Consider the following 115343-nt stretch of genomic DNA (forward strand, 5'->3'; position numbering starts at 1 on the left):
GCCTGAAACGTGAATGCCCCAAAGGTGTGGACGTGTACTTCGACAACGTGGGCGGCGACATCCTCGATGCCGTGCTGACCCGCATCAACTACAAGGCCCGTATCGTGATTTGCGGCGCCATCAGCCAGTACAACAACAAAGAGGCCGTAAAAGGCCCGGCCAACTACCTGTCGCTGCTGGTGAACCGTGCGCGCATGGAAGGCTTTGTTGTGATGGATTACAGCAAGGATTACGGCAAGGCCGCGCTGGAAATTGCCGGGTGGCTGGCTAGTGGGCAGGTGAAGAGCAAGGAGGATGTGGTGGAGGGGCTGGAGACGTTCCCCGAGACACTGTTGAAGCTGTTCAGTGGGGAGAACTTTGGCAAGTTGGTGCTGAAGGTCTAACGCTGGAAAAGCCTGCGCCGCCCCCTGCAGGAGCGGCGCAGGCTCTGAAACCGGGTGTCAGCCCCCGGTTGTGGCACTTTCGCCGCTTGCAGTTTCCCCCGCCCGCCCTACATTCAGGCATCCACAGACACCCATTACGCAGGGCAGCGATAAGGTGGGCAACCCATGCAGCATCCCTTGAATGCCGGACTCGACTTTTGCAGGATCGCCGCCTGTTTCATGGTGATACTGCTTCACATCGCATCAGCCGGGGCAATGCAACTGGATGACAACTGGATGTCCTCCAACATCTACAACTCCCTGGTCAGGTCTTGCGTCCCCCTGTTCCTGATGCTGTCTGGCGCCCTGCTGCTTGACCGGGCAGAGGGTGCAATCACGTTCTACCAGAAACGCTTTGTGCGCATACTGCCGCCGCTGCTCTTCTGGTCGGTGTTCTATGCGCTGTGGCGGACTACTCTGGGCACCGGGTACGGCAGCATGTGGCAAGCGGCAGTGGCCATGCTCCACGGCCCTGTCTACTATCACCTCTGGTACCTGTACGCGATCATCGGCATCTACCTGTTCATGCCGTTCATGGCCAAGGTCTACCAACATTGCGGGCTGCAGGAAAAGCGGGTGTTCCTGAGCCTGTGGCTGGTGATCAGTTGCCTGCTGCCCACCGCCGCACAGTTCAGCCCGGCGCTGGCCAACATGGTGCATACCTATGAGCTGTTTTCGTTCATGGGGTATGCGGGCTACGCGTTTCTGGGGGCTTATGTGTTTGAACAGATTCGCCAGCACGGCCCAGGCAACAACTGGGTAAATCTGGGCGGATTCGCCATCAGCGGCCTTCTGACCGCCGCCGCCACGCATGCCATGTCCATGCTGCAAGGCGTGCCCAACCAGATTTTCTATTCCTACGTATCTCCGTTGGTGGTGCTGGCCGCCATCTTTGCTTTTCGCCTGCTGCTTGCGCTGGGTGGCCAACTGGTACAGCACAGCAAGCTGCTGGCCGAGCTGTCAGGTTGCACGTTGGGGCTGTACTGCTTGCACGTGTTCATCATGAACCGGGCCAGCCTCCTTTATGGTCCGCTGATCGAGGGGCATTCGCTGGCGTGGTTGATACCGTTGCTGGCAGTGGCTGTGTTTCTGCTGACATGGGTACCGATCTACTTGCTCAGGCTGTTCAAGCCAGTGCGCGTCGTAATCTGACCGCGGCTGCCGATGAGGGGGGCAAACCCTGTCGGCGGCCAATAAAAAAGGCCAGCACACAGGTGCGGGCCTTTCTGTGACACACAGGCTACTTACCCGCGAATCTCCGCCACCACCGCAGCCAGCGCTTGCGCCGGGTCTGCCGCTTGGCTGATCGGCCGGCCGATCACCAGGTAATCAGACCCTGCATCCAGCGCCTGACGCGGGGTGAGGATACGGCGCTGGTCATCCTGCGCACTGCCTGCTGGGCGAATACCCGGGGTCACCAGTTGCAACGACGGGTGCGCAGCCTTCAGCGCCGGGGCCTCCAGCGCCGAGCACACCAAACCGTCCATGCCAGCCTTCTGCGCCAATGCCGCCAGGCGCAGCACCTGCTCTTGCGGGTCGATATCCAGGCCGATACCGGCCAGGTCTTCACGCTCCATGCTGGTCAGCACGGTCACGCCAATCAGCAATGGCTGTGGGCCGCTGCGCTTGGCCAGTTCTTCACGGCAGGCGGCCATCATGCGCAGGCCACCGGAGCAATGCACGTTCACCATCCATACACCCATCTCGGCGGCTGCCTTGACCGCCATGGCGGTGGTGTTGGGAATGTCGTGGAACTTGAGGTCCAGGAACACTTCGAAGCCCTTGTCGCACAGGGTTTCGACAATGCCCGAAGCGCTGCTGGTGAACAGCTCCTTGCCAACCTTCACCCGGCACAGCGCAGGGTCAAGCTGGTCAGCCAGCTTCAGGGCGGCCTCACGGGTAGGGAAATCCAGGGCGACGATCAGGGGCGTCTGGCAGGCGGACATGGGCAGGGTCTCTTGGCAAGTCGAAAACGGCGCGCATTGTAAACGAAGTGACGCAGGCTTTGGGGCCCACGGGGCACGGAATTGGCCCGGCGGTGGCTGGCTCCTATAATTGAACCAATGGAACGGGCTACTGCTCAAATTTCGTACAAGCAATGCTCCCCCCGTTTAAGGAGAACGACAATGCCCTGGTATGCCTGGCTGATCCTCATCATAGCCCTCGGCTCCATCGTCGGTGGCCTGATGATGCTGCGCGACACGGCAAAAAAACTGCCCCTCACCGAAGAACAATTGCGCAAGGTGCATGAGCGCAATGCCGAAGCGGATGCGAAGGATGCGCAGGACCGGTAAAAGGTTAAAGCAACGGGTTAAAAACCATGATGACGGGCATTTTTTTGACGCCCGCAAAAGCAATGGCTAAATCATTGTTTTATTGCATTTTTATTACCAGTAGCCTTGCCCTCTCGATATAAAAAGCCGCCCCTGCATAAATCACCCACTCGAATACGAAAGTGGTGATCGCAGGAGCGGCCTTATGCCGCCAAGGGCTGCAAAGCAGCGCTTGCCGCCCCCCTTACTCCACCATCACCTTATCCCGGTTGCGCTCCAGCAACGCATTCCCGATCCCTTTTATCTCCAGCAGCTCATCCACCGAAGCGAATGGCCCATTGGCCTCACGGTAGGCCACGATGGCCTCGGCCTTGGCCTTCCCGATGCCGTTCAGCTCCTTCTGCAAGGTCAGTGCATCAGCCTTGTTCAGGTCCAGCCGTGGCGCCTCTTGCGCCTGCATCTGGGCCACAACCGGCACCGGCTCTGGCACCGCCGTGGCACTGGCAGGTGCCGCGCTAAGGGAGAACGACAGGCTGGCGAACAGCGGCAGCAGCAGGTACGACAGAACGTTATTACGCATGAGTGAACACTCCTTGGGTTGGTCATTTTCCAGCAGCCGTTTTCCTTCGGCTGCGCAATCAACCCTAGCGGTTCTGCCACTTTGCAGACAGGCTCTTGGCGTGGTTAATCGTTACCGAATCAAACATTAAAAAAACCAACTTCGACCACCCAAAAATGATGGCGTTAAGCCATGTTTCGAGTTAACTTCATGAAAAAAAAGCGATGGCAAATCGCCGCTAGGTAAATTCCCGTTTAACCTGGCTTTCATTCAGACCAAAAGCTGTTGTTTTTCCTACAAGCCTTGCCGGACAAGGCTCCCACCCGTTCGTCGCATACGATAGTTATATTGACTTCGTTGGCATGATGCCTGTATGGGATCAAACAATCGTTTTATCCGATACATATAATCGAAATCGGATCCAATCTCTCGATAGTTAGAGGCAAATGCCCTTGATCAGGGGAAAAAAACGTGCCAGACGGGATGCCATATTGATGACAAAATGATAAATTCGCGGCCATAGGACAACCGCTTCGCTTGAAGGATCCGAGCAGAATGAATTTTTTTTCACCTCTCCCCCACTGGCCCTGCCCGATTTCTGTCGTGCCGCGCCAGCCAGGCCCCCCTCGGCCGACCTGAGCAACACCCGGATCCTCGCGTTTAGCATTCGTTCCAACCGCCTTCACTCAATACACAGAAGACCGTCGCCGTGTCCCTCAAGACCCTCATCGTATTTGGCACCCGCCCAGAAGCCATCAAAATGGCACCACTGGCCCTCAACCTTGCCCAGGACGACCGTTTCGAGTCGCGCGTCTGCGTAACCGGCCAGCACCGTCAGATGCTTGACCAGGTACTGGAGCTGTTCGAGATCACGCCCGACTACGACTTGAACATCATGAAGCCAGGCCAGGACCTGACCGACGTGACCACTGCCATTTTGCAGGGCCTGAAGCCTGTGCTGGCCGAGTTCAAGCCCGACGTGGTGCTGGTGCACGGCGACACCGCTACAACGCTGGCCACCAGCCTGGCCGCCTACTACCAGCAGATTCCGATCGCCCACGTGGAAGCAGGCCTGCGCACCGGCAACCTGTACTCGCCATGGCCGGAAGAAGGCAACCGCCGCCTGACCGGCGCCCTGGCCGCCCTGCACTTCGCGCCAACCTCCACCTCGCAGGACAACCTGCTGCGTGAAGGCACTGACGCCGCGACCATCTACACCACCGGCAACACGGTGATCGACGCGCTGCTGGAAGTCGTCCGCAAGCTGGAAAGCCCGGCCCTGAAAAACCAGTTCGAAGCCCAGTTCAGCTTCCTGAACCCTGAACGCCGCATGGTGCTGGTCACGGGCCACCGCCGCGAAAACTTTGGTGGCGGCTTCGAGCGCATCTGCCAGGCGCTGGTAGACACCGCGCGTCAATTCCCTGACGTGGATATCGTCTACCCGGTGCACCTCAACCCGAACGTGCGCGAACCGGTGAACCGCCTGCTGGCCGACGTCAACAACATCCACCTGATCGAACCGCTGGACTACCTGCCGTTCGTGTACCTGATGACCCGCTCGTACCTGATCCTCACCGACTCCGGCGGCATCCAGGAAGAAGCCCCTGCCCTGGGCAAGCCGGTACTGGTCATGCGTGACACCACCGAGCGCCCGGAAGCCGTGGCTGCCGGCACCGTCAAGCTGGTGGGTACCGACGTGGAATCGATCACCGAGAACCTGGCAAAACTGCTCACCGACGATGCGACCTACCGCGAGATGAGCTTCGCCCACAACCCCTACGGCGATGGAAAAGCGTGCGCGCGAATCCTCGACGCACTTTCCGCATTCTCTAACTCCAAGGACGCAGCATGAGCTTCAACAAGATTTCCGTCGTAGGCCTGGGCTACATCGGCCTGCCAACCGCCGCCGTTTTCGCCGCCCGCAAAAAGCACGTGATCGGTATCGATGTGAACCAGCACGCGGTCGACACCATCAACCGTGGCGAAATCCACATCGTCGAGCCTGAGCTGGACATGGTGGTTCACGCTGCCGTAACCGAAGGCTACCTGCGCGCCTCCACCGTGCCAGAAGCTGCCGACGCCTTCCTGATCGCCGTGCCGACCCCGTTCATGGATGACCACCAGCCGGACCTGAGCTACATCGAGTCCGCCAGCAAGGCCATCGCGCCCGTGCTGAAAAAAGGCGACCTGGTCATCCTGGAGTCCACCTCCCCGGTCGGTGCCACCGAGCAGATGGCCTTCTGGCTGGCACAAGCCCGCCCGGACCTGAGCTTCCCGCAAACCCACGGCGAAGCCTCCGACATCCGCATTGCCCACTGCCCTGAGCGCGTACTGCCAGGCCACGTGCTGCGCGAGCTGGTAGAAAACGACCGCATCATCGGCGGCATGACCAAGAAGTGCTCGGAAGCGGCTGTACGCCTGTACCGCACCTTCGTTGAAGGCGAGTGCATCGTCACCAATGCCCGCACTGCCGAAATGTGCAAGCTGACCGAAAACAGCTTCCGTGACGTGAACATTGCCTTCGCCAACGAACTGTCGATCATCTGCGACAAGTTGGACATCGACGTGTGGGAGCTGATTCGCCTGGCCAACCACCACCCACGCGTCAACATTCTGCAGCCTGGCCCGGGTGTTGGCGGCCACTGCATCGCGGTAGACCCATGGTTCATCGTCAGCCAGACCCCAGAGCAGGCTCGCTTGATCCGCACTGCCCGTGTGGTCAACGACAGCAAACCTGAGTGGGTGATCGACAAGGTCAAGATGGCCCTGGCCAACTTCCTGATCAAAAACCCGGGCAAGTCGGCCCAGCAAGTGAAAATCGCTTGCTACGGCCTGGCCTTCAAGGCCGACATCGACGACCTGCGCGAAAGCCCGGCCCTGAGCATCGCCGAGCGCCTGGGCAACGAGCTGGAAGCCACCCTGCAACTGGTCGAGCCGAACATCGAAGCCCTGCCGCAGCGCCTGGCGCGCCACGAGCATGTGGAATTCGACTTTGCCCAGGACAGCGCCGACATCCACGTGCTGCTGGTGAAGCACCGCGAATTCCGCGGCACCTTCAACGTACGCGACGCGGCCTTTGTGATCGACGCCGCTGGCGTTACCCAGGCCTGATGGACCCAACCGCATGAACAACCCCACGCTTGAGAAACCTACCGTGAACACAGAGCTGCCTTCACCTTTGGCCGATATTCATGACCGCGTGATGGAAGCCTACTACGGCAAGCTGGGGGATCAGTTCATGCGCGAAACGCAGTCCCGCATCCACTGGATCTGCGCCCAGGTCAAAGGGCGCCGGATCCTGGATGTGGGCTGCTCGCAGGGCATCGTGCCCCTGCTGCTGGCGCGTGAGGGTTGCCAGGTCACCGGTGTGGACACCAGCCCGCAGGCCATCGAAGAGGCCAAGGGTTACCTGTCTGCGGAGCCTGCCCACATCCAGCAAAACGTCACGTATATCAATTCAGACTTCCTCGCGCTGGATACGCTCGAGGTTGAACCGGACACCGTTGTCATCAGCGAAGTGCTCGAACACCTGGTACGCCCGGAGCTGTTCGTCGAAAAGGCCTACGACCTGCTCAAGCAGGGTGGCCGGCTGGTGATCACCGTACCGTTCGGGGTCAATGACTTCATTGACCACAAGCACACGTTCTACCTGATGGAACCGTTCCGGCTGCTGGCCGAGCATTTGCAGATCATCGAAGTGAAGATGCTGGGCAAGTGGCTGGGGATTGTGGCCGTCAAGAACGAAGCGCATAAGCCGGGGACCATCGACTCGCTTACTGTTGATCGAGTACGCGAGCTCGAAAAGGCATTTGAGTCTATTGAGCGCACACTGCGCGGAAACCTCGGCGACATCGGCAAGCGTCTGGAAGAGGCAAACAAGAAGTACCGCAGCGCCACTGAGCAGATTGCTCAACTGAGGCCTGAAGCGCAGAAAGCTGAAGCGCTCGCCAAGCAACTGCAAACGCGTGACACGGATATTGCGACGTTGCAGCAGGCCAACCGCGAAATTCTCGATGCCAAGGCAAAGCGGGTGCAAGAACTTGAGGAGATCAAGGAGCGCCTGGACGACGCCAACAGAAAGTATCGTCTGGCCACTGAACAGCTCTCCCTGCTGAAGCCTGAAGCTCAGAAGGTCGAGGCTCTGACTCGCCAGCTTCAAGATCGCGACGCGCATATCGTCTCTCTAGAGCAAACGAACCAGGAAGCTCTCGAAGCCAGCGCCCGTAGCATCCAGGAACTGAACGCAGAGCTGGATTCGCTCAAGTCCCAACTGGGTGAGGCCAATGAAAAATGCCTCGCGACTGCAGAACAGTATGCCCAGCTGCAACAACAGATCGCAGTGCTTGAAGAAGCTCAGGGACAACGGGATCAAGAACTGGACTCGCTGCAGCAGTCACTGCTTTCTCTGGAAGAGCAATTGTTGGCCACAGACCAGCAACGGGCGGCCGCAGAAGCGCTGGCAGCCAACGAGTCGACAAAGATTGAAGCATTGCAGGCTCAACACGACGCACTGGAAAGCCAGCTTCTGCAGGTGACCGAGCTTCAAGCCAAAGGCCAGGCTGACAATGCGGCACTGAACGAAACCGTATCAAGCCTTCAAAAGCAGCGTAACGAGCTGGAAAGCCAGCTTGAAGTGCTATCTGAACAGCTTGTCCAGGCTCAGCAGCTCAACGATGGTCACATAGAAACCATTACGATGCTCCGAGCGCAGCAGGCTGCCTTGCAAGCCAAACTGGAAAATCAGCGACAAGCTGCAGATGAACTGCAGTCGCAGGCCGAACAGACCAACGCAGGCCATGTAGACACCATCACTGCTCTGCGCGCGCAGCAGGCCGCGCTGCAGGCAGCCCTCGAAAACCAGCAGCAGGCTTTAGCCAGTACCCAGGCCAAAGCAGATGAGTCGAATGCAGCACATGAGAGCACTATTGCAGCCCTGCAGGCACAACAAGTAGAGCTGCAAGCCGAATTAGAACGTCGGGCTGAACTGCAGACTCACGCTGAACAGACGAACACCGGCCATATAGAAACAATCACTGCCCTGCGCGCGCACCAAGCAGCTTTGGAAGCTGAACTGGAAGGCCAGGCACAGGCAATGACTGAACTGCGCGAACAAGCCGGGCTAGCCGATGCAGCCCGCCTGGAAACCATTTCGTCACTGCAATCCCGTGTCGAAGAACTGGATGCGTTGTTAGGCACCGCTGTCGAGTCAAGAGACAAGACGCTCGAAGCCAACACGGATCACATCAATACCATTGCAAGCTTGCGCGAACTCCAAACGGCGATGGAGACCGCGCTAGAGAATCAGAAACAGGCATTGAGCATCCTGCAATCCGAGAGCAGCCAGGATATTGCCGAGAAAGACGAATGCATCGCCACGCTACGCAAGCGCCAAGCGGAACTGGAAGCCGAACTTGAAAGCGAGTTGGAGTATATGAACGAATTGCAGGCCCAAACCCAGCGGGCCGACGCTGCGCAGGCCGAAACCATTGCCCTGTTGAAAGCACGTCAAGCTGAACTGGAAGCCGATCTGGGTAATCAGCGCCAAGCGACGAAACAGGCTTATGCAGCCCACGCGGAAACAGTAACCGCACTGCAAAACCGCCAGACTGAACTGGAAAGTCAGTTGATGGAAGTGAGCGAAACACTAGCACGTGGCGAGCGCGAGCATGCGGCCCAGGCGAACACCATCAATACACTGGTGGAACTGCGCAATGGCATCGAAGAGCAGGTGCAATCACTGACCCAGGCCAACGCCCAAGCGCAAGAAGCGCTGGCTGAACAAGCTGAGACGATCGCCTCGCTGAATCAGGCCAAGGACGCACTGGTCGAACAGTTGATGCTCGAAACCGCCAGCCGTCAGGCAGCAGAAGCGAGCCTGGCGGCCACCAATGAGCAATGGCAAGGCTTGCGCATGCAACTGGAGAATGAGCTCAACTCCTCAAAAGCAGGCTTGGGTGCGGCCAACATGAAGTACCGCACTGTCAGCACTGAGCAGATCCCTCAACTGAAGGCCAATCTCAATCAGCTGCTACAGCGCAGCGCGGCGCAGCAGCGCAAGATCGATGAGCTCAATGCCAATCTGGAGAGAGCCAATACACAGCGTCACCTTGCAGAGCAGCGTCTGGTCAAAACGCGCACCAGCATGACCTACCAGCTGGGCTATCAGATCAAGAACAGCGCCAGCTCCCTGGGCGGCCTGGTCAGGCTGCCTGTGCGCCTGCTGCGCCTGTACCGCAAGGCCAACCAGCAACGCCAGCAGAATGAACAGAAGCGCATCGCCAACGAACCAATGAAGGCCCTGCTGCCTCCTGCGCCGGTCATTCAGGATGAGAACTACCTGAAATTGCCTGAAGCCCTGCCTACCAGCGAGCAGAGCCGCTCTATCCTGCTGCGCCAAGCCGACCAACCTGCAAGCCGCCTGAAAGTGGCATGTGTAATGGATGAGTTCACCTTCGGCTCCTACCGCTACGAATGTGACCTGATGCAACTCACACCTGCCAACTGGAAAGCAGAGCTGGAAGGTTTCCGTCCTGAGCTGCTGTTCATCGAGTCTGCCTGGCGTGGCAAGGATGAGTTGTGGGGGAGCAAAGTTGGCCACAACAGCCAAGAGCTGCAGGACATCCTGAACTGGTGCCGTCAGAACAAGGTACCCACCGTATTCTGGAACAAGGAAGACCCGGTTCACTTCGAAACCTTCCTGACCACCGCCAAGCAGTTCGACCACGTGTTCACCACTGACATCGACTGCATTCACCGCTATAAAGGTGCGCTCGGTCACGACCGTGTTTACCTGCTGCCGTTCGCTTGCCAGCCAGCGCTGCACAACCCGATCGAGCTGTACGAGCGCAAAGACGCATTCTGTTTCGCCGGCGCCTACTACGCCCGCTACCCAGAGCGTACCCGCGACCTGGGCAACTTCGTATGCGAGCTGCCTAAGTTCCGCCCACTGGAAATTTTCGACCGCAACTTCGGCAAGAACGACGCCAACTACCAGTTCCCCGAGGAATACCAGCCGTATATCGTCGGCACCCTGCCCTTCGAAAAAATCGACACGGCTTACAAAGGCTATCGCTACGCGATCAACCTGAACTCGATCAAGCAGTCGCAATCGATGTTCGCACGTAGGGTGTTCGAGCTGCTGGGCTGCAACACCATCACCGTCAGCAACTTCTCACGCGGCGTGCGCCTGCTGTTCGGTGACTTGGTAGTCACCACCGATAACGGCGAAGAAATGCTGCGCCGCCTGCAGCTGCTGGCCGAAGACCCACTCAACAGTGACAAGTTGAAGCTCGCCGCCCTGCGTAAAGTGATGCAAGAGCACACCTACACCCAGCGCCTGGAATACGTGCTCAGCAAAGTCACTGGCACCGTGAAGGCTCAGCGCCTGCCGGAAATCGTGGTCGTTGGCGAAGCACAAGATCGTCAGCAGTTCGACATGCTGCGTGCCCACCTGAACCGTCAGACCTACAGCCAAGTGCGCATGGTCATCATCACCGATGCCTATCAGAGCAGCATCGTCAGTGATGACCCTCGTATTGTGGTACTCAAACCAGCTCAACTGAAGAAATCTAGCCTTGGCGAGCTGGTTGGCAATACCCCGTGGGTCGCCGCGTTTGTACCGGGCGACTACTACGGCCCTAACTACCTGCTGGACTTGGCGTTGGCTACGCGCTACAGCCGTGCACAAGTGGTTGGTAAAGCTGCTCACTTCACTTGCCAAGGGCAAGATGCCGAGCTGCAGTCGACTGAAATGGCATACCGTCCAGCTCAGTCGCTGAGCGCAAGGCGCTCGTTGGTGGCAACCGAGATCATTGCCAGCCAGCCATTACTTGGCTGGTTGAAGGACCTGCCGTCGCTGGAGTACGCACACGAACAAGGCCTTGCTATCGACCCATTCAACTATTGTGAGAAAGGTGCGGCACAGCGCGAGCACATCAGTGCCAAGGTTGACGACCTGAAGCTTAACCTCGGCATGACCATCGACCAACTGCAGGCTCGCGCACAGGCTATTGCACCTCTGAAAGTCAGCCACGACTCACCGGAAATCTCTGGCCGCGCCTTGGCCGAGATGTTCGGAGTCAAGCACAACAAGTTCCTCGATCTGGTCGTCGATGTGGATAACTGGCGCGTGAACTCCAAGCTGGCAGATGGCAAGCATGAATATGTGTATGCGCTGAATGAAGTCAGCCTGGACCAGCTGAATATCCAGGATCGAAAGCTCAAGCTGTACTTGGACTGCGCGCCTGGCCTGAACCTGCAATTGGTTGTGTTGTTCCTCGATACCGAGAAGCAGCGGATCAGCCATGTGATGCAGCATGCCAACCGTAACCAGACCTCCGAGGTTCCGCCTGAAGCCGCCTTTGTGCGCTTCGGTCTGCGTGCCTACGCTTCCGGTAGCACCGAGATCAATGCTCTGGTGCTTGGCCACCGCAACCTTCAACCTTCGGAGATGCTGGGCCGTTCGCAACACCTGGTTGTCACCAACCATTACCCGGCATATGACGACCTATATCGCAACGGCTTTGTGCACAGCCGAGTAATGGCATATCGGGAACAGAACCTGAACGTCGACATCTTCCGCTTGCGCAAAAACGAGGCTGTCAGCTATCACGAGTTCCAGAATTTGGACGTTGTAACCGGGTGTCAGGCTACGCTCGCCAAGATGCTTGAAAGTGGTCAGTACAAGAGCGTGCTGGTGCACTTTCTGGATCCAGACATGTGGGAAGTGCTCAAGCGCTTCACTCATCTGGTCAAAGTTGTGGTATGGGTACACGGCGCGGAGATACAGCCTTGGTGGCGTCGCGAGTACAACTACTCGGATGAACATCAATTGGCGCTGGCAAAAGTCGAGAGCGAAAAACGCATGACATTCTGGCGTGAGACGCTGAAGCACATGCCTGCAAACCTGAAACTCGTGTTCGTATCTCGCTATTTTGCAGAGGAAGTGATGGAGGACGTGGGCTTCCGGATTCCGGAGGAGAGCTACGAGATCATCCATAACCCTATTGATACCGACATTTTTAATTACAAGAAAAAGCCTGAAAGCCAGCGCTTCAAGGTGCTTTCCATCCGCCCTTACGCGTCAGCAAAATACGCAAATGACCTAAGCGTCGCTGCAATCAAACTGCTTTCGAAAGAGCCATTTTTTGAAAAAATGGAGTTCCGAATGATCGGCGACGGTGCACTTTTCGAAGAAACCTTGGAACCACTTAAGGGGCTCTCAAACGTCACTATCGAACGAGGCTTCTTGAAGCACAACCAAATCGCGGCATTGCATAAAGAATACGGGATGTTCCTGTGCCCAACTCGCATGGATGCCCAAGGTGTTTCTCGCGACGAAGCGATGTCATCCGGACTCATTTCAATCACCAACGGTGTTACAGCCATTCCAGAGTTCGTGAGCGATGACTGCGGCATTCTTGCAGGTGCAGACGATGCACAAGGGATGGCCGATGGCATCAAGAGAGTTGTCAGCTCTCCAGAGCTGTTCAACAAGATGTCCGCTGCTGCTCACCACCGCGTCATGAGCCAAACAGCGAAGAAACACATCATCGACAAAGAATTGGCACTTATCGCCCAATAAAACCCACCCCTAACTTTTAATGACGAACAACACCACTATGAAAACCAACATCAAAACCGCAGCAGCACTTCTTATGTCACTGGCACTTTTCGGTTGCGGCGCTGAAAAAGAACAAAAAGCCACCCAAGCACCTGCTTCGCAAAGCGCTCAAAGCAGCTCTATCGTTCTTCAGAACGGTGAAAAGCTGAATACCAACGGCGAGATTTCCAAAGAGTACGAGAAAGAAACCTCGAACGGTAAGATGAAACACTACGAAGTCAACGCTAACACGCTTGCCAAAGTGGCTGAGAATGCCATCTACAATCAGTTGAAGAGCCAAGGCTTCCAGCGCACTGTAATGGAAGACAACCCAAGCCAATTCAAAGTTCACTACAAGAAAACCGGTTACTCTACCATTGGCGCTATTTACACAGAATCCAGCGCCAATAACGTCAACACCACAAAAATGAAAATCTACTGGACCGAGACCTGAGTCTTACCAGAATAACGCCCTGAACACCCTAGCGGGCATAATCGAATAGCAGGTAAAGCAGTGAAAAAAGTTGCAATGATTGTGTGGAATGAATTCGTCAATGACGCACGAGTATTAAAAGAAGCACAAACACTTGCCAACTCAGATTATGCCGTTAGGGTCTTCGCATTACATACTCCAGGGAAAACTGCGAAAACAGAGACCCTACAGAAAAACCTCGATGTATGCCGGGTAGAAAGGTCGCCTTTGTGGCGCTGGAGGAAATCGAAACCACTCGATTCCAAAACACCATCGCCTTCAGCAGGAACAACCTCTAATAGCCCCCAGATCTCAGTTTTAAGGGTAATCAGTCGCGCATGGACTCATATGATGCTGCTTCTCAACATCATACGTTATCGGCCAACTGTTGTTCACTCCCATGATGTAAACACCCTTCCTACTGCCTGGCTAGCCTCAATCATCAGTCAAGCCAAACTCATTTATGATGCGCACGAAATAAGCACCAGCAGAGAGGGCTACGGAAAACTCTCAAAAATTGTGGCGCACATTGAAAAACTATTGATTCCTCGCGCATCCGCAGTTATCACGACAACTGAAACTCGAGCCAAATACCTTGCTCGACTCTATAAAATAGCAAGACCTGCAGTACTTCAAAACCGCCCCAGATATATTGCCGTCCAAAAAAGCCGCTTACTTCATCAAGCACTAGGCATACCACAAGAGTGCCCTGTGATCCTTTACCAAGGTGGCCTTCAAAGCGGAAGAGGCTTAGAAAAATTAGTGCGTTGCACTTCACGCCTAAAAAACGCTCATGTTGTACTGATTGGTGGGGGACGTTTAACACAGCCCCTTATCGACTTACGTGACAGTCTAGACTTACAAGACCGTGTTCATTTTATCCCAACAGTAGCACTGTCCGAACTCCCAAAATATACTGCCGCGGCCGACATCGCTGTGCAGCCGATAGAGAACACTTGCTTCAATCACTTCAGCACTGACTCCAACAAGCTGTTTGAGTACATTATCGCAGGAGTACCATCAGTAGCCACTAACTTCCCTGAAATCCGGAAGATAGTAAATCAATATGGCATTGGACTGTTGGCTGCCGAAGGCAACGAAGACGACCTAGTGAACTGCCTGAACAGGCTCATCGAGAATCCCGAGTTACGTGCAAAGCTGGCCGAAAACTCAGTGATTGCGGCAAAGGATCTCTGCTGGGAAAGTCAGGAAAATCTCTTGGCAGAAATGTACAAAAAAGCCACCTCTACCGGCAAATTTGAAGCGGCCTGAACGTGAACATCCTGATACTGAGTTTTTATTATCCTCCTGATCTTTCTGCTGGTTCATTCAGGACGAAAGCATTAGTCAATTCACTTTTGCAGAATTCTCAGAAAAAAATCACGATAACCGTGCTGACGACCCAACCGAGCAGATACGATAGCTATGCCCCGAGTGCTCCCTCTATTGAAAGCCGCGAAGGGCTAACGATCAAACGAATTCCAGTTATTTCGCGTTGCGGTGGAATTCTTGGCCAGGCCCACCTATTCGCCCAATATGCGCGAGGTGTGTTGAAAGCGGTCAACTCGAATGAGTATGATCTTATCTTTGCTACCTCATCGCGCATGATGACCGCCACCTTAGGTGCCTGGGTAGCCAAACGCGTCAATGCACCGCTTTATTTGGATTTTCGGGACCTACTGACTGATATATTGCCGGATTTGCTACCTTATCCAATCGGAGCACCCGCGGCATGGTTCTTCCGCCACATTGAGCGTTGGACAGTGAAGCAATCACACTCAGTCAATTTAGCCTCTCCAGGGTTCGTCAACTACTTTAAATCACAGTACCCGAATAAACCATTTACTGTTTACACAAATGGCGTTGATGATCTATTCATTGATAACCCCGCCGCAATGGAAGAGCGCACCTCACGCCAGATCCGCATTTTATATGCAGGCAACATAGGTGCGGGACAAGGGCTGCATCATATCCTGCCAAAATTGGCAAATAGACTTGCAAACAAAGCAAAGTTTGTAATAGTCGGGAGTGGCAGTGCAATAAAACAACTCAAAACGGCACTAACTCAGCATAACGTCACAAATGTAGACCTCATTGAACCCATGAAGCGAACTGACTTGTTATCGTACTACAACACGGCAGACGTTTTGTTTTTACACCTCAATGATCTTCCTTCACTGAAGAATGTAATTCCTTCAAAGTTATTTGAATACGCCGCCACCGAGAAACCTATTCTTGGAGGACTTAGCGGCTACTCCGCCAAGTTTGCAACTGACAACATCAAAAACATGAGCGTCTTCCCCCCGTGCGATATAGAGTCAGCAATTACGGCGCTGGAAAGCCTAAACATTGAAACAACTGATCGACGCGACTTTGTAAAAAAATATTCGCGAAAATACATTGTAGCAAGCATGGCGACCGAACTTCTGAACCACACACAAAACACTTAATGTTTTTCTTATCGTGAAACACTCTGAGAAGGAAAAGCATCGATGGCAACTAGAGATCTTAAGAGTAAAATTTCGTGAGCCATTCAAGTCGACGTACATATCTCGCACCGAAATACTGGCCATCTGTTAAGCAACCCATATGAAAGCACATCTTAATACAGAGCTAAGCCAATGCTTACGCTGGTCTTTTTCCTTAGGCAAAAAATTCCTGAGGAAAGCGCCCTTGCACACCGTATCAGTGCAGTTCATCTATATATTTAGCCAATTACTTTTGCTTTTAGCCTTCTTCCTTCCTTTAAAAGCAATTATCGTGCTCAGCTCTGGCGGCATCCCGAGTTACTTTCCTGAATCCATGAAAGCTTACCCTCAGGACACCGTTGTAATCTGGTTGAGTTTAAGCTCCCTAGTTGCATTTGCAGCACACCTTACATTCGAATTAGTTGCTACAAAAATCACTGCAGCCGGCGCACGCTTACTTATAATCAGAACAAAGAAAATTGTTCTTTTCGACAACCAAGACTTCATTGCAGTCAACGCATATTCAAAGTTCACGCGCGGACTTTCAGAACTACTATTCTTTTTAATATCAGTCGCGATTCTATGCACAATTTACCCACTAATTTTCTTCTTGGTCGCGACAAGCATCATAGTCTTTTATACATTTACCTGCCTAGCATACAACATTTCATCGAAAGCACGAACCGCACTAACAACCCACCACCAAGCAATACTTAACTCAATATCCGGCTTTGTCTTTTTAGTCGTATTCTTCGGAATAATCGGAGACTTTCTTTATTTCCACCCACCTTCAGCATTCATGGCAATAATATCGCTACTACTTACCAGGCAAGCCCTGCAGCGACTCGTGGGCTTCTCTACTAAACTGATATTATTAAGATCGCAACACTCGCGAGTCAGTGCACTATTCTTCCACAATCAGCCACTCTTACTGGAAAACACTCAGAAGAGTGACGAAATTCACGCTCTTTTCTCGCCCGAGCAGCGCGAGCGCTGGATTCCGCAGGTCTTATCCCCTCTTTTCAAAACTGCCTTCACTGTCGAAGGCGTTAAAAACTTTCAGTTAGGCCACTCCGATATATACTGCTACGAAGTTGATTGCTACTCCGAGAACACACTTAAAACTTACATTATTAAACTATTTGACGAGAGTCGAACTTATCCCGCCGCTCAAGAGAGCGCACTAATCGCTCAATTTAAAGACTTGCCCTGCCCGCCACTCAAAGAGGTTGGGAAGTTACAGAATGTGACTTATCATATTTTTGAGTGGTCAAAAGAATGTAAAATGACTGGCAGGGAGTACAATCAAGGAACCTTGACGCTTCTCGGGGATTTAATGAAGCTAACGCCACCCAAGTCGCTTCTCAATAAATACGAGCGTTCCAAAAGCTATTTAGAATCTCGCCTAAACAGCGAGATGCTGGAAAGCCTAAAGCTCTACGCAGTTACCGCAGAGGACCAAAAAAATATAGAGCAACTGGCAGGCAGTCTTGGCAGTATAAAACTACATTTAAGCAAACTTCCCAGGCAACTCATTGTCCTTGATCTCAACACTGACTCTTTGCTTAAGAAAGAAACCGGAGAGTTATCAGTTATCCATTGGGGCAACTGGCTTTTAGAGCCCGCAGGTACGTATTGGCCTCTTACCGCACATTCGAAACTTCTTGAGTGCACCCAAGAAGTTCAAGGCATCAGAACTGACGCACAGAACCTAAGCAGTGACGGCACCATACTTGCCTCTTATATGTTTTCCTTTGAAAGACATATCAACCGAAGAGATTACCAGGCGGCGCTGAACCTTATTCCAGATATTTTAAAACACACACAAAACCTCGACAAACAAATAATGTAACTCATCGCCACATAGCCAAATGCCCTATGCAGCATCCTCTTTTGCTTGAGCGGCTTCCTGAGCAAATGAGGATGTGGCCACCGATTACTTATTGAGCTTCTGGCCATTACCAACTTCGCAGTAAACGCTGCGCCCTACACTTTCTAATTGACTATGCTTCTGAAATTTATCAAGCATCTTTTATTAGAGCCCCCCAGACTTAAGCCAGTGCAAAGCCATCGGATACATTGCTGCGATGACTTGGCATTGACCACTATCAAGAGTAATAATTAAATGCCGTGAGTAAATTGCAGCACCTTTCAAGTAGCAGAGGCCAACGTTATACCCTCTTTAGAACATAGCTTCTCATCAAATTCATCCTTATAAAACGCGGCAACTTCTAATCGTCCAAGATGATCAGGGATAGCAAAGCGAGCTCTCGGTGATTTTTCATACCATCGCGTGGCATGACGAACACCATCAACCAAGAGATAAAATGCAAAATTACCGCCCTCACACGCCTGATCATTCAGACTCAAAGAGCAGTGCGCATAGATTTCATCATCAACAATGTGTGCAGCCACATTGAGCTCCACACCAGAAGAAACCGGAGGAGGCTGTATCGGCGCAGGTTCCACACCGTGGGATATCACAGCACTATTTTTCTCAGATTTCTTTACAATCTGAGCCAGCGCTTCACGGTAATACATTTCGCAATAGTGAAATGGCGATACACCCCAACGATGGAATTCATCAGCGGTCAAAAGGGCATTATCAAAATTCAAAAACTGGCGACTATCAAGCACCCTTTCCATGGCGTCATACATCCACTCGAGATCTTCGTTAGCCTTGTCGATTTCCGTACGACCCACAGGAAAAACAGACTGAGTCTCCAACTCAAAGCTCGAGGACCAATACACTTTATTGACCAGCACAGCGTCAAGCTTGTTTAGCTCCTTCAATAAATCGAAAAACTTATGCATTCCTTGCAGCCACAGCTCACGGCGCTCAAAAGTACCTTGTGGTATAATCTTATACCCTTCAATACTCTCTTCAGCTAGCAAGCCGCTTTCAGCAAGCTCATTTGAATGAGTAATCAATTCACCTGTAGGCAATGCTACCAGATCAAATCTCTCGTCAATCAAATCGATAAGAATCAAATCTGCCGACTCTAGCTTATCAACCGCAGCCAGCAAGTCTTTAGAAAAGTCGTTGGCGACCATCCTTCGACGGAAAGCTGACTGGATACGCTCTAGTGCCTCTGTATTCTTGTAAGGTGCACTACACAATGAAGCCATCGAAGATCGAGCGAAATAATCTGAAATCGTGAAACCGGAACTCTCTTCCAGATTGAAAATATCTCTTGAAACACAGCTACCATAAATTAATAAATTCTTGACCACTACTAACAACCTTATAGGATTTATACTTGAAAACTACATCACCTAGCCAATTCGCAACATCAACAACCTACCAAACCGCAGAGTTCTGCTCATCATTCAACTGCACAAAGACTTAATAGCAAATAAGCATGCACCTGATTATAGCACCAAGCTCGCCCTTACCTAACATCTTTGAGCTCCACCGAGAGCCCGATTTCATAGTTATGTGCAAACCATGAACATCTTGCGTTTGGCATGAGAGCGGTTGCGGCGGCGAGCGCAGCAGCTACGTAACCAGACCAGCGAGACCTACCATGGGCCTATTTTGAGCCTTTCTGTTCCTATCGGCATTGACTGATAGCCTTGGACTGCATCGAATGGTCACATCCATGCTGGTTGCTCGTGACGATGGGGGAGCGCTTTTTCCGCACATTCCGCTCACCGCCCCTGACAGCATACCGGCATCATCTGTAGAATTCGCATCTTCCTTCACTCTTTACCAGGGCCTAGCCCTCAGAAAGGGATTTCATGAGTAACAAAGCACTCGCCTACCGGCCCGACATAGACGGGCTCAGGGCTCTGGCCGTTCTGGCCGTTACCATTTTTCACTTCAATAAGCAGTGGCTTCCAGGCGGCTTCGTAGGCGTCGACATCTTTTTTGTGATCTCTGGGTTCCTGATTACCGGGATCGTTTCCAGACAGGCGGCTGCTGGAAGCTTCTCGTTCGCTGATTTCTACATGAGAAGGGTGCGACGCATTCTACCAGCGGCCTTGTTCGTGACGCTGGTGACCCTCCTATTCGGTTCTATCTTCATGCTTCCTGACGATGCGAAAGCCTTGTCACTGTCGGCTATCGCTTCCACGCTGTCAGCTGCGAATATCTATTTCTGGAAGTTCCTCGATACGAGCTACTTTGCAGCGTCCTCCGACACCGTTCCCTTGCTCCACATGTGGTCGCTAGGTGTAGAGGAACAGTTTTATCTTATCTGGCCAGCCCTGCTGCTCCTTACTCTGAAAGTTGGTGGCCGGGCGATGACGGTGGGTGTTGCGGCAGTGATCGCAGCCGCCTGCTTCTCGTATGGTCAGAGCAAGCTTGCTGCAGATCCAACCTTTGCCTACTACATGCTCCCATCTAGGGCCGGTGAGCTATTGATCGGTGGTATGACCTTCTTCATGACCGAAGCGATCAAAGGTCGCATAGGCCAGCGCGCTGCTCAGCTCATGGCTTTGATGGGAGCTCTAGTGCTTGCATGGTCGCTCGCCTACATCCGGGAGACTGAAGGGTTCCCGGGCTTTATATCGATAGTTCCTGCAGTCGGCGCATCCTTGGTGCTGGCCGCCGGCAGCTTCAGCAAAACTCTGGTAGGTAAAGTCTTGGCCGTGCGCCCGATGGTCTCTATTGGGCTAGTTTCGTTCTCGCTATACCTATGGCATTGGCCGGTGTTGGCGTTTTACCGTTATGCCTACGGCGAGCCTGACATGCTGGGCAATCTGATCTGCCTCTCGGTAATGGTGGCAATGACGCTGTTCAGCTATTTCTTGATTGAGGTGCCGTTCCGTGCCAACAAAGGCTGGAAGTTCACCATGGCCACCCCAGCATCAGCAGCCCTTGCCCTCTCATTTGCTGGAGTAATTTATGCCAGCAACGGCATCATTTCACCTATCAGCCCGAGCGATTACCAGGATTCTCTGGCAGAAACACGCTCAGGCTCCGCGCCAGCTTCATCTGCTCCCTACGTTTGCCAGAGCGTTTACAAGCCTGAGTATTTTTCTTCGGCAAAATGTATTGCAGGAGACACATCTAAGCCACCAAGCGTGCTTTTAATCGGTGACTCTAACGCCGCTCACTACGCTGGCTACTTAAGTGCGATAGCCAAAAATGAAGGCGTAGCAATTAGAAACGTTGAGCACCATGCTTGCCCACCTTTCCCAGGACAGCGCAGTGCAAGGTATATTAAAGAAGGATACAAAGTAAGCTGTCCTGCGTACAATGCGGAAGCGTTTAAACAAATCTCCAACTACGACACGGTTATCGTGGGCGGCAGTTGGCCAGCATACGAAGCTGTCGACAAGGTGGCATTCTTGGCTGACTTCGACGCCATGCTAGACACATTGAGCCAAAGCGGCAAAAAAATAATCATCGCCCTCAAGGTACCTACATTCAATTCAGTAGACCGGCAGTGCACTGAAAAGGCATTGAAAATTCCGTTTATCAACTGCGAGCAGAAAACTGTCGTGTTTGATACTGGGGAAAATCGACTTAATCAGGAAATTATTAAGCGAATTTCTGCTAGGGCCAACTTCTCTTACTTTGGCGTTCGCGACCTCATCTGCAACGGAACAACATGCTCGGCCTTCGCTGGAAAAACCCAGCTCTATTACGATGGCGGGCACCTCAGCCGAGAAGGGTCTGAGAAGCTCGGGAGTATTGCAGTTGAAACTGGCAGAGTTCCCGCGTCACTTTCAAATATCACCCAACCAAAACTAGCAACGAATTAACAGGAACACTACTTTGGTACAGCCTCACCGATGTGTTAGCTTCCAAAGTAGTGTATCTAATCCGTTTTAAAGCTCACGCATGTAGTCGAAACGGCATGCTCCGGAGTTTATCCACGCAGCCTCAGAACAGGGAAATTAGAAATGTAAGGTAACCACTTGACGTACCGCCCCGACATAGACGGACTCAAGGCATTAGGCGTTTTGGCTGTGACTTTATTCCATTTCAATAAGCAATGGCTCCCGGGTGGGTTCGTCGGTGTAGACGTTTTCTTCGTGATCTCGGGCTATCTCATCACCGGGATCATCTACGGACAAGGGAAAGGCTTCTCGTTCGGTGATTTCTACGGCCGCCGGATTCTTTCAGCTGCGGCATTCGTGATTATTGTCACCCTGCTCGTTGGCTCGTTCATGATGCTGCCAACATTCGTCAAGGCTCTGTCGGAGTCCGCAATTGGCGCCACACTTTCCGCCGCCAACATCTACTTCTGGTTGTTCCTTGATACCGGCTACTTCGCTGCCTCTTCGGATACAGTACCACTACTTCACATGTGGTCGCTGGGCGTAGAAGAACAGTTCTACATGATCTGGCCGGCGCTGATGATCATCGCCATGAAGATCGGCGGTAAGCGCCTGCTTGTAGCGACCAGCGTCACTCTTGCTATCGCCTCGTTCGGGGTGAGTGAGTATTTCCTGGTCCGCGATCAATCTTTCGCCTACTATATGTTACCTTCCCGGGCTGGTGAGCTGCTGGTAGGCGCCTTACTTTTCCTATGGCAGGACTCCCGCCAGATTTCTTCGAAAGCGGCAGATGCTGCGGGCCTTGTTGGTTTCATCCTAGTTGCCGGTGCGCTCGTACTGCTTGATGAGAAAAACGGGTTTCCGGGGATTCACTCAGTAATTCCGTCGGTTGGTGCGGCCCTGCTGATCCTAGCCGGTACCAACCAATCCAGTCCGCTTTCCAAGCTCTTCGGCAACCCAGTGGCTAGGTACATTGGCCTGCGTTTCTGGTTGGCTCAGAGTTGATCGGCAAAGCCGTAGTGAAATCTGGCCAGGTCCCTCTACCCATTGCAGCACTTACCCCGGCGACTCACCATGTAGGCCAGAACACTAGCCAATAAGATAGCATAGAGGCTTCCCTGGCATGACAGTACAGAAGCCTATGACTGCTTTTGGTACTCATTCCTCTACTTCATCACTGCAAGCAGAACTCGCACCTATCAAACCGTCGGTCTTTCACAGACCGACGGTTGCCCAAGGATTCATAGATGGATCGTAAATGCTCTATAAAAACCTCCTGACTCAACATCATCAGCTATGTAATTGCGACCTAAAGCTGCACGGCAGAAACGCCTCGTAATCTTCCAGTGAGCACACCTCCATTCAACCGATTAAAATACTGAACACACTGCCCTCACCTTATTTTCTTCTATTTTTCTTTGAGCAGTCCCTACACCACAAAATAGCTATCAATGTGATAGACCTCACGTATTTTTACCTCCCCCTGCTTCCTACTGACGGTGATCGCAATCTGCATCACGCGAACCGCATATTCGATACCAATTTTTCAAGCAATTTTCAGCCCCACATCAATTGGATCCTATATTTTTATTTCTTTTGCCCCTGCAGCAAAATGGTCAAGTGGTCGCAGGGCCTGCGTTGCATTCCTAAGCGATCTATGGATAATGAGATTCCGCTACCGCTGCGTGACATTTTGGTTACTGCCAAGCTGTCCTCCATATTGGGCACGGAGCGAACTGAAAGGCCTGATGGAACAGGACCCACACCCATTTATGTGAAGCATGAACAAAAAGGCTGAAGAATACAGTGACCAAAAACTTAACTATTTACGGCAGCTGCGTATCTAGAGACATATTTAACCTAGAAGAAAGCCAAGCATTTAAGTTAACGGATTACTTTGCAAGATCTTCAATGGCCTCGCTATGCAGCTCTTCATACGAAAATGAAGAGGCACTTGAGCGCATACCTTCTGCATTCAGGCGACGTATGGTCGCATATGATTTTTCGAAACAAATTCTCACGCAGCCTAAAGCATTCCAGGATGCCGACATAATACTAATCGATCTAATCGATGAACGATTTGACCTTGCAATCCTACCCTCCGGCCACATCATTACAAACTCCAATGAACTGGCTGAAAGTGGTCTATTGAATGACAGCAATGTCAAAGGCTTCCAACTAATCAAACCCGGCACACCTGAGCGCCGAGACCTGTGGATTCAAGGAATGCACAAATTCCTTGCAGTCCTAGAGCAGCACAAAAAACTCGACTGCTTAATCATCAACAAAGTCTATTGGGCCTCACGCTTCGAAAACGCAAGCAACACTAGTTTCCCAGTGCCGTTAGCAACCATTGAGAAGGCCAACCAAGAGCTGGAATGGATGTACAAAGCGCTGGAAAAAAAGCTCGGCAAGCATCAGTTTCTATATTTCCCACCACAGCTATTAACATCAGACGAGCATCACCACTGGGGCGTGTCTCCCTTTCACTATTGCGAGCAATATTACAAAGAAGCGCTCGCACAATTAAACTTGATAACATCTGAGAACAGCGCGAAGGGCCTGTCGCGTGGAGACCCTACGCAGGAGAAATCGCTCCTTATCTCTGAAGGTGCAACCATCACTGTCGCCGCATACAAATCCGAGCATGGAATTTTTGCGCAGTGCTCATTGGTAATGGATGGAAGCATACATGAGGGGGGCGAATTCGCGTTCTATTTGCTCATCGACGGGGATCGACATGACGTCCGTTGGTACGACGCGTTACCGAATGCTTGCTTCCCTATTCCTGACACGCTTGGAGAGCTAACCGTAATAGCCTTCTACCAGGATTCTTCAGGTGAAAAGTTTTCATCCCAATGCATCGTAAGCCCCCTAAATCTTTAGATGATTAGCAATTGCATCGGCGACATTCAAGTGCTAGTCACTGCAGAACTTTAAGGATACTGGAAATAAGTCGCCCAGCAAACGACGATGGGCGACTTGGGACATCGGAAAAACTGAATACACAGGTGCTTACTCTTAAAACCCCGGACAATAGCCTGATTACCAGGCCATACGGGCGCACCTCTCCTGCAGCAGCCAATAAATTCCAGATCCGACAATGAGCAGACGATGAAGGCGCGCATGCAACTCCTATTTCATCGTCAACTTCAGATAGCCGCATAAATTAGCGTTAAAGGCCTGATTCAATAAACCCTATCCCCCACCAACCGCTTCAAATACTGCCCATACCCATTCTTGGCCAACGGCTCAGCCAGCTTCAACAGCTGCTCTGCCCCAATCCACCCCTGCCTGTACGCCACCTCTTCCGGGCAAGCCACCTTCAGCCCCTGCCGCCGCTCAATCGTGGCGATGTACCCGCTAGCCTCCAGCAACGAATCGTGCGTCCCGGTATCCAGCCAGGCATACCCGCGCCCCATGATCTCCACCGACAGCCGGTTCTGCTCCAGGTACACCCGGTTCAGATCGGTAATCTCCAGTTCACCCCGCGCAGACGGCTTGATGCCTTTGGCAATCTCGACCACGTCCTTGTCGTAGAAATACAACCCGGTCACGGCATAGCTGGACTTCGGCTTGGCAGGTTTTTCTTCCAGGCTGATTGCCTTGCCCTTGTCATCGAACTCAACCACGCCATAACGCTCGGGGTCATGCACATGGTAGGCAAATACGCTGGCGCCTTCGTCGCGGCCCATGGCATTGCGCAGCAACTGCTGGAAGTCGTGGCCGTAATAGATGTTGTCGCCCAGCACCAGCGCCGACAGGTCGTTGCCGATGAAGTCTTCACCAATCAGGAAGGCTTGTGCCAAACCGTCTGGCGAGGCCTGCACGGCGTAAGTGATGTTGATGCCCCACTGATGGCCGTCGCCCAGCAGTTGCTCGAAGCGGGGGGTGTCTTGCGGGGTGGAGATGATCAGGATGTCCTGGATGCCCGCCAGCATCAATGTGGTCAGCGGGTAGTAGATCATCGGTTTGTCGTACACCGGCAACAGCTGCTTGGAAATTGCCAGGGTCGCTGGGTGCAGGCGGGTACCCGACCCGCCCGCCAGAATGATGCCTTTACGCTTCATAGTGGTCATTTCTCGTGAATTTCCTTGAGCATGCGGGCCACTCCCTGGCGCCAGTCTGGCAGAGTCAGGGCAAAAGCCTTCTGCAGTTTGTTGGTATCGAGACGCGAGTTAGCCGGTCGCTTGGCCGGGGTCGGATAGGCATCCGTGGTCAACGGGTTGACCTGTTCGGCGTGGGCTTTCAATGCCACGCCTTGGGCTGCTGACTGTTCCAGCACGTAGCGGGCGTAGCCGCACCAGGTGGTCTCGCCACCGGCCGCCAGGTGATACAGGCCAGCCAAAGACGGATTGGCTCGGGTGGCGGTGATGGCGTGTGCGGTAATGTCGGCGATCAGTTCGGCGCCAGTCGGGGCGCCGAACTGATCGTCGATCACACCCAGGCTGTCGCGTTCGGCAGCCAGGCGTAGCATGGTCTTGGCAAAGTTGTTGCCGCGGGCGGCATACACCCAGCAGGTACGGAAGATCAGGTGCTGGCAGGCGGCAGCCTGGATGGCTTGCTCGCCCGCCAGCTTGCTTGCGCCGTAGGTATTCAGCGGGCCGACACTGTCGTCTTCGCGCCAGGCTTGGGCGCCCTGCCCCGGGAATACGTAGTCGGTGGAGTAATGCACCAGCAGTGCGCCGCAGTCGGCGGCAGCACGGGCGAGCACACCCACGGCCTCGGCGTTTACCTTGAAGGCCAGCTCGCGCTCGCTTTCTGCCTTGTCGACGGCGGTGTAGGCAGCGGCGTTAACGATCACATCGGGGGCATAGGCGCGTACCGTTTCGGCCAAGCCTGGCAGGTTGGCCAGGTCGCCGCAGTGCGACTGGCTGCGGCTGTTCAGCGCCAGCACCTGGCCCAGCGGGGCCAGGCTGCGTTGCAGCTCCCAACCTACCTGGCCGTCCTTGCCCAGTAGCAGAATTTTCATGCCGAGCGTCCTGCGTAGTTCTTTTCAACCCACTCGCGGTAGCTGCCAGACTGTACGTTCTGCACCCATTCCTGGTTGTCGAGGTACCAAGCAACGGTTTTGCGAATACCGGTTTCGAAGGTTTCAGCGGGTTTCCAGCCCAGTTCGCGTTCCAGCTTGCGGGCGTCGATGGCATAACGGCGGTCATGCCCGGGGCGATCGGTCACGTAGGTGATCTGTTCGGCGTAAGGCTTGCCGTCGGCGCGCGGGCGCAGTTCGTCCAGCAAGGCGCACACGCGGTTGACGATTTCCAGGTTGGGCTTTTCGTTCCAGCCGCCTACGTTGTACACCTCACCGGTGGTGCCGGCTTCCAGCACACGGCGGATGGCGCTGCAGTGGTCTTTTACATACAGCCAGTCGCGAATTTGCTGGCCGTCACCGTACACCGGCAGTGGCTTGCCGGCCAGGGCGTTGACGATCATCAGCGGGATGAGCTTTTCCGGGAAGTGATACGGGCCGTAGTTGTTCGAGCAGTTGGTGGTCAGCACCGGCAGGCCGTAGGTGTGGTGGTAGGAACGCACCAAGTGGTCACTGGCGGCTTTGCTGGCCGAGTACGGGCTGTTGGGCTGGTACTGGTGGGTTTCGGTGAAGGCCGGTTCGTCGGCAGCCAGCGAGCCGTACACCTCGTCGGTGGAGACATGGAGGAAACGGAACGCCTTGCGCGACTGTTCATCCAGGCCGCCCCAGTAGGCACGTACGGCTTCCAGCAGGCGGAAGGTGCCGACGATGTTGGTTTCGATGAAGTCTTCGGGCCCATGGATCGAGCGGTCGACGTGGGACTCGGCGGCGAAGTTGACGATCGCGCGCGGCTGGTGCTCCTTCAGCAAGCGGGTTACCAGTTCGGAGTCGCCGATATCGCCATGCACGAAGATGTGGCGCTTGTCGCCCTGCAGGCTGCTGAGGGTTTGCAGGTTGCCTGCATAGGTGAGCTTGTCGAGGTTGACCACGGGCTCGTCGCTACCGGCCAGCCAGTCCAGCACGAAATTCGCACCAATGAAACCCGCACCACCCGTTACCAGAATAGTCATTGTTCAGTTCTTCCCAATTCCTGCTTTCAAACTTCACAGCGTTTGAAGTTCATGTGGGCGCTCCTGTGCCGGCAACGCCTGTTCTATTTGTCAGTACAGCGTTCAGGGCTCCAGCCGCCGGCGCTGGTACAGCCAGTCCACAATTTCCCCGCCGGGCACGTAGCCGCTCACGGTGTCGCGCAGCAACTGGCGCACAGTGGCAAAGTCATCCGTCGAAGTTGCGGTTTTCAATGCATCCAGGCGTTGCTTCAGCACATCCCAGGGCAGGTAGTCTTCGTTGGCGCTCATGATCATGGGGTGGCGTGTGGCAATCACGTTGTCGCCAATCAACAATTCTTCGTACAGTTTTTCGCCTGGGCGCAGGCCGGTAAAGTTGATGGCGATATCGCCCAGCGGGTTTCGCTCGGAGCGGATGCTGAAGCCCGACAGGTGAATCATTTTTTCGGCCAGTTCCACAATTTTCACCGGCTCGCCCATGTCCAGCACGAACACATCGCCGCCCTGCCCCATGGAGCCGGCCTGGATCACCAACTGCGCAGCCTCGGGGATTGTCATGAAGTAGCGGGTGATTTTCGGGTGGGTCACGGTCAGTGGCCCACCGTTCTTGATCTGTTTGTGAAACAACGGGATGACCGAGCCCGACGAACCCAGCACATTGCCGAAGCGCACCATGGTGAAACGGGTTTTGTTCACCTGCGATACATTGCCGGTGTCCCCCATCAGCACCGGCGCCAGCTCGTTGCTGAGGGCCTGCAGCACCATTTCGGCCAGGCGCTTGGTGCTGCCCATGACGTTGGTGGGGCGCACGGCCTTGTCGGTGGAAATCAGCACGAAGTTGGACACGCCAGCCTGCAGCGCCGCCTGGGCGGTGTACAGCGTGCCGAACACGTTGTTCGACAGGCCCTCGGCAATGTTGTGCTCGACGATGGGCACGTGCTTGTAGGCGGCGGCGTGGTACACGGTATCTACCTGCCAGGCACGCATCACGTCCAGCATCTTGGCCTGGTCGCGGACCGAGCCCAGTATCGGGATCAGTTGCACGGCCAGGCCTTCGCGCAGGATACGTTGCTCCAGTTCGCCAGCAATGGTGTACAGGTTGAATTCACTGTGCTCGAACAGCAGCAGCGTACGCGGTGTTTGCCCCAGGATCTGGCGACACAGCTCGGAACCGATCGAGCCGCCGGCCCCCGTCACCATCACGGTCTGGTCGATGATGCAGTGCTGCAGCAGGTCATCTTGTGCCGGTACCGCGTCACGGCCCAGCAGGTCGGCGATGTCCACTTCCTGGATATCGTCCACCTTCACCCGGCCGCTGGCCAGGTCCATGAAGCCGGGCACACTGCGCACGTGCAGCGGGTAGCCTTCAAGCAGGTTGAGAATTTCGCGGCGGCGGCTGCGGCTGACCGAGGGCAGCGCCAGCAGGATTTCTTCGGCGCCGGTGTCATCGATCATGCGTTGCAGCTGTTCTGGCTGGTACACCTGCAGGCCGGCGATCACCCGGTCGGTGATGCTGGCATCGTCGTCGATGAACGCCACAGGACGCATGGCCTTGCCCATGCGCAGGGCCGCCACCAGTTGGTTGCCGGCAGAACCGGCGCCATAGACGGCAACCCGTGGCAGCCCGTCGTCGCGGTTGGCGAAAGGCACATGTTGCACGGCGGTGGCGAACCAGTCACCGAGGAAGTACTGGCGCATGGCCAGGCGCAGGCCGCCGACCATGATCAGGCTCAGCCACCAGTAGTTGAAGGTGATCGAGCGAGGCACCACGTTCTGGTGGTTGCTGGCCCAGTAAATGATGAAGCCGAGAATCAGCGCTGACAGGGTCACGGCCTTGATGATGGCGATCAGCGCATCATTGCCGAAATAGCGCATCACCGCCCGGTACAAGCCGAAGCGGATGAATAACGGGATGGAGATGATCGGCGCCGTGATGAACAGCCAAGTGTGGTCACGAACAGGATTGGCCAGGTCGTCGATACCCAGGCGCACGACAAACGCCAGCCACAGCGCGAACCAGACCAGAATCACATCAGTCGCTACCTGAATCAGCCGTTTGTGGCGCCGAGGTAGTCCAAGCAGTCTTGAGCGCAGCTTATCCATAGAACCTCTGAGGGCTTTCCAAAGTGACATGTCTACTGTCTTCGTCCTATCACTTTAGCTAGTGTTCGAGCTCACCGGCGCGCCAGCGCACGGCCAAATACGCCAATGGCAGGTAGGCGATAACAACGCCCCACACACCGTCCAGGCCCAGCAACAGCACGCACAAGGCCACTGGCAGCAGCCAGAACAGGTTGAGCGCGGCCACCGCCAAGGTCACTGGCAGGTGCTTGCCAAAGTGACGAGAGGCAAACTGGTAGGCGTGGCTGCGGTGCGCTTCGTACACCTTGTCACCGCGCAGCAAGCGGCGGATGAGGGTAAATGTGGCATCTACCACGAACACGCCCAGCAGAATCAGCCAGCACCAGAACAGTTGAGGTGAGGCCCAGGCAGCCTGCAGCGACAAACCCGCCAGCACGATGCCAAGGAAGCCGCTGCCGGCGTCGCCCATGAAGATCTTGGCGGGCGGGAAGTTCCAGAACAGAAAGCCCAGCGTCGCCGCCGCCAGCAACAGTGGCAGCACCATCAACTGCGGCGCACCGGCCAGGGCCGATAGCAGCACCATGCCCAGGCAGGCGGTGACCGCTTCGATGCTGGCAATGCCATCGATGCCGTCCATGAAATTATAGAGATTGAGCATCCATACGGTGTAGAACGCCGCCAGAATGTAGCCGAACCACTGCAGGTCGAGGGTAAAGCCAAACACCTGCAGCGGCGCCAGGCCACCCAGCCAGTACAGCATCCACACGGCTGCGGCGAAGTGGCCGAGCAGGCGCCAGCGAGCGGCGATGTGGCCGTGGTCGTCCATGAAGCCGATGACCGCAATCAGCGCCCCCGCACCACCAATCGCCACCAGCGCCGCCAACGGCACGGCATCGGCCATGCCCAGCACCGGCAAGCTGGCCAGAAAGCTCAGCACAATGGCCACGCCGCCACCCCGTGGGGTAGGCACAGTGTGCGAACTACGCGCATTGGGCACGTCGATGATCTGCTTGTTCAGTGCGTAGCGCCGTAGCGCTGCGGTCAGAAGCAGAGATGCCCCTGCGACCAGGGGAATAAGCCACCATGCCATCATTTGTCTTGCTCTTTCAAAAAGTTGAGTGCCGTGGCCCGCAGTGCCTGGTCCACATCCAGCGGGGGCTGCCAGCCCAGCAGCGTACGGGCTTTGCCACTGTCCACCTGCAGCGACCCGCACAGCCGCTGCGCCAGGCCACCCTTGCCGGCTAGCGTTGCCGCCCCCTTCAACCAGGCGGCGGGCACCGGCAGCAACCTGGCGGGTTTGCCCAGTGCCTTGCCCAACCGTTGCAGCAACTCGGTGGTGGACAGGTCGTGGCCGTCGCTGGCCAGGAAGGTCTGGTTGGCCGCCGCCGGGTGGTCGATGCAGGTCACCAGCAGGTCCACCAGGTTGTCCAGTGCCACCAGGCTACGCTTGTTGTGTATGGCGCCAAACGGCAGCGGCACACCTTTACTCAGCCAGTTCATCATGCTGCGGAAGTTGGCTTTCACACCTGGGCCGTACACCAGCACCGGGCGCACGATCACCACTTCCAGGCCGGTTTGGGCCGCCAGTTGGCGCAGACCTTCTTCGGCTTCACGTTTGGAAATGCCGTAGGGGTCCGATGGCGCAGGGGTTTCGTCAGCGGTGAAAGGCAGGCGGCCGTCGGTGGTTTCGCCATTCACCTTCACCGAGCTGACAAAAATGAAGCGCCGAACACCGGCCTGGGCCGCAGCACGGGCAAGGCTAAGGGTGCCCTCCACGTTTACCCGGCGGAACTCGGCCAGAGGGTCGGCGGCGGTTTCGTGCATGACATGCACACGGGACGCCAGGTGGATGACGGTATCCACCTGCTCGAAGTGCCCGGATGCCACGTCCACCGCCGTCAGTTCGCTAAACGACCGGTAGTCGACACCTGCCAGCTGCCGGGCAGGCAATTGCCGCACCAGCGCGCGCGGTGCCCAGCGCGCACCTTCAGCGAGCCGCTGCAGCAACACCTTGCCGACAAAACCGCTACCGCCGGTGGTCAGGACGGCTGGGCGTTGGGCGTTGTCTTGCCCGGCCATCAAGCTCTCCCCTCCTGGCCCAGCAGGCGGCTGAACACGCTGCGGTACTGGTCTGCGACCACCGACCAGCGGTAACGGCGGTTGGCAATTTCATGCAGGCGCGCCGACAGTTGCGCCCGCGCGGGCTCATCACCCAGCAGTGCCTGCACATGCTTGCGTAGCGAGGCGCTGTCGGCAAAGTACAACGCCTGGTCCTCGGTGGTGGCGCGGTTGAACGACACGTCGAAGGCCACCACCGGAAGGCCCAGCCACATGGCTTCGACCAGCGACGGGTTGGTGCCGCCAGCGCTGTGGCCATGCAGGTACACCGTGGCATTGCTGCGCAGCGGGCTTAACTGCTCCACATCGTAGATCGGGTCCAGCAGGTGAATGTTGCTCACCCCTTCATATTGCTTGCGCAGTTGTACGCCGTACTCGCTGTGGTTCCAGTTCCCGATGATCGCCAACGGCATGCCAGACCCGGCAAAAGCCTCGAGAATGACGTGGATGTTGTTCTCCGGTTCGATGCGACACACCGTGAAAGCGTATGGCGCCCCCAGGAACGGGTAAGCCTGCCGCGCTTGCTCGGTTGGCTCACCCGCACGGGCCTGATCACCACCATAGGCAATCAGTTCGCTGGGCTTGTTGTATTCGGCGGTCACGTACTCCTGCAGCACCTTGTTGTCGGTGATGACCGCATGGGCAAAGCGCACGGCCACGGCTTCAGAGAGCTTCAGGAACCAGCGAGCGAAGTTGGACCATTTGGCGCGTTTCCACTCATAGCCGTCGATGTTCACCACGATCGGCTTACGCGTAAGCAGACGCATGAATGGCAAGGCGATACAGCCGGAAACACCCAGGATCAGCATCAGATCGTGCTTGCGGTAGGCGTGCAGCATGCTCAGCACGTCGTACGGAATGCTTTGCACGCCATTGGCCTTGAGGTTCAGGTAAACCAGACGGGCACGCTCGAAAAACTGCGGGCGCTCGGGGTAATGCGGTCCGCTGCAATAGACGGTGAGCTCGCAGTCACCTGGCAGGTTGCGCACCAATTGTTCGGTCAACGTTTCCCAACCACCGTATTGGGCGGGCAAACCTACCGTACCAATTACTGCAATCTTATAGGTCATCAAACACCATCACGATATTTTTCTGGAAGTTGGCGGTAGAAAACTCACTCGCTTTCATGCGTGCGCGCTCGGACATTGCCTGGCACAGCTGTGGGTCCTGCGACAGGTGCGCAACCGTACGCACCAGTTGTTGATGGTTTTTCGAGTCGATCTGGTAGCCCTCTACCCCATCACTGACCAGCTCCACCGGGCCGCCTACCGGGGGCACGATAGTCGGAATGCCAAAAGCCATCGCCTCAAGTATGGTCAGGCCAAAGGTTTCTACCCACCCGTCCACATGGGACAGGTTCAGCACCAGGCTCGCCTCACGGTAAAACTTCGCCACGTCGGCACTGGCGGGGCTGAGCGTGAGATTTTTCGGCAGCGCCTTGCTGGCGAAATAGACGTCCACTTCCTCCGGGCTGGCATTGAGCACCAGCGTGAACGTCAGGGCCGGGTCCCCAGCCAATGCCGTGGCCAGCGCAACAAACTCGTCCACCCCCTTGTAGCCCTTCAGTGACGCCAGCATCAGTACATTGAAACGGCCACCATGCAGGTGCTGGTACGGCGTGGCCATTGCCTGCTGCTGAAACGCCTCGGCAAGGCCGTTGTAAACAGTCACCGCCGGCACCCCGGCTACACCTTCCTGTACCTGCAAGTACTTCGACACATAGACCACCTTGCTGGCGCAGCCGGCGATCACCCGGCGCAAAAACACCTTGAGCACCGCAGGCCGTATGGAGGTTTCATGCACGTGGTAAACCACCTTGGCACCACGCAAGCGGGCAGCGAGGGCAGCGCCAAACGGCAGCATGGTATTGACCAGCACAACCTGCCCCGGCCGCACTTTGTGTAGCAGGCTGAAGAACAGCGCCACTTGCGAACACGCGTAGGCCAGCAGGGTCACCCAGCGGTTGTCGAAGCGTTTGTAAGCGAACTTGCAAGTGCGCACCTGCAGTTCGTCAAGCACACCGTGGCCGCTGCTGCCCACATGCAGGGTGCAGTCAGCACCGCTTTGCTGCAGCGCATTGATGGTCTGGTTCAGTACCCGGGGGCTCCCGCTGTAGTCATTCAGCAGATGAACAAAGTGCAACGTTTTCATGCCACCCCTTCTTCAGCGACGCGCGCCTTGATGAACTTGGCCGGCACGCCACCGTAAATCGAGTTCTTGCGGTACACGCCCGCAGCTACCACCGCCCCTGCGGCAAACACGCAACCCTCCTCGATCACCGCGCCATCGAGCACGGTCACCTTGGCGCCGATCCAGCAGTTGCGGCCAACCTTGATGCCTTGGCGGGTTACGCCCTGCAGCCGAATGGGTTGCAGCGGGTCTTCGAAATTGTGGTTTTCCGAATGGAAGCTGACAAAGTTGCCGATGATGGTGTCGCTGCCAATCTCGATGCCACCGGCACAACCCAGGAAGCAACCGGCGCCCAGGCCGACGTTGTCACCTATCACCAGGCCCTTGCCGATGTTGGCCAGGCTGCCGGTGCATTCGATGATGATGTGCTTGTTCAACGACACGGCTGTGCCAAAGCGGATGCCGTCATTGGACAAGGCATCGACGAAGCAGCCCTGGTCGATCACCAGCCCCGGGCCATATTCGATCTTGCCCACTTCTTTCAGCGTCACGCCCGAGCCAATGAATGCCAGCCGCCCCCGGCGCAGGCGAATCACCCCGCGGCAGGCCATTATCAGCTTGCTCATCATCAGCCCCAGCAGATAGCCCGAAGAGATACGCCGGTCGATGACCATGGGGCGTTTCTTGATCAGCAACACCAGTTTTTCGAGCAAGGCATGCATCATTTCACAGCCCTCCCCTGGGTAAACAAGGCTTTGACAAAGCCCGGGCTGCGGTAGGCCACGGCCTTGCGGATGGCGGCATAGACCAGGTACAGGTCAAGCAGGCCGCGCTGCAGCAAGCTGTGGGAATGGAAACTGATACGCAGGCCGTGGATCATTTCCTCGAAGCGGAACAAGGCCCGCGCTGGGGTATCGGCACTGTGCTCGGACAGGTCGTGGTCTATTTCCACATCCAGCACGCAGGCTTTGGGGAAATACCCCTCGTAGCGAATGAAAAAGTCGGTATCGGTGGCGTAGAAGCGCAGCCGTTCGTCATAGAACGGTCTCATGCGCTGAAAGCACTCGCGGGTGAAGATCAGCCCGCTGTTGATGCCCAGCAGGTTTTTCGACGCCACAAGGCCGGGGGCCACATCGGGCGTAAGGCGGCCCATGAACAACCAGCGCTGGCCGGGGCTGACCAATTGCCCATGGCTGACCAGCCGGGGCATGAACACCCCCACCTGCTCGCCCTCCGCTGCGCTGCGCACCTGGCCAATCTGCGCCAGGCAACTGGACAGGCGTATGGTCGAGTAGTTGGTGTCGTCATCCGAGATCATGAACAGCTCGACCCCGGAGGCGAATGCCTCCTTGGCCACCTGGTTGTAGATCACCGAAAGCCGCTGGTTGTCCGCCTCGAACCAGCGTACGCCCGGGCACGGCTGCGCCACGCCGGGCGAGTTGTTCCAGACGTACAGTTGCAAGTCGATACCCTCATCATGCAGCAATGCCTGTTGTGCGAGCAGCGACTGCAGGGCAATCGAGTCCTGACTAGTTTTCCGATACAGAACGATCAGTACTGCCAAGCTCAACTTTTGTTCTTCTGTTTTCACCAATGATCACCATCACCACGATCGCGAAAATGTAAAGGACCACGCTGTTCGTATAGGACTGGAAAAAGAACGAGCTCAGGAAGAACGGGTAACTGGCAATCACGAAGTTGCCCAAACCGTTTTTCCACGCACTCGCATGTGGCCTGTCCCGGACGATGATCACCACCAGCTTGTGATACCAAAGAATCAACCCGGCCATGATCAACGCCCCGACCCATCCGCAGGTGGCCAACAGGTTGAGCCAGAACGAATCGAACCAGTAGGGCTGGCCCGGGCCCACCGAGCCGAAGCCGTAGCCCATGGGGTGCGCGTTCAGCACCTGGTACATGTGAAGCCACTGGCGTTCACGGTCCAACGCGGACAAATCCTGGGTGTAGCCCATCGACAGGTAGGCGAAGATGGCAACGGTCAGGCCAACGAACTGCAGGTAGCCCACCAGCGAAATCAGCCAGGCCGTACGCAGCACACGGGCTACCACCAACATCGCGCAAATGCACACCAGGCCGATCATGGCCGTGCGCACCGAACCGATCACAATCAACCCACACAGCAGCACAAACGCAGTGCCCAGCAACAGGCGCCGGGTAAGCGACCAGTTTCGCCCGCTGAGCAGCACGGCGAGCGTCATGGCGGCGGTGTTGAGAATGACTGCGGAAAACTCCAGGGTGCCGGTGAAAAAGCCGGAAATCCGCGGCAATCCATCACGCATCGAGTTGTAGGGCTGCAACTCGTAGCCTTTGGCGGAAAGCAACGGCCAGTACCAGAACTGCTCGGCCGTAGAGATCGTCAGGTACTGGTACAACGCATACATGCCGGTCAGCACGCTCATGGCCAGCACCGACCAGTACACATGGCGCAGCTTTTTCTCGGTCGACACCGCCTGCGCCCAGATGGCCACTGCCATACCGACGAACACTGGCACTGCCAATGCCCGGAACATACGTACCGAACCTGCGCTCAAGTCGCCGAACAGCAGGTACAGGAAGGCGAAGAACAAGACGATCAGCAACGACCGCCCCACCTCGAGGTTGACCGTACCGCGCGCCGTGATGCTGGCCAAGGCACGCAGCAGCAGCCACATGACCAGCAACAGGCTGATCATTTCGCGCCAGCCGGCAAAGACGCTGCCCAGCCCCAATGTCAGCACGATGTAATCGCTCAAGAAAAGCAGGCAGAACAGCACGCCGATAAAGATCTTGATCACACTCACCCTCGCGCTCTGGCAAACCTGGCCAGCCGCAACAGCGTGACCTTGATCAAAATCTTGATGCGCGGCACCCAGGCGTAGGAAAGCAGCGCTCGCAACGCCAGGTTTGTGTCCGTACGGCACAGGGCGTCGAAGACATCCGCAGGGACCATGCTAGTCACCTTACCTGTCGGTTTCATGAAATCGAGGTTGCCCGACCACGGCAGCATGGTCGCCAGCTGGTTTTCGCTGTATTCACCCCGTTCGATGCAGGCCAGGTACCGCGCCTTCACCGCTTCTACCGAGTTCACCTGCTGCACGGCTTCGACCACCGATGCACTGGGCTGCGGCTGCTCGATACTGGCCAGCAACTGATCGACGCTGGCCACCTTCAGGCTGTCGGCGGGAGAATAGCCCTGGATCGGCGCAACCAGCCCAACACAACGCCGGCCCTTGAGCAATTGCTCGGCGAACGCCGTGCCGCCGGGTATAGGGTAGCTGTCCAGGTAGAAGTCAGCTTTTTCGGCGAAAGCCAGGTAGTCCTTGTACGGCAGGTGCCGGCGGATGAAAAAGCGCGTGGGATAACGCAGTTTCACTGTCCACCACCAGGTGTTGGTCAGCGGGTTGGCACCAATGATCCAGCATTCGGCGTTCGGAAACCTGTCGAGAATAGCCGTAATCGAAGGGCGCATGTCCAGGCCACCATGGGGCTTGTACTTGGCAGCAGAAGCTGCGCTGAACACCTTGATCCGCTCATGCGTGGGCATTGCATCCGGTACTTTTGCGCCGCTGGTCTCGATCGGGATCGCCAGGAAGCTCTTCTGGCAGGTGAGGTGCTTTTTCTTGTCCAGATGGTGGCCGTAGGCGCTGATCTCGAAATACACATCGGCCACCGAAGCGCCGAAGCTGAAGACGTGGTCTGCGTGGTTGACGAAATACACCGTCACCGCAGCGCCACGCTGCAGTTTCAGCAGGCCACACGCCACAGTGGTGATGATGTCGTCAGGGTGGATGTGCAGCACCACCTTGTCGTATTGGGCAAGGGTGTCGACGATGGATTGCAGACGGGCACACGGGTCATCGCCACGCGCCTGTTCGATATGGGCAAAAAAGCCGGCCAGCCGTTCGAGCACCTGAGGTTTGGCGCTGCGTGTAACCAACAGGTCCACGGGCCCCTCGTGCATGTGCGCCAGGCGCTCCATCAGCCGGGTGTGCCCGCCTTGCAGGTAGGGCTCGCTGACCACATGCAGGCAGCCCCGCGATACGCTGCTGACAGCCGGCAGCGTGATCAGGCTGGCGCACTGGGCGGTCAGGTGGCGCTCCAGTGACGCTGCCTCATAGATGTTCAAGTCCACGGCCCAGAGCAGCGCACCATAAATTTGCGCCTGAGCCAATGCCGGCCCGGGTGCTGCGTTCAGTATGCGTGCCTGCAGCTGCTCCACCACTTGTTTCATTGCTCAGCTCCGTGCCGAATCAGCGACAATCGACGGCAACCGGCGAAAGACCGCGAAATACATGACGATCGCGTACAACAGGTAATTGACGGCGTAGGCAAGTGTGACCTTGTCATAACCCCAGAGTTGCGTGAGGTACACCGTCAAGGCGTAAAGCGAGAGCGTAGCGAGGATTTCCGTCACCAGGTACAGCCGCGTCAAAGCCTTGCCCAGCATCAGGTAGGCCATCAGCCAACTGGCAATCTTCAGGCTGTCGCCCACCATCTGCCAGGCGAACAGTTCGCGCATTGGCAGAAACGAATCGGAAAACAGCACCTGGATGATGAAGTCGCGCAGCAGGTAGATAACCAGCCCGGCCAGGATGGTCATGGGCAGAATCAGTTTATAACCCTGCAAAATCTCCTTGCGCAGCTCGCCGGCATCCTTGATTTCGGACAACCGTGGCAGGTAATAAACCGCCAGGGTGGTGGTAATCAACATCAGGTATGCCGAGCTCAGTCGCCACATGGCTTCCCAATAGCCCGCTTGTGCCCAGCCGAAGGTGTTACCCAGGTAGTCGCGCAGGAACACATGGCACACCGGCAGGGAGCAGGCCGTGACCACGGCCATCAACGCAAACCTCGATAACCGCGCCAACGCCTGGCGATCCAGCCGTCCAAAGAAATCGGCAAACTGGAACCAGGGCGTACGCATGCAGATCAGCAAGGTAGCCACGAAACTCAGCGACTGGTACACCGCCAAGGCCACCAGCGCACCGTACAACCCAAGCTGAATGGTCAGTACACAGGTGACTACCAGCGAAATCAGGCTACCGAAGATATTGGCCAGCACATAACGCGGCACATCCTTCTTGCCGTTGAGCACGCCAAGCAACAACGAGTTGAAGGCAAAAAACACCAGCGTGGCGGCAAACCACAGCAGCACTGTCGCCAACGATTCATCGTTGAAGAACCAACCGGCCAGGGGCTTGCGCAGCACGATAATCAGCACCGCGAGCAGCAGCGAAACCAGTACCGACAGTGTACCGGCGGTTCTCCAGACCTTGCGTTGCTCTTCGGGCTGTTCGGCGAACTCCGCCGTGTACTTGGTTACGCCAGTGCTGACGGCACCGCTGGCCAAGGTGGTGAACATGGTCACCGCATTCTGCAGTTGGCCAATGGCCGCGTAACCGGCTGGCCCTACGTACAGGGCCAGCACTTTGTTCAGGCCAAGCAAGGTGGCCATCTTTACCGCAACCGCTATGGCATTGAGCAGGCTAGTTCTGATCAGGGTCATACCTGGCACTCAAGGACGCGGAAAGCTGTTGCAAGCGTCAATGACGTGCTGGATAGCGTCCACAGTCAGGGTCGGGTCCATGGGCAGGCTCAGTACTTGCTCATGCAAACGTTCGGTCAGCGGTAGCGAAAGGTCGGCCAACTGCGGGTAGGCCTGTTGCCGGTGCGGCGGTATCGGGTAATGCACCAGGGTTTGTACCCCCTGTTGTGCCAGGTGCTGCTGCAACTGGTCACGGCACTCGCTGCGCACCACGAACAGGTGCCAGGCGTGCTGGCCGGCAACGCCCGGGTCAGGCAACTGGATGGCCGGGTTGTCGATGCCGGCCAGGTACTGCTGTGCAACCTGCTGGCGCAGGCGGGTCTCGCTGTCCAGGTACGCAAGCTTCACGCTCAACAGCGCCGCCTGTAGCTCGTCCAGACGGCTGTTCACCCCCTGGTAAATGTTCATGTATTTCACATGCGAACCGTAGTTGCGCAGCGACTTCAAGGTCTCTGCCAACGCATCGTCGTTGGTGGTGACTGCGCCGGCGTCCCCGAGCGCCCCGAGGTTCTTGCCCGGGTAGAAGCTGAAGCCCGAGGCATCACCCCAGGCACCTGCCCGCCGCCCGTCCAGCTCGGCACCGTGCGATTGAGCAGAATCTTCCAGCACCAGCAGGCCATGTTGCTTCGCGAACGCGTTGATCGCCGGCATGTCGGCAAGCCGGCCATACAGATGCACCGGCATGATCACGCGGGTGCGTGGGGTCAGTGCTTGTGCAAGGTTGTGCGCCCCCAGGTTGAAGCTGCCTTCATCAGGCTCAACCAGCACGGGCACCAGCTTGTTCTCGGTGATAGCCAGAATGGTGGCAATGTAAGTATTGGCGGGTACCAGCACCTCGTCGCCTTCGGCGATACGCCCCAACTGCTTCCAGGCACGCAAGGTCAGAATCAGCGCGTCAAGGCCGTTGGCTACACCAATGCAGTGCTTTACCCCACAGTAGCTGGCGAACTGGGCTTCGAACTGCTTGAGCTTCTCACCCATGATGTACCAACCCGAGTCGATGACCTCGGTGCAGGCATCGATCAATGCCTGACGGTATTGTGCGTTCACACCTTGCAGATCGAGAAACTTAACCATTGCGGTCTATCACCCTGATAATTTTTGCTGGATTCCCTACGACAACGGCATAAGGCGGGACGTCTTTGGTCACCACTGCTCCTGCCCCCACCATGGCGTACTCGCCAATGACGATGCCTGGCAACAACGTTGCATTGGCGCCAATGCTGGCGCCACGCTCCAGGGTAATGCCATTGAACTGCTCCGGATAAACCTTGGAGCGCGGCATCGCGTCGTTGGTAAACGTGGCATTGGGGCCGATGAACACGTCATCGGCAATGCGGGTACCGTCCCACAGATAAACGCCGGACTTGACCGTCACGTTATCCCCAAGCACCACATCACCTTCAATCAGGGTATGGGCGCAGATGTTGCAATTACGCCCGATTTTCGCACCGTTCATGATCACCACGAATTGCCAGACCCGGGTGCCTTCGCCGATAGCGTCGCTTTTCACATCGGCCAGTTGATGAATGCTAGGCATTGCGCTTCAGCTCCGTGAACGTGGTGTAGTCACGAATGTAGTCGCCCTCGTCGTAATGTGCGTCGGCCAACACCAACAGCACGCAGTCGGGGCTGAAATCATGCATTTCGTGCCAGACCATGGGCGGAATCAGGATGCCCTTGTTGAAAGCGTCCAGCCAGTGGTCTGTGCGGGTGGTACCGTCATCCATGAGCATCCGGCAACGCCCGGACACGCAGATGGCCAGCTGGTTGAGAGCCTTGTGCGCGTGAAAGCCACGGGAAACCCCTGGCAGCGTTTCGGTAAGGTAATACACGCGCTGTATGGCGAATGGCACATTGTCCAGGGCTTGCAGGGCAACCAACTGGCCACGGTGATCACCCAGCACCTTGAACAGTTCGATCTGGGCCAGGGCCCCTTCTTCGGCGGAGTTCAGGTGGTGCCGGAATGACGGGGCCTGGTTGTCCTTTTCACTGACGATGAGGCCATCGCGCATTGGCCAGTCAATGGCCAGGTCAGGGTCATCCCAGTGAATACTGCCTTCGGCGTCCTTGTTGTACACATCCGTGGTTTTGTACAGAAAGTGCGTTTCGTCCTCCAGAGCGATAAAACCGTGCGCGAAACCCTCGGGAATCCACAGCATACGGTTGTTGCGCTCGGTCAACTCCACCCCCACCCACTGCCCGAATGTTGCCGAGCCTGGGCGGATGTCGACGGCGACGTCATAGGCCGCACCGCGCACTACCCTGACCAGCTTGCCCTGCGCATGCGGTGCGCGCTGAAAATGCAGCCCGCGCAACACGCCACGATGGGACATCGAGTGGTTGTCCTGGACGAACGCACGGGGCTTGCTCAAGCCAAGCTCCAGCAGTGCGCCATGAAAGCGGGTTTCATTGAAGGTTTCCGTGAACCACCCGCGATCATCCTCGTACACGGCGGGTTCCACTATGACAACATCGGGAATGTTCGTTTGAACAAGCTTCATCGGTAAACCTTTGGCATGATTTTTTGTGAGGGCCCGTCGCGCCGCCCCCTTTATTCCTGCAGTTTCACCGTTTACACGGCAAATGTCTCTCGCTAAATGCGACCTGCGCGTTGCTATTCATTTTTGGGGCAGGCCCGGCGCCTTTGCAAATTTTGCATGGCGTATTTCAGGGTTGCGATCAGGCAACCGAGGGCCAACCCAGCAATTACACCCAGGGCAATGATCAAGTTCCGTTTTGGTTTAATCGGTACATCAGGCTGCTCTATGGTGCCGTCAAGCTGATAAACACTCACATGACGCTGCGCCCCTACCATCCCTTGATAAAACTGCTGTTTGGTTTGTACTTCCCTGAGTTCAGGAATGAATGCATCCTCACTTTTACGCTGCTGCAAACTGGCAATCTCGGCGGCCAGCGCCTTGCTGCCGCGCATGTAAGTCAGCTCGCCGTCCATTTTGCCAGACAGCGCCCTGGAAACTTCACCGCTTATCAGCGGCGGGTTTTGCAGGCCAATGGCCGTTGCAATCTGCAGCGCCTCTTGTAAACGGATGATCTTGTCCTCACGTTGCTGCTGGCCGCTTTCACGCAGGTTGTCGAGTTCCAGTTGCAGTGCATTGGCACGGACCTGAGCCTCCCTGGTGGCATCGTGCAGGACTTCGGCCTTGGCGGCTGCGCCGGCCTTCTCGACATAAGCGGTTGCCCACCGGGACACCACGGCAGGGTCACGCCCACGGAAGGCAACATAGGCGCGCGGCGGCTCACCCGCCAGTTGCACGACATCAAAGGAGCCATTGAACGCAGCATACAATGCCCCTTGCGCCCCTTGCCCCGCCACTACCGAGGGCATGTAAAATTCTTTAAAGAACTGACGTCGCAGTGTTTCACCGTTCAGATGTTCAACGAAGATGTCAAAAACCTTACGCGACGTGAATGGCTCCAACCCAGTCTGCTGGGTGCGGCCATAGTTGAGATCTGCTATATCACTTGTCGCCGGTGCCGCCAAAAATATTTTGGCCTCATAAACAGGCTTGGCCAACAGTGCATAAGCCAGTGCAACTGCCGTGACGGCTACCGTGACCAGAAAGATGAGTAGCTTTTGCCGCCACACCCCTTCCAGAAACTCCAACAGGTCAACTTCTTCACTATCGCTACTGCGGCGCTCAAGGTCATTGCGCATTTCTTGTGTTTTTCCTTGGGTCTGACTGCGTACACGGTTTCTGGCATACCAAAACATCACGAGCGACTGCATCGAACTCGGCAAGGCGCACGCCCTCATGAGGGTAGCGGCATTATGCCAACATCTTACACACCCAGCGCCAGGGTTAGTCGCAGTAGATGAACGCTGCCGGGATTAGTTCCCGCCTTGCGTCGGCCAGCTCACCGTTGTCAGACCAAGGGTTCAGGGGACGAAGACCTCCAGAGGCTCACCCGCCCGCTCTGCATGTTGCATCAAGGCCTTGTGCAAAGCGGCCTTTGCCCCCCTCTCACCATGCACCAACAGCACCTTGCCTGGCTGCGCCTGACCACCCAGCGCAAACTGCACCAAACCTGCCTGATCAGCATGTGCGGAATACCCCGATAGCGTCATGACTTTCGCCCGCACCTCGTACATTCTTCCGTCCAGATCAAGCTGCACGAATCCTTCCGCCGCCTCGCTAGCCTGAATCACCGCCCCCGGCGTGCCCTTGGCTTGATAGCCCACAAACATCACCTCATGCCGCGAATCTCCCAACATGGCCTTGAGATAATTGACGATGCGCCCACCCGAGCACATGCCATTGCCGGCGATCACGATCGCCGGGCGCCCGGTGCTCTTGAGGTAGTTGACCACCTGCTGGTGGCGCGCATGGGTGTCTACATTGATCAGCTGGCTGAAACCCAGCGGGTCGCGCCCCTCGGCCAGGCGCGCCCTGGCTTCGGCATTCCAGTAGTCATGCAAGTTCCGATATACGCTGGTAATGCGCTGAGCCAAAGGCGAGTCGAGGATAATGGGCAGTTGCGACCAGTCAATCGGGTCGCCATCGGGGCCCGGGCCGGCGCTACCCAGCAATGCCTTGCGATGAAGTATGCCTTCCAGCTCGTACAGCAGTTCTTGGGTGCGACCCAGACTGAACGCCGGAATGAGGAGGGTGCCCTTGTCAGCCAAGGCCCGATCGATGGCATCTTCCAGCCGCTGCCTGCGGTCGCCGACATGCGGATGCAAGCGGTCACCATAGGTACTTTCCAGCACCAGCACGTCGGCGCGCTCTGGCGGCTGTAGCGGGCGCAACAAGGGATTGCCACACGCCCCCAGGTCACCAGAAAACACGTAGCGGCTATTGGACTGCCCATGCTGCATGTCGCACTCGATATACGCCGAGCCCAGCAGATGACCCGCGCGCTGCAAGCGAATGCGACAGCCAAGGCCTGGGCGCTCGACCAGCGTGTGCCACTGCTCGAACGGCAGGGGCACGATAAGGTCGCAGACGAATTCGAGGTACCGCGCCACCTGGGCAGGGTCACTGCTGACGCTAAGCTTGTAGGCGTCTTCCAGCACCAGCGGTAGCAGCTGTGCGGAAGGCTCACTGCAGAGGATGGGGCCGCGGTATCCGGCGGCCAGCAGCGCAGGGATACGGCCAACGTGATCCAGATGCACATGCGTGATGATCAGGGCCTCGATGCCCTGCACGTCAAAGCCGAGCGACGCAGCGCCTGCGCCTTGCGCTGCCTCGGCGCCCTGCTCCAGGCCGCAGTCGACCAGCAGGCTGGTGAATGGGGCGAGATGCAGTTGGTGACAAGACCCGGTAACGCTGCGGGCACCACCGTGATGGGAAAGGCTGGGATAGTCCATGCTGCGCACACTCACCTGGGCCGAAAATGAAGTGCGCTATTACTCCACGACGACCAGAGCATGCATAGGTGACGCTTTCCTAAGTGAGCGTAGGAAATTTCCCTAGTTACCGCTCAGTGCCGCCTGCCGGGCAGACGCCCTGATCTTGCGCTTGCTGCGCTGCACGCCGTAGGCACCCAACAATGGCCCGACTGCCAGGCCAATCACCAACGCGGCCAACACCAGCACGGCAACCGGCATTGCCGGAGCAGCCCAGCCGAACAGGACCAACGACACGGTTTGCTGGTTTTCCAGCACGAAGAACAGCACCACGGCCGCCAACAGCAGCACGAATACCGCCGCCAGGGCGCGCTTGAGGTTACGCATCAGATTGCTCCTTGAGGGATCAGGTATGAACCTCATCATGCTCGTCTTCATTGACCCGATCGCGCAACTCTTTGCCGGGCTTGAAGTGCGGCACGAACTTGCCTTCGAGGCTGACCGACTGACCGGTCTTCGGGTTACGGCCCACGCGGGGGGCACGATAGTGCAGCGAGAAGCTGCCAAAACCGCGGATCTCGATGCGATCGCCGGTAGCAAGGCATTGTGACATCTGCTCAAGCATGGTCTTGATGGCCAGCTCCACGTCCTTGGACGAGAGCAGCCCTTGATGGGTGACAATACGTTCGATCAGCTCCGACTTCGTCATATTTTTCCCTTCGTTATCAAGCAGCTAGATCATTGCTCAACCAGTTTGTAGCACGCCGGGAAGGATTTGAACAGGGTGGTTCTTGACTTAATAAAAAAATTCAAGATTGAAGTTTTGCAAGAATGGTCTAGCCGGCGGGAGCTTTTAGGTGTCCGGCGATACATTTGTGTTGGAGCGGCAATCGAGCGCCGCCCGCGTGGGCGGCGCTCGATTTGCGCAACACCGCAAAGCCAACGGCGAACACCACAAAACAAAACCAACTCCAAAAAAAGGGCGACCCGAGGGTCGCCCTTTTTTACCGATCAAACAGAACTCAGTTCTGCTTGGCCATTGCTTCGCGCAGCAGCGCAGCCATGGTGGTGTCGGCAGCCGCTTCCGGAGCGTTTTTCAGGCTCTGGATGGCTTCGCGCTCTTCAGCGTCGTCTTTCGATTTGATCGACAGGCTGATAACGCGGGACTTGCGGTCAACGCTGATGATCTTGGCTTCGATCTCTTCGCCTTCCTTCAGAACGTTACGCGCGTCTTCAACGCGGTCACGGCTGATTTCGGAAGCTTTCAGAGTGGCTTCGATGTCGTCGGCCAGAGTGACGATGGCGCCTTTGGCGTCAACTTCTTTCACGATGCCCTTGACGATAGCGCCCTTGTCATTGACAGCAACGAAGTTGGAGAACGGATCGTCTTCCAGCTGCTTGATGCCCAGGGAGATGCGCTCGCGCTCTGGGTCGACCGACAGGATGACGGTTTCCAGCTCGTCGCCCTTCTTGAAACGACGTACGGCTTCTTCGCCAGTTTCGTTCCAGGAGATGTCAGACAGGTGAACCAGGCCGTCAATGCCGCCGTCCAGGCCGATGAAGATACCGAAGTCAGTGATCGACTTGATGGTACCGGTGATCTTGTCACCCTTGTTGAACTGGCCGGAGAAGTCTTCCCATGGGTTGGACTTGCACTGCTTGATGCCCAGGGAGATACGACGACGCTCTTCGTCGATGTCCAGAACCATGACTTCCACTTCGTCGCCAACCTGAACGACTTTCGACGGGTGGATGTTCTTGTTGGTCCAGTCCATTTCGGAAACGTGTACCAGACCCTCAACGCCTTCTTCCAGCTCAGCGAAGCAGCCGTAGTCGGTCAGGTTGGTAACGCGAGCTTGTACGCGAGTACCTTCTGGGTAACGGGCAGTGATAGCTACCCACGGATCTTCGCCCATTTGCTTCAGACCCAGCGAAACGCGGTTGCGCTCGCGGTCGAACTTCAGAACGCGTACGTCGACTTCGTCGCCAACGTTAACGATTTCCGATGGGTGCTTGATGCGCTTCCAGGCCATGTCGGTGATGTGCAGCAGGCCGTCGATACCGCCCAGGTCCACGAATGCGCCGTAGTCGGTGAGGTTCTTGACGATACCTTTGACTTGCTGGCCTTCCTGCAGGGTTTCCAGCAGGGCTTCGCGCTCGGCGGAGTTCTCGGCTTCCAGCACGCTGCGACGGGAAACGACAACGTTGTTGCGCTTCTGGTCCAGCTTGATGACCTTGAATTCCAGCTCTTTGCCTTCCAGGTGGGTGGTGTCGCGCACTGGGCGGACATCAACCAGGGAGCCCGGCAGGAACGCACGGATGCCGTTAACGTCGACAGTGAAGCCGCCCTTAACCTTACCGTTGATAACGCCCTTGACCACTTCTTCGGCGGCGAAAGCTGCTTCCAGAACAATCCAGCACTCGGCGCGCTTGGCTTTTTCACGGGACAGTTTGGTTTCGCCAAAGCCGTCTTCGACCGCGTCCAGCGCAACGTGCACTTCGTCACCGACCTTGATGGTCAGCTCGCCAGCTTCGTTGTAGAACTGCTCGAGCGGGATGACGCCCTCGGACTTCAGGCCAGCGTGTACGGTAACCCAGTCGCCGTCGATGTCGACAACGATACCGGTGATGATCGCACCCGGCTGAAGATTGAGGGTTTTCAGGCTTTCTTCAAAGAGTTCTGCAAAGCTTTCGCTCATTTTAATTCCTGTAAATTCGGGCGAAACAAACGCCCTCGCCACATTCCAGACAATGTGGGTCTGTTTTAAGTAAAGGAAAGCCGGCAGGACGTTGACTGGTGCCCCTGCCTGCTCTCCTGGCTATCAGAGGAGGTCGCGCTGGGCGATCTCGCTCCTGATACGTTGCAACACCTGCTCGATGGACAACTCGGTAGAGTCCAACTGAATGGCATCGACCGCTGGTTTCAGCGGGGCCACTGCACGTTGGGTGTCGCGTTCATCACGCGCACGAATCTCATCCAGCAGACTCGACAGACTAACATCTTCACCCTTGCCCTTCAACTGCAGGTAGCGACGACGTGCGCGCTCCTCCGCGCTGGCGGTAAGGAAGACCTTCAACGGCGCGTCGGGGAACACCACGGTGCCCATGTCGCGACCGTCGGCGATCAGGCCCGGCGCCTCGCGGAACTCACGCTGACGCACCAGCAGGGCATCACGCACCGCCGGCAGCGAAGCCACCATCGACGCACCCGCACCTACCGTTTCGGTACGGATGACGTTACTGACGTCTTCACCCTCAAGGATGATCTGTTGCAGCTTACCGGGCTCGGCGGCGATGAACTGCACATCCAGATGGGCGGCAAGCTTGGTCAGCAGCTCTTCGTTGGTGAGGTCGACACCGTGATTACTGGCGTTGAACGCCAGCAAGCGGTACAGCGCACCCGAATCCAGCAGCTTCCAGCCCAGCTCGCGAGCCAGCAGGCCGGCGACCGTGCCCTTGCCCGAGCCGCTAGGCCCGTCGATGGTGATAACCGGCGCCAGCGAATTCACGACTTGCCCTCTTCCGCCACGCGGATACCCACTTCGGCACACAGCGCCAGGAAGTTGGGGAACGAGGTGGCGACGTTGGCGCAGTCATGGATGCGAATGGGCGCGCTGGCGCGCAGCGAGGCCACGCTGAAAGCCATGGCAATGCGGTGGTCACCGTGGCCATGCACTTCGCCACCGCCCAACTGGCCACCGTCGATGATGATGCCATCCGGGGTCGGTTCACACTGGATGCCCAGGGTGATCAGGCCGTCAGCCATCACCTGGATACGGTCGGATTCCTTCACCCGCAGCTCTTCGGCGCCACGCAGCACGGTACGCCCTTCGGCGCAGGCGGCGGCCACGAACAGCACCGGGAACTCGTCGATGGCCAGCGGTACCAGTTCTTCCGGGATATCAATGCCCTTGAGCTTGGCACCACGCACACGCAGATCAGCCACCGGCTCGCCGCCGACTTCACGCTGGTTTTCCAGGGTAATGTCGCCGCCCATCAGGCGCAGGATGTCGATCACGCCGGTACGGGTCGGGTTGATGCCTACGTGCTCCAGCACCAGCTCGGAGCCTTCAGCGATCGAAGCTGCCACCAGGAAGAACGCTGCCGAGGAAATGTCGGCCGGCACCTCGATGCGGGTCGCGGTGAGTTTGCCACCGGACTGCAGCGAGGCAACCGGGCCGTTCGACTCGACCGCATAGCCAAAGCCGCGCAGCATGCGCTCAGTGTGGTCACGGGTTGGCGCAGGCTCGGTGACGGTGGTCTTGCCTTCGGCGTACAGGCCGGCCAGCAACAGGCACGATTTGACCTGGGCGCTGGCCATCGGCAGCGTGTAGGTCAATGCCTTGAGCTTGCTACCGCCGCGAATGGTCAGCGGTGGGCGACCTTCCGGACCTGTCTCGACCACGGCGCCCATTTCGCGCAGCGGGTTGGCCACACGGTTCATCGGGCGCTTGGACAGCGAAGCGTCGCCTGTCATGGTGACGTCGAACGGCTGGCCGGCCAGCAGGCCCGACAGCAGGCGCATCGAGGTGCCGGAGTTACCTACATACAGCGGCCCGGGTGGTGGCTTGAGGCCGTGCAGGCCAACGCCGTGAATGGTCACGCGACCGTGGTTGGGGCCCTCGATGACCACACCCATGTCACGGAATGCCTGCAGGGTCGCCAGCGCGTCTTCACCTTCGAGGAAGCCTTCGACTTCGGTGGTGCCTTCGGCCAGCGAGCCGAGCATGATCGAGCGATGGGAAATCGACTTATCGCCCGGTACACGAATACGCCCGTTCAGGCGGCCACCCGGTTGGGCCAGGAAAATCAGATCGTTGGCGTTCATAGCGTCCACATAGGCCCGGCGGGCCAGGATTTTACTGAAATGCTCGCGGGCAACCCGTGCGCGGGTGAATACACCCAGCAGCTGGTGCCCGTCCCCTTCAGCGATCGCGTCGCGCAAGGCGTCGAGATCGCTGCGATATGTATCTAGCGTGCGCAAGACAGCGTCGCGGTTGGCGAGGAAGATGTCGTGCCACATGGTCGGGTCGCTGCCAGCGATTCTTGTGAAATCGCGGAAACCTCCCGCAGCGTACCGGAAGATCTCGAGATTTTCATTGCGTTTGGCCAACGAGTCGACCAAGCCAAAGGCCAGCAAGTGCGGCAAGTGACTGGTGGCTGCCAGCACTTCATCATGGCGCTCGACCGACATGTGCTCCACATCGGCATCCAGCGCACGCCACAGGCGGTCGACCAGCGCTAGCGCGGCAGGATCGGTTTCGGCCAGCGGCGTGAGGATGACCTTGTGACGGCGGAACAGGGCAGCGTTGGAGGCCTCTACCCCGCTCTGCTCGGAACCGGCGATGGGGTGGCCGGGGACGAAGCGCGGCAAGCGCTGCCCGAAGACGACGCGCGCCTCACGGACGACATTGCCCTTGGCGCTACCGACATCGGTGATGATCGCGTCACCCAGGTCGAGCCGGGCCAGGCGGGCCAGCACTTTTTCCATGGCCAGGATCGGCACGGCCAGCTGGATCACATCGGCACCCACGCAAGCGGCAGCGAGGTCTTCTTCGCAGCGATCGACCACGCCCAGGGCCACAGCCTGCTTGCGCGAAGGGGCATCCAGGTCGACACCGACCACTTCGCGGCACAGGCCGCTTTCACGCAGGCCCTTGGCGAAAGAGCCGCCGATCAGGCCGAGACCGACCACGACCAGGCGGTTGATGATGGGTGCGGGTTTGGTTTTTGCTGCATTTACCACTGGTGCGAACCCTGTTCAGAAATCAAGACAGCCTGCTGGACCCTATGGGGCCTTGAATCAAAGCACCGCCTTCGGATAAGAGCCCAGCACCTTCAGCGCCACAGCCTCCTGGCTGATCTGCTCCAGCACCGCTTTGATCAGCGGGTCGCGGTGGTGGCCAACGAAGTCGATGAAGAACACGTAGGTCCACTTGCCGCTGCGCGACGGGCGGGTCTCGATGCGGGTCAGGTCGATGCCGTTCTGGTGGAACGGCACCAGCAGCTCGTGCAAGGCACCGGGCTTGTTGCTCATCGAAACGATGATCGAAGTCTTGTCGTCGCCCGTCGGCGGCACTTCCTGGTTGCCGATCATCAGGAAGCGCGTGGAGTTGTCCGGGCGGTCTTCGATCTTCTCGGCCAGGCGAGTCAGACCATACAGGTTGGCTGCCATATCACCGGCGATCGCCGCCGAATTCCACTCACCCTTGACGCGCTTGGCGGCCTCAGCATTGCTCGATACAGCGACGCGCTCCACGTTCGGGTAGTGCGCGTCCAGCCACTTGCGGCACTGGGCCAGCGACTGAGCGTGGGAGTAGATACGGGTGATGCTGTCGGTCTTGGTATTTTCGCCCACCAGCAGGTGGTGGTGGATACGCAGCTCGACCTCGCCGCAAATCACCATGTCGTGCTCAAGGAAGCTGTCCAGGGTATGGCTGACAGCGCCTTCGGTGGAGTTTTCCACCGGCACCACGCCGAAATTGACAGCACCGGCCGCCACTTCACGGAACACTTCGTCGATGGCTGCCATCGGGCGGCTGATCACCGCGTGACCAAAGTGCTTCATGGCCGCCGCCTGGGTGAAAGTACCCTCAGGGCCGAGATAGGCGATTTTCAGCGGTTCTTCCAGGGCCAGGCACGAGGACATGATTTCGCGGAACAGCCGCGCCATCTCTTCGTTGCCCAGCGGGCCTTTGTTGCGCTCCATCACGCGCTTGAGCACCGCAGCCTCACGCTCAGGGCGGTAGAACACCGGCTTCTCGCCTTCTTTCAGCGAGGCGGTCTTGACCCGGGCCACTTCTTCGGCGCAACGGGCGCGGTCGCTGATCAGCTCGAGGATTTTCTCGTCGAGGCTGTCGATGCGTACGCGCAGCGCCTTGAGCTCCTGTTCGGACATCAGCCGTGCTCCTTCTCGAATTCAGCCATGTAGCCCACCAGCGCTTCCACTGCTTCCAGGCCCAGGGCGTTGTAGATGGAAGCGCGCATGCCGCCCACCGAGCGGTGGCCCTTGAGGTTGAGCAGGCCACGGGCATCGGCACCGGCAAGGAAGGCCTTGTCCAGGCGCTCGTCAGCCAGGCGGAACGGCACGTTCATCCACGAACGGGCGTTGTGGCTGATCGGGTTGGTGTAGAAATCGCTGTTGTCGATGAAGCCATACAGACGCTCTTTCTTGGCGCGGTTGCGCTGCTCCATGGCGTCGACGCCACCCTGCTCTTTCAGCCACTCGAAGACCAGGCCCGAGAGGTACCAGGAGTAAGTGGCCGGGGTGTTGTACATCGAGCCGTTGTCAGCTGAAACCTTGTAGTCGAGCATGGTCGGGCAGCTGCTGCGGGCATGGCCCAGCAGGTCTTCACGCACGATCACCACCACCAGGCCACTCGGGCCGATGTTCTTCTGCGCACCGGCGTAGATCAGGCCGTACTGGGACACGTCGATGGGGCGCGAGAGGATGTCGGACGACATATCGACCACCAGCGGGACGTCACCGGTTTCCGGCACCCAGTCAAACTGCAGGCCACCGATGGTCTCGTTGGATGCATAGTGCACGTAGGCGGCGTTTTTGGTCAGGTTCCACTCGTTCTGACCCGGGATCGCCAGGTAGTCGTAAGGCTTGGCGCTGGCGGCGACGTTGACATTGCCGAAGCGGCGCGCTTCTTCGATGGCTTTTTTCGACCAGATGCCGGTTTCGATGTAGTCGGCAGTGCCGTTTTCCGGCAACAGGTTCAGCGGGATTTCAGCGAACTGCTGGCTGGCGCCGCCCTGCAGGAACAGCACCTTGTAGTTGGAGGGGACGGACAGCAGGTCACGCAGGTCCTGCTCGGCCTTTTCGGCGATGGCCACGTAGTCGTCGCTGCGATGGCTCATTTCCATCACCGACAAGCCCTTGCCGTTCCAGTCCAGCATTTCGGCCTGGGCGCGCTGCAAAACAGCGTCAGGAAGCGCGGCAGGGCCTGCGCAGAAGTTAAAGGCTCGTTTGCTCACATCCACTCTCGCTCTAATAGATCTAAACAGCTAGTTCTGCGGGAACCCTGTGGGAGCGGGCTTGCCCGCGAACACCGGCGAAGCCGGTGCCATACACCGCGGCGCCTCATTCACGGGCAAGCCCGCTCCCACAGGGCCAGGCAATGCCCGGCCTATTCAGTCAAACGGGGCGACCTTGGTCGCCCCGCTCGGGTTTACGCTTGCTTACTCCTGCGGGGCCTCTTCGGCGCCAGCAGCTTCTTCGTTGTCTGGCGCCTCAGCCTCGACGCCCTCTTCGTCCGTCTCGATCACATCGTCGAGTTCGTCCTCGGAAGGCTCCTGGATACGCTCCAGGCCCACCAACGTCTCGTCGGTAGCCAGCTTGATCAAGGTCACGCCCTGGGTGTTACGGCCCAGGCTGGACACCTCACCTACCCGTGTACGCACCAGCGTACCCTGGTCGGAGATCAGCATGATCTCTTCGCCTTCCTGCACCTGGATGGCGCCGATCAGCAGACCGTTGCGCCCTTTGGTACCCATGGCGATCACGCCCTGGCCACCGCGGCCGCGACGCGGGAACTTGGACAGCGGGGTGCGTTTGCCGAAGCCACGCTCGGAGGCAGTCAGGATCTGCGCACCCGATTCCGGGATCAGCATGGAAATGATCTGCTGCCCCTTGCCCAGCTTCATGCCGCGTACGCCACGGGCGTTACGGCCCATTTCGCGCACCACGCTTTCAGCGAAGCGGATCACCTTGCCGGCGTCGGAGAACATCATGACTTCCTTGGCGCCGTCAGTAATGGCGGCAGCGATCAGGGTGTCACCTTCTTTCAGCTTGAGGGCAATCAGGCCGTTGGAGCGCGGACGGGCGAACTGCACCAGTGGGGTCTTCTTCACGGTACCCGAAGCGGTGGCCATGAAGATGTAGGCGCCAGTCGGCTCGGCCACCCACTCAGGGGTATCGCCGTCTTCTTCGTCGACTTCCTCGGCCTCGATCACTTCGCCTTCGAGTACGGCATCTTCCGCCTCGTCCAGCTCTTCTTCGGCGCCAGCGCTCTGCTGCAGGGCCTCGAGGTCGATCTGCAGCATGGCGGTGATGCGCTCACCCTCCTCCAGCGGCAGCAGGTTGACGAGCGGGCGACCACGGGCAGCGCGGGACGCTTCAGGGATGTCGTAGGTTTTCAGCCAGTACACCTTGCCCTTGCTGGAGAACAGCAACAAGGTAGCGTGGCTGTTGGCGACCAGCAGGTGCTCGATGTAGTCCTCGTCCTTCACCCCGGTAGCCGACTTGCCTTTGCCGCCACGGCGCTGGGCCTGGTAGGCGGACAGCGGCTGGGTCTTGGCGTAGCCGCCGTGGGAGATGGTGACCACACGCTCTTCTTCCGGGATCATGTCGCCGTAGCTGAGGTCGTGGCGCGCATCGAGAATTTCGGTACGCCGGGCATCGCCGTATTCGGCACGGATGGCTTCCAGCTCTTCGCGGATCACTTCCATCAGGCGCTCGGCGCTGCTGAGGATGCGGATCAGCTCGCCGATCTGCTCGAGGATTTCCTGGTACTCGGCCAGCAGCTTCTCGTGCTCAAGGCCGGTCAGGCGGTGCAGGCGCAGGTCGAGAATGGCCTGGGCCTGCTCTGGCGACAGGAAGTACTTGCCGTCATGCAGGCCGTATTGCTCTGGCAGGTCTTCAGGGCGGCAGGAATCGGCGCCGGCGCGCTCGACCATGACCTGCACGGCACTGGATTCCCACGGCGTGGAAACCAGGGCTTCCTTGGCTTCGGACGGCGTCGGCGAGGCCTTGATCAGGGCGATGACCGGGTCGATGTTGGACAGCGCGACCGCCTGGCCTTCAAGGATGTGGCCGCGTTCGCGGGCCTTGCGCAGCTCGAACACGGTACGCCGGGTCACCACTTCACGGCGGTGACGGACGAACGCTTCGAGCAGGTCCTTGAGGTTGAGCAGGCGCGGACGGCCGTCGACCAGGGCCACCACGTTGATACCGAACACACTCTGCAGCTGGGTTTGCTGATAGAGGTTGTTGAGCACCACCTCCGGCACCTCGCCGCGACGCAGCTCGATGACGATGCGCATGCCGTCCTTGTCGGACTCGTCGCGCAGCTCGGTGATGCCTTCGATCTTCTTCTCTTTTACCAGCTCGGCGATCTTTTCGATTAGGCGCGCCTTGTTCAGCTGGTACGGCAACTCGGTCACGACGATCTGCTGGCGGCCGCCGACCTTGTCGATGTCTTCGATTTCGGAACGGGCACGCATGTAGATGCGGCCACGGCCGGTACGATAGGCCTCGATGATGCCTTGGCGACCATTGATGATGCCGGCAGTCGGGAAATCCGGGCCCGGGATGTGCTGCATCAGCTCATCGATGGTGACTTCCGGGTTGTCGATCAGCGCCAGGCAGCCGTCGATGACTTCACCGAGGTTGTGCGGCGGGATGTTGGTCGCCATGCCCACGGCGATACCGCTGGAGCCGTTGACCAGCAGGTTGGGAATACGGGTCGGCATGACCGCCGGGATCTGCTCGGTGCCGTCGTAGTTGGGCACCCAGTCGACGGTTTCTTTGTGCAGGTCGGCCAGCAGCTCGTGGGCCAGCTTGGTCATGCGCACTTCGGTGTATCGCATGGCTGCGGCGTTGTCGCCGTCCACCGAACCGAAGTTGCCCTGGCCGTCGACCAGCAGGTAGCGCAGCGAGAACGGCTGGGCCATACGCACGATGGTGTCGTAGACCGCAGTGTCGCCGTGCGGGTGGTACTTACCGATCACGTCACCGACCACACGGGCGGATTTCTTGTACGGCTTGTTCCAGTCGTTGCCCAGTTCGCTCATCGCATAGAGAACGCGACGATGCACGGGCTTCAAGCCGTCACGCGCATCGGGCAGCGCTCGCCCGACAATCACGCTCATCGCGTAGTCGAGGTAAGACTGTCTCAGTTCGTCTTCGATATTGACCGGGAGGATTTCTTTGGCCAGTTCGCCCATGAGAAGCCTGATTCCTTTTTCTGGTGAAACTTCGCAGCTCCATCAAGGGCCGAACGAAGCTCGCCGCCGCAGCGCATAAGGGTGCGACGACTTACGACAAATCAATGAGTTGTGCCATGGATCTGCGCAATGAAGGCCGCCGTGATGGGCGGTCCTGGAAACTGCCGGATGTTATCACAAAGGCGGGGGCGGTGGGGAGATGTGGCACGGGGGTGCTTGCCTTTAGTTTTTCGGTGTTTGAGAGATCGAGCGCCGCCCGCGCGGCGCTCGATCTCCAGCTCAATGCAACCGCTTGCGGCACATCAACTGCGCCAGTTTGGCGGTATCAGGGCGTTCGACAATGCCTCGCTCGGTCACGATCACATCGATCAGGTCGGCCGGGGTCACGTCGAACACCGGATTGAACACCTCCACATCCGGCGCCACCCGGGTACCGGCAATGTCCAGCAGTTCGTCGGACGCGCGCTCTTCCAGCGGAATATCCTCGCCAGTGGCCAGGTTCAGGTCGATGCTGGTGCTCGGCGCCACCACCATGAAGCGCACACCGTGGTGCATGGCGCTGACCGCCAGCTGGTAGGTGCCGATCTTGCTGGCCACGTCGCCGTTGGCAGCGATGCAGTCCGCGCCCACCACCACCCAGGTGATGCCTTTGGTCTTCATCAGGTGCGCCAGCGCCGAGTCGGCGCACAGGGTGACCGGGATGCCTTCGTTGGCCAGCTCCCAGGCGGTCAGGCGCGAGCCTTGCAGCCAGGGGCGGGTTTCGCCGGCATACACCCGCTCGACCATGCCTTCGAGGTAGCCGGCGCGGATCACCCCCAACGCGGTACCAAAGCCGCCGCTGGCCAGCGCACCGGCATTGCCATAGGTGAGCAGGGTCTGGGCATTGCCCTGGTGACGGCGAATCAGTTCGATGCCTTGCTGAGCCATGGTCAGGTTGGCTTCACGGTCGCTTTCATGGATGGCCACGGCTTCGGCCTCCAGTGCTGCCAGCACATCTTCATACGGGCGCAGACGCTGCAGGCGCTCGCGCATGCGGTTCAGCGCCCAGAACAGGTTGGCGGCGGTGGGACGCGCCTCGGCGAGGCAGAGGAAGTCCTCTTCAAGGTCCATTTCCCAATCGCCACCTTCGGCCAGCCGCTCCTCAAGGGCCAGCACCAGGCCGTAAGCGGCGGCAATGCCGATGGCCGAAGCGCCGCGCACCGCCATGTCACGGATCGCCGCCGCCACCTGCGCGACATTGTCGCAGGCCAGCCAGCGTTCATCCGAGGGCAGCAGGCGCTGGTCGAGCAGGTGCAAGACGCCGCCCTGCCAGCGGATCCCGGTCACCTTCTCCGCCGCCAAAAGTCGCTCGCGCATCGCCTCTCCCCGTCGTTCGGATATCAAAAGCCGGCGATTATAGCGACCCTCGGGGCCGAGCGCTCGGGTATACTCCGGCGCAATTTTGCGAAGTTTCAGAGGACTGTTCAATGAGCAACGTCGACCGCGCCGAAATCGCCAAGTTCGAAGCGCTGGCCCACCGCTGGTGGGACCGCGAAAGCGAGTTCAAGCCGCTGCACGAAATCAACCCGCTGCGCGTCAACTGGATCGACGAACGCGCCAGCCTGGCCGGCAAGAAGGTGCTGGACGTCGGCTGCGGCGGCGGCATCCTCAGCGAAGCCATGGCCCTGCGCGGTGCCACGGTAACCGGTATCGACATGGGCGAAGCCCCCTTGGCCGTGGCCCAACTGCACCAGCTGGAGTCCGGCGTGCAGGTGGAATACCGGCAGATTACCGCCGAAGCCCTGGCCGAAGAAATGCCCGAACAGTTCGACGTGGTCACCTGCCTGGAAATGCTCGAGCACGTGCCCGACCCGTCTTCGGTGATTCGCGCCTGCTACCGCATGGTCAAGCCGGGTGGCCAGGTGTTCTTCTCCACCATCAACCGCAACCCCAAGGCCTACCTGCTGGCCATCGTCGGCGCCGAGTACATCCTTAAGATGCTGCCGCGCGGCACCCACGACTTCAAGAAGTTCATCCGCCCATCCGAACTGGGCGCGTGGAGCCGCGCTGCCGGCCTCGAAGTCAAAGACATCATCGGCCTGACCTACAACCCGCTGACCAAGCACTACAAGCTCAACAGCGACGTCGACGTCAACTACATGATCCAGACCCTGCGCGAGGAATGAGCATGCGTTTGCGAGCAGTACTCTTCGACATGGACGGCACCTTGCTGGACACGGCGCCAGACTTCATCGCCATCTGCCAGGCCATGCTCGCCGAGCGCGGCCTGCCGGCCGTTGACGACAACCTGATCCGTGGCGTGATCTCGGGCGGTGCCCGCGCCATGGTAGCCGCCACGTTTGCCATGGACCCGGATGCCGAAGGCTTCGAGGCCCTGCGCCTGGAGTTCCTGGAGCGCTACCAGCGCGACTGCGCGGTGCACAGCAAGCTGTTCGACGGCATGGCCGAGTTGCTGGCCGACATCGAGAAAGGCAACCTGGTGTGGGGCGTGGTCACCAACAAGCCGGTGCGTTTCGCCGAGCCGATCATGCAGCAGCTGGGCCTGGCCGAGCGTTCGGCCTTGCTGATCTGCCCGGACCATGTAAAAAACAGCAAGCCCGACCCCGAGCCGCTGATCCTGGCCTGCAAGACCCTGGACCTGGACCCGGCCAGCGTGCTGTTCGTCGGCGACGACCTGCGCGACATCGAGTCTGGCCGCGACGCCGGCACCCGCACGGCGGCGGTGCGTTACGGCTATATTCATCCAGAGGACAACCCTAACAACTGGGGTGCCGACGTGGTGGTGGACCACCCGCTGGAACTGCGCAAAGTGATCGACAGCGCGCTGTGCGGCTGCTGACCCCCGCCAACGAACACGAAGGACCTACCATGTTCGACTACACCGCCCGCCCCGACCTGCTGCAAGGCCGGGTCATCCTGGTTACCGGTGCCGGCCGCGGCATCGGTGCCGCGGCCGCCAAGGCCTACGCCGCACTGGGCGCCACCGTGCTGCTGCTGGGCAAGACCGAGGCCAACCTGAACGAGGTCTACGACCAGATCGAAGCCGCCGGGCACCCGCAACCGGTGGTCATCCCGTTCAACCTGGAAACCGCCCTGCCCCACCAGTACGACGAGCTGGCGGTGATGATCGAGGATCAGTTCGGCCGCCTGGACGGCCTGCTGAACAATGCCTCGATCATCGGCCCGCGCACGCCGCTGGAGCAGTTGTCGGGCGACAACTTCATGCGCGTGATGCACATCAACGTCGATGCCACCTTCATGCTCACCAGCACCCTGCTGCCGCTATTGAAACTGTCGCAAGACGCCTCGGTGGTGTTCACCAGCAGCAGCGTCGGGCGCAAGGGCCGGGCCTACTGGGGTGCCTATGGGGTGTCGAAGTTCGCCACAGAGGGCCTGATGCAGACCTTGGCCGACGAGCTGGAAGGCGTGGCGCCGGTACGCTCCAACAGCATCAACCCGGGCGCCACGCGCACGGCGATGCGCGCCCAGGCCTACCCCAGCGAGAACCCGCAGAACAACCCGCTGCCCGAAGAGATCATGCCGGTGTACCTGTACCTGATGGGGCCGGACAGCACCGGGGTGAATGGGCAGGCGTTCAACGCCCAATAAACCTGTACCGGCCTCTCGCGGGCTTGCCCGCGAAGAGGCCGGTACAGGAAAGCAGATCAGCCCGCTGCCAACGCCGGGCGCAGGCGGCCCTGCTGGCGCCCTTCCAGTTGCATGCACCTTTCCAGGAACAGGAACATGCAGTCGTAACTCTTGCAAATCGCCCTGCGCAGCTCGGTGCGCAGCCCCAGCGTCGGGTTCTCGCCCGCCAGGGTACAGATGATCTCCAGCGCCTCCCACGGGTGCGCATCGTCATACTGGGCATGCATCTTCAGCCACTTCATCGCCCGCTTGCGCTGGTCCTCCGGGAAGCCCAGTGCATAGGTGTCGGTCGAGCACACCACCGCCGACCACTCCCCGGTAGCCCCCTCGATGGCGTAGTTGGTCGCCGCCATGGAAATGGCCAGGTTCTCGGTAGCGCACACGCGCCAGCACCAGTCGTTCAACCCGTTCAGCTCGGGCGGCACTTCCTGGGCCTGCAACTCATGCAGGTGCACGCCATGCGCCTGACACCAGTTCACCCAGTAGTCGGCGTGGTTCAGCTCAACCCGGATATTGCGCATCAACCAGCGCCGCGCCATGTCTTCGCCCTGGTGCCGCCCATAACGGGTCTTGGTCAGGTTGTGGGCCATGTACAGCGAAAACTGCTCCACCACCGGCCAGCCACCGATCAGGTACTGGCGAATGGTCGACTGCTTGAGCTGGCCATCGCGCAGGCGCGCATAGAACTCGTGCTCGACCACCCGGCGCTTGCTTTCGCGACAGTCTTCAATCAGTTGCTGGGCCCACTGTGGGTAGCTGGCGGGGTCCATCAAAGGCCCGATACGAACGAATGCATCAATCACTTTCAGCTCCTTGATCCTTGTGATTTCTAGCTAGCGAAACGTGCCAGGTGCGCGCTGCAACAGAGGCCGGGCGGCGATCCGTTGGCGCTGCAGACTGTCACAGGTGAACACCTGCGGGCGTTCGATCAGGTAACCCTGGGCGTAATCCACGCCTATTTCCTGTAGGGCCTGCTCGATCAAGGGTGTTTCGACGAACTCGGCGATGGTGCGTTTCCCCATGACATGGCCGATATGGTTGATGACCTCGACCATGGCCCGGTTGACCGGGTCGTCGAGCATGTCCTTGACGAAACTGCCGTCAATTTTCAGGAAATCCACGGGTAAATGCTTGAGGTAGGCGAACGAAGACATGCCAGCGCAAAAATCATCGAGCGAGAAGCGGCAGCCCAGCCCCTTCAACTCGTTGATGAAGCGGATGGCGCTACCCAGGTTGGCAATGGCGCTGGTTTCGGTGATTTCGAAACAGATCATCCGTGGCGGGATTGCGTATTCGACAAAGAGCCGCTGCAGGTACTCGAGAAACTTGTCATCGCCGATGCTAGACCCTGACAGGTTGATCGCGCAGATCGACAGCGGCCCTTCACGCCGTTCGTCCAGGCATTGGCGGATGACCTGGAACACATTGCGCACCACCCAGCGGTCCAGCGCGGTCATCAGGCCATAGCGCTCGGCTGCCGGAATGAAGCTGCTGGGCAGAATGGTACGGCCACTTTCGTCGTGCAGGCGCAGCAGGATTTCGATATGGCCCGGGCCTTCGAACGTTTTCAGCGGGGCAATTTCCTGGGCGTACAGGCAGAAGCGGTTTTCTTCCAGGGCCACATGCAAGCGCTGGATCCAGGCCATTTCACCAAAGCGCATGGACAGCTCACTGTCATCGGCGTGGTACACCTGCACGCGGTTGCGCCCCTTTTCCTTGGCCATGTAGCAGGCCATGTCGGCAGCGCGCAGCGAGGTTTCGAGGGTACCGGGGGCCTGGGCCATGTGCACCAGGCCAACACTGACCGTGGTGACGAACGGCCGTCCCTTCCACACGAAATGCAGGCTCTGCACCATCTGGCGTAACTGTTCGGCAATGCGCTCGGCCTGGTCGGGCGGGCAGTTTTCCAGGAGCACGCCAAATTCGTCACCCCCCAGCCGCGCCAGGGTATCGCCTTCACGCAGGCCGGATTGCAGCACGGCGCAGATGTGCCGCAGCAGCTCATCACCGGCGGCGTGGCCGCAGGTGTCGTTCACCAGCTTGAACTGGTCGAGGTCAAGGAACATCAGCGAATGCCGCCCAGCCTGGCGCGCCAGGTCATTGAGCGCCTGCTCCAGGCGGTACTCGAACTCGCGGCGGTTGGCCAGGCCGGTCAGGGCATCGTGGGTGGCCTGCCAGGACAGGTTGGCGATGTACTGGCGTTCTTGGGTCATGTCATGCAGTACCAGTACGATGCCGCTGACCTGGCCATCGCTGACGATGGGCGAGCCTACCAGGTTGATCGACACGGTGCTGCCATCCAGGCGCTGAATCAGCCGGGCATGCTCCGCGCCGCCCTTGAGGCTACCGCTAAGCACCTGCTCGACCAGGCTGCTGCCATCTTCTTCAGCCTGCTCGTCTACCAGGCTGAACAGCGCTGACAACGGCAGGCCCTGGGCCTGACCAGACTGCCAGTGGGTCAGTTGCTCGGCGGCCGGGTTCATGTAGCCGATACTGCCCTCCACATCCGTGGTGATCACCGCATCACCAATGGCCTGCAGGGTGATCTGTGCCCGCTCCTTTTCCTCCTGCAGGGCACTGGCGAAGGCTTGGCGCTGGGCCAGCAGCTTGCTGGAGCGGCGCCACGCGATAGCAATGAGAAACATGGCCGTCAGCAGGTTGGTGATCAGCAGCACCCGCAACAGCATGCGCGAGCCTTCACCCAGCGCATCACTGAACGCCTTGGCGGCGGGTGTGACACCCTCGTTGATGGTGACGATACGGGCCTTCCATGCACTCACTGCCTGGGCGTCTACCGGGCCGGTGGCAAAGCTCTGGCGCATCTCGCCAGCCAGCACATCGAGCTTGGCCAGGTAATCGTCGCCAATGTCCCAGTAGTCGATGGCTGTCTGCATATAGCTGATGTTGCGGAAATTGCGGTAGAACCAGATGATCCGCTGGACATCGTCGGGGTGGTTGCCACCCTGCAGCACCGCCCGGCGCGCCGCATCCAGATCAGGGCTGGGCTGGTCGAGCACCTCGCGCAACTGGTGGTCACCCTGCGGCACGGTAATGGCTTGGCGATAGCGCTGATAGGTGCTGTCGTCGCGGGTTTCGGCGTACAGGTTAAGGTAGTAAATGGCGTCTTTCTGGGCCTTGGACCACAGGCTTTCGCCCGCGACATAGGCGCGCACGGCCGACAGCGTATAAAGGCTGAGGCTGCCCAACGCTACCTGGAAGACCACAACGGCGATGAAGGGCCAGGTGATGCCGAGCAACTTTGGCGCTTCTAGAGTGCGATGTCCCTTCATGGATTCCCTGTCACAGAGCAGATAAGGCGCAAATCAACCCAGACAAGCACAGCGTAGGCCATTTGCCATCGTTGTGGAGGGGATTTTTATGACAGGGAATCGGGGGATTTGTACAGTTTGAACGTCAGCTTTGCTGCAGGTGCCCATAAAGCTTGGCGTATAACCCACCCTCGGCAATCAGTTGCTGGTGGCCACCCTCTTCGGCGACATGCCCACCATCGAATACCAGCACCCGGTCGGCCTGTTTCACGGCCGACAGGCGGTGGGCGATGATCAGCGTGGTACGGCCGCTGAGGAAGCGCGCCAATGCCTGATGCAGGTTGTACTCGGTGGCAGCGTCCAGCGCCGAGGTGGCCTCGTCGAGGATCACCACCTTGGGCTCGGCCAACACCATGCGGGCGATGGCCAGGCGCTGACGCTGGCCGCCGGACAAGCGCACGCCGGAACGCCCCACCACACTGTCCAGGCCCTGCGGCAAGGCCGCAACGGTGGCATCCAGCTGAGCGATGCGCAGCGCTTGCCAGCAGGCGTCGTCGCTGCAGTCGCGGCCCATGTTCAGGTTGGCGCGTACGGTGTCGTTGAACAGTGACGGGTGCTGCAACACCACCGCCACGTTTTCACGCAGGGTTTCCAGGCCGATTTCCTGCAGGCTGGCACCCCCAAAGCGGATGGTACCGGCCTGGGCGCTATAGAGGCCCAGCAACAGTTGCACCAAGGTGCTTTTGCCGCCGCCACTGGCACCGACAATCGCTACCTTTTCACCCGGGGCGATGGACAGGTCCAGGTTATCCAGCACTGGCTCGTCGGCATAGGCAAAACGCAAGTCGCGCACCTCTATACCCACCGTGTCACGCCCGACGAACGGGTCGCAGGCGGCCGGGTACTGCGGCTCGTCAGCACGCGCCAACAGCTCGTTGAGGCGGCTCAGCGCACCGCCAGCGGCATAGTAGGCGTATTGCAGGTTGAGCAGCTGTTCGACCGGGCCGATCATGAACCACAGGTAGCTGAACACCGCCAGCATCTGGCCGATCGACAAGTCGGAGAACAGCACGGTGAGCATGGCGGCTGCCCGGAAAATGTCGATGCCGAACTGGAACAGCAGGCCACTGGCACGGCCACTGGCATCGCTTTTCCACTGCGAATCCACAGCGTAGTCGCGCACTTCGCGGGCACGCAGGCCAAGGCGGCCCAGGAAGTAGCCCTGGCGGTTGCCGGCACGGATTTCCTGGATGGCATCGAGCGTTTCCGCCAGCGCCTGGGTAAAACGCGCGGTGCTGTCGTTTTCGAGCTTTTTCAGGTGTTTGACGCGCTTGCCCAGCTGCACGGTGAAGTAGATCACCAGCGGGTTGAACAGCAAGATCAGCAACGCCAGCTGCCAGTGCATCCAGATCAGGATTGCCGCCGTGCCGGTCAACGTCAGCATGGCCACCAGGAAACGGCTGAGGGTTTCGCCCACGAACTTGTCGAGGGTGTCCAGGTCGGTGACCAGGTGAGTGGTTACCGTGCCGCTGCCCAGGCTTTCGTATTCTTTCAGCGAAATGCGCTTGAGCCGCTCTATAAGGCGAATTCGCAGGCGGTAGACGATGTCCTTGGCCAAGCCGGCAAACAGCTTGGCCTGGATCACGTTGAACGCCAGCGCCGCCAGGCGCAGGCACAGGGTGAGCACCAGCATCAGGCCGATGTAGCCGGCTGCCACCTGCCAGCTGGACGGCAGCAGGTGGTTCATCCACTTCAGCGCGGCATCGCCATGGCCCAGCAGCACTTCATCCACCAGCAGCGGCAGCAGCAGCGGAATGGGCACGCTGCAACACGCCGCCAGCACAGCGATGAGGTTGGCGGACCAGAGGTTTTGCTTGTGGTGCAGGGCCAGACGGCGGATTTCCGCCCAGCTCAGTCGATCGGCCGCAGTGTATGGCTTGCCCGGTACCGGGTCGGGTGACCCAGGCGCATCAAGCACAGGCGGCCTGCTGCAGCCAACGGCCGAGCAAGGGTTGCAGGCGCTCCAGCGGCTGGTAGCCGTTGGTCAGCAGGGCCAGTTGGCCGTTGCGCTCGGCCAGCAAGGTCGGGAAACCGGCGATACCCAGGTCCTGTGCCCAGCTGAAGTCGGCCGCAGTGGCCGCACGGGTATCGGCACGGGCGAAGGTTTCGGCGAACACGGCACGGTCGAAGCCCGCCTGCTCGGCCAGCTCGACCAGCTGCGGCGCGGTGGTCACATCCACGCCCTGCTCGTAGAACGAACGCTGAATCAGCGCCAGCAGCGGCCAGACGCGCTCGGCGTCCAGCTCGCGGGCCGTGACCAGGGCACGGCAGGCCGGTTCGGTGTCGTAGACGAAGCCGTCGGGCATGGCCCCCTCGAAGCGGAACGGCTGGCCGGTGGCGTCGGCCACCGCCTGCCAGTGTTCGAGGATGTACTTGCGGGTAGAGCTGTCCAGCGCACTGCCACCCGTGCGCAGCCCGCCCACCACCAGACGGGTGGCGATACCGGCCTCACGCGCCTGGGCGATCAGGGCCGCCGCCACTGGCGCGAAACCCCAGCACCAGGAGCACATCGGGTCCATCACATAGATCAGGCGTGCAGACATGCCTCAAGCCTCGGCTTTGTAGTTGTAACCGATCGGGTGCGGCAGGTTGCGGGCCTTGGCCAGCTCGATCTGCTTCTGCCGATCGATGGCACTGCGCCGGGTCTTTTCGCTCAAGGTGTCCCAGCAATGCGGGCAGCTGACCCCTGGCGAATAGTGCTCGGACGCGCGCTCCTCTGCATTGATCGGGTGGCGGCAGGCGTGGCACTGGTCGTACTCGCCTTCGCTCAGGTCATGGCGCACCGTGACGCGGTTGTCGAAGACGAAGCAGTCGCCGTCCCACAGGCTTTCTTCCTGAGGCACTTCCTCGAAGTATTTCAGGATACCGCCCTTAAGATGATAGACCGCCTCGAAGCCTTCACCGAGCATGTAGCTGGAGGCTTTTTCGCAACGGATGCCGCCGGTGCAGAACATGGCCACCTTCTTGTGCTTGCTCGGGTCGAAGTTGGCCTTGATGTACTCCGGGAACTCGCGGAAGGTCTCGGTCTTGGGGTCGATGGCACCTTTGAAGGTACCAATGGCCACTTCGTAGTCGTTGCGGGTGTCGATCAGCAGCACTTCCGGGTCGCTGATCAGGGCGTTCCAGTCCTTGGGCTCGACATAGGTGCCGACCGCCTGGTTGGGGTCTACGCCTGGCACGCCGAGGGTGACGATTTCTTTCTTGAGCTTGACCTTGGTGCGGTAGAACGGCTGTTCGTCGCAGTACGACTCTTTGTGGTCGACATCGACCAGGCGCGGGTCGTTGCGCAGCCAGGCCAGCAGGCCATCGATGCCTTCGCGGGTGGCCGACACCGTGCCGTTGATGCCCTCGTGGGCCAGCAGCAGGGTGCCTTTGACGTTGTTGTCGAGCATGGCCTTGAGCAGCGGCTCACGCAGCTCGACGTAGTCTTCCAGGGTGACGAACTTGTACAGCGCCGCGACGACGATGGCTTGAGACATGAAGCAGGTTCTCCAGGTGGTTGCCCTCGTAAGGGGCGGACCGGGTTGACAAATAAAAACGCGCCGACAAGCGGCGCGTTGCGAATTCTACCAGAACGACAGAAAGGTTTCAGTGCCCGCCGCCCGCACACACCGGCGAGGCCGGTGCAACGCCGACCTTGGCCCACTCTTCGGCGGTGTAGGTATGGATGGCCAGGGCGTGAATTTCGCCCATCAGCTCACCCATGGTGGCGTACACCTTCTGGTGGCGCTTGACGCTGTTCAACCCGGCAAACTGCTCGCTGACGATCACTGCTTTGTAGTGGGTCTCCTGACCACGACTGTGCATGTGGCTTTCGTTGAGCACTTGCAGGTGTTCCGGCGCCAGGGCCGCCAGTTGCTGTTCAATGCGCTGCTGCATGGTCATTGCGGCGTACTCACTTCTTCGCCGGAGCGGCGGCCTTGCCCACGTTCGGGTCCAGCTCTTTGGTCATGTCTTCCAGCAGCTTGTTCACCACCGGTACTGCGGGTTCCAGGCTCTGCTGGGTCAGCTGGGCCGACTGCTGGGTGACCTTGGGCATTTCACGCAGCACTTTCTTGCCGAGCGGCGATTCGTAGAACTTGACCAGGTCTTTCAGTTCCTGCTCGGTGAACGTCTGGGTGTACAGGTCGACCATCTTCGGCTTCAGCTTGTTCCAGCCGATGGCGTTGTCCAGTGCGGCGTTGGCCTTGGCCTGATAGCTTTCCAGTACCGGCTGCTTGGCGGCCGGGGCCTTGGTCTGGGCGAAGCGCTGGGCGAACATCTGCTGCACTTGCATATAAACCGGGGTGCCCAGCTTGTCGGCGTTGGCCAGGGTCAGGAACTTCTCGGCAGCAGCGTTATGGCTGGCGGTGGCAGCGAGCACCTGGCCGCTGGCGCAAACCAGGGCAACGGCGGCACAAAGGACACGGAGACGGGTCATTGCATTTCCTTCAAAGAGAGGGAGGCGGGTACCTCAGAGTAGAGCATTCTGCGCCGTGGTGGCGATGTGCTCAAGTGGCACGACGAGCGACGGAACCGCTCTGTCGATTCAGGGCCTAAACTGCGAATTCGAACTACACAGGAGTGCGTACAGAATGAGCCGTATCGAGACAGACAGCCTGGGCCCGGTCGAAGTTCCGGAGGACGCCTATTGGGGTGCGCAGACCCAGCGTTCGCTGATCAACTTCGCCATTGGCAAGGAACGCATGCCCCTTGCGGTGCTGCACGCCCTGGCGCTGATCAAGAAGGCCGCTGCACGCGTCAACGACCGCAATGGCGCCCTGCCGGCCGACATCGCCCGGCTGATCGAACAGGCCGCCGACGAAGTGCTGGATGGCCAGCATGACGACCAGTTTCCGTTGGTCGTCTGGCAAACCGGCAGCGGCACCCAGAGCAACATGAACGTCAACGAAGTGATTGCCGGGCGCGCCAACGAACTGGCCGGCAAGGGCCGTGGCGGCAAGGCACCGGTGCACCCCAACGACCACGTCAACCGCTCGCAAAGCTCCAACGACTGCTTCCCCACCGCCATGCACATTGCTGCCGCCCAGGCAGTGCATGAAAAACTGCTGCCGGCCATCGCCGAACTGTCGTCGGGCCTGGCCGAGTTGTCGGCGCGCCACCAAAAGCTGGTGAAGACCGGCCGCACGCACATGATGGATGCCACGCCAATCACCTTCGGCCAGGAAGTCTCGGCCTTCGTTGCCCAGCTCGATTACGCCCAGCGAGCCATCCGCGCCACCCTGCCGGCGGTCTGTGAGCTGGCCCAGGGCGGCACCGCCGTGGGTACCGGCCTTAATGCACCGCATGGTTTTGCCGAGGCCATCGCTGCCGAGCTGGCGGCGGAGTCCGGCCTGCCGTTCGTCACTGCGCCAAACAAGTTTGCCGCCCTCGCCGGCCACGAACCGCTGACCAGCCTGGCGGGCGCCCTGAAGACCCTGGCCGTGGCCCTGATGAAAATTGCCAACGACCTGCGCCTGCTCGGTTCCGGCCCTCGCGCCGGGCTGGCCGAAGTGCGACTGCCAGCCAACGAACCCGGCAGCTCGATCATGCCGGGCAAGGTCAACCCTACCCAGTGCGAGGCGCTGTCGATGCTGGCCTGCCAGGTGCTGGGCAACGACGCGGCCATCGGCTTTGCCGCCAGCCAAGGGCACTTGCAACTGAACGTGTTCAAGCCGGTGATCATCCATAACCTGTTGCAGTCGATCGAGTTGCTGGCGGATGGCTGTCGCAACTTTCAGGAGCACTGCGTGGCGGGTATCGAGCCGGATGCCGGGCAGATGGCTGAGCACCTGGAGCGCGGGTTGATGCTGGTGACGGCGCTTAACCCGCATATTGGCTATGACAAGTCGGCGGAGATTGCCAAGAAGGCTTATAGCGAGGGCAAGACCTTGCGCGAGGCGGCGCTGGAGTTGAAGTACCTGACCAATGAGCAGTTCGACCAGTGGGTAAGGCCGGAGAACATGCTGGCACCGGGTGGTAAAGGCTGAACCACCTATAACCTGTACCGGCCTCTTCGCGGGCTTGCCCGCTAAGAGGCCGGTACAGGCAGCCGAGCACTTCAGCTATTTTTTGTCCTTGGCAAACGCCGCCTCAAGCGCCTGGTTGATGGTGCGCAACACCTTAACCCGCGCCCAGCGCTTGTCGTTGGCCTCTACCAACGTCCACGGCGCAATCTCGCTGCTGGTGCGGTCGACCATGTCGCCTACGGCCTGGACGTAGTCGTCCCACTTGTCGCGGTTGCGCCAGTCGTCCTCGGTGATCTTGTAACGCTTGAACGGGATCTGCTCACGCTCCTCGAAACGTTCCAGCTGGGTCTGCTGATCAATCGCCAGCCAGAACTTGACCAACACCACGCCGGCATTCACCAACTGCTCTTCAAAGTCGTTGATCTCGCTGTAGGCGCGCATCCAGTCGGCCGGGCTGCAGAAGCCCTCCACCCGCTCGACCAGCACCCGGCCATACCAGGATCGGTCGAAAATGGTGAACTTGCCGCGTGCCGGGATATGCCGCCAGAATCGCCACAGGTAAGGCTGCGCGCGTTCTTCTTCGGTGGGTGCGGCAATCGGCACGATACGGTACTGGCGCGGATCCAGCGCCGCCGCCACCCGGCGGATGGCGCCGCCCTTGCCGGCAGCGTCGTTGCCTTCGAACACCGCCACCAACGCGTGCCTGCGCATGTGCTTGTCGCGCAGCAGGCCGGCCAGGCGGGCCTGTTCGGTGACCAGCTGTTCCTGGTAGTCGGATTTGTCCAGCCGCAGGGTCATGTCCAGGGCGCCCAGCAGGCTGCGGCCGTCGATACTGCGGCCCAGCGGAGCCACGTTGCCCTGGTGCTTGCCCTTGGGGTTGTGGGCCAGCGCGGCTTGCAGGCTTTCCAGCAGGATGCGCCCTACCGCCAGGCTACGGTAGTTCGGGTCGACGCCCTCGATGATATGCCACGGCGCATAGTCGCGGCTGGTGCGGCGCAGCACGCGCTCGCCAAAGCGCACAAAACGGTCGTAGGTTTCGGACTGCTGCCAGTCCAGCGGGCTGATCTTCCAGCTGTGCAGCGGGTCGTCCTTGAGCGATTTCAACCGCGCCTTCATCTGCTTCTTGGACAGGTGGAACCAGAACTTGATGATCAGCGCACCTTCATCGCACAGCATCTGCTCCAGCCGCTCGGCGCCCATGATGGCCTGGTCGAGCACGGCATCCTTGAATACCCCGTGCACCCGCCCCTGCAGCATCTGGCTGTACCAGTTGCCGAAGAACACGCCCATCCGCCCCTTGGGGGGCAAGGCCCGCCAATAGCGCCAGGCCGGCGGGCGAGCCAGCTCTTCGTCGGTCTGCTGGTCGAAGGTGAGCACATCGATCATGCGCGGGTCCATCCACTCGTTGAGCAGTTTTACCGTCTCACCCTTGCCGGCACCTTCGATGCCGTTGATCAGCACGATCACCGGGAAACGCGCCTGCTGCTTGAGTTCGTACTGGGCTTCGAGCAGGGCCTCGCGTAAAGCGGGTACCTCGGCGTCGTAAGCCTCCTTGTCGATGCTGTGGCCGATTTCGGCGGATTCAAACATGCACTGGCTCCTTCAATGGATAAGCAAGACTAGCGGATTTGTGGGCCGCCTGTGCCTGTGCAAAATCACCAGATGGCATAAAATCCCGCCCATCTGCTGCAACCGAGCCAACCATGTCCACCCTCCTCCAGCACGCCCAGATCGACTGGGACGACCAGGGCCGCCCCCACTCGCGGCAATACGATGACGTCTACTTCGCGGTCAACGAAGGCATCGAAGAAACCAAGCATGTGTTCCTCGGCCAGACCCGCCTGGCCGAGCGTTTTGCCAACCTGGCCCCGCACGCCTGCCTGGTGATCGGCGAAACCGGCTTTGGCACTGGCATGAACTTTTTCTGCGCTTGGCAGCTGTTTGAAGAACATGCCCACAGCAACGCGCGGCTGCACTTCGTCAGCGTCGAGAAATACCCACTCAGCCTGGCCGACATGGCCCGCGCAGTGCACCTGTGGCCGGAGCTTGCCGCCTACACCGAGCCGCTGCTGGCGCAATACGTGGCGGTTCACCAGGGCTTCCAGCAATTCACCTTCGCCGAGGGCATGGTCACCCTCACACTGCTGGTCGGTGATGTACTGGAACAGCTGCCGCAGCTCGATGCGCAGATCGATGTGTGGTTCCTCGATGGTTTCGCCCCGGCGAAGAACCCCGACATGTGGACCCCGGAGCTGTTTGCGCAACTGGCGCGGCTGTCGCACCCCGGCACCGTGCTGGGCACCTTCACCACCACGGGCTGGGTACGCCGCAGCCTGGTCGAAGCCGGCTTCGCCATGAAGAAGGTGCCGGGCATCGGCAAGAAGTGGGAAGTGATGAGCGGCGCTTACGTCGGCCCCCGGCCCGGCCCCAATGCGCCTTGGTATGCGCGCCCGCCGGCCATTCCAGGACCGCGTGAAGCGCTCGTGATCGGAGCCGGGCTCGCTGGCAGCACAACCGCTGCCAGCCTGGCCCGGCGTGGCTGGCAGGTGACCGTGCTGGAACGCCACGATGCACCGGCCCGGGAAGCCTCGGGCAACCCGCAGGGGGTGCTGTACCTCAAGCTGTCTGCGCATGGCACCGCGCTGTCGCAAATGATCCTGTCCGGCTTCGGCTACACCCGTCGCCAGCTCGAGCGCTTGCAGCGTGGCCAGGACTGGGATGCCTGCGGGGTGCTGCAACTGGCCTTCGACAGCAAAGAGGCCGAACGCCAAGGCAAGCTGGCTGCCGCTTTCGACCACGCCTTGCTGCACACCCTGGCGCGCACCGAGGCCGAAGCCATTGCCGGTGTGGCCCTGCCTGCCGGCGGCCTGTTCTACCCCGAAGGCGGTTGGGTGCACCCGCCTGCCCTGTGCCAGCAGCAGTTGCAGCACCCGGGGATTCAGCTGATGACACACCAGGAAGTGCTTGAGCTGCGCAAGGTGGATGACCAGTGGCAAGCCTGGGCGGGTGAGCGCCTGCTGGCCAGTGCGCCTGTGGTCATCCTGGCCGGTGCCGCCGACGTTCGGCGTTTCGAGCCTTGCGCACAGTTGCCGCTCAAACGTATTCGCGGGCAGATTACCCGGCTGCCAGCCACTGCCGCCAGCCGCATGCTCAGCACGGTGGTATGCGCAGAGGGCTATGTAGCGCCACCCCGCGGGGACGAGCATACCTTGGGCGCAAGCTTCGACTTCCACAGCGAAGACCTGGCGCCAACGGTTGCCGAACACCAGGGCAACCTGGCGCTGCTGGACGAGATTTCCGTCGACCTGGCGCAGCGCTTGGGCACAGCCGAGTTGGCCCCTGAGCAGTTGCAGGGGCGCGCAGCCTTCCGTTGCACCAGCCCGGATTACCTGCCGATCGTGGGGCCGGTAGCTGATGTGCAGGCGTTTGCCCAGGCCTATGCGGTGCTGAGCCGGGATGCGCGTCAGGTGCCGGATGTGGCCTGCCCTTGGCTGGAGGGGTTGTATGTGAACAGCGGGCACGGGTCGCGCGGGTTGATCACGGCGCCGCTAAGTGGCGAGCTGGTGGCGGCTTGGGTCTGCGGGGAACCGTTGCCGTTGCCGCGGGCAGTGGCGGAGGCTTGTCATCCGAACCGGTTTGCGTTGCGTAAGCTGATTCGGGGTAAGTGATTGCATCGGGGGCTTGCCGACGGATTTGCTGCGCCTGTGAGATCGAGCGCCGCCCGCGCGGCGCTCGATTCGCGCAACACCACAAAGCTCACGACAAGCACCTACCCTCTCAACCTCATATAACAAATCGTTCTAAAACTCTCAAAAATCACATAGGTCAGTTCCTTAAGGTGCCCTAATCCGGGGCACCCCCTCCCCAACGGAAAAACCGGTAAGGACTTATGTGCGGATTAGCAGGAGAGTTGCGTTTCACCCCCATCGACCAAGCCCCTCGCCCAGCCGACCTGGCTGCGGTAGAGCGCATCACCCATCACCTGGCCCCGCGTGGCCCGGATGCCTGGGGCTTCCATAGCCAGGGCCCGATCGCCCTGGGCCACCGGCGCCTGAAAATCATGGACTTGTCCGACGGTTCGGCGCAGCCGATGGTCGACAACACCCTGGGCCTGTCACTGGCCTTCAACGGTGCCATCTACAACTTCCCCGAACTGCGCCAGGAGCTACAGGACCTGGGCTATACCTTCTGGTCCGACGGCGATACCGAGGTGCTGCTGAAGGGTTACCACGCCTGGGGCGCGGCGTTGCTGCCCAAGCTTAACGGCATGTTCGCGCTGGCCATCTGGGAGCGCGACAACCAGCGCCTGTTCCTGGCCCGCGACCGCCTGGGCGTCAAACCCCTGTACCTGTCGCGCAACGGCGAGCGCCTGCGCTTCGCCTCGACCCTGCCGGCCCTGCTCAAGGGTGGCGACATCGACCCTGTGCTCGACCCGGTGGCGCTCAACCATTACCTGAACTTCCACGCTGTGGTACCGGCACCGCGCACTTTGCTGGCCAATGTGCAGAAGCTGGAGCCCGGCACCTGGATGCGCATCGACTGCCATGGTGAAGTGGAACGCCAGACCTGGTGGCAGCTGAAATACGGCGCCAACCCGGACGAGCGCGAGCTGGACCTGGAAGGCTGGACCACCCGCGTGCTCGACGCCACACGCGACGCTGTGGCCATCCGTCAGCGTGCTGCAGTGGACGTGGGTGTGCTGCTGTCCGGCGGGGTCGACTCCAGCCTGCTGGTCGGCCTACTGCGCGAAGTGGGCGTGGACGACCTGTCGACGTTCTCCATCGGCTTTGAAGACGCTGGCGGCGAACGTGGCGACGAGTTCCAGTATTCCGACCTGATCGCCAAACACTACGGCACACGCCACCACCAGCTGCGCATTGCCGAACACGAGATCATCGACCAACTGCCGGCCGCGTTCCGTGCCATGAGCGAGCCGATGGTCAGCCACGACTGCATCGCCTTCTACCTGCTGTCACGGGAAGTGGCCAAGCATTGCAAGGGCGTGCAAAGCGGCCAGGGCGCGGACGAGCTGTTCGCCGGCTACCACTGGTACCCGCAGGTGGACGGCGCCGAGGATGCCTATGCCGCCTATCGCGACGCGTTCTTCGACCGCAGCCACGCCGAGTACCGCAACACCGTGCAGGCGCCCTGGCTACTGGAAACCGACGCGGCCGGCGACTTCGTACGCGAACACTTCGCCCGCCCCGGTGCCCGGGATGCAGTGGACAAGGCCCTGCGCCTGGACAGTACGGTGATGCTGGTGGACGACCCGGTCAAGCGCGTGGACAACATGACCATGGCCTGGGGCCTGGAGGCACGCACACCGTTCCTCGACTACCGCCTGGTGGAACTGTCGGCGCGCATTCCGGCGCGCTTCAAATTGCCCGACGGCGGCAAGCAGGTGCTCAAGCAGGCAGCGCGACGGGTGATCCCGCATGAGGTGATCGACCGCAAGAAGGGCTACTTCCCGGTACCGGGCCTGAAGCACCTGGAAGGCGCCACCCTGGGTTGGGTACGCGAGCTGCTGACCGACCCCAGCCAGGACCGTGGGCTGTTCAACCCGGCCATGCTCGACCGCCTGCTCAGCAACCCGCATGGCCAGCTGACACCGCTGCGCGGATCCAAGCTATGGCAACTGGCGGCGCTTAACCTGTGGCTGAGCGAACAAGGAATCTGACCGATGAAAGCCCATGAAATCGCTTACGGTCAGCGCCTGCTGCGCGGCCAGGCGCCATCCTACGAGCGCCTGCAGGCACGCCTGGCCGGCGACGGCAGCCAGCCCCACGACCAGCCACGTGCCGTGCATTGTGGCTGGGGCCGGCTGCTGATCGGCCACACCTACCCCAACCCGGTCAGTCTGGCGAATGACCTGCTGGACGAACGCCCCGGCGAACGCGATATCGCCCTGTACGTGGCCGCGCCACAGCAGTTGCTGGCCCAGGCGCCGCAACAGCTGTTTCTCGACCCGTCCGACACCTTACGCCTGTGGTTCACCGACTACCGTCCGGCGCAGCGGGTGTTCCGCGGCTTTCGCGTACGCCGGGCACAGAACCCGGCCGACTGGCAGGCCATCAACACCCTGTATCAAGCACGCGGCATGTTGCCGGTGGACGCCACGCTGCTGACCCCCCGGCACCTGGGCGGCCCGGTGTTCTGGCTAGCCGAAGACGAAGACAGCGGCGCGGTGATCGGCAGCGTCATGGGCCTGAACCACGCCAAGGCCTTCGACGACCCGGAGCACGGCAGCAGCCTGTGGTGCCTGGCAGTGGACCCGCAGTGCACCCGCCCCGGCGTGGGTGAAGTGCTGGTGCGCCACCTGATCGAGCACTTCATGAGCCGGGGCCTGGCCTACCTCGACCTGTCGGTGCTGCATGACAACCGCCAGGCCAAGCGCCTGTACCAGAAACTGGGCTTTCGCAACCTGCCCACCTTTGCGGTCAAGCGCAAGAACGGCATCAATCAGCAGCTGTTTTTGGGCCCGGGCCCTGAAGCCGAGCTGAACCCCTACGCCCGCATCATCGTTGACGAGGCCCTGCGCCGGGGTATCGACGTGCAGGTAGACGACGCCGCTGGCGGCCTGTTCACCCTGAGCCTGGGTGGGCGGCGTATTCGCTGCCGCGAATCGCTCAGTGACCTGACCAGCGCCGTGACCATGACCCTGTGCCAGGACAAACGCCTGACCCGGCACGCACTGCACAACGCCGGGCTGCAGGTGCCGGCGCAGCAGCTGGCGGGCAATGCTGACGACAACCTGGCGTTTCTCGATGAGCATGGCGCAGTGGTGGTCAAGCCGGTGGATGGCGAGCAAGGCCAGGGCGTGGCGGTAAACCTGACCTGCATCGACGACATCACCCGCGCCGTGGCGCACGCCCGCCAGTTCGACAGCCGCGTGCTGCTGGAGAGCTTTCATGCCGGGCTCGACCTGCGCATCGTGGTGATCGGCTACGAAGTGGTGGCCGCTGCCATCCGCCACCCGGCCCAGGTGCTGGGCGACGGCAGGCATAGCATCCGCCAGTTGATCGATGCCCAGAGCCGCCGTCGCCAGGCGGCAACCGCTGGTGAAAGCCGCATTCCGCTGGACGATGAAACCGAGCGCACGTTACGGGCGGCAGGCTTTGGCTATGACGACGTATTGCCCGCCGACCAGCGCCTGGCCGTGCGGCGCACCGCCAACCTGCACACCGGCGGCACCCTGGAAGACGTGACCGAACGCCTGCACCCGGTACTGGCAGACGCTGCCGTGCGCGCTGCGCGGGCACTGGAGATACCGGTGGTGGGGCTGGACTTCATGGTGCGCGATGCCGGGCAGCCGGAGTACGTGATCATCGAGGCCAACGAGCGTGCCGGGTTGGCCAACCATGAACCGCAGCCTACCGCCGAGCGTTTTATCGACCTGCTGTTTCCGCATAGCCGGCCTCTGGCGTAAAGGCTGCTGGCCTCTTCGTGGGCATGCCCGCGAAGAGGCCAGCACAGGATTAAAGGAGTCCCCGACCATGTCCGACCGACATCCCGAACCCGATCTCGAATACCTCAAACGCGTGCTGCTGGAGATGCTCGCCATCCCCAGCCCCACCGGTTTCACCGACACCATCGTGCGCTACGTGGCCGAGCGCCTGGACGAGCTGGGCATCCCCTTCGAGCTGACCCGGCGCGGCACCATCCGCGCCACGCTCAAGGGCCGGCAAACCTCCCCCGACCGTGCCGTATCCGCCCACCTGGACACCATCGGTGCCAGCGTGCGCCAGCTGCAGGACAACGGCCGCCTGGCCCTGGCACCGGTGGGTTGCTGGTCCAGCCGCTTCGCCGAAGGCAGTCGTGTCAGCGTATTCACCGATACTGGCGTATACCGTGGCAGCGTGCTGCCGCTGATGGCCAGCGGGCACGCCTTCAACACCGCCATCGACCAGATGCCGGTGAGCTGGGAGCATGTGGAAGTGCGCCTGGATGCCTATTGCGCCACCCGTGCCGATTGCGAGGCGCTGGGCGTGAGCATTGGTGACTTCGTAGCCTTCGACCCCTTGCCCGAGTTCACCGAAAGCGGCCACATCAGCGCCCGACACCTGGACGACAAGGCCGGCGTAGCCGCGCTGCTGGCGGCACTGAAGGCCGTGGTTGAAAGCGGTCAGCAACCACTGATCGACTGCCACCCACTGTTCACCATCACCGAAGAAACCGGCTCGGGAGCGGCGGGCGCCCTGCCCTGGGATGTCAGCGAGTTCGTCGGCATCGACATTGCCCCGGTAGCGCCCGGCCAAGCGTCCAGCGAGCACGCGGTGAGCGTGGCCATGCAGGATTCGTCGGGGCCTTACGACTACCACCTGTCCCGGCACCTGCTGAAACTGGCCGGCGACCACGACCTGCCGGTGCGGCGCGACCTGTTCCGCTATTACTTCAGCGACGCCCATTCAGCGGTGACCGCGGGGCACGATATTCGTACGGCGCTGGTGGCATTCGGTTGTGATGCCACCCATGGGTATGAGCGCACCCATGTCGACAGCCTGGCAGCGCTGAGCCGGTTGTTGTCGGCTTACCTGCTGAGCCCACCGGTGTTCGCCAGCGACTCGCAGCCGGCCAATGCTTCGCTCGAGCGCTTCAGCCACCAGTTGGAGCATGATGCGCAAATGGAGAGCGACACGCGGGTGCCGGCGGTGGACAGCCTGGTTGGCAATAAAGGTTGAGGACGTTTGGGGCCGCTTTGCGTCCCCAAAATATCGAATGTTTCGCGTAGCATGCCCACACCTACTTCAGACAACACCTGCCATGCTGATCCCCTACGACCAACTGCAAGCCGAAACCCTGACCCGCCTGATCGAAGACTTCGTCACCCGCGACGGCACCGACAATGGCGACGATACCCCACTGGAAACCCGGGTGCTGCGGGTACGCCAGGCATTGGCCAAGGGGCAGGCGTTCATCCTGTTCGACCTTGAGAGCCAGCAGTGCCAGTTGCTGGCCAAGCATGACGTGCCCCGTGAGCTACTGGAATAGCGGGTCAGGCCTTGCCCTGCTTCGCCGCTTTGATGCGCTTGTACACCTCGGCCCGATGCACCGGCACCTCACGCGGGGCATCGACGCCAAAGCGCACGACCCCGTCCCGGGTCTCTACCACCATTATCCGGATGTCATCACCGATCACGATGATCTCGCCTACTTCGCGCCCTATTACCAGCATGTTCCGATCCTCCTGCCAACGGGAAAACCAGAGCCTGCCTCGTAGGCATTCGGCTACTCAATAGCTCCATCACTATTCAGAAAAGCCCTACATTGCCGGGTAGCTTCTCCTACAGACCATTCATCGCGATTGGGCTTTTGCGCGCATTTTCACCGCCATTTCGGCCATCTCGTCATACAGCCGCTCAGGGGCCTGGCGTTTCAGTTGCCAGGCTTGTCGCCCTGCCTCGTGCGGCAGGATGAGAAACTCGCCAGCGGCGACCTGTTGATGGATGTAGTCGGCAATGTCCGCCGCGCTGATCGGCGAGCCTTCCAGCAACTTGCCAACCTGCGCCTTCATCGCCGGGTTCGGGCCACGGAACGAGTCCAGCAGGTTGGTCTGGAAGAACGATGGGCACACCACATGCACCGCCACCTCCAGCTGGCGCAGTTCCACCAGCAGGCTTTCCGACAGGGCCAATACACCGGCCTTGGCAACGTTGTAGTTGCTCATGCCCGGCCCCTGCATCAGCGCGGCCATCGAGGCGACGTTGATGATGCGGCCCTTGCTGCGCTCCAGCAGCGGCAAAAAGGCCTTGCAGCCCTTGACCACGCCCATCAGGTTGACCGCGATCTGCCAGTCCCAGTCTTCCAGCGACAATTCGGCGAAGAACCCGCCCGAGGCAACACCGGCATTGTTGACGATCACGTCGATGCCGCCGAACTGCTCGGTGCAGGCCTGGGCCAGGGCTGTCAGCTGGCTATAGTCACGCACGTCACAGCGCTGAACGAAGCCATCGCCGCCCGCTTCGCGGGCCAGCGCCAGGGTTTCGCGCAGGCCGGTTTCATTGACATCGGCCAGCGCCAGGCGCCAGCCCTCACGCGCCCAGCGCAGGGCGATCTCGCGGCCGAGGCCGGACCCGGCGCCGGTGATCATGATGCGGTTTTGCATGGTGGCTGGCCTTGTTCCAAGTGGTTGTGCAGCGAGTCTAATCAAGACCAGGCGCACAGGCAGGGTTCATCAGGGTAGTGAATGGGTGGGCATGACTCCATGGTCAGTTACGCCCGCCCGGCTGCACACAAATGGAATCTTTCCCGCGCGGCGCCGGTCCTTACTTACAAGAGGCCAGCCGTTAGAGGCCCTTGACCCTCAACCATGCAAGGATTCCGTCATGACCACGATTCTCATCATCATCCTGATCCTTCTGCTGATTGGTGGCTTACCGGTCTTCCCACACTCGCGTAGCTGGGGCTACGGCCCTTCGGGCATCGTGGGCGTGGTACTGGTGATTCTGCTGGTGCTCCTGTTACTCGGCATGATTTGACCGCAGGGCGTGTGAGGCCAGTTGGCGATCCAGATACAGCATCGCTTGGCGAAGTGCCTCCACGTCCCTTTTCAGGTCGACGGGTGCGAGCGTCTTGTCGCTACATTGGCGTTCCAGACGCTCGCACTGGTAAACCACCTCCCTGGCGCGGGCGATGCGCGCAGCCCCTTTGATGCGATGGGCGAGTAGGCCCAAGGCCTCAACGTTCTCCTGTAACTCGCTCAGTTGCTGAAAGTCTTGAACGTTGCTGGAGCGCAACGCTTCCAGTAACGCGTGCAGTGCTGCCTTGTCATTACCCACAAGGCGCTGCACATGTTCAATGTCGAGCACTGCAGGGCAGATCGGGGCCAACGTTTGTACCAGGCGCTTCAGGCTCAGCGGCTTCAGCAGGCAGTCATCCATCCCGGCTGCGCGGCAACGCGCCCGAACCGCGGGTGTAAACGTAGCTGTCATGCCGATAACCCGGCACTGTGGCCGGCCACTGCGCCGCTCGTGCTCACGGATGGCGCGCGCCAGGGCATACCCGTCAAGCCGGGGCATGTTGCAGTCAGTGATCACCCCATCAAAATGACCACCGAGCCACAGGCGTAGCGCCTGTGCGCCGTCTTCGGCCAGTTGAACCTGATGCCCGAGATGATCGAGCTGTTGTGACAGCAACAAGCGGTTGATCAACGCATCATCTACCACCAGTACACGCAACGACATGGATCAACGCCACCGACATGGCTTCAGCGTCACGCAAAAGCACGTTCAGATCAGTTGATTGCGGCGTGCGAAATCCGCCAGGTCAACGACCGAAGTGAGCCTGAGCTTTTCCAGCAGGCGCGTTTTGTAGGTGCTGATGGTCTTGTTGCTCAACAGCATGGTTTCACCGATGGCCTTGTTGCCATAGCCACGGGCCAGGTACAGCAGCACCGTCAATTCACGGTCGGTGAGGCTGGCAATGCACTGGGCTTCACTGGTGCGCAGGTCGCGCCTGCAAACCGAGCTCATCGCCACTTCAGGGTAGTAGGTGAAGCCCGACAGCACGGCAGCGACGGCCTTGCCCAGTTCGTCCAGGTCATCGGTCTTGGCCACATAACCTGCGGCACCGGCCTGCAGGCAACGCAGTGAGTAAGCTTCGGCCAGTTGCGAGGTCAGCACCACGACCTTGCACGCAAGGCCGCAGGCTTTGATCCGGGCGATCACTTCCAACCCGTCCAGGCCTGGCATCGCAATGTCGAGGATCACCAGGTCCGGCGCCAACTCGCGTACCAGGCGCACGGCGTCTATGCCATTGTCCGCCTGGCCAACCACCTGCACACGCTGCTGGCGCAACAGCATGCAGACGGTAGCGCGGATAAAGGGGTGGTCATCGACCACCAGGGCTGTGTGCATGGTGCCTCTCTCGTTGGTGATGCCTACAGTTCAGCATCGAAGACGACGGTTACCTGCCCGGTGTAAGTACTGCCGGGATGCTTCAGCATGTTTTGCACCTGGCTCCTGTCAACGTCGAAATGCAGCTGGCCGCGACGGTTGAGGGTCGGTGTCACAGCGTCGAACTGCAGCGCCGCCTGAGCGCCACTTGGCAGGGCAAGGCGTTCAACCTGCCCCCCAGCGTGCTGGATACCCCCTGGGAGGGTGAGTGCGACCAGTACTGGCACCTGATCATTGTGCTCGTTGCGAATCCCGCACTCGGGACCCACATCGTACTGGCAGAGCTTGTAAACCTTGAACGGGCCTGTTGACCAGGCCCTGAATGGCAGGTCGCGATTGAGCCGTTGGGGTGGCTTGCCGCCGGCCAGCCAGGCTTGCCAGCCACCTGGCGGCTCCAGCACCGCACGCTCGGAGCCTAGCGGGAACTCGAAGAGGAAAGCGTGCTGTACATCGAGCACGAAGTTTACGGTCAGGCTGTTGCCGCTCAGGGCTGTGACATCGTTGCCAAAGTCAAAGTCGCCGCCAGGGCCAATACTGTAAGTCACGCTGCCCCGGTAGGTGCCACTTGGCATCCGAAAAGGGGGGGTGATGTTCATTGCATAAGCAACGCTGGTTTCCAGTACCGAAGCAATTTCCACCCGTCCGTTCGGTGCAGCCCGACCAAAGCCCCAGCAAGGTGAAGGGGCCGACGGCTGGGTGATATCCCATAGGTAGCTGACCTTGGCGGGCCGTTCCTGACTAACACTCCCCACCGCTCTGCACCCGCCACTAAGGGTCAGATTGTAAAGCGGGTGATTATAAAAATGACTGGCAATCTGCACTCGCTGACTGAGGGCCGTCCACTCGAACGTAAGGCGTCGCGATTCGCCGGTTGTATCGTGATAGATATCGACCTCACGCTTCGCCGGCAAGCCGACATAGAAAAGATCGCGTGGATCGGCAGCGCCCTTGGTGGTTTTCTTATCGTAGGTAATGGGTAACGTTACCGTCGTGCGGGTCCTGCATGTAGCGAACCAGCTGCTGCACAATCCACCTGGCGGCGTGGTGTTGTCGAACCGCCCCGTTCCCCCTCCCAGATACTGCGCCGTTATCGTCACATCGAGTGCCAAAGCAACGGGTGGGGCAAGCCACAGTACGCCTCCCAACCAGGAACCTGCCAGCAGCTTCATCAACACTTTCATCGCTTCAATACCATGGCCGTGCGCTGGTCACCTTCGTGAAGCTCGAACTGGTGAACGTGCGCAACATCCCCCTCAAACTGGCGGCTACGCCCAGGTAGCAAGTGATGCTTGGTGGCCGGCTCGCAAGCCTCCTGCGGTGCGCGGCACTGACGAAAATGGTCAAGCACCACGGTGGCATTGCCCTCGTTGACCACGGTCAACAACCCGCCCTCCCGCCGGACCGGCGTCTGGTAGTGCGCCTGCGCAGGCCTGACGAACAGCAGCGAACCAAAACCGGCCAGCAAATTCACTCCCGCCCTGAGGCTGTCTCGATACTGTTGGGCCTGTTGCTCGTCCACGGCAAATCCGTCACCCAACTCTGGCAACACGGGCATGAAGCGCAGGCGGAAATAGCGTTCCTCGGCCCGCGAGCCGCGATACAGCAGGCGCACCACCTGCATGCCCTTGGCCGGCACGATCAACCGGGCGGGGCTGGCGACCAGGCCTCGTTGCTCCAGCGGCAGGCCTTCGGTGTCGATCTCCCGCGCTACACCAGCTTCGTCATACACCAGCTCGACGACACTGACCTTGACGAACGCCGTGCTGTCGCCGCCATTGCGCACCTTCTTGAGCAGGGTACTTTTGTTGCCGTCAAGGTAGTCATACAAACCACCGATATTCAGCTCGGGTGCGGCCGCTGCAGCCAGCGGCATGGCCAACAGTGCGATGGCCAGTATCTGGGGCACTCTCATTGCAAAGCTCCCTGGGTCCATTGGGTTAGGTTATTGCTCAGCGCAGCTAGCGGCCACGAGGAAAGCAGTAGGACGTTTCTGAAAACGCCTTCGGAAAAGCGGCTGCCGGTATTCATTGGGCTGGCTCCCGCGCCATGCCCACCGACGTCGCGTACTCAGGCAGGCAGCGCTGGTCGCCGGCCAACAGCACGTCGCCTTCACGAGGCAAAGTGGCCAGGTCCAGACGCAGCAGGCACAACGCCTGGCCGCGCAGGCGAACGTCCAGGGTGGGTGTGGTGTGGCTCATTTCCACGGCGAAAAAACCATCGGCCTCGCTGACACTGCGGCTGGCGTGATTGACCACCTGGGCGCCGCGCAGAGGTTGCCCTTGGCCATCGAGCAAACGCCCCAGCACGGTCACCGTGCGCAACACACGCAACTGGCGGTATTCGATGCCTCCACGGTTAAGGTGATAATCCATGCTCGACGGCTGGATTACCGCCGCCGTGGTATCGCCATTGTCGAAATCGAATTGCACATGCCCGGCCTTGTAAGGCGTCACTGGGATGATGTTGCGCCCAGGGTGCAAGTTGGCGCCCAGCGCATCGTCGGCACGCAACTTCAGGCCGTCGATGTCGCTGTCTACATCGACGATCAGCGCCGCCTGATGCGGCAGGTACTGGCCACTGACGGCAGCTTTGCCAGCACCGATGGCAACCAGGCTTTCCAGGTTAAGGCCACCGCTGAATTCACCGTTGTACGAGGAACGCTGCACGTAGGCATCGCCATGCAGCACTTGGCTCTCGAACTGGGTCTCGCCCTCCAGGCCTGCACCATAGCGATCGGCGCTGAGGGTGGCGCCAACGCTGCGCAGGGGCCCAAGTTCGACGTCCTGCTGATAGCCAAGCGACGTGTTGAGATCGCGGCCGCCATCGCGTGATGTGCGGCTGCCGACGCTGGCAGACACACGCCGCCCATTGCCACCCAGGCTCATGCTGAGGCTAAGGTTGACCCCTCGACTGCGTGCATCACCGGTGGCGCTGTTGCCGGGGCGGTCGAACAGCGTCAGGCGCCAGTTGGCATCGGAGCCCAGCAGCCGACCGTAGTAGGACCAACCCAGATCGACACCGGTACCGGCATCACCGCCGCTGCTGTGGGACAGGCGCACACTGGCGGTGTTGCGCGGGTCCAGCCGGTGGCTCAGCGACAAGGACGATTGCGTCTGGCGCGCCTGGAATGGCCGCGCGGCTTGGTCGTCCTGTCGATCCCGTTGCGACCGGGCCAGCCAACTGCGGCTGTGGCTGGCTACCAGCGAACCACCTTCATAGGCATGGATCAGCTGCAGATCATAGCCGTTGCCATGGCCTTGGGCCTGGAACAGGTTGCCATACAACTTGAAACGGTCACGCACGTCCCAGTCCAGCGACGTTCCATACTGCAGGGCATCGTCGATGCGTTGGGCAGACAAGCCGAGGATTGCGCGCGGGTGCAGCAGGTAATTGGCCAGCACTCCGGCGGCGAGGGTATCGTCCTTGTCATGCTGCCAGTTGCTGAACTGGCGAATCTGCTGCCCGAGGTACAGGTTATAGCGCCAAGGGGCATCCGTGCTGCGCCAGTTGCCTGGCTTGTAGATGAATGCCTGGCTGCGCGAGCTTTCCTGGCCATCCTCGACCAGGCGCACCTCGACTTCATAGATGCCGCCTGGCAGCACTTTAGTGTCGAGTGTCTGCAAACCGGGCTGCACGGGCTGGCTGTTGATCAGCACGCCGTTGCGATAGATTTCGGCGATTGCCGGGCGGTTGGGGGTGACATAGATCGGCGTGGCACTGGGCGCGGCGCTGTCGATCAGCAAGCTGTCGCTGCTGCCGAACATCACCCCCACGGTGGTGTCTGGGCTGGCTCCCATCAGCCTGGGCTGGCGCGTCAGCCCTTGGGCGCCGGGGGCGAAGTACCCCAGGCGGTAGAAATGGTCCTCTACCAGGCGTTCACCATAGAGTTGGTCGACCCGGTAGCGGGTGCCCTGGCGGTTGTCACTGCCACGGTCGAGTTGGCCTTCGGCCAAGGCGGTCCATTGCCCGACACTGCCCTGCCCCTGCAAGGCGTATCGGCCACTGGTTGCCTGGCCATCATTCAGCAGGTTGAGCTGGTTGCGCAGCAGCAGGCCATGGCTGCCCTGTTCTGGCAGGCGGTGATAGCGCTCAGCGGTGCCGGACACTTCGGCCTGGTCGGTCAGCAAAGACAACTGCGAATTGACCAGGCTGTAATGCACGGCACGCAAGCCGTCAGGGCAGTCTCCCCGGCAATCCCCCAGGTATCGAGGATTGGCCAGCCGCTCCCGCCAGCGGCGGCGCAGGCTTTCGGGCTCGCGGCTTTCGAGGGTGTCGGTGAATTCAAGTAGCTGCACACGCTGATCGCGGTCGAGGACTACCATAGCGTCGCCCAAGTAGCGGCCATCCAAGTCGACCCGAACGGCCAATGGCACGTCGAAGAAATGCGCCTCGAATTCCTTCGGCAATCCTTCGGCCGCACCCAAGTTAGCACTCACTGCCGGGCCTGTTACGGACCATAGCGCAAGGGTGGCGGCCAGCGTCAGCCAGCAGCGTGTGGCAGCGATGAAAGAGTGATCGGTCATGGGCATCGCTTGCAGGCAAGACCTGCCCGCCCCTCGCTAGAAGCGAAGGCCGGTGCAGGAAACGTTGATGAACGCTGGGGGCGGAATCAGGGCGCAGCGGTTTCGAAGATCATGCTCACCAAGCCTTGATAGTTGCCTGGCTCATACCCGGTCGAGGGGGCCGCCTGGGCCGCGACGTTGAAACCGACGGTGGCGCCCGAGGCCGCTTGCGCAGCGCTGACGACCTCAGCTGGCGTTGTCTTCAGGACGGTATCGCCCACTGTCACGTCCAGGCCGATGTTGTGGGTACCGCTGGCGATCACTGCCGGCGATACCAGGTAGGCAGTGATCGGGCCGACGGTGCTCTTGACCTGCAGTTCCTTGCGGATCGGGTCGAGTTTTTGCTGATAGGAGTTCCAGACCATTTCTTGCGGATCGTTCATCCAGTTGCCGCCGACTGGCTCGACGAAGAAGGCATCGGTCGGCACCTGCGCGACGATTTGCACTTGCTTCTCGATAGGGTCAACGGCAAAGGCGGCACCGGCAAACAGCAGGGTCAGGGGCAGGGCAAGCAGCGAACGTTTCACGGGGGGCTATCTCCTTGATAAGGTAATGCCTACCGGACTTTTCCGGTGAGCAAGGAGATTGTTCAACTTTGCAGCTCGCCGCTAACTAGGACCGTTCCGAACGGGCTTCGGAAATTTCCCAACGACTTGAAAGACGATCAGCCAGAAACGACAACGCCCCGACTGGCGGGGCGTTGTGTATCAGCGTTCAAGCGTTAGTGAGACACCGCCCCACTGGCACCCAGGCCCGTTTGCGAACGCACGAACTGCGGGTAGAACAGCGCACGTTCGTCGTCAGCCGCCTTGGACTTGTCGGTGACCGAGAAGAACCAGATGCTGACGAAGGCAATGGCCATCGAGAACAGCGCCGGGTACTCGTACGGGTAGATGGCTTTCTCGTGGCCGAGGATCTGCACCCAGATGGTCGGGCCGAGGATCATCAGCGTCACCGCACTCACCAGGCCCAGCCAGCCGCCAATCATGGCGCCGCGAGTGGTGAGCTTTTTCCAGTACATCGAAAGCAGTAGCACCGGGAAGTTGCAGCTGGCCGCGATGGAGAACGCCAGGCCCACCATGAAGGCGATGTTCTGCTTCTCGAACAGGATACCCAGGCCGATCGCCAGCACGCCCAGGGCGACGGTGGTGATCTTCGATACGCGGATCTCGTCCTTGTCGTTGGCCTTGCCCTTGCGCCATACGCTGGCGTAAAGGTCGTGGGACACCGCCGAGGCACCGGCCAGGGTCAGGCCGGCAACCACCGCCAGGATGGTGGCGAAGGCGACCGCCGAAATGAAGCCCAGGAACACGCTGCCACCCACGGCATTGGCCAGGTGCACCGCCGCCATGTTGTTACCACCCAGCAGGGCGCCAGCGGCGTCCTTGAAGTCTGGGTTGGTGCTGACCAGCAGGATGGCGCCAAAGCCGATGATGAAGGTGAGGATGTAGAAGTAGCCGATGAAGCCAGTGGCGTACAGCACGCTCTTGCGGGCTTCCTTGGCGTCACTGACGGTGAAGAAGCGCATCAGGATGTGCGGCAGGCCTGCGGTACCGAACATCAGCGCCAGGCCCAGCGAGAACGCCGAGATCGGGTCTTTGACCAGGCCACCCGGGCTCATGATCGCTTCGCCCTTGGCGTGTACCTTGATGGCTTCGGAGAACAGGGTGTTGAAGTCGAAGCCCACGTGTTTCATGACCATCAGCGCCATGAAGCTGGCACCGGACAGCAGCAGCACGGCCTTGATGATCTGTACCCAGGTGGTGGCCAGCATGCCGCCGAACAGCACGTACAGGCACATCAGGATACCCACCAGGATAACCGCCACGTGGTAGTCCAGGCCGAACAGCAGCTCGATCAGCTTGCCGGCACCGACCATCTGGGCGATCAGGTAGAACGCCACCACCACCAGCGAACCGGACGCCGACAGGGTGCGGATTTCCTTTTGCCCGAGGCGGTACGAGGCCACGTCGGCGAAGGTGTACTTGCCCAGGTTGCGCAGGCGTTCGGCAATCAGGAAGAGGATGATCGGCCAGCCGACCAGGAAACCGATGGAGTAGATCAGGCCATCGTAGCCAGAGGTGAACACCAGCGCGGAAATACCCAGGAACGAGGCGGCCGACATGTAGTCGCCGGCAATTGCCAGGCCGTTCTGGAAGCCAGTGATCTTGCCGCCGGCAGCGTAGTAGTCCGACGCTGACTTGTTGCGCTTGGACGCCCAGTAGGTGATGCCGAGGGTGAAGGCGACAAAGGCCACGAACATGGCAATGGCGGAAACGTTCAGCGGTTGTTTCTGCACCTCGCCGGTCAGGGCATCGGCAGCCCACACGGCGGGTGCGAAGGCTCCGCAGGCCAGTACGGCCAGGGTTTTGGCGTGGCGAATCATTGTTGCGCCTCCTTCAGGATGGCCTTGTTCAGCTCATCGAATTCGCCGTTGGCGCGGCGTACGTAGATGGCGGTCAGGACGAATGCCGAAACGATCAGGCCGACGCCCAGGGGAATGCCCCAGGTAATCGACGACTCAGGGCTGAGCTTGGCGCCCAGTACTTGAGGACCGTAGGCAATCAGGAGGATGAAGGCGCAGTAAAGGCCGAGCATGATCGCCGAGAGAATCCAGGCGAACCGTTCGCGTTTGGTGACCAGCTCCTTGAAACGGGGGCTGTTTTGTATCGAGAGGTAAATGCTGTCGTTCATTGTTTTTGTCCTAGCAGCACAGGTAGGGGATGAAACCCACGCCCTTACTTTATGCGGCTGTTGGACGGCAACCAGACGACCTTAGTCTTAGATGCAACGGTGTTTTACCGGATTTGAAACAAAGAGCTGAATGGGTGAGGGCTGAAAGGTGCTTGCCGTTGCTCTTTCAGCGCCTGCAAGATCGAGCGCCGCCCGCGCGGCGCTCGATCTCACAGGCGCTGAAAGTACAACGCCAAGCGCATTTACTTGCCAGTCCACTCCTTCACGCGATCAGGGTGCTTGGCCACCCAATCCTTGGCCGCTGCTTCAGGCTTGGCCCCTTCCTGGATCGCCAGCATCACCTCGCCAATCTCGTCTTTGGACTGCCAGTTGAACTTCTTCAGGAACTCCGCCACTTCCGGCGCCTTGGTCGCCAGTTCCTTGCTGCCGATGCTGTTCACGGTTTCCGCCGCGCCATACACGCCTTTCGGGTCTTCGAGGAACTTCAGCTTCCACTTGGCGAACATCCAGTGCGGTACCCAGCCAGTGACCGCAATCGACTGCTGCTTGGCATAGGCACGGCCCAGCTCTGCGGTCATGGCCGCGCCGGAGCTTGCCTGCAGCTTGTAGCCAGTCAGGTCGTAGTCCTTGATGGCCTGGTCGGTCTTGAGCATTACGCCGGAGCCGGCGTCGATGCCGACAATCTTCTGCTTGAAGCTGCTGTCGGTCTTGAGGTCGGCAATGCTCACCGCCTTGACGTACTCGGGCACGATCAGGCCGATCTTGGCGTCCTTGAAGTTAGGGCCGTAGTCGACCACGTTGTCCTTGTTCTTGGCCCAGTACTCGCCATGGGTGACGGGCAACCAGGCCGACAACATGGCATCGAGCTTGCCGGTTGCCACACCCTGCCACATGATGCCCGTGGCCACGGCCTGCAACTTCACGTCGTAGCCGAGCTTCTGCTTGATCACTTCTGCAGCCACGTTGGTGGTGGCCACGCTGTCGGCCCACCCATCCACGTAACCGATGCTTACTTCTTTGGCCATTGCCTGTGCAGCGCTCATGGCCATTACCAGGGCGGTGCCCACACCCAGTAAACGTCGCATTCTTTTTATCGCAGCCATCAAAGCATCCCCTCGTCAGGTCTAGGAGATTGCATCATCTGCCTGCAACACCGGGCGACCTGATCCAGCTGCGACCTGTACCCGCCCCATATGCGACAGCACTGTGCCATTAGCGCCATCGGCTTACGCCGACCTGCGCGATCCTTGCATGCCAAAGCTTTGGCGCCGGGCTACTATCTACCCTTTTGCGCCTGACGATGGACCGCCCGATGCCCAGCTCTGCCCGCCTGCTGTTGCCGTTGTACCTGCTTGCCTGCCTGTTGGCCCTGCTCGGGCTTGCAGGGCTCTGGTACGTGCTTGGCAAGCCGGTTCACCTGCCGGATGCGGCCAGCCCGTCGCACAAGTTGCAATGCGCGTCCTACACGCCGTTCGACAAGGACCAATCGCCCTACGACCAGCCGTTTCGCCTGCGCCCGGCGCGGATGGACGCCGACCTTGCTTTGCTGGCTGAGCGATTCCAGTGCATCCGTACCTATTCCATGACCGGTCTTGAGGCAATCCCCGCGCTGGCGCGCAAGCATGGCCTGAAAGTGATGCTCGGTGCCTGGGTTAACGCCCACCCGGCCGATACCGACAGGGAAATCGACCTGCTGATTGCCACTGCCAACGCCAACCCGGATGTGGTCAGCGCGGTGATCGTCGGCAACGAAACCTTGCTGCGCAAAGAGGTGACCGGCGCACACCTGGCCACGCTGATCGCCCGTGTGAAGAGCCAGGTGAAGGTGCCGGTGACCTACGCAGATGTATGGGAGTTCTGGCTGCAGCACCCGCAGGTAGCGCCGCAGGTGGACTTCTTGACTATCCACCTCTTGCCCTACTGGGAAGACGACCCTCGCGGTATCGACGAAGCCTTGGCCCATGTGGCCGATGTGCGCAGGGTGTTCGGCACACGCTTCGCACCCAAAGACATCCTGATCGGCGAAACCGGCTGGCCCAGCGAAGGCCGCCAGCGCGAAACCGCAGTGCCCAGCCGGGTCAACGAGGCGCGTTTCATTCGCGGTTTTGTGGCCATGGCTGAGAGCAACGGCTGGCGCTACAACCTGATCGAAGCATTCGACCAACCCTGGAAACGTGCCAACGAGGGGGCCGTCGGCGGTTACTGGGGGCTTTACGATGCAGGCCGGCAGGACAAGGGCGTGCTGGAGGGGCCGGTGAGCAACCTGCATTACTGGCCGCAGTGGTTGCTGGCCAGTGCATTGTCGATGCTGGCCATGCTGTTACTTGCCGGGCGCCCCGCAACGGTTCAGGCAGCCTTGCTGCTGCCATTGCTGGCGGCGTTTGGCACCGGATGCCTGGGGTTGTGGGGTGAGCTGATGCGCACCCATGCGCGCTTTGCCGGGGAGTGGGTATGGACGGTGGCGCTGGCCGGGTTGAACCTGCTGGTGCTGGCCCACGCGCTGCTGGCCTTGGCGCAGCGGGCCGGTTGGCGCGAGCGCCTGTTCGCCTGGCTGCAGGCACGGGCAGGCTGGCTGTTGCTGGCGGCGGGCTTCGCCGCAGCGGTGAGCATGCTGGCGATGGTGTTCGACCCTCGCTACCGCAGCTTCCCCAGTGCGGCGCTGGCGTTGCCGGCGCTGGTGTATGTGCTGTGGCCGGTGCGGGCACGGCGGGCAGAGGTGGCGTTGCTGGCGTTCATTGTCGGGGCCGGGGTGGCGCCGCAGTTGTTCGTGGAAGGGCTGGAGAACCAGCAGGCTTGGGGTTGGGCGGTGGTGAGCGTGCTAATGACCGCGGCTTTGTGGCGCAGCTTGCGGCTGCGTCCGGCTTGATTGTTGAGGGGGCGCGCAGATCGAGCGCCGCCCCAACCCCAGTACCCAAGGCATGCACCTTTGAGCCCCACCGCAATTACCGAACCAACCGCAACCCCGCCAGGACCAGCGCAAACACCGCAATGCTGGCGGTATACAGCACCAGCGCTGGTACCGCAAAAACCAAGGCCAGCACCGCCAGCCACCCGCCGGTGCGGCCGGTCACCACCTGCGCCAACAGCGCAAGGCCCAGCCCAGACCAGGCCATCACCTGATGGTGAATGCCCAACCCCAACAACGACCGGACCTCACACTGCCAGTACGCCGCGGGTGTCGTGCACAACCCCACCCACTGCCCGTCCTCCATCAAGCCGTAACGCACGCCATAACTGGCTGCAAGCCACAGCCCAAGAAACAGCACAAGCAGCGCAGCCGGCAGCGTACGAGACATCCCGTTCTCCAATAGCGGTAATCGAAAGCATCCATGATCGCTTATGCCCCGATGTAAGGCAAAATCACAACCCTGCAGCTATGTTGCAGATAACAGGCACACCAAAGGCCACCGCGCCAGGCAACTTTGCCCGCGTTGATGTGGTCCTAGCCTGCACACCGCTCGACCTTGCGTTCTTTTGGGGGACTACATGCTTCGATCTTTGCGCCTCGCTGCCCTGCTCGGCAGCCTGCTCATGGCTGCGGCCGCTTCGGCGCGGGATATCGACGCCGCCAGCTACGGCTTCCCTTTGACCAACCCGTTCGAGGCCACCATCGCCACCACGCCGCCGGACCAGCGCCCTACCCTGCCCAGCGACGACGAAATCAACCAGTCCGACTACAGCCTCAACCTGCGCCCGGAGCGCGAGTTCACCCTGCCCGACAACTTCTGGGCAGTGAAAAAACTCAAGTACCGCCTGGCCCGCCAGGACCGCGAGGCGCCGCTGATCTTCATCATCGCGGGCACCGGCGCACCGTACACCAGCAGCATCAACGAATACCTGAAAAAGCTGTTCTACCAGGCCGGTTTCCACGTAGTGCAATTGTCGTCGCCCACCAGCTACGACTTCATGAGCGCCGCTTCGCGCTTTGCCACCCCCGGTGTCAGCAAGGACGACGCCGAAGACATGTACCGGGTGATGCAAGCCGTGCGCGCGCAGCACCCGCGCCTGCCAGTCAGTGACTTCTACCTCACCGGCTATAGCCTGGGTGCGCTGGATGCGGCCTTCGTCAGCCACCTGGACGAAACCCGCCGCAGCTTCAACTTCAAGCGCGTGCTGCTGTTGAACCCACCGGTCAACCTGTACACCTCGATCAACAACCTGGACAAGCTGGTGCAAACCCAGGTCAAGGGCATCGACCGCAGCACCACCTTCTACGAGCTGATGTTGCAGAAGCTCACGCGCTACTTCCAGGACAAGGGCTACATCGACCTCAATGACGCCCTGCTGTACGACTTCCAGCAGTCGCGCCAGCACTTGTCCAATGAACAGATGGCCATGCTGATCGGCACCTCGTTCCGCTTCTCGGCGGCCGACATTGCCTTTACCTCCGACCTGATCAACCGCCGCGGCCTGATCATTCCGCCGAAGTTCCCGATCACCGAGGGCAGTAGCCTCACGCCGTTCTTCAAACGTGCCCTGCAGTGCGACTTCGACTGCTACATGACCGAGCAGGTGATCCCCATGTGGCGCGCCCGCACCGACGGCAACAGCATCCTGCAACTGGTCAATCAGGTAAGCCTGTATGCCCTGGAAGACTACCTGCGCAGCAGCGACAAGATTGCCGTGATGCACAACGCTGACGACGTCATCCTTGGCCCCGGCGATATCGGCTTCCTGCGCAAGGTGTTTGGTGACCGGCTGACCCTTTATCCCCATGGCGGCCATTGCGGCAACCTCAATTACCGCGTCAACAGTGACGCCATGCTGGAGTTCTTCCGTGGTTAACAAACTCCTCTTCGCCACTGCCCTGCTTGCCGCCGGCCACGCGCTGGCCGCCGAAACCGCCCCACGGGCCAGCGTGGTCGAAGCCGACCCTCAGGTGACTGCCACACCGCTGGCGCCCGAAGCAGACGGCTTTCTCGACCCGCTGCGCGAGTTGAAATTCAACCCCGGGCTGGACCAGCGCGAGTTTGAGCGCTCTACCCTGGAGGCGCTGAACGTGTACGACCCGCTGGAGTCGATCAACCGGCGCATCTACCACTTCAACTACCGCCTGGACCAATGGGTGCTGCTGCCGCTGGTGAGTGGCTACCAGTACGTCACCCCGCGCTTCGTGCGTACCGGGGTGAGCAACTTCTTCAACAACATCGGTGATGTGCCGAACCTGTTCAACAGCGTACTGCAGCTGAAAGCCAAGCGTTCGGCGGAGATCACGGCGCGGCTGATGTTCAACACCATCATTGGTGTGGGTGGGCTATGGGACCCGGCGACCAGCATGGGCCTGCCGCGCCAGAGCGAAGACTTCGGCCAGACCCTGGGGTTCTATGGTGTGCCAGACGGGCCGTACCTGATGCTGCCGGTGCTGGGGCCATCGAACCTGCGCGATACCACCGGGCTGGTGGTTGACTATGCGGGCGAGCAGGCCATCAACTACCTGAATATGGCCGAAGCCAGCACCGACCACCCGGAAATCTTTGCCTTGCAGGTGGTGGACAAGCGCTATACCACCAAATTCCGCTATGGGCAGCTGAACTCGCCGTTCGAGTATGAAAAGGTGCGGTATGTGTATACCCAGGCGCGCAAGTTGCAGATAGCCGAGTAAACCTGTGCCGGCCCTTTCGCGGGTTCACTTGCGAAAGGGCCAGTGCAGGCAACATCAAACCCCCAGGAACTGACACAACTCCCGCTTCTTGGCCAGAGCATCCCGCCGCCCCAGCTCGATCAGCTCACTGCAATAGCTCGCCTCGAACAGCAAATAGCTCAACACCCCCGCCCCGCTGGTCCGCGTCGCCCCCGGCCCACGCAGGAACAAGCGCAACGCCGCCGGCAGCTCACGCCGGTGCCGCGCGGCAATCTCGTCCAGCGGCTGGCTGGGCGCCACCACCAGTACATCGATCGGCGCCAGCCCCAGGCGACGGGCGTCCAGGTGCGCCGGCAACAGCCGGCTGAGGTGGTTGAGCCGCTGCAGCAGTTCGATATCGTCTTCCAGGCTATCAATGAACGTGCTGTTGAGCATGTGCCCGCCAATCTGTGCCAGGCTCGGCTGCTGCCCGCTGAACACCCGCTGGGTCGGCAACGGTGGTGCTGGCCGCTGCGGGTTGCCGCTGACCCCGACCACCAGCACCCGGCTGGCGCCCAGGTGCAAGGCCGGGCTGATAGGCGCCGACTGGCGTACTGCGCCGTCGCCGTAAAACTCGTCGCCCAGTTGCACCGGGGCAAACAGCAGCGGAATTGCCGCGCTGGCCAGCAGGTGGTCGATGGTCAGCTGCGTGGGTAGGCCGATGCGGCGATGGCGCAGCCAGGCCTCGATGCTGCCACGGCCCTGGTAGAAGGTGACCGCCTGACCAGACTCGTAGCCAAAGGCCGTGATTGCCACGGCGCGCAACTGCCCGGCGACCAGGGAATGGCCAATGCCGTCCAGGTTCAGGTGTGCTTCCAGCAAGCCTCGCAATGGACTGCTGTCCAGCAGCGCCACGGGTGCCGGGCCACCAATACCTAGCAGGTTGTGGCCAACGAAGCGACTGGCCTGGCGCACCACGCCGGGCCAGTCGCTGCGAATGACCTGGTGGCTGCGAAAGTTCTGCCAGAAGGTGGTAAGCCGTTGCACCGCATCGTTGAAGTGAGTGGCACCGCTGGCCAGGGTAACCGCGTTGATGGCCCCGGCAGACGTGCCGACGATGACCGGAAAGGGGTTGTGCGCACCGGCAGGCAGCAACTCGGCGATGCCGGCCAGTACGCCGACCTGATAGGCAGCGCGGGCGCCACCGCCAGAAAGGATAAGACCGGTTACCGGAGGTGGGGCCATGGCATCCTTCCTGGTTCAGCTGTTTTCAGCGCTTTTTCTTGTCATACAACCGCGGCGCACCCTCAGGCCGCGACTTGAACCGGCGGTGCGCCCACAAGTATTGCTCAGGGCACTCGCGCAACACACTTTCAACCCACTGGTTGATGCGCAGGCAATCAGCCTCTTCACTCTCGCCAGGGAAGTCTTCCAATGGCGGGTGGATCACCAGCCGATAGCCGCTGCCATCCTCCAGGCGCCTCTGGGTGAACGGAATCACCTGCGCCTTGCCCAGCCGGGCAAACTTGGTAGTGGCGGTTACCGTCGCTGCCGGGATACCGAACAGCGGCACGAAAATGCTTTGCTTGGCGCCGTAGTCCTGGTCCGGTGCGTACCAGATCGCGCGGCCCGAACGCAGCAGCTTGAGCATGCCGCGCACGTCCTCGCGCTCCACCGCCAGCGAGTCGAGGTTATGCCGCTCACGCCCACTGCGCTGGATGAAGTCGAACAGCGCATTGCCATGTTCGCGGTACATACCGTCGATGGTGTGCTGCTGGCCTAGCAGCGCCGCGCCGATTTCCAGCGTGGTGAAGTGCACCGCCATCAGAATGGCGCCCTGCCCCGCCTGCTGGGCGGCCTGCAAATGCTCCAGCCCTTCGACATGGGCCAGGCGCGCCAGCCTGGCCTTGGGCCACCACCAGCTCATGGCCATTTCGAAGAAGGCGATACCGGTGGACGCAAAATTGGCCTTGAGCAAACGCTGCCGTTCGTCGACCGACAGCTCCGGGAAACACAGCTCCAGGTTGCGTGCGGCAATGCGCCGACGCTCACCGGCAAAGTGATACATCACGGCACCCAACCCGGCACCGATTTTCAACAGCACCCGGTACGGCAACTGGACCACCAGCCACAGCAGGCCCAGGCCCAGCCACAGGCCCCAGAACTTGGGGTGAAGGTAATAGGGACGAAAACGCGGGCGTTCCATTGAAGCATCCGGAAAGACAAAGGCCGCGCATTCTACAACGGATCAGTGCATGTTGCGGGCAACCGGTGTTCTCGTTATAAGTCAGGGCACTTTTTTCGCAACAAGCCGTCTATGCAGACCATGAGCCCAAACCACACACCCGACACCGCCTCCGTGTTCCAGCTCAAGGGCAGCATGCTCGCCATTACCGTACTGGAACTGGCGCGCAATGACCTTGAAGCCCTCGACCGCCAGCTGGCGGCCAAAGTCGCCCAGGCACCGAATTTCTTCAGCAACACGCCGCTGGTGCTGGCGCTGGACAAACTGCCAGCCGACGAAGGGGCAATCGACCTGCCCGGCTTGATGCGGATCTGCCGCCACCACGGCTTGCGTACCCTGGCCATCCGCGCCAACCGCATCGAGGACATCGCCGCCGCCATCGCCATCGACCTGCCGGTACTGCCGCCTTCCGGCGCCCGCGAGCGGCCACTGGAGCCAGAGCCCGAGGTGGTCAGGAAGCCCGAGCCGGCCCCGGCACCACCACCGGCACCGGAACCCGAAGTGCGCCCGACCCGCATCATTACCTCGCCGGTACGCGGGGGCCAGCAGATCTACGCCCAAGGTGGCGATCTGATCGTTACCGCTTCGGTCAGCCCGGGTGCGGAACTTCTGGCCGATGGCAACATCCATGTGTACGGCGCCATGCGCGGCCGCGCCCTGGCCGGCATCAAAGGTAACACCAAGGCGCGTATCTTCTGCCAGCAGATGACCGCAGAAATGGTCTCGATCGCCGGCCAGTACAAGGTCTGCGAAGACCTGCGCCGCGACCCGCTGTGGGGCACCGGCGTGCAAGTCAGCCTGTCTGGTGACGTGTTGAACATCACCCGTCTTTAACGGATACTTGCCAGCATTTTTAGAGCAACTTTTTTACCGTTGCCGTTATTTAAGCTATTTCAGTTATTTGCAGGGACCCGTGTCCCGACTATTTTAGGGGTGAAACACCTTGGCCAAGATTCTCGTGGTTACTTCCGGCAAGGGGGGTGTGGGCAAGACCACCACCAGCGCCGCCATTGGTACCGGCCTCGCACTGCGTGGCCACAAGACCGTCATCGTCGACTTCGACGTGGGCCTGCGTAACCTCGACCTGATCATGGGCTGCGAGCGCCGCGTGGTGTACGACTTCGTCAACGTGGTCAACGGCGAAGCCAACCTGCAACAGGCCCTGATCAAGGACAAGCGCCTCGAGAACCTGTACGTGCTGGCCGCCAGCCAGACCCGTGACAAGGACGCGCTGACCCAGGAAGGCGTTGAAAAGGTGCTGATGGAGCTGAAGAAAGACTTCGAATTCGTCATCTGCGACTCGCCAGCCGGTATCGAAAAAGGCGCGCACCTGGCCATGTACTTCGCCGACGAAGCCATCGTGGTCACCAACCCGGAAGTGTCCTCGGTACGTGACTCCGACCGCATGCTGGGCATCCTGTCGAGCAAGTCGCGCCGCTCCGAAAACGGCGAAGAGCCGATCAAGGAACACCTGCTGATCACCCGCTACCACCCCGAGCGTGTGGAAAAGGGCGAAATGCTGAGCATCGCCGACGTCGAAGAAATCCTGGCGATCAAGCTCAAGGGCGTGATCCCCGAGTCCCAGGCCGTGCTGAAGGCTTCCAACCAGGGTATCCCGGTCATCCTCGACGACCAGAGCGATGCCGGCCAGGCCTACAGCGATACCGTCGACCGTCTGCTGGGCAAAGAGAAGCCCCTGCGGTTCATCGAAGTGCCGAAGCAAGGATTCTTCGCGCGCCTGTTTGGAGGCAAGTAAACCATGAACCTTTTTGACTTCTTTCGTGGCAGACAGAAACAGACCAGCGCGTCGGTAGCGAAAGAGCGTCTACAGATCATCGTGGCGCACGAGCGCGGCCAACGCAGCGAACCGGATTACCTGCCGGCGCTGCAGAAAGAACTGCTGGAAGTCATCCGCAAGTATGTGAACATCGGCAACGATGATGTGCATATCGAGCTGGAAAACCAGGGCAGCTGCTCGATTCTGGAGCTGAACATCACCCTGCCGGATCGCTGATCTGGCTGAAAGCCGGGGCTGCTTCGCAGCCCATTCGCGGCACAAGGCCGCTCCTACAAGGGATCGCGTTCCCCTGTAGGAGCGGCCTTGTGCCGCGAATGGGCCGCAAAGCGGCCCCGCTTTTTTCTCCCGATTTAATAGAGACCAAGCAATGCCGCTGTCCAACATCCAGATCCTGCACGAAGACGCCGCCATCCTGGTCATCAACAAACCGACCCTGCTGCTGTCGGTGCCCGGCCGCGCCGAAGACAACAAGGACTGCCTGATCACCCGCCTGCAGGAAAACGGCTACCCCGATGCACTGATCGTGCACCGCCTGGACTGGGAAACCTCCGGCATCATCCTGCTGGCCCGCGATGCCGACAGCCACCGCGAGCTGTCCCGCCAGTTTCACGACCGCGAAACCGAAAAGGCCTACACCGCGTTGTGCTGGGGCCAACCGGCGCTGGACAGCGGCAGCATCGACCTGCCACTGCGCTACGACCCGCCAACCAAGCCACGGCATGTGGTGGACCACGAGCAGGGCAAGCATGCGCTGACTTTCTGGCGCATCGTCGAGCGCTGTGGTGATTACTGCCGGGTGGAATTGACGCCGATTACCGGGCGTTCGCACCAGTTGCGCGTGCACATGCTGTCGATCGGGCATCCGCTGCTGGGTGACCGGCTGTATGCCAACCCCGAAGCACTGGCGGCACATGAGCGGCTGTGCCTGCATGCCTCGATGCTGAGCTTCACCCACCCGGTGTCCGGGGAGCGGTTGAAGTTCGAGTGCCCTGCACCTTTCTGATTTCTGCGTGGCTGCACCTGCCTCTTCGCGGGCGAGCCCGCGAGGAGGCAGACACAATTTGTCGACTTAATACGCTAAACTCGCGCCACTGCTGTCTGGAGTGAGCTATGCGCGACGCACTGAATTCTGGCCTTATCGACTTCCTCAAGGCCTCCCCCACGCCCTTCCACGCCACCGCCAGCCTGGCCCAGCGCCTGGAAGCGGCCGGCTACCAGCGCCTGGACGAGCGTGACAGCTGGGCCACCGTGCCTGGCGGCCGCTATTACGTCACCCGTAACGACTCCTCGATCATCGCCATCAAGCTGGGCAAGCAAGCCCCCCTGCTGAACGGCATCCGTATGGTCGGCGCCCACACCGACAGCCCGTGCCTGCGGGTGAAACCGCAGCCCGAGCTTCAGCGCCAGGGCTTCCTGCAACTGGGTGTCGAGGTGTATGGCGGTGCCCTGCTGGCGCCGTGGTTCGACCGCGACCTGTCGCTGGCCGGGCGCGTTACCTACCGCCGTGACGGCAAGGTTGAAAGCCAGCTGATCGACTTCAAGCTGCCGATCGCGATCATCCCCAACCTGGCCATTCACCTGAACCGCACCGCCAATGAAGGCTGGGCGATCAACCCGCAGAACGAGCTACCGCCCATCCTCGCCCAGGTGGCCGGAGACGAGCGCATCGACTTCCGCGCCCTGCTCACCGAGCAACTGGCCCGCGAGCACGAGCTGATCGCCGACGTAGTGCTGGATTACGAGCTGAGCTTCTACGACACCCAGGATGCTGCACTGGTCGGCCTGAACGGCGACTTCATCGCCGGCGCCCGCCTGGACAACCTGCTGTCGTGCTACGCCGGCCTGCAAGCCTTGCTGGCCGCCGACAGTGATGAAACCTGCGTGCTGGTGTGCAACGACCACGAAGAAGTCGGCAGCTGCTCGGCCTGCGGCGCCGATGGCCCGATGCTGGAGCAGACCCTGCAGCGCCTGCTGCCGGATGGCGACGCCTACGTGCGCACCATTCAGCGCTCGCTGATGGTGTCGGCGGACAACGCCCACGGCGTGCACCCCAACTACGCCGACAAGCACGACGGCAACCACGGGCCCAAGCTGAACGCTGGGCCTGTGATCAAGGTGAACAACAACCAGCGCTACGCCACCAACAGCGAAACCGCCGGGTTCTTCCGCCACCTGTGCATGGCCGAGGAAGTGCCGGTGCAGAGCTTTGTGGTGCGCAGCGACATGGGCTGTGGTTCGACCATCGGGCCGATTACCGCCAGCCACCTGGGTGTGCGCACGGTGGACATCGGGCTGCCGACCTTTGCCATGCATTCGATTCGTGAACTGTGCGGCAGCCATGACCTGGCGCACCTGGTGAAGGTGCTGACTGCCTTCTACCGTAGCCGCGAGTTGCCTTGATGTACACAGGTCCGGCCTCTTCGCGGGTTTAGCCGCGAAAGGGCCGGACCTGCTCAAGGTCAATCCCGCCTCGCTTGCCAAGCGCTATGCTTGATACATGGCCCCACTGCAAAAGGATTGCTGTCCATGTCCCCGTTTCTGTCCCTGTTCGTGCCGGTGTTCCTGTTCCTGATGCTGCTAACCATCGGCTTCAGCATGCGCGAACGCAATATCGGCGTACTGATGATGTGGATCGGCACCTTGGGTATCTTCGGCCTCACCTGCTGGAAGATCCTTGAGAAACTGCCGTCATAAACCTCTACACTCGGTCAATCGTTTGACCTGAGGTAGATTTGCCAGTGCCTGCCCTCCTGCGTTACCTGTTCCTGCTGCTGTTGCTGTTCATCACCCCGGTACAGGCGGCGGGCCTGCCTGGCCTGCTGGGTGGCAGTGCGCCTGCGCAACCGGAGGCCACCGAGCCGCTGGGCAAGTCGCTGGACGAGGTGATCAAGAACCTCGAAAACGACCAACAGCGGGCCAAGCTGCTGGCCGACCTGAAAAAGCTGCGCGACGCGACCAGGCAGTCGCAACCCAGCGTCGAACAGGGCGTACTCGGGCTGATCGGCGGCGCCCTGCATGACTTCGAAAAACAGTTCAGCGGCGACGCCAGCCCGTTCCACCGCTGGGCGGCGGAAATCGAACAGGCCCAGGCGGAACTGACCGAACTGATGGTGCCGGTGCACCAGTGGCCAGCCATCCTGTTCGGCTTTGCCGCTGTCATTGCCGTGTGGAGTGTGCTGGCCTATGCCTTCAACTGGGTCGGCCACCGGATACGCCTGCGCTTTGGCCTGAGCGAAGAACTGCCGCAGCACCCGCGCACCTGGGACCTGGTGCGCTTTGCCTTGCGCAAGCTCGGCCCATGGCTGGTGGCGCTGGTATTCACCGTTTACCTGAGCTTCGTGCTGCCGCCGTCGCTGGGCAAATCGCTGGCCATGGTGCTGGCCTACGCGCTGGTCGTGGGCACTTGCTTCTCGGCCATCTGCGTCATCGCCTTTTCGCTGCTGGACGGCCCGCACCGCCACCGCGCCCTGCACATCCTGCGGCGCCAGGCGTTCCGCCCGTTGTGGCTGATCGGCAGCTTCGCTGCGTTTGGCGAGGCCATGAGCGACCCGCGCATGCTGGTTGCACTGGGTACCCACCTGGCCCATGCCTTGGCCACCTTGGCCAACGTCATCGCTGCGCTGTGCACCGGGCTGTTCATCCTGCGCTTTCGCCGCCCCATCGCCCATCTGATCCGCAACCAGCCGCTGTCGCGGCGCCTGACCCGGCGCACCCTGAGCGACACCATCGAGATTCTCGGCAGCTTCTGGTTCATTCCGGCACTGATTCTGGTGGCCATTTCGCTGTTCGCCACCTTCGTCTCGGCGGGCGACACCAGCACCGCCCTGCGCCAGTCACTGATGTGCACGGTACTGGTGGTGGTGTGCATGGTGCTGAACGGCCTGGTACGCCGCCATGCGGCCAACCCCAAACGTGCCAACAAGCGCCAGGCCGTGTATGCCGAGCGCCTGCGCAACTTTGGCTACCTGCTGGTACACCTGTTCATCTGGCTGGTATTCATCGAGCTGGGCCTGCGCGTGTGGGGCCTGTCGATGATCAGCTTCGCAGAGGGCGATGGCCACGACATCAGCCTGCGCCTGCTGGGCCTTGCCGGCACACTGATCGTCGCCTGGCTGGTGTGGATCCTTGCCGACACCGCCGTGCACCATGCCCTGGTGCGCTCGCGCCGGGGCCTGGCCAACGCCCGTGCGCAAACCATGATGCCGTTGATCCGCAACGTGATGTTCGTGATCATCTTCATCATCGCGGTGATCGTCGCCCTGGCCAACATGGGCATGAACGTCACCCCGCTCCTGGCCGGTGCCGGTGTGATCGGCCTGGCCATCGGTTTTGGCGCACAGTCGCTGGTGGCGGACCTGATCACCGGGCTGTTCATCATCATCGAGGACTCGCTGGCCATCGACGACTACGTGGACGTGGGCGGGCACCTGGGCACGGTGGAGGGGCTGACCATTCGTACCGTGCGCCTGCGGGACATTGACGGCATCGTGCATACCATCCCGTTCAGCGAGATCAAGAGCATCAAGAACTACTCGCGGGAGTTTGGCTATGCGATTTTCCGCGTGGCGATTCCGCACAGCATGAACATCGACCAGGCGATCACGCTGATTCGGGAAGTGGGGCAAAAACTGCGCAATGACCCGCTGATGCGCCGCAACATCTGGTCGCCACTGGAACTGCAAGGGGTGGAGAGTTTCGAGTCGGGGTCGGCGATCTTGCGGGCGCGGTTCAAGACGGCGCCGATCAAGCAGTGGGAAGTGTCGCGGGCCTTCAACCTGGCGCTGAAGCGGCAGCTGGATGAGGCAGGGCTGGACTTGGCGACACCACGGTTGTCGGTGCAGGTGGTGACTGCGGGTGGTGGTGGAATGGCGCAATCAGGCGCCTCCAGCTAGGGCCTACCCCACCACGGCACGAATGCGGATGGCATCATGCCGCCAATACTCCAGGTCACAGTCGATCAGATGCCCATGCTGGTCGCTGTTGACGCGGGTGATGTGCAGCCCCGGGCTGCCCGTCGACACCTTCAACGCCCCCGCCGCCTCCACCGGCAACGCCGTCGGCAGGATCTCGAAGCACACCTGCCCGTACCGGATGCCATACACCCGCCCATATATCTCGGTAAGCGATTGCGCCAGGTCCTGTTCGAGAATCCCCGGAAAGTAACGGGGGTTGAGGTAATGCTCGGCATACAGCACCGCCCGCCCATCGATCCGCCGTAACCGGCAGATACGCACCACACTGGACAAGGCCGGAAGCTGCAAGCGGGCACAGATGGCCGCCGAGGCTGGCTGCAAGCGCGCCGACAGCAGCTCGGTACTGGCCACCCGCCCCTGGTCGCGCACCATGGCATGGAAGTGACTGCGTTCGATCAGGTCGTAGGTCAGCCGCTCGGGCGCAACGAACCAGCCGCGGCGTTCTTCACGGTAGATCAGGCCTTGGGCCTCCAGCTGCGCCAGTGCCTCACGCAGGGTGATCCGCGTCGTGTCGAACACCTCACTGAGTTTGCGCTCGGCCGGCAGCTTGCCCCCCGGGGCCAGCAGGCCGTGCTCGATCTGCTCCTGCAGGGCATGGCAGATGGCTGTTACCGCACGCGGTGGCATCGACTGCATCAAAGGTTACCTATCTGGACTAGTCCAGCCCCAGAACAGGGCACTTGGAGAATAGTGCAAGCCTAGGCAGGGCTGATGAACATCCCGTGACAACGCTGCAACCGTGCTGTTGCCAGAATCGGGCCAGCCCAGCAAAACCGGGGGGTCACCATGGTCTACGCTGTAGAGCCAAGGGCCTTTGACACGCTGAGCGCGCCCTTCCCTACATCAAACTGTCACGCAAGCGGCCTACCTTGGCTCAAGGTTTGCTGACCTAGACCAAAGGTTCCAGGCAACGGCTTCACTCATAACAACGATCGTAAAAAGGCACCCACCCAAGGAGCTACGGATGAAAAAGTTGTTCATGGCGTCACTGCTCGGTTCGGCCATCGCGTTCTGCACCTCGGCCATGGCCGCGGACCTCAAGGCCCTGGAAGACGCCGCCCGCAAGGAAGGCACCGTCAACAGCGTGGGCATGCCCGATGCCTGGGCCAACTGGAAAGGCACCTGGGAAGACCTGGCCAGCAAGTACGGCCTCAAGCACAGCGACACCGACATGAGCTCGGCGCAGGAAATCGCCAAGTTCGAAGCCGAGAAGGACAACGCCAGCGCCGACATCGGCGACGTGGGTGCCGCCTTCGGCCCCATCGCCGTGACCAAGGGCGTCAGCCAGCCGTACAAGCCCAGCACCTGGGACCAGGTACCGGAGTGGGCCAAAGACAAGGACGGCCACTGGGCGCTGGCCTATACCGGCACCATTGCGTTCATCATCAACAAGGACCTGGTGAAGGAAGGCGAACGCCCAACCTCCTGGCATGACCTGGAAAAAGGCAAGTACAAGGTGGCCATCGGTGACGTCGGCACCGCCGCACAGGCTGCCAACGGTGTACTGGCGGCGGCCATTGCCTATAAGGGCGACGAAACCAACGTGGCCCCGGGCCTGCAGCTGTTCACCAAACTGGCCCAGCAGAAGCGCCTGTCGCTGGCCAACCCGACCATCCAGACCATCGAGAAGGGCGAGGTCGAGGTCGGCGTGGTGTGGGACTTCAACGGCCTGAGCTACCGCGAGCAGATCGACCCCAAGCGTTTCGAAGTGCTGATCCCGTCGGACGGTACGGTGATCTCCGGCTATACCACCATCATCAACAAGTACGCCAAGCACCCCAATGCAGCCAAGCTGACGCGTGAATACATCTTCAGCGATGCCGGGCAGATCAACCTGGCCAAGGGGCATGCCCGGCCGATCCGTGCCGAGCACCTGACGCTGCCGGCGGATGTGCAAGCCAAGTTGCTGCCGAACGAGCAGTACAAGGCGGCTCAGCCGATCAAGAATGCCGAAGCCTGGGAAGCCACCTCGAAGAAACTGCCGCAGATGTGGCAGGAGCAAGTGATCATCGAGATGGAGTAAAAGGCCATCTTTTGTAGTGCCTGATCCGGCTTCTTCGCGGGTAAATCCGCGAAGAAGCCAACGCGGTTTATGACTGGAGCCACCATGCAACACAATGTCATCCTGGTCCTGCTGGACGGTCTCAACTACCAGGTCGCCCACCATGCCATGGGCCACTTGCACGCCTACGTCGAGGCCGACCGCGCCGCGCTGTACCGCGTGGAATGCGAACTGCCGTCGCTGTCGCGGCCGCTGTACGAGTGCATTCTCACCGGCGTGCCCCCCATCGACAGCGGCATCGTGCACAACAACGTCAACCGCCTGTCCAACCAGCGCAGTGTGTTCCACTACGCCCGCGAGGCCAATCTGGGCACCGCAGCAGCGGCCTATCACTGGATGAGCGAGCTGTATAACCGCTCACCCTTCGACCCGCAGCGCGACCGCCACACCCACGCGCCGAAACTGCCGATCCAGCATGGGTTGTTCTACTGGGACGACCGCTACCCCGATTCGCACCTGCTGGCCGACGGTGAATACCTGCGCCGCCGCCACGCCCCCAACTTCCTGTTGGTGCACCCGATGAGCATCGACGACGTCGGCCACCGCCACGGCCTGGACAGCAGCCAGTACCGCAACGCCGCACGCAGTGCTGACATCCTGCTGGCCGACTACCTGCCAGGCTGGCTGGAAGAGGGTTACCAGGTGCTGGTCACCGCCGACCACGGCATGAACAATGACCGCTCGCACAATGGGCTGCTGACCGAAGAGCGCGAAGTGCCGCTGTTCGTCTTTGGCGACGCCTTCAGCCTGGACCCGGCGGCCAAGCCGCTGCAGACCGAGCTGTGCGGGACCATCTGTGAACTGCTGGGTGCCGCGCACGACAAAACGGTGTGCCGGGAGTTGCTCAAGTGAACCGTGGCCGCTATCTGGCCCTGCTCTGCCTGCTGCCGTTCGCCGTGTTCTTCGTCATCTTCCAGGTCGCCCCGCTGGTCTGGGTGGCGATCAACAGCGTGCAATCGGAAGCCGGCTGGGGCGTCGAAAACTTCAGCAAGGTCTTCAGCTCGAAGTTCTACCTGCAAGCCCTGCAACGCAGCCTGGAGATCAGCTTCTGGTCGAGCCTGTTCGGCATCGTCATCGCCACCCTCGGCGCCTACTCGCTGCGCCAGGTGGACTCGAAACTGCGCGACTTCGTCAGCGCCTTCGCCAACATGACCAGCAACTTTGCCGGGGTGCCGCTGGCGTTCGCCTTCATCATCCTGCTCGGTTTCAATGGCGCACTGACCCTGCTGCTGAAGCAAGTCGGCCTGCTGGAAGACTTCAGCATCTATTCCAAAAGCGGGCTGATCCTGGTGTACACCTACTTCCAGATCCCGCTGGGTGTGTTGCTGCTGTACCCCGCCTTCGACGCCCTGCGTGAAGACTGGCGCGAGTCGGCCGCGCTGCTGGGCGCCAGCCACTGGCAATACTGGCGGCACATCGGCCTGCCAGTACTCACCCCGGCACTGCTGGGCACCTTCGTCATCCTGCTGGCCAACGCCTTGGGGGCCTATGCCACCGTGTACGCGTTGACCACCGGCAATTTCAACGTACTGCCGATCCGCATCGCCGGCCTGGTGGCCGGCGACATCAGCCTCGACCCCAACCTGGCCAGCGCCCTGGCGATGGTGCTGGTGGGGCTGATGACGCTGGTCACGGTGGTACACCAATGGCTGTTGAAGAGGAGCTACCATGCGCGCTGACGCCCGTTCCGGCGGCTGGTACCACCGCGCCGTGGTCTACCTGCTGTTCCTGATCCTGCTGCTGCCACTGGCCGGCACCCTGCTCTACTCGCTGGCCACCAGCTGGTCTGCCAGCCTGCTGCCCAGCGGCCTGACCCTGAAATGGTATGCGGCGCTGTGGAGCGAGCCACGCTTCCTGGCCGCTTTCGGCCAGTCGTTGCTGGTGTGCGTGGGCGCACTGCTGCTGTCGGTGGTGCTGATTCTGCCGCTGCTGTTCGTGGTGCATTACCACTTTCCCAGGCTGGACGCGCTGATGAACATTCTCATCCTGCTGCCCTTCGCGGTGCCACCGGTAGTGTCGTCGGTGGGGCTGCTGCAGCTGTACGGCAGCGGGCCGATGGCCATGGTCGGCACGCCGTGGATCCTGATCGGCTGCTACTTCACCATCGCCCTGCCGTTCATGTACCGGGCCATCACCAACAACCTGCAAGCCATCAACCTGCGCGACCTGATGGACGCTGCCCAACTGCTGGGCGCCAGCACCTGGCAGGCCGCGCTGCTGGTGGTGCTGCCGAACCTGCGCAAGGGCCTGATGGTGGCGTTGCTGCTGTCGTTTTCGTTCCTGTTTGGCGAGTTCGTGTTCGCCAACCTGCTGGTCGGCACCCGTTACGAGACCCTGCAGGTGTACCTGAACAACATGCGCAACAGCAGCGGCCATTTCAACAGCGCGCTGGTGATCTCCTACTTCGCCTTTGTGCTGGTACTGACCTGGGTCGCCAACCGCCTGAACAAGGACAAGACCTGACATGAGCTTCGTCAGCGTACAGAAACTGCAAAAAAGCTACGCCGGCAGCCCGGTGTTCGAGAACATCGACTGCCACATCGAACGCGGCGAGTTCGTCACCCTGCTGGGCCCATCCGGTTGCGGCAAGTCCACCTTGCTGCGCTGCATCGCCGGGCTGACCCCGGTGGACAGCGGGCAGATCCTGCTCGACGGCCACGACATCGTGCCCGTGAGCCCGCAAAAGCGCGGCATCGGCATGGTGTTCCAGAGCTATGCGCTGTTCCCCAACATGACCGTGGAGCAGAACGTGGCCTTTGGCCTGCGCATGCAGAAGGTCAAGGCCGACGAAAGCCAGGTAAGGGTGCGCGAGGCACTGGACCTGGTGGAGCTGGGCAGCTTTGCCGGGCGTTACCCGCACCAGTTGTCTGGCGGCCAATGCCAGCGCGTGGCCCTGGCCCGTTCGCTGGTCACCCGCCCTCGCCTGCTGCTGCTGGACGAGCCGCTGTCGGCACTGGATGCACGTATTCGCAAGCACCTGCGTGAGCAGATCCGGGCCATCCAGCGCGAGCTGGGGCTGACCACCATCTTCGTCACCCACGACCAGGAAGAAGCGCTGACGATGTCCGACCGCATCTTCCTGATGAACCAGGGACGCATCGTCCAGAGCGGTGATGCCGAAACCCTCTATACCGCGCCGGTGGACCTGTTTGCCGCCGGCTTTATCGGCAACTACAACCTGCTCGATGCCGACAGCGCCAGCCGCCTGCTGCAACGCCCGGTGGCCAGCCGCCTGGCGATCCGCCCGGAGTCGATCACACTGGGCATACACGGCGAACTGGACGCTCAGGTACGCAGCCACAGCTTGCTGGGCAACGTGATCCGCTACCGCGTGCAAGTGCGCGACGTGGAGCTGGTGGTCGACGTGCTCAACCGCTCGCCGGCCGACCTGCACGCGGATGGAAAACGGGTAAGCTTGTCGATCGACCCCACGGCGCTGCGGGAAGTGGCCTAAGGAGATTCAACACAATGGCACTGGCAATTTTCGATCTGGACGAAACCCTGATCCACGGCGACTGTGCATCGCTGTGGAGCGAGCAGATGGCCCGGCTGGGCTGGGTCGACGGCAAGGACTTCCTGCGCCGCGACCGTGAACTGATGGAAGCCTACGGCAAGGGCCACCTGCAGATGGAGGACTACATGGCCTTCAGCCTGGAGCCGATGGCCGGGCGTACCCTGGAAGAAGTCGAGCACCTGGTTGAGCCGTGGGTTGAAGAGGTGATCGAGCCGATCATCTATGGCGACGCCTGCCGCTGCATTGCCGAACACCGCAAGCGCGGGGACCGCATCCTGATCATTTCCGCTTCGGGTACGCACCTGGTCGGGCCGATTGCGGCTCGCCTGGGGGTGGACGAATATCTGGCGATCGAGCTGGAGGCGGTGAACGGGGTGTATACCGGCAAGACCCATGGGGTGCTGACGTATCGCGAAGGCAAGATTACGCGGCTGCTGGAGTGGCTGGATCAGGAACAGGAGAACCTGGAGGGGGCGAGTTTCTATTCCGATTCACGCAATGATTTGCCATTGCTGCTGAAGGTGGACCATCCGCATGTGGTGAACCCGGATGCGGTGTTGCGGGAGCATGCCCAGACCAATCGCTGGCCGATTCTGAGCTGGACTTGAGGGCCATGGGGGCTGCTTAGCAGCCCCGACAATATCAAGCCATGCTTGGATCTATGACCATCACCAACTTGCCCGAGACCTGGTTGCTCTCAAGCTCCGCATACGCCGCCTGGGCAAACTCCACCGGGTAGGTATCAACCAGTTGCGGCGACAGGCGCCCTTCGGCAAACAGCGGCCACACCTGCTGTTGCAGTTCGCGCAGCAACTCGGCCTTGAAGCCGTCATCGCGGTTGCGCAGCGTGGAGCCGGTAATCTCCAGGCGCTTGCCCAGCACCAGCGCAAGGTCCAGCTCGAACTTGCGCCCCCCCATCAACCCGATGATCACCCAGCGCCCGTCGCGGGCCAGCAGTTTGAGGTTGAGCTCACCGTAACTGGCGCCCACCGGGTCGAGAATCACGTCGAACGGGCCGAAGCCTTCCAGCGCGTCCAGGTTTTCGTTACGTACCACGCCCCCTGTCGCGCCCAGCGCTTCGCAATAAGCCAGGCGGTCCTGCGAACCGACACTGACCCACACCGGGCTGCCAAACGCCTTGCACAGCTGGATGGCGGCAGAGCCAACGCCACTGGCGCCGGCATGCACCAGCACTTTCTCGCCAGCCTTCACGGCACCGAGCTGGAAGATGTTCAACCAGGCGGTGGCATACACCTCCGGCAACGCCGCGGCTTCATGCAGGCTCAGGCCCTCGGGCACGGGCAGCACGTGACGCGCATCGACCACCACTTCCTCGGCCATGGCGCCACTGGCCAACAGCGCGCACACACGGTCGCCCACGCGCCAGTCGGCACCGGCGCCCACTTCCTCAACCACCCCGGCACACTCCAGGCCCATGTACGGGCTGGCACCTGGCGGTGGCGGGTACAAACCTTTCATCTGCAGCAGATCGGCGCGGTTCAGGCCCGCAGCAGCCACGCGAATGCGCACTTGGCCCGCGTCACAGGCCGGGCGTTCGGCCTCGACCCACTCCACATGTCCGTCAACGCCTTGCAATGCCTTCACAGTGCCTCCATAGTTGAATCATGACTGGGCCTGGGGTTGCTTACCTCAGGCTTTTTGCAGTATTTGCCCGGCTCCATGGAACCGGCAACGGAAAAGACGGCCTACTATGCGTGATCAATTGCCTCCACGTCGAATCAGCATGAAGCATTTCCTACCAAGCACCGCCCTCGCCGTCATGATCGGCCTTGGCAGCCTCACGCTCGGCGGCAATGCGGCGGCCGCCAACAAATGGGACAGCCTGCAGCCGGACCGCGACGAGATCGTCGCCAGCCTCAACGTGGTGGAATTGCTCAAGCGCCACCACTACAGCAAGCCACCGCTGGACGATGCCCGTTCGGTCATCATCTACGACAGCTACATCAAGCTGCTGGACCCGGCGCGCAGCTACTTCACCGCCGCCGACATTGCCGAGTTCGACAAGTGGAAAACGCAATTCGACGATTTCCTCAAGAGCGGTAACCTGGACCCGGGCTTCACCATCTACAAACGCTACCTCGACCGCGTCAAGCAACGCCTGGACTTCGCCCTGGCCGAGCTGAATAAAGGCGTGGACAAGATCGACTTCACCACCAAGGAAACCTTGCTGATCGACCGCAAGGACGCACCGTGGATGAAGGACCAGGCCGAGCTCGACGACCTGTGGCGCAAACGTGTGAAAGACGAAGTGCTGCGCCAGAAGATCGCCGGCAAGGAACCCAAGCAGATCCAGGAAACCCTGACCAAGCGCTACAAGAACCAGCTGGCGCGCCTGGACCAGACCCGTGCCGAGGATATCTTCCAGGCCTACATCAATACCTTCGCCCAGTCCTACGACCCGCACACCAACTACCTGTCGCCGGACAACGCCGAAAACTTCGACATCAACATGAGCCTGTCGCTCGAAGGCATCGGTGCGGTGCTGCAAAGCGACAACGACCAGGTCAAGATCGTGCGCCTGGTACCGGCAGGCCCGGCAGCCAAGACCAAGCAGGTGGCCCCGGCCGACAAGATCATCGGCGTGGCCCAGGACAACAAGGAAATGGTCGACGTGGTCGGCTGGCGCCTGGACGAAGTGGTCAAGCTGATCCGCGGCCCGAAAGGCTCGGTGGTGCGCCTGGAGATCATCCCGGCCAGCAATGCACCTAGCGACCAGACCAGCAAGATCGTGTCGATCACCCGTGAAGCGGTGAAGCTTGAAGAGCAGGCAGCCAAGAAGTCGGTGCTCAAGCTGAAGCAGGACGGGCGTGACTACAAGCTGGGCATCATCGAGATCCCGGCCTTCTACCTGGACTTCAAGGCCTACCGCGCCGGTGACCCTGAGTACAAGAGCACCACGCGTGACGTGAAAAAGCTGCTCACCGAACTGCAGAAAGAGAAAGTCGACGGCGTGGTCATCGACCTGCGCAACAACGGTGGCGGCTCGCTGCAGGAAGCCACCGAGCTGACCAGCCTGTTCATCGAAAAAGGCCCGACCGTGCTGGTGCGCAACAGCGACGGCCGCGTCGACGTGCTGGAAGACGAAAACCCGGGCGCCTTCTACAAAGGCCCACTGGCATTGCTGGTGAACCGCCTGTCGGCCTCGGCTTCGGAGATTTTCGCCGGTGCCATGCAGGACTACCACCGCGCGCTGATCATCGGCGGCCAGACCTTCGGCAAAGGCACCGTGCAGACCATCCAGCCGCTCAACCATGGCGAGCTGAAGCTGACCCTGGCCAAGTTCTACCGGGTTTCCGGGCAGAGCACCCAGCACCAGGGCGTGCTGCCGGACATCGACTACCCGTCGATCATCGACACCAAGGAAATCGGCGAGAGCGCCCTGCCCGAGGCTATGCCATGGGACACCATCCGCCCGGTGGTCAAGCCTGCTGCCGACCCGTTCAAGCCGTTCCTGGCCCAGCTCAAGGCGCAGCATGAAGCGCGTAGCGACCAGGATGCCGAGTTCACCTACATCCGCGACCGCCTGGCCCTGACCCAGAAGCTGATGAATGAAAAAACCGTCAGCCTCAACGAGCAGGAGCGCCGTGCGCGCCACGATGACATCGAGGCCAAACAGCTGGCCCTGGAAAACATCCGCCGCAAGGCCAAGGGTGAAGAGCCGCTCAAAGAGCTGAAGAAAGAAGACGAGGACGCGCTGCCGACCGAGGATGAAAACACCAAGCCGGAAGACGACGCCTACCTGTCGGAAACCGGTCGCATCCTGATCGACTACCTCAGTGCCAGCACCAAGGTGGCCAAGAAGTAAAGCGCTGCAACGATGATGGCAGAATAATGTGACCTGTCATCAAACAGTCATCGCGCTGTCGTGAAATATGGGGGCCGGGCATGCAGATGCCCGGCCCTTTCATTTTCAGGAATACGTCATGACCGTTGCCGAACAGCTCAGTGCCTTGAGTGCCATCCTGGCTCAACGCAGTATTCACAGCCTGTTGCAGCCGATCATGTGCCTGAGCGAACAGCGGGTGTTCGGCCATGAAGCACTGAGCCGTGGTCCGTCCAACAGCCCGCTGCACGCGCCGTTGAACCTGTTTACCATTGCCCGCCAGGCTGGCCGCTTGACCGAACTGGAAGCCGTCTGCCGGGAAAGCGCCTGCCGTCGCTTCAGCGAGCAGCAATTGCAGGGCAAACTGTTTCTCAACATCTCGCCAGAATCACTGCTGGAGCCACACTACCCGTCCGGCCTGACCCTGAAACTGCTGGAGCAGGTCGGTCTGCCGCCCAGCCGGGTAGTGATCGAGCTGACCGAGCACACCCCCACCGACGACTTCCAGCTCTTGTCCAATGCCCTGCACCACTACCGCGACATGGGCTTTTCGATTGCCATCGACGACCTGGGGGCGGGCTATTCCAGCCTGCGGCTGTGGTCGGAGCTGCGCCCTGAGTACGTGAAGATCGACCGGCACTTCATCGACGGCATCCACCGCGACCCGCTCAAGCGCGAGTTCGTTGGCTCGATCCTGCAGATTGCCCGGGCCTCGAAGGCGCAGGTGATTGCCGAAGGGATCGAATTGGCAGAGGAACTGGTGGTGCTTAGGGAGATGGGGGTGGACCTGGTGCAGGGGTACCTGCTGGGGCGGCCGCAGGAGTTGGGGGTGCGCGAGCTACCGGTGCTGGCGAGTATGCCGCAGGCCGAGCAGCCGACAGTGCGGTTGAATGCCACCATCGGGCAGTTGCAGGCGCTGTTTGGGCGGCATCAGCACCTGGATGTATTGGAGGTGGTTGATGCCGATGACAGGCCTTGTGGTTTGATCCACAGACATTCTTTGCCTGTTCTGGCTTGCCGGCGATAGGGCCGGAGCAGGCAATCAATCAGGCGGTTTCGGGGTAGCTGTACTCGAACACCCGAACCACCTCGGAAGCATGCCACGACGCCGCCTCCATGCCATCCACCGGCCCGGCAAACCGCCCTAGCCGTTCGACACATTCAAAAAAGCCGGTACGCGGCAAGCGGCTGGCGCCTTGGCTGATCACCAGCGAACTGCGCAGCGGCTGCTCGGCACGGGCATCCAGCACCGCCAGGTATTCCAGCGCGGCGGTCAGCGTCTGCATGGCCGGGCTGGGCAGTTGCAAGCGCTCGATCAGCGCTCGGTAGGTCAGCAAGTGACGTTGACGGCGGGCCAGGTCAAGCTCGCCCAGCAGGTTGTCCCAGTGCTGACGGCTGATCCTGACCTGGCTCATGACGGCTCGCTCCAGCCAGCGACCCCCAGATGCCAGGCCAAGGCGCGGCGGATGGCTGCATCCGGCTGGCGTTCGCCCGATTCGATCATGGCCAGGTAGGCCGGGCTTACCCCGACATTGCGCGCCAGCTGCTCAGGGGCGATGCCCTTGGCCTGGCGAATCTGTGCAACTTCACTGAACGCCGGCAACGGCGCAACGGCGGCGGCCTGTTCGCTGACAACTGCCTCGGCAGGTGCCTGCCCTGCAGCCTTGAGCAGCGCCTGGTACTGCTCCCAGGGAACCACGGCGTACTCGGGCTGACCGTCCCGGCTGATGACCTGAATACCCATTACAAACCCCTTTAAAAAGGATTACAGCATGTAATCCGTAGGCATAACCCTTATGCCAATTATATTACCAACTCTGGGGTCTGTCCGGTTGAGGTGCAGTTCAAGCGGTTTTCACTGCGTATTGCGCTCCAGCTGCAGCGTTTCCTGGCTTGCCGGAAGGCGCTCGACCACGCGCAGCCGCTCAGGTGCCTGGCTTTCACGCCAGGCCTTGAAGCGCGCCAACTCGTCGGCCACGGTCTTCAGCACCCAGCCCAGTACCGCAATGTCATCAAGGAAGCCCACGCCCAGCAGCCAGTCGGGGATGGCATCGATAGGGCTGACGAAATACAGCAGGCCGGCCACGATGGTGACCAGGGCCTTAGGGCTGATGGCACGGTACTCGCCGCGCCACCATGCCAGGCACAGTGACTGCAGCAGTTTCACATCCTCGCGCAGTTGGCCGAGGCGTGGCCCTTTGCGGGCCACGGCGAACAGCAGGGCCGGCAACCGGCCACGGCTGAGCAAGCGCTCGGCCAAGGGCAGAAAATGGGCGAAATTCCAAGGTGCGCTCATGGAGCCTCCACGCAGAGCAGGTTATCCACATTTATTGTGGATAACCTTGTGAACAGGGCCACGTTTCTGACCCCGGGTGCCTGCCAGGCAAGGGCCCCGGTCAGATCGGGCGTTTTTTACACAGCCGTTTCAATACGTGGGTAGCTGGCCGCAAACGATTTGCGCCAGAAACATCCTACAGCAACAAGCTGCATTTCCTCGGACAGTATCAGCAGTTACAGGTTCGCCCAATCGTTGTAAACGAAAACGCCCCGTCAGGACGGGGCGTTTTGCAAGAACCTGCCAGTGTTACTTGGCGGGTGCTTCAGCGGGCGCTTCTGCAGGGGCTTCGGCCGGGGCCTCGGCTTCCGGCTCGGCGCCTTGCAGCTGGGCCGGGTCCTTGATGGCGATCAGTTCCAGATCGAACACCAGTACCGAGTTGGCCGGGATCAGCGGGCTTGGGCTTTGTGCACCGTAGGCCAGTTCAGCCGGGATGAACAGCTTGTACTTCTCGCCAACGTGCATCAGTTGCAGGCCTTCGACCCAACCCGGGATCACGCCGCTGACTGGCAGGTCGATCGGGCTGCCGCGCTCGACGGAGCTGTCGAACACCTTGCCATCGATCAGCTTGCCTTCGTAGTGGACGGTAACTACGTCAGTAGGCTTGGGCTGTGGGCCATCGGCCTTCTTGACCACTTCGTACTGCAGGCCCGAGGCGGTAGTGACCACGCCTGGTTTCTTGGCGTTTTCTTCGAGGAACTTCTTGCCAGCAGAGGCCGCTTCTTCGCTGGCCTTGGCCAGGCGCTCTTCAGCGCGCTTCTGCAGCGCCGTGAAGGCTTCTACCAGCTCTTCATCCTTGATGCGCTGTTCTTTCTTGCCAACAGCGTCTTCGATACCGAGTGCCACTGCTTTCGAATCAAGGTCTTCCATGCCTTCCTGAGCCAGGCTCTTGCCCATGTTCAGGCCGATACCGTAGGAGGCTTTCTCTGCCGGAGTCTTCAGCTCGGGGCTGCTAGCTTGTTGGTCGCAGCCAGCCAGTACCAAGCCTACCAGGGCAACCGCAGCCGCCAAACGATGCTGTTTCATGCTATTTCCTTGTTCATGCGCCATAAGGGCAATCAGGGTAAAGCCGCGAGCTTAGCAGGCGGCCATGACCAATGGCTACCGGCATAGGAGCGGGATTTGGTAAGGAAGTTCAGTAGTTAAAGGGTTATTCATGCAAGACACTGCAGCCACTGGCCAGTATTGACGCTTGACGCAGAAACCGCCTGGGGTTTGTCGCAATTTTTTGTCGCACTGC

99 protein-coding genes and 1 pseudogene (1 of these 100 only partly in view) are annotated in these 115343 nt (G+C 60.2%); 41 read left to right on the plus strand and 59 right to left on the minus strand.

Going from position 1 to position 115343, the window contains the following annotated elements:
* Window positions 1-383, plus strand: partial view of an NADP-dependent oxidoreductase gene (locus D906_RS14960; protein ID WP_019096945.1) — the final stretch only. The gene continues 619 nt to the left of window position 1, outside the view; the window shows 383 of its 1002 coding nt (coding positions 620-1002); its start codon lies off the left edge, out of view; the stop codon is at window positions 381-383.
* Between the two features lie 165 nt (window positions 384-548).
* Window positions 549-1574: an acyltransferase gene (locus D906_RS14965; RefSeq protein WP_081741899.1), complete on the plus strand. Its 1026-nt coding sequence runs from the start codon at window positions 549-551 to the stop codon at window positions 1572-1574.
* A 92-nt stretch (window positions 1575-1666) separates the two neighbouring features.
* On the opposite strand, the gene pyrF is transcribed toward D906_RS14965, so the two are convergent.
* Window positions 1667-2368, minus strand: a complete 702-nt coding sequence (gene pyrF, locus D906_RS14970) for an orotidine-5'-phosphate decarboxylase (protein WP_019096946.1) — start codon at window positions 2366-2368, stop codon at window positions 1667-1669.
* Window positions 2369-2548: 180 nt separating this feature from the next.
* Here pyrF and D906_RS14975 point away from each other — a divergent pair, with 180 nt between their 5' ends.
* A complete protein-coding gene (locus D906_RS14975; protein WP_003252762.1) occupies window positions 2549-2716 on the plus strand; it encodes a DUF2897 family protein in 168 nt (55 codons plus the stop codon).
* Window positions 2717-2939: 223 nt separating this feature from the next.
* Here the strand turns inward: D906_RS14975 and D906_RS14980 are convergent, their stop codons facing one another.
* On the minus strand, window positions 2940-3275 hold the full coding sequence (locus tag D906_RS14980; protein WP_016715053.1) for a ComEA family DNA-binding protein: 336 nt from the start codon (window positions 3273-3275) through the stop codon (window positions 2940-2942).
* A gap of 688 nt (window positions 3276-3963) precedes the next feature.
* Between D906_RS14980 and wecB the strand changes: the two genes are divergently transcribed.
* The 7 genes from wecB (at window position 3964) to D906_RS15015 (ending at window position 17647) form a co-directional block, all read left to right on the plus strand.
* The gene (wecB, locus tag D906_RS14985) at window positions 3964-5106 is read left to right on the plus strand and encodes a non-hydrolyzing UDP-N-acetylglucosamine 2-epimerase (RefSeq protein WP_019096947.1); all 1143 of its coding nucleotides are present in this window, start codon (window positions 3964-3966) and stop codon (window positions 5104-5106) included.
* Window positions 5103-6365: a UDP-N-acetyl-D-mannosamine dehydrogenase gene (gene wecC, locus D906_RS14990; protein WP_019096948.1), complete on the plus strand. Its 1263-nt coding sequence runs from the start codon at window positions 5103-5105 to the stop codon at window positions 6363-6365. The genes wecB and wecC overlap by 4 nt, the downstream gene beginning before the upstream one ends.
* Window positions 6366-6378: 13 nt before the next feature.
* A complete protein-coding gene (locus D906_RS14995) occupies window positions 6379-12837 on the plus strand; it encodes a glycosyltransferase (RefSeq protein WP_027615886.1) in 6459 nt (2152 codons plus the stop codon).
* 37 nt (window positions 12838-12874) lie between these two features.
* The gene (locus D906_RS15000) at window positions 12875-13309 is read left to right on the plus strand and encodes a hypothetical protein (protein ID WP_050587753.1); all 435 of its coding nucleotides are present in this window, start codon (window positions 12875-12877) and stop codon (window positions 13307-13309) included.
* 60 nt (window positions 13310-13369) lie between these two features.
* Complete coding sequence (locus D906_RS15005) at window positions 13370-14599, plus strand: glycosyltransferase (RefSeq protein ID WP_027615887.1); 1230 nt, start codon at window positions 13370-13372, stop codon at window positions 14597-14599.
* Between the two features lie 2 nt (window positions 14600-14601).
* A complete protein-coding gene (locus D906_RS15010) occupies window positions 14602-15777 on the plus strand; it encodes a glycosyltransferase family 4 protein (protein ID WP_027615888.1) in 1176 nt (391 codons plus the stop codon).
* A gap of 139 nt (window positions 15778-15916) precedes the next feature.
* The gene (locus D906_RS15015; RefSeq protein WP_143503496.1) at window positions 15917-17647 is read left to right on the plus strand and encodes a hypothetical protein; all 1731 of its coding nucleotides are present in this window, start codon (window positions 15917-15919) and stop codon (window positions 17645-17647) included.
* A 299-nt stretch (window positions 17648-17946) separates the two neighbouring features.
* Here D906_RS15015 and D906_RS15020 read toward each other — a convergent pair whose 3' ends face one another.
* Window positions 17947-19029, minus strand: a complete 1083-nt coding sequence (locus tag D906_RS15020; RefSeq protein WP_027615890.1) for a DUF6270 domain-containing protein — start codon at window positions 19027-19029, stop codon at window positions 17947-17949.
* A gap of 507 nt (window positions 19030-19536) precedes the next feature.
* Here D906_RS15020 and D906_RS15025 point away from each other — a divergent pair.
* The 3 genes from D906_RS15025 (at window position 19537) to D906_RS15035 (ending at window position 24411) form a co-directional block, all read left to right on the plus strand.
* On the plus strand, window positions 19537-21507 hold the full coding sequence (locus D906_RS15025) for an acyltransferase family protein (RefSeq protein ID WP_027615891.1): 1971 nt from the start codon (window positions 19537-19539) through the stop codon (window positions 21505-21507).
* Between the two features lie 156 nt (window positions 21508-21663).
* Window positions 21664-22530 carry an acyltransferase gene (locus D906_RS15030; RefSeq protein ID WP_050587754.1) on the plus strand — a complete coding sequence of 289 codons (867 nt, stop codon included), beginning with the start codon at window positions 21664-21666 and terminating at the stop codon, window positions 22528-22530.
* Between the two features lie 801 nt (window positions 22531-23331).
* Window positions 23332-24411, plus strand: a complete 1080-nt coding sequence (locus D906_RS15035) for a DUF6270 domain-containing protein (RefSeq protein ID WP_027615892.1) — start codon at window positions 23332-23334, stop codon at window positions 24409-24411.
* Between the two features lie 302 nt (window positions 24412-24713).
* On the opposite strand, the gene rfbA is transcribed toward D906_RS15035, so the two are convergent.
* The 28 genes and pseudogenes from rfbA to mtnA form a co-directional block, all read right to left on the minus strand.
* On the minus strand, window positions 24714-25595 hold the full coding sequence (gene rfbA / locus D906_RS15040; RefSeq protein ID WP_019096958.1) for a glucose-1-phosphate thymidylyltransferase RfbA: 882 nt from the start codon (window positions 25593-25595) through the stop codon (window positions 24714-24716).
* 5 nt (window positions 25596-25600) lie between these two features.
* The gene (gene rfbD, locus D906_RS15045; protein ID WP_026020333.1) at window positions 25601-26497 is read right to left on the minus strand and encodes a dTDP-4-dehydrorhamnose reductase; all 897 of its coding nucleotides are present in this window, start codon (window positions 26495-26497) and stop codon (window positions 25601-25603) included.
* Window positions 26494-27564 (minus strand): dTDP-glucose 4,6-dehydratase, encoded by a 1071-nt coding sequence (gene rfbB, locus D906_RS15050; RefSeq protein ID WP_027615893.1) that lies wholly within the window; start codon window positions 27562-27564, stop codon window positions 26494-26496. The genes rfbD and rfbB overlap by 4 nt, the downstream gene beginning before the upstream one ends.
* 102 nt (window positions 27565-27666) lie before the next feature.
* A complete protein-coding gene (locus tag D906_RS15055) occupies window positions 27667-29664 on the minus strand; it encodes a nucleoside-diphosphate sugar epimerase/dehydratase (RefSeq protein ID WP_019096960.1) in 1998 nt (665 codons plus the stop codon).
* Window positions 29665-29722: 58 nt separating this feature from the next.
* Window positions 29723-30736, minus strand: a complete 1014-nt coding sequence (locus D906_RS15060) for a glycosyltransferase family 4 protein (protein ID WP_019096961.1) — start codon at window positions 30734-30736, stop codon at window positions 29723-29725.
* On the minus strand, window positions 30733-31722 hold the full coding sequence (locus tag D906_RS15065) for an SDR family oxidoreductase (RefSeq protein WP_019096962.1): 990 nt from the start codon (window positions 31720-31722) through the stop codon (window positions 30733-30735). Before D906_RS15065 ends, D906_RS15060 begins: the two co-directional genes overlap by 4 nt.
* Window positions 31722-32831: a DUF1972 domain-containing protein gene (locus D906_RS15070; RefSeq protein ID WP_025754737.1), complete on the minus strand. Its 1110-nt coding sequence runs from the start codon at window positions 32829-32831 to the stop codon at window positions 31722-31724. The genes D906_RS15065 and D906_RS15070 overlap by 1 nt, the downstream gene beginning before the upstream one ends.
* A complete protein-coding gene (locus D906_RS15075; protein WP_019096964.1) occupies window positions 32821-33912 on the minus strand; it encodes a glycosyltransferase family 4 protein in 1092 nt (363 codons plus the stop codon). Before D906_RS15075 ends, D906_RS15070 begins: the two co-directional genes overlap by 11 nt.
* Window positions 33909-34616: an acyltransferase gene (locus tag D906_RS15080; RefSeq protein ID WP_019096965.1), complete on the minus strand. Its 708-nt coding sequence runs from the start codon at window positions 34614-34616 to the stop codon at window positions 33909-33911. Before D906_RS15080 ends, D906_RS15075 begins: the two co-directional genes overlap by 4 nt.
* Window positions 34613-35461 (minus strand): hypothetical protein, encoded by an 849-nt coding sequence (locus D906_RS15085; protein ID WP_027615894.1) that lies wholly within the window; start codon window positions 35459-35461, stop codon window positions 34613-34615. Before D906_RS15085 ends, D906_RS15080 begins: the two co-directional genes overlap by 4 nt.
* Complete coding sequence (locus D906_RS15090) at window positions 35421-36686, minus strand: hypothetical protein (protein ID WP_176431008.1); 1266 nt, start codon at window positions 36684-36686, stop codon at window positions 35421-35423. The genes D906_RS15085 and D906_RS15090 overlap by 41 nt, the downstream gene beginning before the upstream one ends.
* A 2-nt stretch (window positions 36687-36688) precedes the next feature.
* Window positions 36689-38122: a hypothetical protein gene (locus D906_RS15095; RefSeq protein WP_019096968.1), complete on the minus strand. Its 1434-nt coding sequence runs from the start codon at window positions 38120-38122 to the stop codon at window positions 36689-36691.
* Window positions 38123-38125: 3 nt separating this feature from the next.
* Window positions 38126-39397: an O-antigen translocase gene (locus tag D906_RS15100; RefSeq protein WP_019096969.1), complete on the minus strand. Its 1272-nt coding sequence runs from the start codon at window positions 39395-39397 to the stop codon at window positions 38126-38128.
* 9 nt (window positions 39398-39406) lie between these two features.
* On the minus strand, window positions 39407-40513 hold the full coding sequence (locus tag D906_RS15105) for a DegT/DnrJ/EryC1/StrS aminotransferase family protein (protein ID WP_019096970.1): 1107 nt from the start codon (window positions 40511-40513) through the stop codon (window positions 39407-39409).
* Window positions 40506-40976: an acyltransferase gene (locus D906_RS15110; protein ID WP_019096971.1), complete on the minus strand. Its 471-nt coding sequence runs from the start codon at window positions 40974-40976 to the stop codon at window positions 40506-40508. The genes D906_RS15105 and D906_RS15110 overlap by 8 nt, the downstream gene beginning before the upstream one ends.
* The gene (locus D906_RS26800) at window positions 40969-41343 is read right to left on the minus strand and encodes an FdtA/QdtA family cupin domain-containing protein (protein WP_225850706.1); all 375 of its coding nucleotides are present in this window, start codon (window positions 41341-41343) and stop codon (window positions 40969-40971) included. Before D906_RS26800 ends, D906_RS15110 begins: the two co-directional genes overlap by 8 nt.
* Before the next feature lie 57 nt (window positions 41344-41400).
* Window positions 41401-41940 (minus strand): annotated as a pseudogene (gene rfbC, locus D906_RS26805) (dTDP-4-dehydrorhamnose 3,5-epimerase); the annotation flags it as partial.
* 113 nt (window positions 41941-42053) lie between these two features.
* Entirely contained in the window at window positions 42054-43115 is a 1062-nt protein-coding gene (locus D906_RS15120) for a Wzz/FepE/Etk N-terminal domain-containing protein (RefSeq protein WP_019096973.1), read from the minus strand.
* A gap of 222 nt (window positions 43116-43337) precedes the next feature.
* Window positions 43338-44768 (minus strand): MBL fold metallo-hydrolase RNA specificity domain-containing protein, encoded by a 1431-nt coding sequence (locus D906_RS15125; protein ID WP_033694776.1) that lies wholly within the window; start codon window positions 44766-44768, stop codon window positions 43338-43340.
* Between the two features lie 102 nt (window positions 44769-44870).
* The gene (locus tag D906_RS15130; RefSeq protein WP_016715026.1) at window positions 44871-45134 is read right to left on the minus strand and encodes a lipopolysaccharide assembly protein LapA domain-containing protein; all 264 of its coding nucleotides are present in this window, start codon (window positions 45132-45134) and stop codon (window positions 44871-44873) included.
* 19 nt (window positions 45135-45153) lie between these two features.
* Window positions 45154-45456: an integration host factor subunit beta gene (gene ihfB / locus D906_RS15135; protein WP_016715025.1), complete on the minus strand. Its 303-nt coding sequence runs from the start codon at window positions 45454-45456 to the stop codon at window positions 45154-45156.
* A gap of 313 nt (window positions 45457-45769) precedes the next feature.
* Window positions 45770-47446 (minus strand): 30S ribosomal protein S1, encoded by a 1677-nt coding sequence (gene rpsA / locus D906_RS15140; protein ID WP_003252673.1) that lies wholly within the window; start codon window positions 47444-47446, stop codon window positions 45770-45772.
* A gap of 123 nt (window positions 47447-47569) precedes the next feature.
* The gene (cmk, locus tag D906_RS15145) at window positions 47570-48256 is read right to left on the minus strand and encodes a (d)CMP kinase (protein WP_016715023.1); all 687 of its coding nucleotides are present in this window, start codon (window positions 48254-48256) and stop codon (window positions 47570-47572) included.
* On the minus strand, window positions 48253-50460 hold the full coding sequence (locus tag D906_RS15150; protein WP_025754733.1) for a bifunctional prephenate dehydrogenase/3-phosphoshikimate 1-carboxyvinyltransferase: 2208 nt from the start codon (window positions 50458-50460) through the stop codon (window positions 48253-48255). The genes cmk and D906_RS15150 overlap by 4 nt, the downstream gene beginning before the upstream one ends.
* Window positions 50461-50550: 90 nt before the next feature.
* Entirely contained in the window at window positions 50551-51645 is a 1095-nt protein-coding gene (gene pheA / locus D906_RS15155; protein ID WP_016715021.1) for a prephenate dehydratase, read from the minus strand.
* Window positions 51645-52730, minus strand: coding sequence for a 3-phosphoserine/phosphohydroxythreonine transaminase (serC, locus tag D906_RS15160; RefSeq protein WP_026020335.1), 1086 nt, complete (start codon window positions 52728-52730; stop codon window positions 51645-51647). Before serC ends, pheA begins: the two co-directional genes overlap by 1 nt.
* A gap of 204 nt (window positions 52731-52934) precedes the next feature.
* Entirely contained in the window at window positions 52935-55700 is a 2766-nt protein-coding gene (gyrA, locus tag D906_RS15170; protein ID WP_019096977.1) for a DNA gyrase subunit A, read from the minus strand.
* Window positions 55701-55979: 279 nt separating this feature from the next.
* The gene (gene mtnA / locus D906_RS15175; protein WP_019096978.1) at window positions 55980-57056 is read right to left on the minus strand and encodes an S-methyl-5-thioribose-1-phosphate isomerase; all 1077 of its coding nucleotides are present in this window, start codon (window positions 57054-57056) and stop codon (window positions 55980-55982) included.
* Between the two features lie 110 nt (window positions 57057-57166).
* On the opposite strand from mtnA, the gene ubiG reads away from it, so the two are divergent.
* From ubiG to D906_RS15190, 3 genes are read left to right on the plus strand one after another with little or no spacing between them, the layout of a single operon-like run.
* Window positions 57167-57865 carry a bifunctional 2-polyprenyl-6-hydroxyphenol methylase/3-demethylubiquinol 3-O-methyltransferase UbiG gene (gene ubiG, locus D906_RS15180; RefSeq protein ID WP_016715017.1) on the plus strand — a complete coding sequence of 233 codons (699 nt, stop codon included), beginning with the start codon at window positions 57167-57169 and terminating at the stop codon, window positions 57863-57865.
* 2 nt (window positions 57866-57867) lie between these two features.
* On the plus strand, window positions 57868-58539 hold the full coding sequence (gene mupP, locus D906_RS15185; protein ID WP_019096979.1) for an N-acetylmuramic acid 6-phosphate phosphatase MupP: 672 nt from the start codon (window positions 57868-57870) through the stop codon (window positions 58537-58539).
* A gap of 29 nt (window positions 58540-58568) precedes the next feature.
* Window positions 58569-59309, plus strand: a complete 741-nt coding sequence (locus tag D906_RS15190; RefSeq protein ID WP_020371284.1) for a YciK family oxidoreductase — start codon at window positions 58569-58571, stop codon at window positions 59307-59309.
* 56 nt (window positions 59310-59365) lie between these two features.
* On the opposite strand, the gene D906_RS15195 is transcribed toward D906_RS15190, so the two are convergent.
* From D906_RS15195 to D906_RS15225, 7 genes are all read right to left on the minus strand, one after another.
* Window positions 59366-60151 carry a TenA family transcriptional regulator gene (locus D906_RS15195; protein WP_016715014.1) on the minus strand — a complete coding sequence of 262 codons (786 nt, stop codon included), beginning with the start codon at window positions 60149-60151 and terminating at the stop codon, window positions 59366-59368.
* Between the two features lie 30 nt (window positions 60152-60181).
* Window positions 60182-62638 carry an EAL domain-containing protein gene (locus D906_RS15200; protein WP_019096980.1) on the minus strand — a complete coding sequence of 819 codons (2457 nt, stop codon included), beginning with the start codon at window positions 62636-62638 and terminating at the stop codon, window positions 60182-60184.
* A gap of 124 nt (window positions 62639-62762) precedes the next feature.
* Entirely contained in the window at window positions 62763-64595 is a 1833-nt protein-coding gene (locus D906_RS15205) for an ABC transporter ATP-binding protein (RefSeq protein WP_019096981.1), read from the minus strand.
* Window positions 64588-65220 (minus strand): DsbA family protein, encoded by a 633-nt coding sequence (locus tag D906_RS15210; protein WP_016715012.1) that lies wholly within the window; start codon window positions 65218-65220, stop codon window positions 64588-64590. The genes D906_RS15205 and D906_RS15210 overlap by 8 nt, the downstream gene beginning before the upstream one ends.
* Before the next feature lie 3 nt (window positions 65221-65223).
* Window positions 65224-66156: a rhodanese-related sulfurtransferase gene (locus D906_RS15215; RefSeq protein ID WP_016715011.1), complete on the minus strand. Its 933-nt coding sequence runs from the start codon at window positions 66154-66156 to the stop codon at window positions 65224-65226.
* Between the two features lie 109 nt (window positions 66157-66265).
* Window positions 66266-66562, minus strand: a complete 297-nt coding sequence (locus D906_RS15220; RefSeq protein ID WP_016715010.1) for a BolA family transcriptional regulator — start codon at window positions 66560-66562, stop codon at window positions 66266-66268.
* Window positions 66563-66572: 10 nt separating this feature from the next.
* Window positions 66573-67097, minus strand: a complete 525-nt coding sequence (locus D906_RS15225; RefSeq protein WP_019096983.1) for a DUF2059 domain-containing protein — start codon at window positions 67095-67097, stop codon at window positions 66573-66575.
* 154 nt (window positions 67098-67251) lie between these two features.
* On the opposite strand from D906_RS15225, the gene D906_RS15230 reads away from it, so the two are divergent.
* Window positions 67252-68646, plus strand: a complete 1395-nt coding sequence (locus D906_RS15230; RefSeq protein WP_019096984.1) for a class II fumarate hydratase — start codon at window positions 67252-67254, stop codon at window positions 68644-68646.
* Window positions 68647-68721: 75 nt separating this feature from the next.
* Here D906_RS15230 and pap read toward each other — a convergent pair whose 3' ends face one another.
* Complete coding sequence (pap, locus tag D906_RS15235) at window positions 68722-70215, minus strand: polyphosphate:AMP phosphotransferase (protein ID WP_019096985.1); 1494 nt, start codon at window positions 70213-70215, stop codon at window positions 68722-68724.
* 113 nt (window positions 70216-70328) lie between these two features.
* Between pap and mnmC the strand changes: the two genes are divergently transcribed.
* From mnmC to D906_RS15260, 5 genes are all read left to right on the plus strand, one after another.
* Complete coding sequence (gene mnmC / locus D906_RS15240) at window positions 70329-72293, plus strand: bifunctional tRNA (5-methylaminomethyl-2-thiouridine)(34)-methyltransferase MnmD/FAD-dependent 5-carboxymethylaminomethyl-2-thiouridine(34) oxidoreductase MnmC (RefSeq protein ID WP_027615896.1); 1965 nt, start codon at window positions 70329-70331, stop codon at window positions 72291-72293.
* Window positions 72294-72514: 221 nt separating this feature from the next.
* Window positions 72515-74302 (plus strand): N-acetylglutaminylglutamine amidotransferase, encoded by a 1788-nt coding sequence (locus D906_RS15245; RefSeq protein ID WP_019096987.1) that lies wholly within the window; start codon window positions 72515-72517, stop codon window positions 74300-74302.
* Window positions 74303-74305: 3 nt separating this feature from the next.
* Window positions 74306-76051, plus strand: coding sequence for an N-acetylglutaminylglutamine synthetase (gene ngg / locus D906_RS15250; RefSeq protein WP_019096988.1), 1746 nt, complete (start codon window positions 74306-74308; stop codon window positions 76049-76051).
* A gap of 67 nt (window positions 76052-76118) precedes the next feature.
* A complete protein-coding gene (locus D906_RS15255; protein WP_019096989.1) occupies window positions 76119-77303 on the plus strand; it encodes an osmoprotectant NAGGN system M42 family peptidase in 1185 nt (394 codons plus the stop codon).
* 82 nt (window positions 77304-77385) lie between these two features.
* Entirely contained in the window at window positions 77386-77613 is a 228-nt protein-coding gene (locus tag D906_RS15260) for a YheU family protein (RefSeq protein WP_004575803.1), read from the plus strand.
* A gap of 4 nt (window positions 77614-77617) precedes the next feature.
* On the opposite strand, the gene csrA is transcribed toward D906_RS15260, so the two are convergent.
* Entirely contained in the window at window positions 77618-77797 is a 180-nt protein-coding gene (gene csrA, locus D906_RS15265; RefSeq protein ID WP_019096990.1) for a carbon storage regulator CsrA, read from the minus strand.
* A gap of 120 nt (window positions 77798-77917) precedes the next feature.
* Window positions 77918-78727, minus strand: coding sequence for an SDR family oxidoreductase (locus tag D906_RS15270; protein WP_019096991.1), 810 nt, complete (start codon window positions 78725-78727; stop codon window positions 77918-77920).
* Window positions 78728-78947: 220 nt separating this feature from the next.
* On the opposite strand from D906_RS15270, the gene D906_RS15275 reads away from it, so the two are divergent.
* Window positions 78948-79100, plus strand: a complete 153-nt coding sequence (locus tag D906_RS15275) for a DUF3309 family protein (RefSeq protein WP_012271016.1) — start codon at window positions 78948-78950, stop codon at window positions 79098-79100.
* Here the strand turns inward: D906_RS15275 and D906_RS15280 are convergent.
* The 9 genes from D906_RS15280 to D906_RS15320 all read right to left on the minus strand — a co-directional run bounded on the left by D906_RS15280 (window position 79083) and on the right by D906_RS15320 (window position 88875).
* A complete protein-coding gene (locus tag D906_RS15280) occupies window positions 79083-79805 on the minus strand; it encodes a response regulator (RefSeq protein WP_019096992.1) in 723 nt (240 codons plus the stop codon). The genes D906_RS15275 and D906_RS15280 overlap by 18 nt on opposite strands.
* Before the next feature lie 45 nt (window positions 79806-79850).
* Entirely contained in the window at window positions 79851-80477 is a 627-nt protein-coding gene (locus D906_RS15285; protein WP_019096993.1) for a response regulator transcription factor, read from the minus strand.
* A gap of 23 nt (window positions 80478-80500) precedes the next feature.
* Window positions 80501-81697 (minus strand): hypothetical protein, encoded by a 1197-nt coding sequence (locus tag D906_RS26625; RefSeq protein ID WP_177325379.1) that lies wholly within the window; start codon window positions 81695-81697, stop codon window positions 80501-80503.
* Entirely contained in the window at window positions 81694-82428 is a 735-nt protein-coding gene (locus D906_RS15295) for a hypothetical protein (RefSeq protein ID WP_019096995.1), read from the minus strand. Before D906_RS15295 ends, D906_RS26625 begins: the two co-directional genes overlap by 4 nt.
* A gap of 112 nt (window positions 82429-82540) precedes the next feature.
* Window positions 82541-85039 carry a CS1-pili formation C-terminal domain-containing protein gene (locus D906_RS15300; protein ID WP_027615898.1) on the minus strand — a complete coding sequence of 833 codons (2499 nt, stop codon included), beginning with the start codon at window positions 85037-85039 and terminating at the stop codon, window positions 82541-82543.
* 86 nt (window positions 85040-85125) lie between these two features.
* Window positions 85126-85605: a CS1 type fimbrial major subunit gene (locus D906_RS15305; protein WP_019096997.1), complete on the minus strand. Its 480-nt coding sequence runs from the start codon at window positions 85603-85605 to the stop codon at window positions 85126-85128.
* A gap of 194 nt (window positions 85606-85799) precedes the next feature.
* Window positions 85800-87464 (minus strand): cation acetate symporter, encoded by a 1665-nt coding sequence (locus D906_RS15310; RefSeq protein ID WP_016715536.1) that lies wholly within the window; start codon window positions 87462-87464, stop codon window positions 85800-85802.
* Entirely contained in the window at window positions 87461-87772 is a 312-nt protein-coding gene (locus D906_RS15315; protein WP_016715535.1) for a DUF485 domain-containing protein, read from the minus strand. Before D906_RS15315 ends, D906_RS15310 begins: the two co-directional genes overlap by 4 nt.
* A gap of 242 nt (window positions 87773-88014) precedes the next feature.
* The gene (locus tag D906_RS15320) at window positions 88015-88875 is read right to left on the minus strand and encodes a glycine betaine ABC transporter substrate-binding protein (protein ID WP_019096998.1); all 861 of its coding nucleotides are present in this window, start codon (window positions 88873-88875) and stop codon (window positions 88015-88017) included.
* Window positions 88876-89072: 197 nt separating this feature from the next.
* On the opposite strand from D906_RS15320, the gene D906_RS15325 reads away from it, so the two are divergent.
* Complete coding sequence (locus D906_RS15325) at window positions 89073-90638, plus strand: beta-1,6-glucan synthase (RefSeq protein WP_027615899.1); 1566 nt, start codon at window positions 89073-89075, stop codon at window positions 90636-90638.
* Between the two features lie 76 nt (window positions 90639-90714).
* Here D906_RS15325 and D906_RS15330 read toward each other — a convergent pair whose 3' ends face one another.
* Window positions 90715-91068 carry a hypothetical protein gene (locus D906_RS15330; protein WP_016715532.1) on the minus strand — a complete coding sequence of 118 codons (354 nt, stop codon included), beginning with the start codon at window positions 91066-91068 and terminating at the stop codon, window positions 90715-90717.
* A 190-nt stretch (window positions 91069-91258) separates the two neighbouring features.
* Here D906_RS15330 and D906_RS15335 point away from each other — a divergent pair, with 190 nt between their 5' ends.
* Window positions 91259-92557, plus strand: coding sequence for a serine protein kinase PrkA (locus D906_RS15335; protein ID WP_016715531.1), 1299 nt, complete (start codon window positions 91259-91261; stop codon window positions 92555-92557).
* Window positions 92550-93374 (plus strand): VacJ family lipoprotein, encoded by an 825-nt coding sequence (locus D906_RS15340; RefSeq protein WP_027609478.1) that lies wholly within the window; start codon window positions 92550-92552, stop codon window positions 93372-93374. The genes D906_RS15335 and D906_RS15340 overlap by 8 nt, the downstream gene beginning before the upstream one ends.
* Window positions 93375-93428: 54 nt before the next feature.
* Here D906_RS15340 and D906_RS15345 read toward each other — a convergent pair whose 3' ends face one another.
* Both D906_RS15345 and D906_RS15350 read right to left on the minus strand, forming a co-directional pair.
* Complete coding sequence (locus D906_RS15345) at window positions 93429-94577, minus strand: patatin-like phospholipase family protein (protein WP_025754903.1); 1149 nt, start codon at window positions 94575-94577, stop codon at window positions 93429-93431.
* Between the two features lie 25 nt (window positions 94578-94602).
* Window positions 94603-95538, minus strand: a complete 936-nt coding sequence (locus tag D906_RS15350) for a lipid A biosynthesis lauroyl acyltransferase (protein ID WP_019097104.1) — start codon at window positions 95536-95538, stop codon at window positions 94603-94605.
* A gap of 111 nt (window positions 95539-95649) precedes the next feature.
* Between D906_RS15350 and minC the strand changes: the two genes are divergently transcribed.
* From minC to D906_RS15380, 7 genes are all read left to right on the plus strand, one after another.
* A complete protein-coding gene (minC, locus tag D906_RS15355) occupies window positions 95650-96411 on the plus strand; it encodes a septum site-determining protein MinC (protein WP_019097103.1) in 762 nt (253 codons plus the stop codon).
* A gap of 109 nt (window positions 96412-96520) precedes the next feature.
* Window positions 96521-97333 carry a septum site-determining protein MinD gene (gene minD / locus D906_RS15360; protein ID WP_019097102.1) on the plus strand — a complete coding sequence of 271 codons (813 nt, stop codon included), beginning with the start codon at window positions 96521-96523 and terminating at the stop codon, window positions 97331-97333.
* Between the two features lie 3 nt (window positions 97334-97336).
* Window positions 97337-97591 carry a cell division topological specificity factor MinE gene (minE, locus tag D906_RS15365; protein ID WP_003252572.1) on the plus strand — a complete coding sequence of 85 codons (255 nt, stop codon included), beginning with the start codon at window positions 97337-97339 and terminating at the stop codon, window positions 97589-97591.
* Window positions 97592-97742: 151 nt separating this feature from the next.
* On the plus strand, window positions 97743-98378 hold the full coding sequence (locus D906_RS15370; RefSeq protein WP_011532730.1) for an RluA family pseudouridine synthase: 636 nt from the start codon (window positions 97743-97745) through the stop codon (window positions 98376-98378).
* Window positions 98379-98485: 107 nt separating this feature from the next.
* Complete coding sequence (locus D906_RS15375; protein WP_016715525.1) at window positions 98486-99775, plus strand: M18 family aminopeptidase; 1290 nt, start codon at window positions 98486-98488, stop codon at window positions 99773-99775.
* Between the two features lie 126 nt (window positions 99776-99901).
* On the plus strand, window positions 99902-100069 hold the full coding sequence (locus D906_RS26630; RefSeq protein ID WP_016715524.1) for a hypothetical protein: 168 nt from the start codon (window positions 99902-99904) through the stop codon (window positions 100067-100069).
* Window positions 100070-100113: 44 nt separating this feature from the next.
* A complete protein-coding gene (locus D906_RS15380; RefSeq protein ID WP_026020343.1) occupies window positions 100114-102267 on the plus strand; it encodes a mechanosensitive ion channel family protein in 2154 nt (717 codons plus the stop codon).
* Window positions 102268-102270: 3 nt separating this feature from the next.
* On the opposite strand, the gene D906_RS15385 is transcribed toward D906_RS15380, so the two are convergent.
* Window positions 102271-102984: a UTRA domain-containing protein gene (locus tag D906_RS15385; RefSeq protein WP_016715522.1), complete on the minus strand. Its 714-nt coding sequence runs from the start codon at window positions 102982-102984 to the stop codon at window positions 102271-102273.
* 328 nt (window positions 102985-103312) lie between these two features.
* On the opposite strand from D906_RS15385, the gene D906_RS15390 reads away from it, so the two are divergent.
* The 6 genes from D906_RS15390 (at window position 103313) to D906_RS15415 (ending at window position 108532) form a co-directional block, all read left to right on the plus strand.
* Entirely contained in the window at window positions 103313-104371 is a 1059-nt protein-coding gene (locus D906_RS15390) for an ABC transporter substrate-binding protein (RefSeq protein ID WP_016715521.1), read from the plus strand.
* A gap of 84 nt (window positions 104372-104455) precedes the next feature.
* A complete protein-coding gene (locus tag D906_RS15395; RefSeq protein ID WP_027609476.1) occupies window positions 104456-105262 on the plus strand; it encodes an alkaline phosphatase family protein in 807 nt (268 codons plus the stop codon).
* Window positions 105259-106089 carry an ABC transporter permease subunit gene (locus tag D906_RS15400; protein ID WP_016715519.1) on the plus strand — a complete coding sequence of 277 codons (831 nt, stop codon included), beginning with the start codon at window positions 105259-105261 and terminating at the stop codon, window positions 106087-106089. The genes D906_RS15395 and D906_RS15400 overlap by 4 nt, the downstream gene beginning before the upstream one ends.
* Window positions 106079-106873 carry an ABC transporter permease gene (locus tag D906_RS15405; RefSeq protein WP_019097098.1) on the plus strand — a complete coding sequence of 265 codons (795 nt, stop codon included), beginning with the start codon at window positions 106079-106081 and terminating at the stop codon, window positions 106871-106873. The genes D906_RS15400 and D906_RS15405 overlap by 11 nt, the downstream gene beginning before the upstream one ends.
* A gap of 1 nt (window position 106874) precedes the next feature.
* Window positions 106875-107864, plus strand: a complete 990-nt coding sequence (locus D906_RS15410; protein WP_016715517.1) for an ABC transporter ATP-binding protein — start codon at window positions 106875-106877, stop codon at window positions 107862-107864.
* A 14-nt stretch (window positions 107865-107878) separates the two neighbouring features.
* Window positions 107879-108532, plus strand: a complete 654-nt coding sequence (locus D906_RS15415) for an HAD family phosphatase (protein ID WP_019097097.1) — start codon at window positions 107879-107881, stop codon at window positions 108530-108532.
* A 34-nt stretch (window positions 108533-108566) separates the two neighbouring features.
* Here D906_RS15415 and D906_RS15420 read toward each other — a convergent pair whose 3' ends face one another.
* Window positions 108567-109529: an NAD(P)H-quinone oxidoreductase gene (locus D906_RS15420; RefSeq protein WP_016715515.1), complete on the minus strand. Its 963-nt coding sequence runs from the start codon at window positions 109527-109529 to the stop codon at window positions 108567-108569.
* Between the two features lie 139 nt (window positions 109530-109668).
* Between D906_RS15420 and D906_RS15425 the strand changes: the two genes are divergently transcribed.
* Both D906_RS15425 and D906_RS15430 read left to right on the plus strand, forming a co-directional pair.
* Window positions 109669-111750 (plus strand): carboxy terminal-processing peptidase, encoded by a 2082-nt coding sequence (locus tag D906_RS15425; RefSeq protein WP_027615900.1) that lies wholly within the window; start codon window positions 109669-109671, stop codon window positions 111748-111750.
* 118 nt (window positions 111751-111868) lie between these two features.
* A complete protein-coding gene (locus D906_RS15430; RefSeq protein WP_027609473.1) occupies window positions 111869-112795 on the plus strand; it encodes an EAL domain-containing protein in 927 nt (308 codons plus the stop codon).
* Window positions 112796-112814: 19 nt separating this feature from the next.
* Here D906_RS15430 and D906_RS15435 read toward each other — a convergent pair whose 3' ends face one another.
* The 4 genes from D906_RS15435 to D906_RS15450 all read right to left on the minus strand — a co-directional run bounded on the left by D906_RS15435 (window position 112815) and on the right by D906_RS15450 (window position 115129).
* Window positions 112815-113183: a hypothetical protein gene (locus tag D906_RS15435; RefSeq protein ID WP_016501064.1), complete on the minus strand. Its 369-nt coding sequence runs from the start codon at window positions 113181-113183 to the stop codon at window positions 112815-112817.
* Entirely contained in the window at window positions 113180-113512 is a 333-nt protein-coding gene (locus D906_RS15440; protein ID WP_016715512.1) for a helix-turn-helix transcriptional regulator, read from the minus strand. Before D906_RS15440 ends, D906_RS15435 begins: the two co-directional genes overlap by 4 nt.
* Window positions 113513-113623: 111 nt before the next feature.
* Entirely contained in the window at window positions 113624-114064 is a 441-nt protein-coding gene (locus D906_RS15445) for a YkvA family protein (RefSeq protein ID WP_027615902.1), read from the minus strand.
* 288 nt (window positions 114065-114352) lie between these two features.
* Window positions 114353-115129 carry an FKBP-type peptidyl-prolyl cis-trans isomerase gene (locus D906_RS15450; protein ID WP_019097094.1) on the minus strand — a complete coding sequence of 259 codons (777 nt, stop codon included), beginning with the start codon at window positions 115127-115129 and terminating at the stop codon, window positions 114353-114355.
* Between the last annotated feature and the right edge of the window lie 214 nt (window positions 115130-115343).

This window comes from Pseudomonas sp. LAIL14HWK12:I1, from assembly GCF_003202095.1.
GTDB lineage: Bacteria > Pseudomonadota > Gammaproteobacteria > Pseudomonadales > Pseudomonadaceae > Aquipseudomonas > Aquipseudomonas monteilii.

Bases quoted from the DNA above. Each gene is read 5' to 3' on its own strand.
- D906_RS14965 (WP_081741899.1), top strand. From the start codon at position 549: ATGCAGCATCCCTTGAATGCCGGACTCGACTTTTGCAGGATCGCCGCC.
- pyrF (WP_019096946.1), bottom strand. From the start codon at position 2,368: ATGTCCGCCTGCCAGACGCCCCTGATCGTCGCCCTGGATTTCCCTACC.
- D906_RS14975 (WP_003252762.1), top strand. From the start codon at position 2,549: ATGCCCTGGTATGCCTGGCTGATCCTCATCATAGCCCTCGGCTCCATC.
- D906_RS14980 (WP_016715053.1), bottom strand. From the start codon at position 3,275: ATGCGTAATAACGTTCTGTCGTACCTGCTGCTGCCGCTGTTCGCCAGC.
- wecC (WP_019096948.1), top strand. From the start codon at position 5,103: ATGAGCTTCAACAAGATTTCCGTCGTAGGCCTGGGCTACATCGGCCTG.
- D906_RS14995 (WP_027615886.1), top strand. From the start codon at position 6,379: ATGAACAACCCCACGCTTGAGAAACCTACCGTGAACACAGAGCTGCCT.
- D906_RS15000 (WP_050587753.1), top strand. From the start codon at position 12,875: ATGAAAACCAACATCAAAACCGCAGCAGCACTTCTTATGTCACTGGCA.
- D906_RS15015 (WP_143503496.1), top strand. From the start codon at position 15,917: ATGAAAGCACATCTTAATACAGAGCTAAGCCAATGCTTACGCTGGTCT.
- D906_RS15025 (WP_027615891.1), top strand. From the start codon at position 19,537: ATGAGTAACAAAGCACTCGCCTACCGGCCCGACATAGACGGGCTCAGG.
- rfbA (WP_019096958.1), bottom strand. From the start codon at position 25,595: ATGAAGCGTAAAGGCATCATTCTGGCGGGCGGGTCGGGTACCCGCCTG.
- rfbD (WP_026020333.1), bottom strand. From the start codon at position 26,497: ATGAAAATTCTGCTACTGGGCAAGGACGGCCAGGTAGGTTGGGAGCTG.
- rfbB (WP_027615893.1), bottom strand. From the start codon at position 27,564: ATGACTATTCTGGTAACGGGTGGTGCGGGTTTCATTGGTGCGAATTTC.
- D906_RS15055 (WP_019096960.1), bottom strand. From the start codon at position 29,664: ATGGATAAGCTGCGCTCAAGACTGCTTGGACTACCTCGGCGCCACAAA.
- D906_RS15060 (WP_019096961.1), bottom strand. From the start codon at position 30,736: ATGATGGCATGGTGGCTTATTCCCCTGGTCGCAGGGGCATCTCTGCTT.
- D906_RS15065 (WP_019096962.1), bottom strand. From the start codon at position 31,722: ATGGCCGGGCAAGACAACGCCCAACGCCCAGCCGTCCTGACCACCGGC.
- D906_RS15070 (WP_025754737.1), bottom strand. From the start codon at position 32,831: ATGACCTATAAGATTGCAGTAATTGGTACGGTAGGTTTGCCCGCCCAA.
- D906_RS15075 (WP_019096964.1), bottom strand. From the start codon at position 33,912: ATGAAAACGTTGCACTTTGTTCATCTGCTGAATGACTACAGCGGGAGC.
- D906_RS15080 (WP_019096965.1), bottom strand. From the start codon at position 34,616: ATGATGCATGCCTTGCTCGAAAAACTGGTGTTGCTGATCAAGAAACGC.
- D906_RS15095 (WP_019096968.1), bottom strand. From the start codon at position 38,122: ATGAAACAAGTGGTGGAGCAGCTGCAGGCACGCATACTGAACGCAGCA.
- D906_RS15100 (WP_019096969.1), bottom strand. From the start codon at position 39,397: ATGACCCTGATCAGAACTAGCCTGCTCAATGCCATAGCGGTTGCGGTA.
- D906_RS15105 (WP_019096970.1), bottom strand. From the start codon at position 40,513: ATGGTTAAGTTTCTCGATCTGCAAGGTGTGAACGCACAATACCGTCAG.
- D906_RS15110 (WP_019096971.1), bottom strand. From the start codon at position 40,976: ATGCCTAGCATTCATCAACTGGCCGATGTGAAAAGCGACGCTATCGGC.
- D906_RS15120 (WP_019096973.1), bottom strand. From the start codon at position 43,115: ATGCGCAATGACCTTGAGCGCCGCAGTAGCGATAGTGAAGAAGTTGAC.
- D906_RS15125 (WP_033694776.1), bottom strand. From the start codon at position 44,768: ATGGACTATCCCAGCCTTTCCCATCACGGTGGTGCCCGCAGCGTTACC.
- D906_RS15130 (WP_016715026.1), bottom strand. From the start codon at position 45,134: ATGCGTAACCTCAAGCGCGCCCTGGCGGCGGTATTCGTGCTGCTGTTG.
- ihfB (WP_016715025.1), bottom strand. From the start codon at position 45,456: ATGACGAAGTCGGAGCTGATCGAACGTATTGTCACCCATCAAGGGCTG.
- rpsA (WP_003252673.1), bottom strand. From the start codon at position 47,446: ATGAGCGAAAGCTTTGCAGAACTCTTTGAAGAAAGCCTGAAAACCCTC.
- pheA (WP_016715021.1), bottom strand. From the start codon at position 51,645: ATGTCCGAACAGGAGCTCAAGGCGCTGCGCGTACGCATCGACAGCCTC.
- gyrA (WP_019096977.1), bottom strand. From the start codon at position 55,700: ATGGGCGAACTGGCCAAAGAAATCCTCCCGGTCAATATCGAAGACGAA.
- mtnA (WP_019096978.1), bottom strand. From the start codon at position 57,056: ATGCGCGAGCGACTTTTGGCGGCGGAGAAGGTGACCGGGATCCGCTGG.
- ubiG (WP_016715017.1), top strand. From the start codon at position 57,167: ATGAGCAACGTCGACCGCGCCGAAATCGCCAAGTTCGAAGCGCTGGCC.
- mupP (WP_019096979.1), top strand. From the start codon at position 57,868: ATGCGTTTGCGAGCAGTACTCTTCGACATGGACGGCACCTTGCTGGAC.
- D906_RS15190 (WP_020371284.1), top strand. From the start codon at position 58,569: ATGTTCGACTACACCGCCCGCCCCGACCTGCTGCAAGGCCGGGTCATC.
- D906_RS15200 (WP_019096980.1), bottom strand. From the start codon at position 62,638: ATGAAGGGACATCGCACTCTAGAAGCGCCAAAGTTGCTCGGCATCACC.
- D906_RS15210 (WP_016715012.1), bottom strand. From the start codon at position 65,220: ATGTCTGCACGCCTGATCTATGTGATGGACCCGATGTGCTCCTGGTGC.
- D906_RS15215 (WP_016715011.1), bottom strand. From the start codon at position 66,156: ATGTCTCAAGCCATCGTCGTCGCGGCGCTGTACAAGTTCGTCACCCTG.
- D906_RS15220 (WP_016715010.1), bottom strand. From the start codon at position 66,562: ATGACCATGCAGCAGCGCATTGAACAGCAACTGGCGGCCCTGGCGCCG.
- D906_RS15225 (WP_019096983.1), bottom strand. From the start codon at position 67,097: ATGACCCGTCTCCGTGTCCTTTGTGCCGCCGTTGCCCTGGTTTGCGCC.
- D906_RS15230 (WP_019096984.1), top strand. From the start codon at position 67,252: ATGAGCCGTATCGAGACAGACAGCCTGGGCCCGGTCGAAGTTCCGGAG.
- pap (WP_019096985.1), bottom strand. From the start codon at position 70,215: ATGTTTGAATCCGCCGAAATCGGCCACAGCATCGACAAGGAGGCTTAC.
- mnmC (WP_027615896.1), top strand. From the start codon at position 70,329: ATGTCCACCCTCCTCCAGCACGCCCAGATCGACTGGGACGACCAGGGC.
- D906_RS15245 (WP_019096987.1), top strand. From the start codon at position 72,515: ATGTGCGGATTAGCAGGAGAGTTGCGTTTCACCCCCATCGACCAAGCC.
- ngg (WP_019096988.1), top strand. From the start codon at position 74,306: ATGAAAGCCCATGAAATCGCTTACGGTCAGCGCCTGCTGCGCGGCCAG.
- D906_RS15255 (WP_019096989.1), top strand. From the start codon at position 76,119: ATGTCCGACCGACATCCCGAACCCGATCTCGAATACCTCAAACGCGTG.
- D906_RS15260 (WP_004575803.1), top strand. From the start codon at position 77,386: ATGCTGATCCCCTACGACCAACTGCAAGCCGAAACCCTGACCCGCCTG.
- csrA (WP_019096990.1), bottom strand. From the start codon at position 77,797: ATGCTGGTAATAGGGCGCGAAGTAGGCGAGATCATCGTGATCGGTGAT.
- D906_RS15270 (WP_019096991.1), bottom strand. From the start codon at position 78,727: ATGCAAAACCGCATCATGATCACCGGCGCCGGGTCCGGCCTCGGCCGC.
- D906_RS15275 (WP_012271016.1), top strand. From the start codon at position 78,948: ATGACCACGATTCTCATCATCATCCTGATCCTTCTGCTGATTGGTGGC.
- D906_RS15280 (WP_019096992.1), bottom strand. From the start codon at position 79,805: ATGTCGTTGCGTGTACTGGTGGTAGATGATGCGTTGATCAACCGCTTG.
- D906_RS15285 (WP_019096993.1), bottom strand. From the start codon at position 80,477: ATGCACACAGCCCTGGTGGTCGATGACCACCCCTTTATCCGCGCTACC.
- D906_RS26625 (WP_177325379.1), bottom strand. From the start codon at position 81,697: ATGAAAGTGTTGATGAAGCTGCTGGCAGGTTCCTGGTTGGGAGGCGTA.
- D906_RS15295 (WP_019096995.1), bottom strand. From the start codon at position 82,428: ATGAGAGTGCCCCAGATACTGGCCATCGCACTGTTGGCCATGCCGCTG.
- D906_RS15300 (WP_027615898.1), bottom strand. From the start codon at position 85,039: ATGACCGATCACTCTTTCATCGCTGCCACACGCTGCTGGCTGACGCTG.
- D906_RS15310 (WP_016715536.1), bottom strand. From the start codon at position 87,464: ATGATTCGCCACGCCAAAACCCTGGCCGTACTGGCCTGCGGAGCCTTC.
- D906_RS15315 (WP_016715535.1), bottom strand. From the start codon at position 87,772: ATGAACGACAGCATTTACCTCTCGATACAAAACAGCCCCCGTTTCAAG.
- D906_RS15320 (WP_019096998.1), bottom strand. From the start codon at position 88,875: ATGGCTGCGATAAAAAGAATGCGACGTTTACTGGGTGTGGGCACCGCC.
- D906_RS15325 (WP_027615899.1), top strand. From the start codon at position 89,073: ATGGACCGCCCGATGCCCAGCTCTGCCCGCCTGCTGTTGCCGTTGTAC.
- D906_RS15330 (WP_016715532.1), bottom strand. From the start codon at position 91,068: ATGTCTCGTACGCTGCCGGCTGCGCTGCTTGTGCTGTTTCTTGGGCTG.
- D906_RS15335 (WP_016715531.1), top strand. From the start codon at position 91,259: ATGCTTCGATCTTTGCGCCTCGCTGCCCTGCTCGGCAGCCTGCTCATG.
- D906_RS15345 (WP_025754903.1), bottom strand. From the start codon at position 94,577: ATGGCCCCACCTCCGGTAACCGGTCTTATCCTTTCTGGCGGTGGCGCC.
- D906_RS15350 (WP_019097104.1), bottom strand. From the start codon at position 95,538: ATGGAACGCCCGCGTTTTCGTCCCTATTACCTTCACCCCAAGTTCTGG.
- minC (WP_019097103.1), top strand. From the start codon at position 95,650: ATGCAGACCATGAGCCCAAACCACACACCCGACACCGCCTCCGTGTTC.
- minE (WP_003252572.1), top strand. From the start codon at position 97,337: ATGAACCTTTTTGACTTCTTTCGTGGCAGACAGAAACAGACCAGCGCG.
- D906_RS15370 (WP_011532730.1), top strand. From the start codon at position 97,743: ATGCCGCTGTCCAACATCCAGATCCTGCACGAAGACGCCGCCATCCTG.
- D906_RS15375 (WP_016715525.1), top strand. From the start codon at position 98,486: ATGCGCGACGCACTGAATTCTGGCCTTATCGACTTCCTCAAGGCCTCC.
- D906_RS26630 (WP_016715524.1), top strand. From the start codon at position 99,902: ATGTCCCCGTTTCTGTCCCTGTTCGTGCCGGTGTTCCTGTTCCTGATG.
- D906_RS15385 (WP_016715522.1), bottom strand. From the start codon at position 102,984: ATGCAGTCGATGCCACCGCGTGCGGTAACAGCCATCTGCCATGCCCTG.
- D906_RS15390 (WP_016715521.1), top strand. From the start codon at position 103,313: ATGAAAAAGTTGTTCATGGCGTCACTGCTCGGTTCGGCCATCGCGTTC.
- D906_RS15395 (WP_027609476.1), top strand. From the start codon at position 104,456: ATGCAACACAATGTCATCCTGGTCCTGCTGGACGGTCTCAACTACCAG.
- D906_RS15405 (WP_019097098.1), top strand. From the start codon at position 106,079: ATGCGCGCTGACGCCCGTTCCGGCGGCTGGTACCACCGCGCCGTGGTC.
- D906_RS15410 (WP_016715517.1), top strand. From the start codon at position 106,875: ATGAGCTTCGTCAGCGTACAGAAACTGCAAAAAAGCTACGCCGGCAGC.
- D906_RS15415 (WP_019097097.1), top strand. From the start codon at position 107,879: ATGGCACTGGCAATTTTCGATCTGGACGAAACCCTGATCCACGGCGAC.
- D906_RS15425 (WP_027615900.1), top strand. From the start codon at position 109,669: ATGAAGCATTTCCTACCAAGCACCGCCCTCGCCGTCATGATCGGCCTT.
- D906_RS15430 (WP_027609473.1), top strand. From the start codon at position 111,869: ATGACCGTTGCCGAACAGCTCAGTGCCTTGAGTGCCATCCTGGCTCAA.
- D906_RS15435 (WP_016501064.1), bottom strand. From the start codon at position 113,183: ATGAGCCAGGTCAGGATCAGCCGTCAGCACTGGGACAACCTGCTGGGC.
- D906_RS15440 (WP_016715512.1), bottom strand. From the start codon at position 113,512: ATGGGTATTCAGGTCATCAGCCGGGACGGTCAGCCCGAGTACGCCGTG.
- D906_RS15445 (WP_027615902.1), bottom strand. From the start codon at position 114,064: ATGAGCGCACCTTGGAATTTCGCCCATTTTCTGCCCTTGGCCGAGCGC.
- D906_RS15450 (WP_019097094.1), bottom strand. From the start codon at position 115,129: ATGAAACAGCATCGTTTGGCGGCTGCGGTTGCCCTGGTAGGCTTGGTA.